Source organism: Idiomarina sp. PL1-037 (assembly GCF_034422975.1).
Taxonomy (GTDB): Bacteria; Pseudomonadota; Gammaproteobacteria; order Enterobacterales; family Alteromonadaceae; genus Idiomarina.
Genome location: NZ_CP139873.1, coordinates 2,119,056 through 2,233,086, shown reverse-complemented (window position 1 = coordinate 2,233,086; position 114,031 = coordinate 2,119,056). Strand labels below are relative to the sequence as shown.

The window sequence follows — 114,031 nt, the reverse complement described above, 5'->3', positions numbered from 1 at the left end:
TACGGCAACTTAAAGAAAGCGGTCTCAAAACAGAACCTGCTATTTGTCGGGTTATGGGAATTCCTGGAGACCCCTACGCTGCAGTTCTTGAACTGGAGAACTGGTCTGAAAAGGAGCTTAACAAGTTGCTTAATTTGGCTCAGGCATCTCTTTAGCCGAGCGTTGGTTCTTCCCACAGATACCTTGCTTGCTTTCAAGTCCTATTGTACTCTTTGATGTACATTAAAAAGTACTGAGGTGATTTCCATGTCAAGGGTTCGAGTAGATGAAGATATCCGCCCTCTGTCTGAATTTCGTGCAGGGGTAGCCACATTCGTAAAGCAGCTTCATGAAACCCGTCGCCCTATGGTGCTGACACAAAGAGGTCGAGGCGTTGCAGTGCTGGTGGATGTTCACGAATATGAGAAGATGCAACAACGTCTGGAAATACTAGAAGAGGTGTACAAGGCGGAAGAACAGATTGCTTCCGGGAATGGTATTTCGCATGAAGATGCGAAGGCTCGGGTTTTGAGTAGGCTTGCTCAATGAAGATTATCTGGTCCCCGCTTGCGCTGGAGCGTGTAGAGGACATTGCTTGGTATATTGCAGAAGATAATCCGGCGGCTGCGGTACATTGGGTTGATGATTTATTTGCCACGGTTGAGCGGTTAGCTGATTTTCCTAAAAGTGGACGCATGGTTCCTGAGGTGGGCTCATCTCGCATCAGGGAGCTGATATTTGGATCGTATCGGGTTATTTACAGCATCAAAGATCAGGTTGATGTTCTGACTGTGCGTCGTAGTAGTCAGCTATTGCGAATGTCCGAGCTTGGTGAGGAGTAAATGGGATGAAAATCGACGATATTGGCTCTAACTCCGATTACGCGGAAGAAGCGTTTACCTTTGAACAAACTGGCGAGTTATCCGGTGACGTTGTACTTGAGTTTGGCGCGCCCTGGTGTGGACATTGTCAGGCGGCAAGTTCTGCGATAAAAGAAGCAGTAACTGAATATTCAGGGCTACGTCATATTAAAATATACGACGGCAAGGGCAAACCACTGGGACGTGCGTTCAAGGTAAAGCTTTGGCCGACTTTGATACTCCTGCACAATGGCAATGAAGTGGCTCGTTTAGTGAGGCCATTAAAGACTGATGAGGTTCGTGAATTCATTTCGAATATGTGATTTATATACATATCATATATTCAGGAGCTGCTATGGGAATTGTCAAAATTGACGACGAACTGCATGGGGAAATTCGCAAGGCTAGTTCGGTTATGGTTCGCTCTATTAAAGAACGGGGGAGCACTTTCTAAATTGGCTCCCCCAGGAGCATGGTTGCGGCCGTATTCTGAACCACAGCGGACCCTTTTTGGGTGCTTACATCAGTTTGTTGTGAAACGTCGTAGGCGATGCTTGCACCTTCTCTTACCTGAGCTTCCCGTTCCATTTGGTCGGTGACCACGCTGGCAAATTTCACAACCCTATTATGAAACGACTAATAATTTTGACAGCTCTGGCCTCTTTATTGCTCGCTGGTTGCGGGCATTACAACTATGCCGTAAAGCGGGATGGGTCACCTGTTCCCTATAAAAATAAGTATGCTGACAATGATGGCAACCAGTACGAGTTTTACAGCACTCGTTATAAAGTAAACGCAGGCAGTCGATTTAGCGATTTGGTCGAGATTACGCATTTGAACGATGTGTACAATAGTCATTAAGGAACGCCGGAATCGACCTGGAGAAAATCATTTTTAAGCTTCAATTTGAGTGATGAGTCCGGCGTAGAGGTGATACCCGAGTCGGTGCTTCTGGAGCACTACTCCGAATCTGGTGAGCTTTTCAAACCGTTAAAGGTTGAGTCGACGGTATCTAAATGCGCGGGTAAGTTGGGGGCCGGGAGTCTGTCGTTCTGCACTACGAAAAAGGCATGCCTGAAAAGCTCCTGGAAAAAGTCAGTTTTAAGCTCATCATTAATGGAAAAGAAAAGACGGTGTCTTATACGCTTCCACTGGAGTACAAATATCAATATTCGTTTAGGGATGTCATGATGGGAGTTTAAGCAACAGCTTAACTTCGAGCCCTTCCGGTTGATTACGTAAGTTAATGCTACCGCCGTGAGCTTCAACAATATCTCGGCACAGTGTTAAGCCAATGCCTGAGCCGTTGACTTTAGTGCTGTAAAAGGGGATGAGAGCATGTTCAAGTTGCTGGCGGTGAATTGACTGGATGCGGGAACTCTGTTCAAAACTCAGCTTATCGCGAGCCTGTTAGGCATTTATCATGCGACTGTAAGATCAAGCTTCTGAACCTTATCTAAACTTAAGTTTTTTCCAGCATGCCATAAATCGTACGCATCCTGCATCGCTAGCCAACTCTCCGGGCTTCTGCCTAAAGCTTTCGATAAACGCAACGCCATTTCAGGGCTTATGCCACTTTGGCATTTTAAAACTCTGTTTAAAGTGGATGGAGAAACATTTAACTTTGTAGCTAAATACCGGCAACTCAAGCCAAAAGGCTGCATATAGGTTGCTAGAATAAATTCACCTGGGTGAGCGGGGTCAAACATAATAGACATCAGTGATAAGTTTTGATCATGAGCTCTTAGTGTAGCGTGTTGCGCAACGTTGTCAATTTGTGGTTTCTTTGTATTTTTTGCATACGCACCGTGTCTAAAAGCTTATTCACCCTCCACAACCTCCCTAATTAGTAAAAAGCTGGCAAAGCGTGGTACACCATTATTGGTGTAGCCGTGGTACTTATAGGTAATAATACTGCCGACAGGCGGAGGGTTTGCGCGTTCAGCGTCGGTGAATCCGGTGCCAATAGAAAACTCAATGCCTTGCTGATTACGCACGCGCAGCGCACCGAGCATATCTGTATATTTGCCTTTGCCCGGTAAATGCGCAATTACCTCGGCCTCTTCGTCGAAATAGGGTTTTAATTTTAATAAAGCGTCACTTCTGCCGGATTGATGAAGCGCTGTAGCTAAGTGCAGCATCAGGCCTTCTGCACCATGCTCAACCATAGCTTTCAGGTGTTCGCTTAACTCATGATTGGAATGAAACCGCTGTTGTTGTACTGCTTTAATATGTTCAGCGTTTACTTGATCAATTAACTTTGAGTAGTTTTTGTATCGTTCCTCAAAAGGTAGCTGGGCGTCAGGCATATCAAACACCATATACTTCACTTGCCGCCAACGGCTGTGCTTTGGTTTTTGGGTGCGCACAATAGAGCTTAGCACCTCAAAGTTTTGACGTTTTGTCCACAGTTCACCGTCAAGCCAAACGGCGGGTAGTGGTGCAGTAAACCATTCCGGAGCCGATATCAGGTTGCCTTGTCGGGTCAGTAGTTGCGAGCCTGTCCAAATGGCCCGGATACCATCGTATTTTTCACTTACTAAGTAATTGCTAATGGGAATGGTTGTGTCCTTTTCATACACTTTTGCCAGTTGGGTTTGCGTTGCAGTCTGCAACGCGGCTGCGGGGAAGGTACAAAAGGCAGCGATAAAAAATACCACTAAATAAACAAGATGAACTCTAGAGAGTTTTGGCATCCTTGCCTCTTATTTTGGACTGAGTTGCAGCGCGTCTGCGCCTAGTGTCATAAAGAGACTAGCATTGCTTACTAAAGTTGGCAGCGTGGCAATGTCGTATTATGAACTAAGCGAAATGGCTATTGTTTTTACAATGCAGAGACAGCCAGAAAAGACAGAAGTGCGGCCATGCAGGGAAACAGCAAAAACCACTGCGGGCGCAGTAATATACCGAGCGCTGTGCTGACATAAAACAACAGCCATAATGCCCATTGTTGCTCTGTAAAAATACCCGCTAGCAGGATAAGCAACACGCCTGCCAGCGCTTTAATAAAAGCATAAATCATGCTTTTACCCAGCTGTACTGACTGGCTCTCCGGCAAACAGCCCAGATACAAGTGATAGTGTTTTCTAAGAGCCTGAGTTCCGAATAAACTACTTGCTAATAACAGTGCACTGACAAAGCTGACCAGGTTTAGAAGGTATGGCTGCGTTTCGGGTGCTATTTGAGAAACGCTAAGGCGAGTGATGGCTATGAGCAGCAGCAAAGTCACCAGTCTTAACTTCTCGCCGTTGGGGGAGGCGATGTCGGCTTGTAAAAGCTGCCGAAACAGTCCTTTCGGCCATTTCCCGAGTGTTATTGAGAAGCTTGGTATAAAACGCTCAACCAGAATTGCGGCGCTCCACAGTATCAGCCACTCGGGTTTGGTTAATTCCCAGGGTAATGCAAAAGCAAGAAATGGAAAAAGCAGTAAGCTAAACCAGGGGAGTCTGTTGTTAACGGCAAAAAAACCGTAATAAGCAGCGATGACCACGACACCCGTTAACGGGATAAGCTCATACCAAAGCTGGTCGTCGCCGGATAGGAGTCTGCCGCTTTGCTGAAATAAAACAATAAGCAGCAGTATTAATGGCCCGAGTATAAAAAAGTTTGCTCCGTACAGTATTAACCCCAGATTACTGAAGGATTTGACGAGCGGCTTGGTCGGTAACGAGTTGATATAAAGCTGATAGTGGGTGGCGCAAATACCGTCCCGCTGAAAACTCATCCAGCTATACAGTAATAATAAATAGCCCCATAGGGTGTTCAGATAAACCGATGCGCTGGTTTCCGGGCTGGCCATAATGCCTATCGACAAAAGCGGCAGCATAATAAGTGCCGGCAGGGCGAGAGGAAACAATGCCACCAGTCCCATGCTAATTTGTCTCAGGCTGTCCAACCACTGCTTCAGAGACTCATGGTAAATTCTGATTCGAAATAACCAGTAACTCACACCGCACCATCAATGATATTTTCCAGAGCGATGTACTGCACGTCGGTATTGTCCGCAAATACAACCTCATGGCTGGCGACAATAATCTGACCCGGATAATTGCTCAAAACTTTTTCCAGTACCGCGCGGGTTTGGTCATCAAGTCCATTACCGGGTTCATCCAGTAGTAGTAACTCCGGCTGGTGCATCAAGGCGGTAATTAAACTCAGCTTTTTATAATTACCCAGCGAGAGGTTTGACACTTTGGTTGCCAGGTACGGCTCCAGCCCAAACTCGCTAATCCAGTTGCTAGCAGGGCAGTTAAATTGCAGCGCGTGAAATTTAAGTAACTCCTTCACCGTCATAAATGCTGGCAAGGCAATCTTGCTGGCGCTTATGCCTATGTTCTTTTTACTACTTGCCAGAAGAACATTTTGCTTCTGGTAGGTAACTTCCCCTTCTCGCGGGGAGATAAGCCCTGCCGCTAATAAAAGCAGAGTGGTTTTGCCAATGCCATTGGGGCCGGTAATGCAAACGCGGGGCGCATCAACAGTTAAGGATAAATGACGGAAAATACACCGATGCCCGTTAAACTGACTGACCTTGTGGAAAACTAACAACTGCTGAGGTTCCTTATCTGATGAATGGTTTATGTTTTTGTTATAGAGACTTAACTTTATACCATTGATGACCAGCGGGGAAAATAAGTCTTAGGCATTTGCAAACCGCTTTTCGCATTACATTATGAGTCAAATACGCAAAAACAGCGTATAAGAAGGTGTAATTCGCAAAACGGTGGTTGTAATGTCAGAGCAAAGTTCGAAATTGGTGATTTTCTTCGATGGTGGATGTCCGTTGTGCGTGAAAGAAATGCGGCATTTAAGGAAACTGGATGAACAAAGAAAGATTCAGTTTGAAAACATTAACGAGCCGGATTTTAATCAGCGTTACCCTGCGGTAGACGTTGCTAAGGCTAACCAGTATTTACACGGGCAGACCCGTTCCGGTGAAATGATTTATGGTCTGGATGTAACCTATGCGGCCTGGTCGCAGGTGGGGAAAGGCTGGATGATCGCGCCTTTACGCTGGCCTGTCATTCGGTGGTTTGCCGATAAAGCCTACTTATTTTTCGCGCGTTACCGCAACCGCATTTCCAAGCTATTAACAGGTAAAGAACGCTGCTCGCAGTGCTCGATTGACTGATGTACTCTAGCTGGAAAAATGATAACAAGAGTACTTTCAATATGAAAAAACAATATCTGGCATTATTGTTGGCGCCAATAATGAGCGTGGCAGCCGATGATCCACCAAAAAAAGTTAGTGCACAAGAGTTTGTGAATTTACAGCAGGGAGAAACCGCCCATGAAGGCTTTCGCCGTGCTCACGCAAAAGGTATTTGCCTTAGTGGTGAGTTTCGTTCAAACGGACAGTTAGCCAGCTATTCAAAAACGACACTATTTGAAACGGGTTCCATGCCTTTTATCGGGCGTTTTTCTGTTGCAGGGAATAATCCAACAGCGCCTGACTTAAAAGCACCGGTAAGGAGTTTAGCTCTGAGCTTTGCCATGAGTTCGACCGAGCAATGGCGTATTGCAATGAATACGCCGCCAGTTATGGCGGTTAAAGATCCGCATACTTTTTATCAGCAAATTCAGGCGATTCAGGCCGGCCCTAAAGCAATACAAGCATTTTTTGCCGAACACCCTGAGAGCCGCGACTTTTTAAACTGGAAAGCCCAATACCAACCCAGCGGAAGTTTTGCTGCTGAGACTTATAACAGCATTAACGCGTTTTATTTGGTGAATTCAAACGGTGAAAAGCAAGCCGTACGCTGGACTATGCAACCGACGGTTTCAGTTTCTGCTGACAACTTAGAGGGTGTGGATGCTCTGCACGACGAAATTACCAACCGGGTAGCGGAAGACAATGTCGTTTTTGACTGGGTTTTTACTTTGGCAAATGGAGAAGATGACGAGAACAATCCAGCAAAGGCATGGCCGGACAGACGTGAGCAGATTACGGCGGGGCAAATTGTTATTACCGGGGTAACGCCGCAGTTACAGGGCGAATGCCATAGTATAAATTACGACCCACTGGTGCTGCCAACCGGTATTGAAGCAACCCGTGACCCCATACTCCGTGCCAGGTCTGCTGCTTATGCTGAGTCTTATAGGCGCAGAGCAAAAGAAGCGTTAATGGGCGAGCTGGAGGAGCAGGGTAATGAGTAACACACAACAGTTTTCCTTGTCGATGCGGCTGTTTCACTGGGCCATGGCGGCTTTGGTTATTTCTATGCTGGCGGCTGGTTTATTGATGGTTCGCTCTTTGGAGCCTTGGCAGTTAAGCATTTTAACCGTGCACAAAGCCTTTGGTGTTGTGGCTGCCGTACTGGTTATTGCGCGTTTAGTTAATCGTTTGTTCCATCAAATTCCGGCATTACCCGGTGACTTATCAAGCTTGCAGACATTTGTCGCCAAGGCTTCTCACTGGCTGCTTTATTTGCTGTTGTTCGCCATGCCAATTTCAGGGTACTTAATGCAGTACTTTGCCGGGCGGCCAATTGATGTATTTGGCTGGTTCCGCTTACCGGCGGCGCTTACTGTCGATATTGAGAACTATGCTGTATTCCGGGAACTGCACGGCTGGCTGGCAATAGCACTTATGGCATTGGTTGCTTTGCACGTTGCTGCGGCCTTGCATCATCACTTTATCCGCAAGGACAAGGTTCTGAAAAGTATGCTTTAGTAGGTTATTGCCTAACGCTGTTTATATTGTGTTGGGCAGTAGCCGCGCGACACTCCCGCGGGGCGTAGTTTTCGATGTTTGGTATTGCGCCCCGACACACGTTCTCGCCACAAGCGGAAACTGCCGGGCTTAAGTTGCGAACGCATAAACTTCACAACCTGCTTTTCCTGTAGGCCAAATTGTTCTTCAATAGCTTCAAATGGCGTGCGGTCTTCCCACGCCATTTCTATAACGCGCGATACTTCAGATTCAGTCAGATTCATAAACAGGCTACTTAGTTGTTTTTATTCAATTACGTTAGCCTTTGTGAATCAGATCTTCACAGCTACACCTGCTCTATTCTATAAACCGTAAAGATGGCCTGCGTATCTTTATTTTAAGATGTGTTGTACTAGGCTTAATAGTAGAGAAAGCGAAACTCACTGACATTTTAACGATTAAGGAGGCTTTATGACTGGGCCAATGAATCCGAAAATTAAAAAAGACGAGCAGGATCTTAGCGAAGAAGAAAAGCGGAAGCTGCAGTCGCAGCAGGACAAAGAAAACCAGAGCCGTGAAGACCACAGTCGGCCAAATTCAACTCATGACACTCACTCGCAGAAAGATAAGCAGATAGCCCCGGAGCAACGTGGCCGGGACTCTCAGTAATTATCGTCTGATTGAGAAAGGAGGGAACCATGCCAGACGTTTGGCGCGACAAAGACGAGCGTATGTATCAGCATATTAAGCAGTCACAGCTGGATGACGGAAAGAGTGAAGACGAAGCAGAGGAAATTGCCAGTCGCACTGTGAATAAGCAGCGACGCGAGGAGGGGGTTACCGATAACACCACTACTCAGGGGACAGGTAATCCCAATACTCGGCTGGAGGAGCGCACCAAAGATGAGCTATACAATAGAGCGCAGCAGCTTAATATTGATAACCGCAGCCAAATGAGTAAAGAAGAATTGATTGAGGCTATAAGGCAAAAGCAGTAAGGGATTAAAGCTGACGAATGTCTGTTTTGGTGGTTTAATATAGCCACCAGTTTGGGAAATAAAGCAGTCAAATTGTCATGGCCGACACGCAGTACATAACCAAAAATCGTCTCTCTCAGGAAGTGAATAAAGCCCGCGTATGGGTCGCTATTATTGGCGCACCTATTGCGGGCTTTTTAATGTACAAATTACCAAACTTCTGGTGGGTTGTCGGATTAATTTACCTCTTCAGTATTATTGGGGCGGCATCTACTAAGCGTTCGGGTGCCAGAGGCGAATTAAAAACACTGAAGCTGCTAAAAAAGCTCCCCGATAGCTATGTGCTGTTTAATCAGGTCGACGTACCCAATTCGCGAGCAAAACGCGGCTTCACGGAGCTGGATTTAATCGTGGTGGGCCCTAACGGTGTGTTTGTTGTGGAAGTAAAAAACAACAACTCTAAAGTAACGGGAGATGAGCAATCTTCTAATTGGGTAGCCCATAAAGTAGGGCGCAAAGGTGGCCGGTATACAGCCAAAGTTCGAAATCCAATAAAGCAGTTAAAAAAGCAAATACATGTATTGGCAGAGCATTTGAAGAAAAACCGCGCATCTACCTGGATAGACGGCGTTGTGTTTTTCTCACACCGCAGCGCTCGGGTTAAATTGTCTTCACCACCCAGCGTGCCAGTGATTGAACGTAAAGGGCTGGTCGAGTATATTTTGAACTATCAGCCCAAGCGGGCACCGTTAAATGTTGAGAAAGTCGTCCAACAATTAATAGAACTTAAGCAAATGACGAGCTGAAGGATGTATAAAGAACAAACCCTTAGGGCGAGGCTGGCCCGGAAAATCAAAGGCATTCCTGCCTGGCTCTGGTTATTAACCATCTACCTTAGTTACTTTACGCTCTTGCACTTTATCGGCCAGGGATTTGCAGTTTTGTTCGTAGCCGCAATCGTTGCCTCTGCGTCGCTTATTAGCTCCAGAGATCGAGAGCAGAATAAAGTTAAAAATATCATGACTTTGTTAGATGTGAATGGTGACAAGTTACGTGTTGGTTTGGAACAAGTCCCCAATAAAAAACTGAAACGCGTAGCGGTGGGCGAGTACGACGAGGAATACGCTATTTTACAGTTCCCTTTTAATTAGCAAGTCTCGAGTGACCATCTATTCCCCATTCAGCAGCTCAATTCAGTCCGCGAATTTTTCAAAACGCATTACCCTCAAGTTGAATTGATCACCTAATTCTTCACACGTTTGCCATCAATTGTTAACAAAATAGTAACAAAGTTCTTTTAATGTGACTTGGTGTGTGGTACTTATGAGTTGTGGTTTTTTTGTTAACAAACAGATTAACTGCAGCGCTAATACCATAATTAAAAAAGTTGTATCAAAAAAGCAGAGGGTCATAACATGGATCATTCAGAAGAACTGCAAAAGGTTAATGACAAGTCTGGTAAGGGTCGCGCGGCAAAACGTAAATGGCGTGAAATAGAACAACTAAAAGAGAAGTACCGGTTGCGGGAAGAACTCTCTGATATGGATTACTCGCTTGAACTCGATTTAGAAGAAATCGAACTATAAAAAGAACGCCGTCTGGGTTACCTCAGACGGCGTTTTGCTTTTGGGCTTACTGCTCTTGTTTTTAGAAAGAGCTTAGCGAATTTGTGCCAGCATTTGTTTTAATGCTTTTGGCGCACCGGCTGCTATGTTGCCTGACTGAATGTAGTTGTGGCCACCCTGAAAGTCACTGACTATGCCACCGGCTTCGCGAACCAATAATTCGCCAGCCAACATATCCCAGGGCTTAAGACCCATTTCCCAGAAGGCGTCGTGGCGTGCTGCTGCAACGTAAGCTAAATCCAGTGCTGCTGCGCCTGCGCGACGAACATCGGCACAGTGCTCAAATAACTTGCTGAACATTTCCAAATATTCGGGCGTCCGGTTTTTCATTTTGAACGGGAAGCCTGTTGCTAGAATAGCGCCTTTTAATTCCACTTTAGGTGAAATACGTAAACGACGACCATTTAGCTGTGCACCGGCGCCGCGGGTAGCGGTGAATAACTCTTCGCGCATAGGATCGTAAACAACGGCCTGTTGAACAGAACCTTTGTGAAGTAACGCTATGGAGATACAAAAATGAGGGATACCGCGCATGTAATTGGTCGTGCCGTCTAGCGGATCAATAACCCACTGGAAGTCGTTTTCTTTTCCAGCCTGAGTACCGCTTTCTTCTGCGATGATGCCGTGATCAGGGTAAGACTTTTTAATGGTGTTGATAATAGCCTGCTCTGCGGCTTTATCCATATCAGTAACCCAGTCGTTCAAACCTTTTGATTCGGCTTCAACAGGACTGCCCTGGTCGAAATTTTTAACTAAAATTTTGCCGGCCGCACGCGCTGCGCGCACCGCAATATTTAACATCGGATGCATACCAATTACCTGTGCTGTAAAAGAACAATTTTCGGTCGCGGATCATACCAGTGTTACGGTATCATGCCAAACTTTTCCATAAGCCGAGAAAAACTCAAGGGAAACGCCATGCTTGATAACATTCGTATTGTTCTGGTGAATACGTCTCATACCGGAAACATAGGCTCTGTCGCCCGTGCCATGAAAACTATGGGGTTGTCCAAATTGACCTTAGTGGATCCTGTGCAGGAGCCTGACAGTCACGCATCGGCGTTGGCTGCTGGTGCAACTGATATTTTGGCGTCGGCGATTATTGTGGATACTCTGCAGGAAGCCATAGCCGACTGTGGTCTGGTTATTGCCACCAGTGCCCGGAATCGGACCTTAGACTGGCCGTTGTTAGGTCCGCGGGAATGTGCGGCAAAAGTATTGGAGGAGACCAGTCAGCATCAGGTTGCTCTGGTTTTTGGCCGTGAAAACAGTGGGTTAACCAACGAAGAGCTACAACAAAGTCAGTTTCACTTACACATACCGACTAACCCCGATTACAGTTCACTGAACCTGGCTATGGCGGTGCAGACGGTGAGTTATGAGCTCCGTATGCAGTGGCTTGAATCGAAACAACGCGCCCCGGAAAACTTACCGGAATACCCACGCGCTGAAGATTTAGAACGATTCTATGAGCATCTTGAAAAAACTCTGGGGCAAACCGGATTTATCGTTCGTGAGCACCCCGGACAAGTCATGACGAAATTGCGTCGTCTATTTAACCGCGCCCGCCCGGAAGAAAATGAAATTAATATTTTACGCGGTATCTTAGCCTCTGTGGACAAATCAACGGGCAATACTTGACTAAAATAGTCGGGAATGTAGAATCTCAATACATTAACGATGAATTAAACAGCAGAGGAAACCACCATGCGCCTGACGTCAAAAGGTCGATACGCAGTAACAGCTATGCTGGACGTTGCGCTTTTTACGGCAAATGGTCCGGTGCCGTTAGCGGATATTTCTGAACGTCAGGGAATATCCCTGTCGTATTTAGAGCAGTTGTTTTCGCGCTTACGTAAGCATGGGCTGGTGGACAGTGTGCGAGGTCCGGGTGGTGGCTATCGTCTGGGGTGTGGCGCAAATGATATCTCTGTTGGTGCCGTCATTCATGCGGTTGACGAGTCGATTGATGCAACACGTTGTCAGGGAAAAGCTAACTGTCAGGGCGGGGAACGTTGTCTGACCCATTCTTTGTGGGAAGGGTTAAGCGACAGAATATCCGACTTTCTGGACGGTATTACGCTGGCTGAGTTGATGAAGAAACAGGACGTGGGTGATGTTCTGAATAGACAGAACTCGTTGCATAACCACAGTGAAGAAGAGATTAAGTTAAACTCTCACCTATAATATTGCCTTTAAGTTGTCAGGAGCAAGCAAGTGTCTAAGTTACCCCTTTATTTTGATTATGCTGCAACCACGCCAGTCGATCCTGTTGTAGCAGAAAAAATGATGGGTTGTTTAATGCAGGACGGCTTGTTTGGTAACCCGGCATCGCGTTCGCATAAGTACGGCTGGCAGGCAGAAGAAGCTGTCGATATAGCCCGAAATCAGGTTGCTGACCTTATTAATGCCGACTCGCGCGAAATTGTTTTTACCTCAGGTGCTACAGAATCAGATAACCTTGCCATAAAAGGCGCAGCTCAATACTACTCCGCTAAAGGCAAGCACATTATTACGCTTAAAACCGAGCATAAAGCGGTATTAGATACCTGCGCGCAGTTGGAAAAAGAAGGCTTTGAAGTGACTTATCTGGATGTCGGAACAGACGGGTTGCTCGATATGGATATGTTTCGCTCAGCCTTACGCGAAGATACGGTGTTAGTGAGCGTAATGCTGGTTAATAACGAAATTGGCGTGCTTCAGGATACAAGCACTATAGGTCACTTGTGCCGTGAAAATGGCACAGTATTTCATGTCGATGCCGCTCAGGCGTCCGGCAAAGTGCCAATGGATATGGCGGAATTACCGGTCGATTTAATGTCACTTTCTGCGCACAAGATGTATGGCCCCAAGGGTATTGGCGCATTGTATGTACGCCGCACTCCGCGGGTTCGGCTGCTTGCGCAAATGCATGGCGGGGGGCACGAACGAGGCATGCGTTCAGGCACTTTACCAACACACCAGATTGTCGGCATGGGTGTTGCTGCAGAGCTTGTTCTTAGCGAGCTGGATCTTGAGCCTGCGCGAGTGGAAAACCTCCGTCAGCGTTTATGGAAGGGGGTTAGCCAGTTAGAAGGTGTAACCTTGAATGGCTCTGACCAGCAACGGGTACCGCATATTACTAACATCAGTTTTGCCGGGGTAGATGGCGAATTGCTGCTAATGGCGTTAAAAGATCTCGCGCTTTCGTCTGGCTCAGCTTGCACATCGGCTAGCGTCGAGCCTTCGTATGTTCTCAGTGCTTTAGGGGTTGGGCATGAGCTGGCAATGAGTTCACTGCGCTTTAGCATTGGCCGTTATACTTCCGAAGAAGACATTGATAGTGCGATAGAACTTATCCACCGCACTGTAGGTACTTTGCGAGGCGCTGCTTAGTCTTTCAGCAAGCCGGCAAAGGTTTTACGGAATTTAGCCAGCTTCGGTGAAATTACCGCCTGACAATAGGGGTTTTCCGGGTTTCTGGCGTAGTAGTTTTCGTGATAATCCTCGGCCGGATAAAACGTTCCCAGCTCAGTTACTTCTGTTGCGATAGGAGCAGCAAAAGCGTCATCAGCTTCCAACTCTGCAATAATGTCTTCGGCTTCGCGTTTTTGCGCGTCGTTATGATAGAAAATTGATGTGCGATATTGAGTACCGACATCGTTGCCCTGACGATTCACCTGAGTTGGATCGTGCAGAGTGAAAAAGATTTCTAAGATTTGACGGTAAGAGATCTGCTCTGGATCGTATTGGAGTTGCGCGACTTCGGCATGTCCCGTTTCGCCACTGCAAACCTGCTCGTAGGTTGGGTCAGTTGTATGACCGCCAGTGTAACCTGACTTAACCGACTGAATGCCTTTTACCTGAAGGAAGGCTGACTCAACACACCAGAAGCAACCACCACCGAGAGTGGCTTGTTCGTATTCATTGTTCGCCATGTCAGAACTCCTTATTGTCAAATAGACGTCTATATGGCTATATAGGTTCTTTCATCCTAGCTGAGAATGAATAAAAAAACAATCACTGGGTATTCGATTTCTGCGTCTATCTCACGTATAATCCGCGCGACTAACTTATCCCTTAATTTTATTGGAGTTTATAACCATGGCTTTAGAGCGCACTTTATCAATTATCAAGCCTGATGCAGTTGCAAAAAACTTAATCGGCGCTATCTACAACCGTTTTGAATCTGCGGGTCTTCGCATTGTTGGTGCTAAAATGATGCACTTAAGCAAAGAACAGGCAGAAGGCTTCTACGCAGAACACAAAGAACGTCCTTTTTTTGGTGCTTTGGTTGAATTCATGACTTCAGGCCCTATCGTTGTTCAGGTTCTCGAAGGTGAAGACGCTGTACGTAAAAACCGCGACATCATGGGTGCTACGAATCCTGCAGAAGCACTGGCAGGAACGATTCGTGCAGACTACGCTGAAACTATAGACGAAAATGCGGTACACGGTTCAGATGCAACTGAATCTGCAGCACGTGAAATCTCTTATTTCTTCAGCGACGAAGAAGTTTGCCAGCGTACTCGCTAAGACTGTATTTGAATGTAGCCTGATGTTCTTAGGTAGCCTGACGTTTATGTCAGGTGAGATCCTGACATAAACGTCAGGCTACAAAAATGTCGAGGCACATCAGAAAACCGGAGCTTTATGACCAACGCAATAGATAAAAAAGTGAACTTGCTCGACCTGAATCGTGAAGGAATTAAAGAGTTCTTTCGTGAGATGGGTGAGAAACCATTTCGTGCTGAACAAGTAATGAAGTGGCTGTATCACTTTTGTGTCGATGACTTTGATGAGATGACGAATCTTAATAAAGCGTTGCGTGAAAAGCTCAAGCAAGTCGCTGAAATACGCGCGCCTGAAGTTCGTGAACAGCAGCAGTCATCGGACGGTACGATTAAGTTCGCAATGACCTTGTTCGACGGCCAGGACGTGGAAACAGTGTGGATCCCCGAGGGTGATCGCGCTACTTTGTGTGTGTCCTCTCAGGTTGGTTGTGCATTAGAGTGTACTTTCTGCTCAACCGGGGCTCAGGGCTTTAACCGTAACCTCAGTGTGGCGGAAATCATCGGCCAGGTATGGCGGGTGAACCAGCTGCTAGGGGCTTATGGAAAAACCGGAATTAAACCCGTAACGAACGTGGTCATGATGGGCATGGGCGAACCTTTGCTTAATTTAAACAATGTTGTTCCGGCAATGGAGTTAATGTTGGATGACCTGGGTTTCGGTTTATCCAAACGCCGCGTTACTTTAAGTACTTCAGGTGTTGTTCCTGCGTTGGAAAAATTGCGCGAACGCATCGATGTGATGTTGGCTATTTCGTTGCACGCACCAGACGATGAGCTGCGCAACGAAATTGTACCTATTAATAAGAAGTACAATATTGAAGAATTTCTGGCATCCAGCCGTCGTTATGTTGAGCAGTCAAAAGCTCAGCGTAAAGTAACGGTAGAGTATGTCATGCTGGACCATGTTAATGACTCAACCGATCAGGCACATGCGCTGGCAAAAACCTTAAAAGATACCCCGAGTAAAATTAACCTTATTCCATTTAATCCTTTCCCGGGTTCGGATTACGGACGCTCTAGTAACTCGCGGATTGACCGTTTTGCCAAAGTACTTATGGAGTACGGTTTGACGGTAATGGTACGGAAAACTCGTGGGGATGATATCGATGCAGCTTGCGGGCAATTAGTGGGCGATGTCATCGATCGTACAAAACGTATATTGAAACGTCAGCAGCAACAGCGTGGTGGAGAGGCAATAGCTGTAAAGACCACGTAAATTTACAGAGTCGCAGGCACAAGGAGTGTGATAATGCGAACCGCTTTATTATTGATAGCCGCAGCGCTATATGGTTGTACCGCTAACCCTGAACAGTCGGTATCTGTGGGTAATGATGTACGGTTGCAGCTTGGACTTGCTTATTTGACGCAGGGCAAATTGAAGCTTGCGTATCCGCATTTGCAAACCGCATTGACGAACAATCCCCGGTCTCTGAATGCCAATCTTGCCCTCGGGCAATGGTATTTAGCGACAAATGACGTTGATTCAGCTTTGTCACTTTACCAACAGACATTATCATGGCAACCTATGAGCGGTGCATTGTACAATAACTATGCGGTTGCACTGTGTGTGGCTGGTGACTGGAAAAAAGCACTCAGGTATTTTGATAAAGTGGCATTGGATCCAGCGTATCCACATCATGCCAGAGCTGAGGCTAATAGAGCCGAATGTTTGGCCCGGCTAAGTCACGACGCAGTTCAACCATAACAGGGAAACCCCTTACAATCATGACTGCTGAAAACGAATCAACACAAGATAATAACAAGCCAGAACCGGAAGCGGCACAAGAAACAAAGCAAAAGCCGAGTAAAAGTCCTGGTGAAATTCTGAGAGAAGCCCGTGAAGCTAAAGGTTTAGAGCAGCGCGAGGTTGCAGACCAGTTGCGTTTGCGAAAGCAGATTATTGAGTTGCTGGAAGCCGATGAGTATTCAACTTTTTCGACGGCAACCTTTATTAAAGGTTATTTACGTTCCTACGCCAAACTGCTTGATTTAGACGATACCGAGCTGTTTGAGGCTTACAAAGCCAGAGGCTATAAAGAAGTTGAAAGCAGCCAGATGCAGAGCTTCTCTAGACGCAAAAAGCATGAAGAAAGTGACAACCGCTTAATGTTAATTACGTATGTGGTTATCATTATTGTTGTTGCTTTGGTTATTTGGTGGTGGCAAGAGCCGGATCTTGGTTTTAGTGAAGGTGAAATCGGCACACAGGAAAGCACAGAAGTTTCCCCGGTAAACACTGATGACAATGCTGATAACGTCGATGATATTGAAATTTCAAATCGGCCGACAGAGCCACAAATTGAGCCGAATGAAGATGAAGCCGTATTAGAGTCTGAAGTTGAAACCGGTGACACGAATGTTGCGGTCGAGTCGGTGCAAGAACCCGTTAGTGAAAGTGGCGAGAATACCAACGAGAATACCAACGAGAATAACGATGAATCGTCGGCCACTAATACCGAGCCCGCGGCTAACGATGTTAGTGATACGCAAGAGTTACCAACTGAAACTGCCGAGCAGACAGATAACCAAACTGAAAGTTCGGTCGAATCAGAAGCTGTTGAACCATCGCCGCAATCAGAAACTGTTTCAGCCAGTCTGGTGCTAGAGTTTAATGAAGAATGCTGGGTTAAAATTGATGATGCTTCAGGTGAAACCCAGGCTGTTGGTGTAAAAGCTGCCGGCTACCGTATGCCGGTTCCGGGCGAAGCCCCTTTTTCAGTAACATTGTGTAAACCTGAAGCGGTTAATCTAAGCTTTAACGGTAACGCTTTCGATATGAGCCAGTTCCGGACTGGGCGTGTTGCACGGTTTACCGTTCCGTCAGAAGAGCAGTAGAGGTCAATTTAAGGTTATGATGCACGAAAATCCAATTAAACGCCGTCCTTCACGCCGCTTATATGTAGGTAATGTGCCTATTGGCGATGGCGCACCGATTGCTGTGCAGTCCATGACAAATACTGAAACAACCGATATAGATGCGACTGTTGCGCAAATAGAAGCTTTGGCTCAGGCCGGTGCGGATATTGTTCGTGTGTCTGTACCCACAATGGAAGCCGCCGAAGCTTTTAAGCAAATAAAGCTGCGCAGCCCGGTACCGCTGGTTACTGACATTCATTTTGATTACCGCATTGCGCTTAAAGTTGCCGAATATGGCGCTGACTGCTTACGTATCAATCCGGGTAATATTGGTCACGAAGACAGAATAAAAGCTGTAGTAGATGCAGCGCGTGAACGTAACATTCCAATTCGTATTGGGGTCAACGGCGGTTCGCTGGAAAAAGACTTACAAGAAAAATATGGAGAGCCGACAGCCGAGGCGTTAGTGGAATCGGCAATGCGCCATGTCAACATTCTCTACAAGCTGGACTTCCACGATTTTAAAGTCAGTGTTAAAGCGTCAGACGTTTTTTTAGCGGTTGAATCCTACCGTTTATTGGCGAAAGAAATTGATCAGCCGCTGCATTTAGGCATTACAGAAGCTGGCGGTAAGCGTAGCGGCGCGGTGAAATCGTCGGTTGGTTTAGGTATGTTGCTGGCCGAGGGGATCGGTGACACCCTGCGGGTTTCGCTCGCGGCTGACCCGGTTGAAGAAATTAAAGTTGGTTTTGATATATTAAAGTCACTGCGTATTCGTGCCCGGGGTATCAACTTTATTGCCTGCCCCAGTTGCTCCAGACAAGAATTCGATGTTATTAACACCGTTAATGCCTTAGAGGAGCGTCTGGAGGATATTACTATTCCAATGGATGTTTCAATAATAGGCTGTGTTGTGAATGGTCCGGGTGAGGCTCTGGTATCGCATGTCGGCCTCGCCGGCGCTAAGAATAAAAGTGGCTTGTACATTGGTGGAGCACGTCAAAAACTCCGACTGGATAACCAGAATTTAGTGGATGAACTGGAAGCCCAAATTCGCGAGCAGGTAAAGTTCATTGAAGCTAATAAAATTGACGTAAAAGAAATTGACGGTTGATTTTACCCGCATCGACAAAGTCCCTATAATACCCGCTTATTTTCTGTATCGATAACCAGACGAGAAGGTTCCGTGGCGAATACAATCCAAGCAATTCGTGGCATGAATGATTTGTTGCCAGAGCAAAGTCCGGCCTGGCAACAGGTTGAAGCAGTAATACGACGTGTTGCTGCAAGCTACGGGTATAGCGAAATCCGTATGCCGGTGCTGGAAAGCACACAACTGTTTAAACGCTCTATTGGTGAAGTTACCGATATTGTCGAAAAAGAAATGTATACCTTTGATGACCGTAATGGTGAAAGCGTGACCTTGCGTCCGGAAGGGACAGCAAGTTGCGTGCGTGCGGGGAATCAGCACGGTCTTTTGTATAATCAAATTCAGCGTTTGTGGTACATGGGGCCTATGTTCCGGTACGAGCGTCCGCAAAAAGGTCGTTATCGTCAGTTTCATCAGTTTGGTATTGAAACCTTTGGTTTAGAAAGCGCCGATGCCGATGCGGAAGTCATTCTGCTTTCGGCCAGATTATGGCGTGAGTTCGGTCTTGCCGATCAGGTAGAGCTGCAGCTGAACTCTCTGGGTTCTAACGAGGCGCGCGCGAATTACCGCGACGCGTTAAAAGCTTACTTGTCTGACTATGAAAGTGAGCTGGATGAAGACAGTAAACGCCGGCTTGAAAGCAATTCGTTGCGTATTCTGGACAGTAAAGATGAGAAGACTCAGAAGATTCTGGAGGGTGCGCCTAGTCTATCCGAATACTGGGACACTGATTCAAAAGAGCATTTTGAGCAATTGACGGCTCGCCTGGAAGCGGCCGGTATTTCATATACCTTAAACGAACGTTTGGTTCGTGGCCTCGATTATTACAACCGTACCGTGTTTGAATGGGTTACCACCGCTCTGGGCGCTCAGGGTACTGTTTGTGCCGGTGGTCGTTATGACGGACTGGTTGAACAATTAGGCGGTAAGGCTACGCCTGCGGTCGGTTTTGCGATGGGTATGGAACGCCTGGTGCTGTTGCTGCAGGAACAAGGCAAGCTGACCCCAAGACGAGTGGTTGATGCTTACTTAATGCCATTAGGCGACGAAGCGGAACTAAATGCCCCGCGAATTGCCGAACAGCTGAGAAATGAGTTGCCGGAACTGCGCCTGGTAAGCCACTGTGGCGGCGGTTCTATGAAAAAACAAATGAAGAAAGCGGATAAGTCGGGTGCACAAGTGGCACTGATTATCGGCGCGGATGAAATCGCTCAGCAACAGGTAACTGTAAAGCCGTTACGCACTGCTGAAGAACAACAAACTCTGGGCTGGCAGGCACTTATTGAGTATCTGCAACCAATGACGAGAGGGTAGTCAGGTGGATGAAGAACAGCAAGTAGAACGTTTAAAAGAGTTCTGGAAAGAGCACGGTAAAGGTATTGTTGCCGGTGTGGTTATTGGCTTTGGCTTGTTTTATGGCTGGCGTTATTATGATCAGCATACGCTGGAAACTCAGCAGCGTGCCTCAGCAAACTACGAGCAACTGACGGCCGAACTCTCTGAAGGTAGCGAAAACGCTGTACTCGAAGCACAGGAGTTTGTCAGCGAGAATCCCGAAAATGTTTACGCGCAATTGGTGGCTTTGCAGTTGGCTCAGCACGCGGTTGAGCGCGCTGACTTAGCAACGGCGGTTACAGCACTGCAGTCGGTTGTTGACAGCGCCGAAGACGAAAACATGTCGGCTTTAGCCAGTATCCGGTTAGCCCGGGTGTTAATTGCTCAGGAACAGCTTGATGCTGCTTTAAACTTAGTTAAGAAACCGTTGCCAGAAGCTTATTCGGGTTTTGCCGCGGAGCTTGAAGGCGATATTTTGGCCGAGCAGGGTAATACCGAAGAAGCTCGAGCTGCCTACGAACGCGCATTGCAGGCGGGTGAGTCATTGACCCCGGCACTGCAAATGAAACTCAACAGCCTGGTTAAGTCATAATGCAATTGATTAAACGCTTTACCAAAGGCAGTTTGTTATTGACTGCTGCAGTTCTTGTTAGTGGTTGCTCTATTTTCGGCGACGATGATGAAGAGCCTAAATTCGCGGTGCTTCAGCCTATCTCAGAGCAAGTACAACCAAAAGTTTTATGGGATGCCTCTGTCGGAAGCGGTATAGGTGAGCACTTCTCCCGACTGAACCCTGTAGTTGAATATGGCAAGGTTTTCGCCGCCGATCGCAATGGCCTCGTCAGTGCTTTTGATAAGTCCACAGGTGAGCGCTTGTGGCGAATTGATTTGCGTCAGCGCATGACATTTGATGAAGCAACCGACGAGGACTGGTTCAGCGGCTTATTTGCAAGTCCTTTTCCAGCTCGCATATCTGGCGGCTTAGTTGCTCGCTACGATCGCATTTTTCTAGGCACTGAAAATGGTGACGTCGTTGCTTTAGATGCTGAAACTGGCGATGTTGTCTGGCATACCGAAGTGAACAACGAAGTCATGTCAGACCCTGCTGTCGGCGAGGGTCGTGTGGTTGTTCATACTGGTGGCGGAAAAGTCATTAGCCTGGACGCTGAAACCGGTGAAGAGCAATGGGAATATGAATATCAGACGCCCATGCTGACAGTGCGTGGGGCATCGGCTCCGGCAATTATCAGTGGCGGTATTGTGGTTGGCGACAGTAACGGCTCTGGTATGGTCCTCATTGCTGACAGTGGACAACAAGCCTGGACTCAGGCTATTGGTAAGCCCAGCGGAAGCACAGAATTGGAGCGTTTAGCCGACGTTGACGCAAGACCCGCTACCCAGGGAACAACGTTATATATGGTCGCCTTTAACGGCGAACTGGTTGCGCTTGAACTCATGAGCGGTGAAGTCCGCTGGAAACGCGATTACAAAGCGTTTGAAAATATGCTGGTGACGAATGGCCGAATTTTCCTAACAGATGTTAAAAGCCACGTTTACTCACTTGACCAGAGCGGTGGTATTGAGCGTTGGAGTAACACTGAGCTGTTTGGTCGTAAGCTGAGTGCACCGGCGTGGCATCGGGGTAACGTTGTGGTTGGTGACTTTGAAGGCTATTTGCATTGGCTGGACAGTGAAACCGGCGACGTCGTCGGCCGTTACGACGTTGGTGGCGATGGAGTCTATGTTGCTCCTGTCGTTGATAACAACGTTATGTATGTACAAACTCGGGACGGTGATATCATCGCACTCGATACTCAATCAGGAAATGAATAAGAGATGTTACCTGTTGTCGCGCTGGTAGGGCGCCCAAATGTGGGGAAATCCACGCTTTTTAATCGTTTAACGCGGACTCGCGATGCATTGGTAGCGGACTTTCCCGGGTTAACCCGGGATCGTAAATACGGTCAGGCAAACTACGACGGTTATCAATTTATTGTTATTGATACCGGTGGTATTCATGGTGATGAAGAAGGCATAGATGAAGAAATGGCAAAGCAATCACTGCTTGCTGTTGATGAAGCCGATGTCGTTCTTTTCATGGTGGATGCGCGTGACGGTGTTACCGTTGGTGATCAGGCTATTGCGAACCATTTGCGTAAGCAAAATAAGAAAGTTTACCTGGTCTGTAACAAAATTGATGGTATTGATGCCCATTCGGCGATGGCCGACTTCTATTCGTTATCTTTAGGCGAGCTTTACGGTATTGCAGCAGCTCACGGCCGAGGGGTTGAGCTGCTACTCGAAACTTGCTTCAAGCCAATAGCGGAAGAATACCCCGATGTTATCGTGCCCAAGGACGTTGAGTCTGAGGAGCTCGAGCACGATGAAATTGACTACGATAAACTGCCACTAAAATTGGCTATTGTCGGTCGCCCGAATGTCGGTAAGTCAACCTTAATCAATCGTATAATGGGTGAAGAGCGGGTTGTCGTTTATGACATGCCGGGCACTACTCGTGACTCCGTGTATATTCCTATGCAACGGAACGAACGAGAATACGTTTTGATTGATACCGCTGGAGTCCGTCGTCGCGGACGTATTGGTGAGGCTATCGAGAAATTCTCGGTGGTGAAAACCCTGCAGGCAATTGAAGACGCAAACGTTGTCCTTATTGTGGTTGATGCGCGTGAAACCATCAGTGACCAGGATCTCAACTTAATTGGTTTTGCATTAAATGCCGGTCGCTCAATTGTTATTGCGGTGAACAAGTGGGATGGTTTGCAAAACGACCACAAAGAAGAGATAAAGCGTGAGCTGGATCGTCGCTTAGGTTTCGTCGACTTTGCTCGCTTGCATTTTATCTCCGCACTGCATGGTACGGGTGTTGGGCATTTATTTGAGTCGGTTGAAGAGGCTTATGCCAGCGCAACGCAGCGAATTAGTACCTCTAAGCTCACCAAAATAATGGAAATGGCGCAGGAAGAACATCAGCCGCCACTGGTTAGTGGCCGTCGGGTGAAACTTAAATATGCGCACGCAGGTGGCTATAATCCACCGCGTATTATTATTCATGGTAACCAGGTAAAAGACTTACCGGGAGCTTATCAGCGCTATTTAATTAACTACTTCCGGAAGTCTCTGGGCGTTATGGGTACGCCAATAAAAGTAGAATTCCGTGAACCGGTTAACCCGTATGAAGGTAAGAAAAACCAGCTGACTTTGTCACAGCAGCGAAAACGCAGACGCTTGATGAAATTCCTGAAGAAGAAAAAGTAGTTTTAAACGAGAAAGCCTGCTAACTGAGCAGGCTTTTCTTTATCTATTAATGAAAATCTGAAGGAGTAAAGCGGTACTCGGTCAGGCAATAATCACAGGTCATCATAATTTCGCCTTCCTCGGCTAAAATTTCCTGAATTTCTTCCGGGCTTACTGAAGCCAGTGCCTCTAATGTACGTTCACGAGAGCAGCCACAAACAAAGCTGACTTCCTGTGACGGGTACAGATGCACTTGCTCTTCATGATAAAGACGATGCAATAGCTCTTCTGCTGGTAGGGTAAAAATTTCTTTAGCAGTAATGGTATCGGTTAAGGTCGCCAGATGCTCGAATCCGGTTAAGTCCATTCCTGTTGCCGGCAGGCGTTGCAATAGCATTCCGGCAGCATGCTCTCCATCGGCGTGCAGCCATACCCGGGTGTGCAACTGTTCTGACTGTTCAAAATAGTCTTCCAGCATAGCTGCAATTGAATCGGCACTGGCGCTGACAACGCCCTGATAACGCTCACCCGTGTTAGGCGTCAGGGTTATAATGAGCTGACCTTTGCCTATCATTGATTGCAAATCGGTGCTGTCAATTTCGGATCTTAACCGAGCTATGCCTCGAAGCTCTTGGTTATGATTGCCATTAACCGCAATAAAGTTAAGTGGTCCATCGCCCTGAAGTTGCACTGCAATATGACCTTCAAATTTTAAAGTGGCAGTTAACAGCGATACGGCAGCCATCATTTGCCCAAGCAACTCCTGAACCGGCGCTGGGTAGTCGTGGCCACGGATCAAGGTTTGATAACTGCTGGTCAACTGAACGAGTTCACCTCGCACATCGTGCTCTTCAAAGGTGTAGCGTGACAATTGATCAGTTGGGTATTCCATGGGCACTCCTGTTTATCGACAACGAGCGGTTTATTCACCGCTGTCTTTCATTCTGATAAGCTGACGGCGCTGTTTCTTATCTGGCCGTCCATCCGGGTGCGGATTATACAACGCATTAAGCTTTCTTGCTTCCGCATTTTTTTCGCGCTTTTCTATACTCTCAGGCGTTTCTCTGTATAGCAATTGCGCCTCACTGGCACCGCGGCGTTGCTCACTTAACTCCAGGACTTCAACTTCTTTTGTATCGAAGCCCTGACGCAAAGTGATAAAAGCGCCAACCTGCACAACCTTAGAAGGCTTGCTACGTTGCCCGTCATAATGTACTTTGCCTGACTGAATCATCTGTCGGGCAAGTGCCCTGGTTTTGTAGAATCTTGCTGCCCACAGCCATTTATCCAGACGGATGGGACTTTCTTTTCGAGTCTTTGTCATAAAACCGCAACGAATTCGTTATAAACTTTGTGTTAATCGATTGTTGACTCATGTCGCCTGCGCTAGAATGCATGAATCGCCTTTTGTCAGTGTAACAAGAATAAGAATAAAGTGACTGCCCGACTCCAACAAATATTTAAAGATACTCAAATGTGGCGCCGCTTAATGCAAGCGCTAACGGCTTTCGCATGGTTTTTGGTTGCGGTATTGCTGGCCCGGTTTACCTGGTCACTGATTAACCCGGCTGAGCCCGGCGGCAGTGCGGTCTTACCTAAAGTGGCGGTTGACTCAGCTGCAACCAACAGCATGAACTTAGAGACCTTAACTGAGCTGAACCTTTTTGGAACAGCAGAGCGGGGGAACCGTTCTGATAGCGTTCAAAACGCGCCCAAAACATCATTAAATGTCCGTCTGATAGGCGTATCTGCCAGTTCTAACCCGGAGCGTTCTGCGGCTATTATTCAGCAAGGCAGCAAGCAACAAACCTACATTATTGGTGAGAGCTTGGGCAGTTCTTCAGTGACGGTGGAAGAAATTCATGCCGATCGCGTTATTCTTGATAATAACGGCCGGTTAGAAACACTGAAAATGGAAGACATTGGCGAAGACAGACCGGCATTGTCTCTAGTTATAGATGACTCAGATAACGGTGGTACGCTGGTACCTGTCGATAGTGACGAAGGCGCTCCCGTTGATAATGCAGCTGTTGAACGGCAATTGGCACAAGTTGCTGATAATCCATCGTCGTTACTTGATTACGTGAATATTTCGCCAGTACAAGCGAATGGCGAACTAAAAGGATACAAACTGAATTCAGGCAAGAATCCGGAGTTATTCCGGGATGCAGGATTTCAGAACGGTGACTTGGCAGTGGCTATTAACGGCTATGATCTGACCGACATGGAGCAGGCGATGCTTGCTAGTCAGGAACTGTCGGAACAAGAACAGGTCAGCATAGAAATTGAGCGCGACGGTGAACGGATGGAACTGTCGTTTGAGCTACCGGTAAAACAGGATAATTGATATGACAGTGGCAAAAAGTGGCTTAAAAGCATGGTTAGGAGCTCTCGGTTTAGCATTAACAATGATGAGTTCGCCATTAAGCAGCGAAGAGTATGCCGCCAGCTTTAAAAATACTGATATTAATGAGTTTATTCAGGTTGTCGGTCGAAATTTAGGAAAAACCATCATTATTGACCCTAACGTGCGCGGCAAAATTGACGTGCGCAGCTACGATGTGATGGATGAAGAGCAATACTACCAGTTTTTCCTGAATGTTCTTGAGGTCTACGGATTCGCCACCGTTGAAATGGAGTCCGGCGTCCTGAAAGTGATTCGTGATAAAGACGCAAAAACCTCCTCACTACCTGTGCTCGACAGAGACACCAGAGGCTCAGGCGATACTATGGTGACCCGAGTGGTGCCGGTAGAAAACGTATCGGTACGTGAACTTGCGCCGCTGCTACGTCAGTTAAACGATCAAAGTGGCGGCGGGATGGTGGTCAGCTATGATCCATCTAATGTGATTATGATGACGGGCCGCTCTGAAACTGTGCAACGGCTGGTAGAAATTATTGAGCGAGTTGATCAGGCCGGTGACCAGGACGTTGACATGATCAACCTTGAATACGCATCTGCAAGTGAAATTGTTCGTATTGCTCAGTCTTTATATGAAAAAAATAATGAAGGCGTACCGGCATTATTGATTCCTAAAATTGTTGCGGATGAACGTAGTAATAGCGTTATTGTTAGCGGCGAACCACGTGCTAGAGCCAGAGTCGTTAAGCTGATTAAACAGCTGGATCAAGATTTAATAACTGAAGGTAATACCCGGGTTTTCTATCTTAAGTATGCAAAAGCGCCTGAAGTTGTAGACGTATTGAAAGATGTTAGCCGTTCCATCCAAGCCGAAGTTGAGCAGCAATCAGGAACTGCCAATAATAACCAACGCCGGCGTAGCGGAGGCGATGAAACGGTCAGTATCAGCCCGCATGAACCAACAAACTCGGTGGTCATTACTGCTCAAAAAGATATGCTGGCGTCGCTGGAAAAAGTGATTCGGGACTTAGACATTCGTCGTGCTCAGGTTCAGGTTGAGGCTATTATTGTCGAGATTATGGAAGGCGACAACGTCAACTTTGGGGTGCAGTGGATTAGCGAAGATGGCGGTATGGTGCAGTATAATAATGGTAACCAGGTACCCATTGGCAGTTTAGCCGCCGGTGCTTATCAGGCCCGTGAAAGAGAAGGTACCACGACAACCCGGGTAACCGATGGCGGGGTCGAGGTGACCACGACAGAACCCGATGAACCTGGTGATGTTTCACTGCTGGCCAACTTACTTGGTTCGGTCAACGGCATGATGTTTGGCACTATTCAAGATGACTGGGCAGCGGTAGTACAGGCGGTTACACAGGATACCCGTTCAAACATTCTGGCGACGCCAAGTATTGTTACCGTAGATAACGAAGAAGCAAGTTTTCTGGTCGGTCAAGAAGTTCCAACTATTAGTGGCTCTACTACGGGTGATAACAACGACAACCCGTTCCAGACAGTTGACCGCACCGAGATAGGTATTAAGTTAAAGGTAACACCTCAAATTAACGAGGGGGACGCCGTGCAAATGACGATAGAACAGGAAGTATCCAGTTTAAGCGGCGCTACTGCAGTTGACGTTATTATTAATAAACGTGAGCTGAAAACCACGGTTATGGCTGACGATGGCGAGACCATTGTACTGGGCGGTCTGATTGATGAAGACGTGCAGGAGTCGGTCTCTAAAGTGCCGTTATTAGGCGACATACCAATTTTAGGTAAATTATTCAGCTCTACTTCAACCTCTAAGCAAAAGCGCAACCTGATGGTCTTTATTCGTCCGACTATAGTCCGTGATGGTAACCGCATGCGCGAATTAAGCTCGGCAAAATACAATTATATGCGGGCGCTGCAGTTAGATGAACGTTCGCGTGGAATTTCACTCATGCCGTCTGAGGAATCGCCGCTGCTTAACGACTGGGACAGCGAGCTGACGTTACCGCCGGGCTTTGACGAATACCTGGAAAAACAGGGTAGTGAGAAGAGTGGCGAGAATAGAGGCGAGCAAAATGCAGAGCAGCAAGATGACTGAAGCCAGTGCTATTGCAACAGCTCGCCTTCCCTTCAGCTTTGCAAAACGTTTTGGCGTGGTGGTAGAGCAGGGTGAACCGTTAATTTTACATTGCCGTGCCGGTATTTCGGCTGCTGCGTTGAAAGAAGTGAGGCGCGCGCTGGGCCAACCGGTCACTCTTCAGGAGCATGCCGCAAGCGACTTTGAAAGCTTGTTAACCCGTGCTTACCAACGAGACTCATCAGAAGCTCAGCAGTTAATGGAAGACATTGGTAACGAGTCCGACTTATTCTCTCTGGCAGATGAGTTGCCGCAGACCGAAGACCTGCTGGAAAGCGAAGATGACGCACCGATAATTAAGCTGATTAACGCCATGCTGAGCGAGGCGATAAAAGAAGGTGCCTCAGATATTCATATTGAGACCTTTGAGAAAGCTTTGCTCATACGTTTTCGTATAGACGGCGTTTTGCGTGAAGTTTTACGACCAAACCGTAAGTTGTCATCGCTGCTGGTGTCCCGCATAAAAGTTATGGCGCAGCTGGATATTGCCGAAAAGCGTGTCCCGCAGGATGGTCGTATTTCCTTGCTTATTGCTGGGCGAGCGGTGGATGTACGGGTCTCAACTATGCCTTCGAACCATGGTGAGCGGGTGGTATTGCGTTTGCTGGATAAAAACAACGCAAGGCTGAACCTGACCGAGCTGGGAATGACCGACGCTAATCGGAAAATTTTTCAGGAACTGATTTACAAGCCCCATGGCATTATTCTGGTAACTGGCCCCACGGGCTCAGGTAAAAGTACGACGTTGTATGCCGGGCTTAGCGAAATTAATTCTAAAGACCGTAATATTCTGACCGTCGAAGACCCTATAGAATACGCCATTGATGGTATTGGGCAGACTCAGGTTAACCCTCGGGTGGATATGACCTTCGCCCGCGGCTTACGCGCTATTTTGCGGCAGGACCCGGACGTAGTGATGGTTGGTGAGATACGTGATGTAGAGACCGCGCAAATTGCTGTGCAAGCGTCGTTAACCGGTCATCTGGTCTTGTCTACATTGCACACTAACACTGCCGCCGGTGCCATTACTCGTCTGGAAGACATGGGCGTAGAACCTTTCCTGTTGTCATCGAGCTTATTAGCGGTGCTGTCGCAGCGTCTGGTGCGGACACTCTGTAGCGAATGTAAGCAGCCGCACCAGCCGGATGACGAAGAAAAGAATATGCTGGGGCTGGATGCTGCAGATACCAGTGTGATTTATCGTGCAGGGAGTTGTGAACGGTGCAACCATACCGGTTACCGCGGGCGTACCGGTATTCACGAGCTGCTGCTGGTGGATGACCATGTACGTGAGTTAGTCCATAACGGTCACGGTGAACAGTCTATTGAGAAGTATATTCGGCAGTCGACGCCCGGTATTCGCCAGGACGGCTTAGCAAAAGTACTGAAAGGCAAAACAACGCTGGAAGAAGTGCTGCGGGTTACCCGCGAGGAGTAGAGGGTGGCAGCATTTGAATACCAAGCCGTTGAAGCTAACGGCAGAAAGAAAAAAGGCGTATTGGAAGCCGATACTGAGCGGCAGGTACGCCAGTTATTGCGTGAAAAAGGCTTAATGCCTTTAACCATTGAGCCGGCAGCTGATCAAGACAGAAAGAAAACGTTACAGCCCCGGTTTGGGCTTCCGCAGCGTAAAGTTAAAGCACAGGATTTAGCGCTAATTACCCGTCAGTTATCTACCTTAGTGGGTTCGGCATTACCGATTGAACAGGCTTTGTTAGCTGTTGCCGACCAGACTGAAAAGCCACGTCTGAAGAAATTACTGATGTCGGTACGCAGTAAAGTGGTTGAAGGTTATGGCCTTGCTGAAGCTATGTCAGAGTTTCCTGGTGTTTTTGATTCTTTATATACCGCCATGGTGGCTGCCGGGGAAAAGTCCGGCCATTTAGATACGGTACTGGATGAGCTGGCAAACTACACTGAGCAACGTCAGCACATGAAAAGTCAGTTGACTCAGGCGCTTATTTATCCGCTCATGCTGACTTTGGTTGCCATTGGCATTGTGGTTTTTCTGTTGGTTTCCATTGTGCCGCAAATAGTCGATAACTTTTCAACCATGGGCCAGGACTTGCCGCCAACCACTTTGGCTATGATAGCCATTAGTGAGTTTTTGCAAAATTGGGGGCTGTGGTTACTGATTGGTATTGTTCTGGTACTGGTGGCTTTTAATCAGTGGTTAAGAAATGAAAAAAACCGCCTGAAATATCATCGCAGGCTGTTAAAACTTCCCATGCTGGGTAAGGTCATAAGAGGGGTGAGTACTGCCCGTTTTGCCCGGACTTTAAGTATACTGACTTCCTCAGCGGTACCCTTGCTTGACGGATTGCGCATTACCTCGTCGGTCATTGGTAATTTGGCCATACGTCAGGCGGTAGATGAAGCGGCCGGTCGCGTCCGTGAAGGGGCGTCAATGCGCGGTGCGTTGCAGGAAACGGGGTTGTTCCCACCAATGATGCTGCACATGATAGCAGCAGGTGAAAAGTCCGGTGAACTGGAGCAAATGTTAAAACGCTCAGCCGATAATCAGGACAAGGAATTTGAAAACCTGGTGTCGGTTAGTTTAAAAGTATTTGAGCCGGTGCTGATAGTGACGATGGCAGGTATCGTCTTCTTTATTGTGCTGTCTATCATTCAACCCATTTTACAATTAAATAATAGTGTAGGGCTTTAGCTATGAGACGTAATCAACAAGGTTTTTCATTGGTCGAAGTAATGGTGGTTATTGCCATTATCGGTATTTTGGCGACTATGGTGTTGCCTAATGTCCTGGGTAATCAGGAAAAGGCTAACGAGCAAAAAGTGATAGCCGATATTGTCGCTTTAGAAAACGCATTGGCTCAGTATCACTTAGATAACGGGATGTTCCCAACGACTGAGCAGGGGCTTGAAGCTTTAGTCAATGAACCGAACATGGACCCTCAGCCACGCAGCTATCGCAGCGGTGGTTATATTCGTCGTTTACCGCAGGACCCTTACGGCAATGACTATTTACTCCTGAACCCGGGGCAGTACGATGATGTTGATATTTTTTCCCCAGGCCCAGACGGTCAGCCCGGAACGGATGATGATTTTGGCAACTGGATGATTGGCAACAACGACCGTGATCAATAAGCGTTGTTCATTTGGTTTTACTTTAATTGAAGTGATGCTGGTGATGGCCATTCTTGGTCTCATCGCCAGCGCTGTCATGTTTACACTGCCCGGCGGTGAACGGGGGCAGGACTCTCCTCAAAATGCGGCCGTGAGTTTACGCCAACAACTAAACTATGCCCGCGAATACGCTATGGTTCGTCAACAACCGCTTGGATTAAAATTCCACGAAGATGGCTATCGTTTCTTATTCTGGAAAGATGAGCAATGGCGTGAAGAAAATGCTCGGGGTTTGCGAGCTCAGGAAACAGAATGGCCGCTGCGTTGGCAGTTTACCAGCCGGGGTCTGAAGATATTGGAACAAAACGAATCGCTGAGTAGCGGGTTGTTTGCTGAGGAAAGTGACGAAGAAAACATCATTCCCGATATTCTGATTCTACCCAGCGGTGAAATGACATTGTTTGAAGTGCATATTGAGCATTTAAATGACCCAGATGCCGAGCGTTGGCTTATTGCTGAAAACAGCTGGCGAGTTAATATTTCTGCGGAGGCTCCGAAGTAACTATGCGACGGGTGCGCGGCTTTACCTTAATTGAAGTGATGGTAGCTTTGTCGGTGTTCAGTCTGGCGGCACTGGCCGCATTGCAGGCGGCAAGCGGGCATCTGACCGGGCTAAGCGCATTACAGGACAAAACCTTTGCGCAGTACGTAGCTTCTAATCGTTTGGCAGAATTGTCGCTTGAGAAACAGTGGCCACTTAAAGATAAACGGAGCGGCCAGCAGGAGCAGGCCGATGTTACCTGGTACTGGCAGCAACAGGTGGTTGAAACGGTAACGCCGAATGTTGTTGCAGTAACGGTGAAAGTGATGAAAAACGAGGACGGCCGCGAACACTTTCGGTTAACCCGTTATGTACGTAAGCCAGATTCAGCAGGGAGGGCCAATAATGGGCGCTAACCCCGCAAGCAAAGGTTTTACTTTAGTCGAAGTGCTGGTGACCATGGTGATATTTGCCATTATCGGTATTGCCAGTTTTCAGGTTCTGAACCAGATGGTAAACACCGAAGAGCAATCTCAAAAACAGCGTGAACAGCTGGAGCGTTTGCAGTTCAGCCAGTTGCTGATGCAGCAGGATATTCGGCAAATGGTTGCTAAACCAACGCGACCATCTGGTGTAGAGGTTACTCATCAGTATTTGAGCAATGACCCTGGCTACTTTGATTCTGATGGCGGTGTACTGGCTTTTGTCAGAAGCGGTTTTGATAACCCCGGTAACATGATGCCCCGAAGCGAATTGCAGCCGGTAGTTTACCGATTATGGGATGGGAATTTGCAGCGAGTAACCGAGACCTTCGTGAACGATCGCTCCTCAGAGCCATCCGTTCAGACCTTATTGGAAGGCGTTGACGAGTTGTCTTTTCGATTTTACCGCAGTGATGACGTGAGTAATGCGAATCGGGGGTTAGAACAAGGCTGGAGCGATAACTGGGAAAGCGAAGGTGATTTACCTCAGGCCGTTGAAGTGACCATTCGTAGCAAAAACTTTGGCACCATCAGGCGCGTGTTTTTGATAGCCGCAGTAGGGCGGGAAGTGGAAAGTAACGGCGGAGGGCTGCAACGTGCCAATTAGCCCGGGTAAGTCATCACAAGCCGGAGCCGCACTTATAACCGTCTTGCTGGTTATTGCTATTGTGTCGGTTATTGCCGTGAATTTAGGTGGAAAGCTGCAGTTGCAAATAACCCGTATGGGTAACTTGCAGCAAGCTGAACAAAGCTACTGGATGTGGTTAAGCGCAGAGGATGTTTTGAAAGAAGTGCTGCAAACTGAGCTGAAAGAGAACGATGGGGTTGCGCACAAAGAGCAAAACTGGGCTCAGCGCAGCGGACCTTTTCCGGTAGAAGGTGGGCAGATTGCCGCAAAAGTCAGGGATTTATACAGCTGCTTTAATCTCAATAGCCTGGTTGCGGATGCTGAAGACCCCGGAACTCTGGAAAAACGCAAACGACAATACAAAGCGCTGCTGGAAGCGCTGGAAATTGATAACTATCAGGCCGAGATTTTAACCGACAGTCTGATAGACTGGCTGGATGAAGACAGTCAGTTGTCCGGCAGTAATGGTGCCGAAGACCCGGATTACGAGAGTTTACCTAAGCCTTACTTGGCCGCAAACAGCCAACTCCTTGATATGAGCGAGCTAAGAATGGTGCGTGGGTACAGCGCTAAAATTGTCAATACTCTACACTCTGTTGCTTGCGTTATTCCAAATGAGACAGATTTAAAAATTAATATTAATACTCTGGAACAAGATCAGGCTGCGGTTTTAACCGGGGTTACCGAAGGTAAGTTAGCACTTGCTGATGCTACGGCTTTGCTGAATAATCGGCCGCCTCAAGGCTACGAATCCGACGAGGAACTCGCTGACTTAGCGGAGCTTTCGGGAGTGCGATCGGAATTAGAAGGTGAATTGTCGGAATTGACCGTGAGTAGTGAGTATTTTCAGCTGGTTGCGATGACTCAGTGGGGCGAAGTAGAAATGAGAGCGCGCTCGGTATTACATTTAAACGAAGGTCGAGTACAAACCTTGTACCGGGCGATGGGAGATTAGTTTATGCATGAAACACTGATTCTGCGGTTACCAGCTTATGGTAGCGACGAACCCATACCCTGGTTGGTCTGGCACAAAGGACAGCAAGAATTAATCGCCAGTGGAGAGCTGAGCTCGGTAGCAGAGCTTGTTCAGTTAAAAGACAAAGCCAACCGTTGCGACGTCATTGTAGCCTTGCCCGGGCAAGATGTTTCGATGACTAAAGTGACCTTGCCTGCAGGCACAAAAAGGCATCTGCAGCGTATAATTCCTTATGCTCTGGAAGAAGAGCTGGCAAGTGATATTGAGCAGTTGCATTTTGCCTGGCCAGACGTAAAAGGCACAGAGCTGCCGGTTGCCGTGGTCGCTAAAGAACGAATGAATCATTGGCTGCAGGTATTAACCGAAGCTGGTATTGATTCCGCTGCCTGGGTACCCGACTGTTTTCTGTTGCCGCATCAGAACGATACCTGGCAAGCCATAGAGCTTGCGGACAGTGTTATTGTCAGAACCGGTGAATGGCAGGGCTTTACCATAGAAAAAGAGCAGTTTGCCCAGTTAGCTCCAGCGTTTGCTGCTGAACAGGACAGCCCAACCGAAATTATTCACTATGGCGCGCTAAACTGGCCGCAATCGCCAGCACCTTTAACGTCTGCTGATATTGAAGTGCCCTTTACTATCGCGGTGCAAAGTATCGCGACAGGAAACCGTATTAATTTAAGGCAGGGAGCTTATCGCTCGCAACGCGCAAAACGTTCAGTTGATTTACCCTGGAAGGGGCTAGCTACTGCTGCGAGTGTGCTCTTTGTTTTGGCCGTATTGTTAAACGGCGTACGCTATTGGCAACTGGAGTCTCAGCGAGAGACTTTAAAAGCTCAGGCTGAGCAACTCTATCGCGACGCCTTTCCCGGCCAGACTCGTATTGTGAATTTAAAAGTGCAGTTGCAACGGCAACTGGAAAGTCTCGGGCTGGGTAGTGCGGATGAAGCTTCGGTGCTTGCGGTTTTGCAGCAACTGGCTCCTGCGTTTAAGTCGCAGCCTGAGCTGCAGCTTGAGTTACTTCGCTTTCAGAATAATGAGTTGCGCTTACAAGCAACCGCCAGCAGCTTTTCTCAATTTGAGGCCTTTCAACAGGCGGCGAAAGCCGAAGGGTTAGCAGTTGAAGCGGGCTCAATGAGTAATCGTGGTGAGCAAGTTTCGGGGTCTTTAACCGTGCAACTCAATGACCAGGGGGCGCAGTCATGAACAGAATTACTCGTCAGTTAACGCCTTATCTGGATTTAGGTAAGCAGCGCTGGAACCAGTTTAACCAACGCGAGCAGAGCCTGTTAGCTGTTTTGGCAGGCGTGCTGTTTATTGCTTTTTTGTACTTTGTCATTTGGCAGCCCAGCTCTCAGGCGGTTGCTAATGCTGAACGCCAGCTTGTGGCTCAACAACAGCAATATCAATGGGTTCAGCAGGCAATAGCGCGCTATAAAAAACTGGAAGAGAATAGCTCTCAGCAACAAAGTGCATCGGGCTCTGTCAGTCAACGCATCAACCGTGCTGCAGCGGCGCAGGACATTCAAATTGCGCGTTTGCAGCCTCAGGGACAGGAGTATCTGTTAAGTGTTGATGAGGTGGCTTTTTCCGATTTATTAAGCTTTTTAGCCGAACTGGAGCAACGTCAGGGGTTGGCACTAAAAGCCGTTGATATTGCAAAGTTAAATACGCCCGGTCAGGTGCGATTACGTAAACTATTAGTAAGAGAGGCTTCATGAACTTAAAACGCTGGATACCCTGGTTAGTGGTCGTGTATCTGGTTGCCATGCTGGTGATGTTACCGGCAAGGGTCATTTACTGGTTTCCTTTACCGGATAACATCCGGCTCTTTCAAGTCAGCGGGAGTTTGTGGAATGGTGTTGCCGGGCAGGTTGCAGTTGACGACATCGTACTGACTAATCTTAGCTGGAACTGGCAGGTGTCTTCGGTATTTCTGGGCGAGCTGGTCATGGATGTCAACTTGCCGGCAAAGAATAATCCCTTTGCGCTGAATGGGCGTTTGCTGGCGGGGTCCACCAAAGTTGGAGCCAAAGATATAACGGCCAGTGGCGATCTCAATGCTCTGCTGCAGTTGGCAAACACTCGGCTGCCCTTAAAAACCGGAGGGAACTGGCGTTTGTCATTAGACAGCTTTGTCGTTACTGCGCCGGGGCCGGTACGTTGGTGCGACGATCTGAAAGGTGAAGCTCGGGGCGAGCAAATTCGAGTGTTGGTTAAAAATCAATGGCAATCGCTGGGAGACTTTCCGGTAGAACTTAGCTGTAATGACAATAATTCAGTGGGTTTGGCCATGCATGGTAGCAACAGTTTAGGGTTGGATTTTAAAGGCAGCATCAACAGTCAGAGTTTTAATGCTGAAGGAACGGTTAAACCGACTCCGGAAACACCTGAAGGGCTGGCCAAAATGATGGAATACATGGGAACGCCGGATTCGCGCGGGCGTTACTCCTTTCGTCTTTGATCTCCCTTGCGGGCAAAAACGTTTATGATTACTGTAGCAATAAGACCTAAATTAAAATCTCTCGCGGAATAAGGAATTTGTATGGATAACATCGTTCAGTGGATTAACGACAATCAGGACATGCTGATCGGTTTTTCGATTAAATTTATTATCGCCATTGCGATACTTATCATCGGTAAAATCGTTGCTAACACTGTGACAGGTGTGATGACTAAAAGCATGAAAAAACGCGAAGTTGACGGTGCCGTTATCAGCTTTGTTGGTGCAATTTTAAAAACGGTGATATTCATTGCCGCTATTATGATGGCGCTGTCGCATGTGGGCGTTGAAACGACCTCTTTCATTGCCATCTTAGGTGCTGCAGGCTTGGCAATTGGTCTGGCATTGCAGGGGTCCCTGTCTAATATTGCATCGGGTGTTCTGCTTATTATGTTCCGCCCAATTCGTGCGGGTGAATACGTTGATGCGGGTGGTGTTTCAGGAACCGTTGAGCAAATTAATATCTTTCAGACCATTATGAAAACCCCTGATCGTAAGGTGGTTTTTGTGCCTAACTCTGAAGTTATTGGTGGTCCTATTGTTAACTATAACCGTGAAGAACTGCGTCGTATCGACCTGGTTATTGGAGTTAGCTACAGTGCGAACTTACAGCAAACGAAGAAAGCATTGATGGATGTGATTACCAGCGACGAGCGTGTACTGAAAGACCCTGAGCCGGTAGTAACGGTAACCAACCTTGGTGATTCGTCGGTCGACTTTAATGTTCGTCCGTGGACGAAAAATGAGGACTACTGGCCGACTCGTTGGGATTTATTAGAGCGTATTAAAGACCGTCTGGATGAAGAGGGTATTGGCATTCCCTTTCCTCAAATGGACGTTCACCTAAAAAAAGATGACTAACTTATTGTTGTTCGAAAAAAGGCCACTTTAAAACAGTGGCCTTTTTTGTGGGAGGTTAAGCGAGTGCCTGAAAGATATCGGCAATAATATCTTGCGCATTTTCAATGCCAATACATAAACGAATGGCTTCTGGCTGCACTCCAACCGAGGCCTGTTCAGCAGCGGAAAGTTGGCGGTGAGTTGTCGAAGCGGGGTGGCATGCCAGCGACTTTGCATCGCCAATATTCACCAGCCGCTTAAACAGCTCTAACTTATCGTAAAACGCGACGCCAGCATCGTAGCCGCCCTTAACACCAAAGGTTAACAGCGACGCAGGAACTCCGTTTTTTATATACTTTTTCGCTCGCTCGTAGTCAGTGTGCTCCGGCAATGCGGCAAAGTTCACCCAATCTACGTTTGGATGCGACTGTAAGTATTCAGCCACTTTCAATGCGTTTTCGCAGTGGCGCTCAATGCGCAGAGGTAAAGTTTCTAAACCCTGCAGTAACAGGAAGGCGTTAAAAGGTGACAAGCAAGCACCGGTATTACGCAAAGCGACAGTACGAACGCGGGCTATGAAAGCCGCCGGACCAAAAGCGTCGGTATAGACTACGCCGTGGTAAGCCGGTTCCGGTGAGCTGAACTGAGGGAAGCGTTGTTTTTGCTTAGCCCAGTCAAACCGTCCGCTATCGACTATTAATCCGCCAACTGAATTGCCATGACCCCCAATGTATTTGGTCAGTGAATGCACCACAATGTCAGCGCCAAAATCAATGGGTTTGCAAAGTATCGGTGTAGCAACCGTGTTGTCCACGACCAGCGGAACTCCGTGTTGGTGGGCGACTTCAGCATAGCCTTCTAAATCGGCGATGTTTCCCGCCGGATTGCCAATACTCTCGCAGAATACCGCCTTAGTTTTATCGTCTATCAGTTTGCCAATGTCTTCTGCTTTATCTGATTCGGCAAAACGAACCTCAATGCCAAATGAAGGCAACATGTGCTGGAACAGTGTGTAGGTTCCGCCGTAGAGTTGTGGTGTCGTCACTATGTTATCGCCTTGACGGGCAAGGGTAATTAATGCGTATTCAATGGCTGCCATGCCTGAGGCTACAGCAAGCGCGGCTACACCGTGTTCCAGTTCTGCAACACGTTTTTCCAGAACATCGTTAGTCGGATTCATAATGCGCGAGTAAATATTTCCCTCAACCGCCAAATCAAACAGATCAGCGCCGTGCTGAGCGTTATCAAACTCGTAAGAAACGGTTTGGTAGATGGGTGTAGCGACTGACTTAGTCGTTGGGTCAGTTTCATAGCCATGGTGTATGGCCAGTGTTTCGTCTTTCATACGGACTCCAGTTCAGATTCAGTTAAAAAATGCGTTAAAGCCGATTGGTATTGTTCAACATTCTTGATAAACCCGTCGTGACCGAACGGCGTTTCAATAGTGACCCGCCCGAATGGGTTTGGAAGCGAGCCTTCCAGTTCATTAACCAGACTGGGCGGCGCAATGGCGTCGTTGTTAAAGTCGACTAACTGCACTTTTGCCTGCACGAAGGTTGGGTCAATGGCGTAGTCGTTGAGTATCGGTGTAAGGTGCGTAAATAAGCTGCGGCAACCATTGCCGTTTTGCTTCAAGAGTTTTTCGCCTTGATACAGTAAATACTCAAAGGCATCGTCCGCTTGATTAAAACGTTGTTCGAATTCTTCGGCGGTACGGTAACTCAGCATTGCCAGCGCGCGTGCCAGAATAATGCCGGACTGTTTATCATCGCAGCGCTGAATGAGCGCCTGCTGAAAGTAGCGTAGTAGAGCGGAATGTACTGACGGTTTATGAGCCGCCCCAATAGCACCTAAGTGTGACAGTTCAGCTGGATGGTTAGCGGCATATTGAAGTCCCAGCACACCGCCAAAAGACCCCCCTATCCATGCCTGTAGGTTGTCGGTTTCCTGTTTAAGCGCGTGTCGTATGGCTTCACTGTGTTGCCGTATTGTTAAAGGCACCGACGGACACTCTGAGCCTCCTAGTCCTCCGGGGTAGTCGAAGCTGATGACTTGCACGTCATCCCGCTCAGAAAAGAGCGGGTGCAGTGACTGCCACCAACCACTTTCATCAGCTTTCCAGATTTGGCCACTGGCACTTATCCCGCCCTGAACGACAACGACCGGCTTATCAGGATCGCCATAACGATAACCTTTAAGGCGCGCGAACGGAGTATCGGCATAAAAACTGCGGGCAACTGGCTTAACCATAGCTAACCTCAATATTCTGAGTGAGGTTTTGACTGTAATAAATAGATATTAGGACGTCAAGACATTTAGACGTCTAAATTAAGTGGGTTTATTTCGCTGCCAGCGGAATATGGTATGATTTATTTTTCATTTCGAAACAAGAGTGATGCCCATGGTGTATTCGGTCAGTCAGTTAAATACTGAGATTCGACAGCTGTTAGAGCAGGGCTTTGGTCAAATAAGCTTGGTTGGAGAAATCTCAAATTTTGCCGCGCCGGGGTCAGGGCACTGGTATTTCACTCTAAAAGACGAGCGGGCACAGGTTCGTTGCGCCATGTTCCGCAATGCAAATCAGCGTGCAAAGGTTCGGCCGCAAAATGGCATGCAGGTACTGGTAAGAGCCAAAGTTACTGTTTACGAGCCGCGGGGTGACTACCAGCTGATTATTGAGCAGGTTGAAGATGCCGGTCAGGGGCTTTTACAGCAGCGTTATGAGCAACTCAAAGAGAAACTGTCAGCCGAAGGATTATTTGCCCCGGAACGTAAGCGCTTACTACCCGAGCACATTCGTAAAGTAGGCGTACTGACCTCTCCCACTGGCGCTGCTATCAAAGACATTCTGGCGGTGATGAAACGCCGGGACCCCGGCGTGGAAGTGGTTATTTATCCGAGTGCGGTACAGGGAGAGGCCGCCGTTCCGCAATTGCAGGCCATGCTAAAAACGGCGTTTGAACGTAACGAAGTAGATGTCCTGTTAGTCAGCCGTGGTGGTGGTTCTCTGGAAGACTTGTGGTGTTTTAACGATGAGACTTTTGCACGTCTTTTGGCAACAGCGCCCATGCCAACGATTAGCGCTGTCGGACATGAAATTGACTTTACTATTGCCGACTTCGTCGCCGATGTCCGCGCTCCGACACCTTCCGCAGCCGCTGAGTTAGTTACCAGAGATCAACAACAACAACAGCAAAAAGCGCAGGCATTGCAACAACGTTTAGGTTTGGCGCAGCAAAGATTGTTGCAGCGTTTACAGCAGCGTTGGCAATTTTTGCAAACCCGGCTGCAACAGCAGCATCCTCAACGACAGTTGCAACAACAGTCGCAGTTAGCCGATGAACTGCAAGCCAGAGCTAACCGGGCTTTACAGAACCGCCTGGCGCGACAGAAGCAGCAAGTGTCTTATTTACACGGCCGCCTGCAGGCAATGCATCCGCAAAAAGAGTTACAGCGTTTGCAGCAAAAACTCCAGACGCAGCAGCAACGATTACCGCAGGTTATGCAACGAGTTATAAAAGACAAACGAACTCAGCAGCAACAGTTGATGCAGGCTCTGAACCTTGTCAGCCCGTTGAACACTCTGGAGAGGGGCTACGCTATTGTCCGCACCGAAAACGGCGAGGTGGTTCGTAGCGAGAAGCAAGTGGCTGTGGGTGAATCAATGGAAGTTCGTCTGGCTGACGGGAATATTACCGTTAAACGGCAATGATTCTGAGGCTATTGTCATATTCCTGACATGCGCGTTTTGGTATACTTGTCAGGTTATTCACAAAGGAGTCGTGGTATGAAACTCAAAGCATTGGCAGCCGGTATGGGACTGGCTTTGGCATCAACAATGGTGCAGTCAGAAGAACAGAAACCCAATATTATTTATATTATTGGCGATGGTATGGGGTTCGAATTTATTAGCGCGTACCGTTATGCCATGTCTGATTTAGACAGCAAAACTATTGCTGAGACTGAGTTTGATGCCATGCTGAAAGGCGCCGCAACAACCTATCCAGATGATAATACCTGGGTTACTGACTCAGCTGCCGGTGCAACCGCTCTGGCGACGGGTGTTAAAAGTTACAATGGGGCTATTGGGGTCGATTCAGATAAATATCCGCTTCAGAGTATCATGGAATTGGCTCGTGAGAATGGCTGGTCAACGGGTTCGGTATCCACCTCACAAGTTAACCATGCAACGCCGGCATCGTTTTTCACCCATCACCCGTCACGCTACGAATATAACCAGATAGCCGACAAAATTGCGACTCAGGTGGTTGAGGGGAAGCCGTCTTTTGACGTGATGTTAGGTGGTGGACAAAGCTATTTTAACCGAGAAGATAAAAATTGGCTGGATGTATTGCCAGAGCACGGCATGCAGGTAGTAACCGATATGCAAAAGCTGAGCTCGGTTGACACTGCGCCGGTGATGGGGCTTTTTGCAGAAAAAGGTTTACCTTACGCAATTGACGGCGATGTCGATGCATTGGCCAATATGACAAGTACGGCTTTACGCCTGTTAGATAAAAAGCAGCAACCGTTTGCTTTAATGATTGAAGGCAGCGAAATTGACTGGTGTGGTCACGCCAATGATATTGCTTGTGCGGTACACGAAATGGACGGTCTAAACCGCGCCTTGAAAGTGGTCAGTGAATACCGCGAAAAGAACCCCAATACATTGGTTGTTATGACGGCTGATCACTCAACTGGGGGACTGACTCTTGGTCGTGATGGCGAGTACGCCTGGTATTCTGATCGCGTTATGAAAATTGAAAGCTCCATTGCTTTCATGAGCAAGGAAATGCTGACCATGGATACTGACAGCTGGGCGAAGTATGTAGCCGACAAAGTTAACTTTGAGCTGACCCAGGAGTATCTTGATGAGCTTGCTATTGCCGCTGAAAAAGAGGGTGAAGAGCAGCAAGAGGCCTTGCGCCAGGCGCTGATCTATATAACCGGGGACATTACCGGCACCGGCTGGACAACCGGTGGGCATACCGGCGTTGATGTTCCTGTCTTTGCTGCCGGCCCTTATAGCGAAAACTTCGGTGGTTATATGGACAATACTGATATTGGCAAGCAGCTAATAAAAATTGTCAAATAATCCCTCTTTGTAAGTTCCCCCCGACAGTCGCGCTTTATAACGCGACTGTCATATTACTGTCATAAAAATACAGCCCGAGTGCGCTAGGCTAGTTGCATGATGTATCTGTTGCCATGTCTACGCTATGAAATTTTTTAATAAAGAACTAAGCTGGCTTTCCTTTAATGAACGGGTTCTGCAAGAAGCTGCGGACAGCACAGTTCCGGCAATTGAACGAGTTCGTTTTCTCGGAATTTTTTCCAGTAATATGGATGAGTTTTTTCAGGTGCGCGTGGCTGACGTAAAGCGCCGTATTTTCTTTAGTCAGGCGACAGAAGAGCGTGAACAATATGAGCGACTGATGGCGCAGTTGCAAAAAAAAGTTGTGTTGCTGCAACAACGCTTTGATGAGGTGCTGGAAGAAGTATTAGAAACTTTAAGAAAAAATGGTATTTCCCTACTAAGCATTGACCAACTGAACGAAGAAGAACATCAAAGGCTGAAGCGCTTTTTCAGAGAAAAAGTACAGCGTTTTGTTGTGCCTATATGGGTCAATGGTAAAGGCAACCTCTCTAAGATTATCCGCGAAGATGAAACCTACCTTTGTGTCGAAATCCTGAATGACGATGAAAAGCGCTACGCGCTGCTGGAAGTGCCTTCTGATCAGATGGAGCGCTTTATTAAGTTGCCTGCTAAGGGGCGCAGTAAGAAGCATAAACTCCTCTTTTTAGATGACATTATGCAGTTAAATTTAGAAGTGCTGTTTAAGGGAATTATTCCATTCAAGCAATTGCGGGCTTTTTCGTTTAAAACCACGAGGGATGCGGAGTACCGCCCTTCAGATGATATTGAACAAAGCTTGCTTGAACGTATGGAAGAAGGCTTAAAGCAAAGAGTAAAAGCTGACCCTGTACGTTTAGTTTACGACCGCGCAATGCCGGAAGAAATGCTCGCCTTTCTAAGTGAAAAGCTGCAGTTAACTCAGTTTGATTCCTTTGTCGCCGGCGGCCGTTATCGTAATACACGCGATTTCGCTAAGTTTCCGCACTTAGGTAAAAAGTCACTGACACACAAAGCTTTGCCTGCATTGTTTCATCCAAAGTTCTCGCACTTTGATAATGTGTTTGATGCCATTCAAAAAAGCGATATCGCGCTGTATTACCCGTATCATCGGTTTTCGCATTTTACGGAGTTTGTCCGGCAGGCCGCTTACGACCCTAAGGTGACCCGAATCTCAATGTGTATTTATCGTGTGGCGCCTAACTCACGTGTGGTGCGCTCGTTGATGGATGCGGTACAAAACGGTAAGCATGTGACGGTTATGGTTGAGCTTCAGGCCCGGTTTGATGAAGAAGCAAACATTGAATGGGCTAAGGAATTAACCGACTCAGGTGTACGTGTCAGTTTTGGCATTCACGGGCTTAAAGTGCACTCGAAGCTGGTGCTGGTTCACCGCAATGAGGGGAACCTTGACAGGCGTTACGCGGTAATTGGAACCGGTAACTTTCACGAAGGAACGGCACAAATTTATACTGATTTTAGCTTGTTCACTTGTCAGCCTGATATTTGCACCGACGTTGAATCGGTATTTCATTATCTTGAGCAACCTTACCGGGCACATAAGTTTCGTCATTTAATGGTGGCACCGGTAAATATGCGCCAGAGAATAAATGATCTTATCGAGTTCGAGATAGATCAGGCTAAAGCCGGTAAACCCGCAGAACTGCTTTTTAAAGTGAATAACTTAGAAGACGAAAGCCTGATTGTGCAACTTTATAGAGCCTCCCGCGCCGGTGTTAAAATTCGGGGTATCGTACGGGGCATGTGTTCTTTGCGTCCGGGAATTGAAAACCTCAGCGAGAATATTGAAATTCGCAGTATTGTTGACCGCTATCTGGAGCATGCGCGGGTGTACGTTTTTGAGCATGCAGGCAAGAAAGAAGTCTTTATTGCTTCGGCCGACTTAATGACCCGTAACTTAGACCATCGTGTGGAAGTTGCCGCGCCCATCTATGATGATGAGGTGAAAACTGATATTTTGAAAATTATAAACTTGCAGTGGCAGGATAAAGCAAAGTCACGCTTTATTGATGCGGAACAACAGAATAAATACTGTTTTGAGTCGGATAGGCTGGCTCCTAAAGGCCGCTCGCTGGTGCCTTCACAAGTCGCTATTCATCGATATCTTAAGCGACGTAAGAGAGATTATGAAAGCCAACAAAAAGACCTCTAATAATGACCCGAAGCAGTTTGCTGCTTTGGATATTGGCTCTAACAGTTTTCATTTAATTATTGCGCGTTTAGTCGAAGGTCAGCTGCAGCCTATTTTCAAGTTCAAGCAACCCGTGCAACTGGGCGAGGGCCTCTCAAATCGCCACCTGAGTGACGCTGCGCTTTACCGTGGAGTTGAAGCGCTCCGGCAATGCGCTGTCCGGCTTGAGGGGTTCCATCGCGATACCGTTAAATTGGTGGCGACACATACATTGCGTAAGGCTAAGAATCGTAAACGATTTTTGGCAGAAGCTGCAAAAGTACTGCCTTTTCCGATAGAGGTTATTTCAGGCCGGGAAGAGGCGCGTTTAATTTTTCGGGGTGTAGCGGAAACAAGCTCCGAGTCAGGCTCTCAGTTAGTTATTGATATTGGCGGTGGCAGCACTGAGTTTGCTATTGGAAAAAATCGCCAACCGAAGTTCTTAAGTTCCCGAAGTATTGGAAGCCTGGCTTTTTCAAAAGAGTTTTTCTCATCAGGGAAAATGAGCCAAAAACGCTTTGATAAGGCGGTTGTATCCGCTCGTCAGCATGTTGAGCCAATAGCGAATTATTTGGCTGAGCACCCGGTGGAAAGCGTTTTCGGTACGTCGGGAACCATCAAGGCTATTTATCAATGGATTGTGAAGCGCGATGGCGAGCAACCTCTGGGTATAACGTATTCTCAGCTTCAGGGCTGTCGAACAGACCTTATTGCAGCTGAGTCGGTAAAAAAACTGAATAAAGAATGGGTTTCACCGGAGCGCAGGGAGTCTATCGCGGGCGGGGTTGCCGTACTCTTGGGTATTTTCGAAGAACTGGGAATTGAGCGTTTAGTTCCTCACGACTCCGCGCTAAGAGAAGGCGTTTTGTATGAACTGGCAGGCGAAGTCTTGCTGCACCAGGACGTACGGGAACGCACGATTAACAGCTTGGCGCAACGCTACTCAGTTGATTCGGCTCAAGCCCAGCGGGTGTTATCTACGGTTCAGCAAATTTGGAGTGGTGTCGCTGAAAGCTGGGGACTCAGCGGACAAGATTTGGAAGTGTTATTAGAAGGTGCGGCTAAGTTGCACGAGGTCGGGCTAAGCATTAGTGCCAGTGGTGTACAAAAGCATTCTGGCTATATTTTAGCTCATGCTTATATGCCCGGGTTTAATGCCGAAGAACAGCGCTTTCTATCGACCATTGTCCGGTACTTTCGTAAAAAAATACAAACTGCAGAATTCCCGGATCTGATTCTGTTTAGCCAAAATCAGCTTATTAAAATGCTGATAATTATGCGTCTTGGCGTTATTTTAAACAGCGATAGGCAAAACTCGAATTCATTGGATGAGGCGGTTATTGAAGACGGTGCGTTGAAACTGCAGCTGAAGGGCTCAGCTAAAGAGGATTCAGTACTCACGATGCAACTTGAGTGCGAGGCCAAGGTTATGCAGAAATTAGGTTACGAACTGTTGGTCTGTTGAAAACAGCAGGCGCACAAAGTAAAACCGTCCTTTGTGCGCCCGTATTTCTTTTATTGATTAAAACTTATACATAGCCATGAGTTGCAGGCGGTTTAAGTCACCGTCGACTTCAGCTTCTGTTTCACGGTTTGCCTGTGAAATTTCAGCACCAAAAGTTAGGTTAGACGCTGGTGAATACATCAGGTTAAATGCAAGACGTTGTGTGTATTCAGTCATGTCGCCAGCTTGCGCCAGTAGTTCACCATCATTATCTGCCCAGCCACGCGAATAAACGACGTTAGAACGTAATTTCTCAGTCCAGAAGTGACGATATGCAAATGAGATACCGGTTGAATCAATGGCTTCAAGTTCACCATTGCTGTCAATGTAGGCGCCGTTCCAGGTGTTCAGACCTAAGTAGCGGCCTAAGCCAGAACCGGTAGTGATTGATGCACGAATGTCGTCCATGCCGAAGGTGTATTTAGCACCAAGGCTGACACCATAACCAAAGGTGGTTTCGTCATCGCCGGTTTGCGGAACATCGTAAGCCAGCTGGCGTAAAAGTACCGATGCCTGCCAGGTTAAGTTATCTGTTTTCCCGGAGTACTTAAAGGTGACATCCGGAACAAAACCATCGCTGGAAACAATACGATCGCCCGGGTCCCTATCGGTGCTGTTTCTGGTTTCTGTTACCGTGGTTTCAGGGTTCTCGATAGAGGCACTAAAGCCGCCTGAGGTGTAGCGAATTTGCGCCTGACGGTTAAAGACGATGCCATCAGTAATACCGATAAAGTCTACTGATTCAGCCAAAATATTGAGATCCTGAAAGTTTGACCAGGTTTGGCCAAAGGTCCATTTACCGTATTTAAGAAATGCCTGACGCAGACGTGGGTTGTATGAGTTTGAAATACGCTCGTCGCCATCAGGAGTTAACTGAAAGTCCATTTCAATATGGCCGGTCAGTGTTTCACCATTATCTAATTCGGTTTTGCTGGTCAGGAAGAAGCGTGACTGACGGGCATGAAAGTCTGTCGTCAGATCATCGCCGTCGCCACCAACTGGCGTGATGCTTGGGATGTACTGCTGACGACCAATGTTCGCGCTGTCAGGAGCGAATCCATCAGCGTAATCCGATACCAGCATATCCAGTTTTACGTAACCGCCAAAATCGATATCTGTCTGGTCAGCCTGAGCCCCTAAGCTCATAACCCCCAGAACAGCAGCGCTTGCCGTCGTTAAGGTGAATTTTTTTGCGGTACTTGCTTTAGCCATGGTGTTCTCCCCTGTAAGCCAAATAGTCATTTTTGATTGTACATTTTTTAGTCGCGCTAAGTATAAACGCTGTTAATTCTCGTTAACTGGTCAATTTTTATCAATCTAGACTATGGTCTAATAGTGTTTAAGCCTTTTAAAACGTACAACAGATACCATCTTGCGAATTAAGGAGGAAGAGGTAATGTCGCAACTCTATTCAGTCCCTGAACACATTAAAGCAAAAGCCAAAATCGATAATGACGGTTACAAAAAACTTTACCAACAGTCTATAGACGATCCTGAAGGGTTTTGGAGTGAACACGGGCAGCGTATTACTTGGTTCACACCCTACAACAAAGTAAAAAATACCAGTTTCGAATCAGGAAAAGTCAGAGTCAAGTGGTACGAAGACGGCACTTTAAACGCTTGTTATAACTGTGTCGACCGCCACCTAGCGAAGAAAGCAGATAAAACTGCGATTATCTGGGAGGGCGACGACCCTAGTGTAGACAAACACATCACTTATCGCGAGCTACATAAAGAGGTATCCCGTTTTGCTAATGGCCTGAAAAAACTAGGTATTAGTAAAGGTGACCGTGTGGCTATTTATATGCCCATGGTACCGGAAGCGGCCTACGCCATGTTGGCTTGTGCACGCATTGGTGCGGTCCACTCGGTGATTTTTGGCGGCTTTTCACCTAATGCGATTGCTGATCGTATTAACGACTGTCAGGCAAAAGCCATTATTACCGCCGATGAAGGTCGGCGTGGCGGCGGAACCATTGGTTTGAAAGCCAATGTCGATAAAGCCTTAGCTGACGATGCCTGTCCTTCGCTTGAGCATAGTATTGTGTGCCGTGTTACCGAAGGTGACGTTGACTGGACCGAAGGTCGTGATGTCTGGTGGCATGAGCTGATTGGTGACGTCAGTGACGAGTGTCAGGCTGAAGTAATGAATGCCGAAGACCCGTTATTTATTCTCTATACCTCGGGTTCAACCGGCAAACCTAAAGGGGTTGTGCATACCACAGGTGGTTATATGGTGTACGCATCAATGACCCACGAGTACGTTTTTGACTATCAGGAAGACGAAGTCTACTGGTGTGCTGCGGATGTTGGCTGGATTACAGGTCACTCTTACATTGTTTACGGGCCATTGGCTAATGGCGCAACCACGCTGATGTTTGAAGGTGTTCCGACTTATCCTGGTGTTGGCCGTATTGGCGAAATTGTCGATAAACACCAAGTGAACATTCTTTATACGGCGCCAACCGCTATTCGCGCATTAATGGCAAAAGGCGACGAAGCGGCTAAAACCTCGACACGTGAAAGTCTCCGGGTTCTGGGCAGTGTTGGTGAACCAATTAACCCGGAAGCCTGGGAGTGGTATCACCGTGCTATTGGTAACGGCAAATGCCCTATTATGGATACCTGGTGGCAGACCGAAAACGGTGGTATTTTGATTACGCCATTGCCTGGTGCCACGGACTTGAAACCAGGATCTGCGACTCGTCCGTTCTTTGGTATTCAGCCCGCGTTGGTTGATAGCGAAGGTAATATTCAGGAAGGTGAAGCCGAAGGTGGCCTGGTTATTAAAGACTCCTGGCCGGGTCAAATGCGCACATTATGGGGAGACCATGAGCGCTTTGAGCAAACCTACTTCTCTACTTTTAAAGGTATGTACTTTAGTGGCGACGGCGCACGCCGCGATGCCGACGGTTATTATTGGATAACGGGCCGTATGGATGACGTACTGAACGTATCAGGACACCGTTTGGGTACCGCCGAAATTGAAAGCGCTCTGGTTGCACATAAATCTGTCGCGGAAGCGGCTGTGGTAGGGTATCCGCATGACTTAAAAGGTCAGGGTATTTATGTTTATGTCACGCCGGTTGAAGGTGTTGAAGTCACTGATGAGTTGACTAAAGAGGTTCGCAACTGGGTTCGCTCCGAACTTAGCCCAATAGCAAGTCCGGATTTAATTCACTGGACTGCCGGCTTACCGAAAACCCGTTCCGGTAAAATTATGCGTCGTATTCTGCGTAAAATTGCCGCTAATGAATACGAAAACCTCGGTGACACCTCTACGCTTGCCGATCCAAGTGTGGTAGATTCTTTGATAGAGAATCGAATGAATAAATAATGTCACCTAATCTGGAATCTCATGGCGAAATTTTTAATCGCAGATGACCACCCATTGTTCCGCGAGGCGCTTCAGGGCGCTCTCGCGAATCACTTTTCTGAGCTGACTTTACGCGAAGCTGAAGACTTAGATTCAACCCTTACTGCGCTGAATAAAGACGACGATGTCGATTTATTGCTGCTGGATTTACACATGCCCGGTAGTGGTGATTTGTATGGTCTTATTCGTGTCAGAGAAGACTATCCACTGCTTCCCGTTGCTATCATTTCCGGTAGTGAGGATTCCTCCATTGTGGCTAAGTGTATTGGTTTTGGGGCGTTGGGCTTTATTCCAAAGTCATTACCCTCGGCCGAAATAGCCGAAGCGATAGACACCATCCTGCAGGGTGACACCTGGGTTCCGAAAGAAAACAGAGAACGTCTTGATGTGATTTCGGACGAAGACCAGGAGCTTGCGCAAAAGGTTTCGGAGCTTACCCCGCAGCAATATCGGGTTTTGCACTTTCTTCATGAAGGCTTGCTGAACAAACAAATTGCCTATCAATTGGGCATTACTGAAGCAACCGTCAAAGCGCACATTACGGCAATTTTTCGCAAACTGGGCGTGTACAGTCGTACCCAGGCAGTTTTGGTGGCTGAACGTCTGCAGTTATGACCTGGTTACTGATATTTGCCTCGCTGGCTTATGTGATCTTCCTCTTCGCAGTTGCCACCTGGGGCGATCGTGCAGGCTCGTGGGCGAATAAAATCAGTCACAAGCCAGTTGTCTATTCTATGTCGCTGGCCATCTATTGTACGTCCTGGACGTATTACGGTGCTGTGGGCAATGCAGCGGTTGACGGTTGGGCATTTTTTCCTATTCTGCTCGGGCCAATTCTGCTGTTCCTGTTTGGTATCCGCATTCTGGAAAAGCTGGTTTCGGTTAGTAAACAGCAAAACATTACGTCAATAGCCGACTTTATTTCTTCCCGCTTTGGTAAACGCAGGCGGCTTGCGGTGGCTGTTACTGCCATTGCTGCCGTTGCCATTATTCCTTACATTGCGCTGCAGTTAAAAGCTGTGGGCATTAGCTTTGCGGTTCTGACTGAAAGCACTGGAGTGATGGCCGAGTTTTCGATAAAAGAGCTGGGTGCCGCTGCGTTAATGGCTATTTTTGCTATGTTGTTTGGTACCCGCCATGTTGAAGTCACTGAATATCGCAGTGGCATGATACTGGCTATTGCTGTTGAGTCGATGATAAAACTGGTCGCATTGCTGGCGGCAGGGGTTTTTGCCTGGTATTTAATTCAGGGAGACGCTCAGTCGGACTTGTTCAGTTCTTTTAGTGACGTAACGAAACCGCAATGGTCATTTGCAGCCTTTGGCGAGTTTGAGTTCATTGTACAAACCCTGATGGCGGCCGGGGCTATTCTTTGTTTACCCCGGCAGTTTCATGTGGCGGTGGTGGACAATGTTGATGTTCGCCATTTACGCACGGCCCGTTGGGGCTTTCCTCTGTATCTGGCACTGACCGCTGCCGCAATTGTTCCCATTGCGATTGCGGGCACTTTTTACTTGTCAGCAACTACCGACGGTTCGACTTTCGCATTACAACTGCCGTTACTTAAAGAGCAGCTCTGGTTATCGCTGGTTATTTTTATTGGTGGTATATCGGCAGCGACTGCCATGGTGATTATCGCGTCTGTTACCTTAAGTACCATGATAACCAACGACGTTATCATGCCCATTTTGCTGCAGCGAGAGTCGCGCTTACCGCTGAAACATCGGCGCCGTGAATACGACCGGGCACTACTATTAATTCGTCGAGTGGCCATAGCCGTTACTATGGTGCTGTCGTTCTTATGTTATTACTTCTGGGCTGCGCGTACCAATTTAGTCAGTATTGGTTTGTTGGCGTTCTCGTTGGTGTTGCAGTTGCTGCCGGCGTTGCTTGCCGCACTTTACTGGCGTAAGGGGCATGCGCGGGGCGTTTACGCCGGGTTGGCCGCCGGTTCAGTCGGCTGGGTTCTAGCGGTATTAATACCGCTTTACACCAACTTACAACTGACCGACGTAGAAATCATAACCCGGGGCACTGTGGTTTCGTTAGCCTTAAATAGCTTTGGGTTTATTGTGTTTTCATTACTGGCAAAACCCCGTCTGGTTGACCGTATTCAGGCAACCGCTTTTGTTAAGCCCCGAGCCGCTTTACCCGATTTGCATTTCAACAAGAACGACAACGCCACCAATGCCGATATGTTGTTGCTGTTAAGAACCTTTTTAGGTGCGGAACGGGCTCAGCAGTTAATGCAATATTATCAGCGCCCGGAAAACACCGAACTTCCGCTGGAGGCTGTGGCAGAAAAGCCGTTTATTAGCTTTGTGGAGAGAGCAATAGCGGGGGTACTGGGGTCAGCCACAGCGCGTTCTTTGGTCGACGCGGCTTTGCGCGATAAGCAGCTGAATTTAGAGGAAGTTGTTCACTTCTTTGACGATACAACGCAAGCGCTGCAAATCCAGCAATCTATTTTGTTTAGCTCACTGGAGAATTTGGCTCAGGGCATTAGTGTTGTCGACGCGGAGTTGAGGCTAGTGGCCTGGAATAAACGCTATATGGATTTATTTCAGTACCCTGAGGGAATGGTGAAGCCCGGGCAGCCTATAGCGACCCTTATCCGTTATAACGCAGAACGCGGAGAATGTGGGCCTGGTGACGTTGATGGGTTGGTTAATAAGCGTTTGCGTTATATGCAGCAGGGGTCCCCACACCGTTTTATTCGTCGTCGCGCCGATGGCCGGGTGATAGAGATGGTAGGTAACCCATTGCCGACCGGTGGCTTCGTTACCAGTTTTACCGATATTACGTCGCACGTTGAAACCCAGCAGGCGCTGGAAGATGCGAATATTGACCTGGAGCAGCGGGTTGATGTTCGGACTCAGGAAATACGCGAGATAAACCAGGAACTGACAGCGGAAATAGACAGGCGCCGACAAGTTGAGGATGAGCTGAAAAAAGCCAAGGCTGAAGCTGAAGCAGCCAATGCTTCTAAAACCCGTTTTCTGGCGCTGGCCAGTCATGATATTTTGCAGCCTCTGAATGCGGCGCGTTTGTACCTTTCGGCTATTCAGGAAAAAGAACTTTCGGAGCGGAACCTGTCTTTGGTTGGCAAGCTGGATACCGCGCTTGGATCAACTGAGCATTTACTCTCTACCTTGCTGTCGATAGCAAAAATGGATCAGGGGGCTTTAAAACCGCAGTTTCAACATGTACAACTTAGCTCATTACTGGAGCCTCTGGTTGAAGAATATTCGGTGCTGGCCGAGCAGCGAAAACTGGATTTTCGTGCGTTTTATAAAGACAGGCCAGTGTACACCGACCCAACGTATTTGCGCCGAATTGTGCAGAACTTTTTATCGAATGCCATAAAATACACCCAGACGGGGAGTGTGTTGTTAGGCGTACGTAAGCGCGGAGATGAACTTCAGATAGCTGTATGGGATACCGGGCCGGGCATTGCGGCTCAACAGCAAAATAAGGTATTTGATGCATTTTATCGAGTACAGAATCAAACTGTAGACGGTGTCGGCCTGGGGCTAAGTGTCGCGCAACGTATGGGTGAGCAGTTACACTGTGACGTACAGGTTGAGTCGGTTGAAGGTAAAGGCTCGTGTTTTTCGGTACGAGTGCCGTTAGGTAATGGTGCGCTGGTTGTCAGTCGGCCGAAGAAGCAACTGGAAGATGCTTTATCTGACCCTTTACAGCTTATTGTGGTCGATGACGACAATGAGAATTTAAGCGCGTTGAGTGCGCTGTTACACAAGTGGGGATGTGAAGCCCTGACTTTTAATCGTTATAGCAAAGCTTTAGCTTATGCCAAGGCTCACAGCCAGAACAAAGCGCCGCACGGACTGTTATTAGATTATCAGTTAGGTGACGGTGACGGCTTACAGTTGGCGCAGGAATTACGTGATATTTGGCAGCAACAGATACCGGCCGCTTTGGTGACAGCCATGCGCGATGATGCCGTGAAGCAGGCAGCCCGCAAAAGCGGCCTGCAGTTTTTACCTAAACCGGCCAAGCCTGCCGCATTAAAAGCATTTTTAAAATACATTAGCACCCGAAAGGCGGGAGGAGCCAGAAGTTGATAGAGCTTGCCGAGCGACACACATTTAAACTCCCGGCACAATGCCGTTCGTTAATTGAACTGAAAAGTAGCGATGACGTCGAGGGTTTGGCATTTGAGGAACCTTATTATTTGCTTGGTGAGGGCAGTAACACCTTATTTGTCGATAATTTCGATGGAACCGTCATTTGCAACCGGCTACTGGGTGTCTGCATTGAAGAACAGAAAAGCTCGTATTTAATTACTTCCGCAGCAGGCGAGAACTGGCATAACTTTGTTGCTGACTTACGCGCAAGAAGTATCGACGGGCTGGAGAACTTAGCGCTAATTCCGGGCTCAGTTGGTGCGGCTCCGGTGCAAAATGTTGGGGCCTATGGGGTCGAGGTGGCAACCTTTATTGAGCAGGTAACGGCCTGGGACATTAAAGAAAAGCGTTGGGTTTCTATGAACAGAGAGGCCTGCCAGTTCGCCTATCGCGACAGTGTATTCAAGCAACACCCTGGTCGTTGGTTGATAACGTCGGTGGTGTTTCGGTTGCCCAAAGACTGGCAGCCGGTCATTCACTATGCTCCGTTAAACCAACTGCAGGGACATGTGAGCGCCCAGAAAATTTTCGACACGGTTGTGAAAGTGCGTCAGAAAAAGTTACCGGACCCAAAACTTATACCCAATGCCGGCAGCTTTTTTAAAAACCCGGTTATTACCAAAGCGCAGCTTGATGAGCTGTTGCAGAAATGGCCGGACATGGTCTATTTCCCGGTAGCCGATAACCAGGTGAAAGTGGCGGCTGGTTGGCTTATTGAGCATTTAGGTCTGAAGTCAGCGTTTGTCGGCGATGCGGCTGTTAACCCGCATCAGGCATTGGTATTGATTAATAAAGCACAGGCCACGGGCAGTGATATTACGCAGCTGGCACTAAAAATTATGAAACAAGTGGCGGATGCCAGTGGCATTGTGCTGGAACCTGAAGTTCGTCTGGTGGGCCGGCATGGCCTTGTGCAGTTGGCGGTAAAGAAATGAAGCAGGCTGAACGTCTTGATCAGTTAATTACCTTACTGGCTAATGGTGAGTTTCATTCCGGGCAGGCTATTGGTGAGTCTCTGACTATATCCCGGGCTGCGGTTAACCAACACATTCATAAACTTGAAGAGCTGGGGCTGGAGCTGTTTTCGGTAACGGGTCGTGGCTATAAGCTTGCCCGCCCGATAGAGCTTTTGCAGGCCGGGCTTATTGACGAGGAAAGCCCGGAAGAGTGGCGGCAGTCGCCGGGGTTTGAAGTGAAGTCGGTGGTTGATTCCAGTAACGACCGGGTTAAAGCGTTGGCCAAAGAAGGGCCTTTAGAAGCGGGTTTTTCTATTTTCGCCGAAGCTCAGACAGCTGGGCGCGGACGTCGTGGAAAAAAATGGATTTCCCCCTTTGGCAATAACCTTTACTTTAGTGTGTACTGGCCTTTAGATAACGGCATTCATGGCGCTATGGGGTTAAGCCTTGCAGCCGGGGTAGCCTTAGCGGAATGTTTTGCCGGCTTGGGGATTGAAGGCGTTAGCGTAAAGTGGCCTAACGACGTTTATATTCGCGGGAAGAAAGTGACCGGAATACTGGTCGATCTTGAAACCTCGCCTGAAGGCGCTGCGCACAGCATTATTGGTATTGGCATTAATTTAACCATGCCAGAGCATGTTGGTGCGAGCATTGATCAAGCCTGGACGGATCTGAACACCGAACTGCCGCAGCCAATGTCGCGTAATCATATTGCGGCGCAGGTACGTGCCTCTGTACTGTCGGCTTTACAGCTATACGAAGAACAGGGGCTGGCTGCTTTTCAGCAAAGCTGGCGCCGATACGATTGTTTTTTCGATAAACCGGTGAAGCTCATTATGGGACAGAGAGTTTGTTTAGGGACCTGTCGTGGAATCGACGAAAATGGTGCGTTACTGGTAGAAGATGAGCAGGGCGTACGTCGTTATTTTGGTGGTGAAGTTTCATTGAGGGCGCAAGATGCTACTAATTGATGCGGGCAATACCCGCAGCAAGTTTGCTTGGTGGGATACTGACACCGACACGATAGAAATTCTGGGGGCTATTCCTCATCAAAGCTGGCTAAACGATTTAAGCCAGCCGCTAAAAGATTTGCTTCTTGAGGTTGTCAGCGGTCGTCAGCTAGAACGTGAACAGCAGGCCATTGGTTGCAGTGTGGCCGCTGTTCAGGTGATGGATACGTTAAATAGCTCGCTGGCGGAACTGGGGATAAAAGTTTTCTGGCAAAAAACCAGAGCACAGCAAGCCAGCGTCATTAATGGTTACACGAAAGAACCCGAGCGCCTCGGCTCGGACCGCTGGATGGCCTTGCTTGGCTGTCATGAACAAGTGAAACAGAACGCATTGATTGTGGATGCGGGTACTGCACTAACCATTGACTGGCTGATGGCTGGTGGCCGTCATCTTGGCGGCTGGATTGTTCCCGGACGACAGTTAATGCTAAATGCCCTGGGTCAGGGTACGGCTAATTTAAAAGGCATTACGGTAAATGATATTGAGCGTGATGGTTTAGCTGCCGGGCTGGATACTTTTGACGGTATTACTCAAGGAGCTGAAGCTGCTTTAACCGGTGCTATTGCACAAGCGATTCAGTTGTCCGGCCGCTATTTTTCCGACCAGCCTTTTGATGTGGTGGTTACCGGTGGTGATGGCGAACATTTGATGCGAACGTTGTCGGTTGAATTTTGTCGTTATGACGATTTGTTGTTTAAGGGTTTGCGGCTCTGTGCCGATAACCTAAACAGTTAAGCTTTTAGGCATATTCAGAGAGACCACAGGCAACTTTATGAAAATAGTCATTCCAATGCTGATTGCTGTAGCCGGATTGACCGCTATACACAAAGCTCATGCGCAGGACGTTGAAGCGGTACAGCTATATTCAGACGCGGAACTGGTTGAGATGTTTGCAACGAATGCGCATCTGAAACGTGTACGGGATACCGATCGTTGCCAGCTGGCGCAGGATATTGAAGCACAGGCTGAGCTTGAGCGTCGGCCAACTTATCAGTTTCTTTATGGCGACATGATGGCCTGGGGCGTGTGTTATGACCGCGACCCTGAACTTGGCCTGCTGTATATGGAGAAAGCAGCTCAGCATGGCTTACTGGAAGCTCTGGAGCAGTTAGGGCGCTATTACCACGAAGGAGTTTTGGTGCAGAAAGACATCGAGCGCGCGATTTTGTACCTTCGTGAAGCCGCATCGTTAGGGAATTTGCCTGCGCAGCGACGCTTTGCCGGTATATTGTTGTCTGGTCAGGGCAGCCCTTACGATTACGAAAAAGCGTATCGTTGGCTGCATAACTCAGTTACCGCTGATAAGCGGACTTATGCGGATATTGAACAAAAACTTGCGAAGCTGGCTGAACGGATGCCTCCTTCGGTGGTTGAGAAAGCAAAAAGGCCACTGGATTAGTGGCCTTTTTCTCTAGATTTAGCTTATCCGTGTTTAAGACAAGCGGTTGCGGAAGTCTTCATAACTGAATTGCCGTACACAGTCAAACTGACCACTTTCCCGCAAAATACCAATAGCCGGATGCTGAACGCCGTTAAAGAATGACGTTTTCACCATGGTGTAATGCATCATGTCCTCAAACACTAAGCGGTCACCGACAGCCAGCGGCTGATCAAAACTGTATTCACCAATTACGTCGCCTGCTAAACAACTGTTGCCACCTAAGCGATAGCTGAAGGCTTTTTCTGCCGGTAAACCTGCTCCGGTAATAACCGGGCGATAAGGCATTTCCAGCACGTCCGGCATATGCGCGGTAGCTGAAATGTCCAGTAAAGCAATTTGCCCCTGGTTCTCAACAATATCGACCACTTCGCAAATCAGCGGGCCCGTTTGCCAGGCAACAGCCGAGCCGGGCTCAAGTATCACTTGCAGGTCGTAGGTTTCACGCAAACGCTTCAACTGTTTTATCAGGTGATCAACATCGTAGCCCTGACGGGTCATGAGGTGACCGCCCCCCAGATTTAGCCATTTCATTTGTTTTAGCTGCTCGCCAAAACGGTTTTCCACGGCTTCCAGCGTGCGTTCCAGAGCAAACGAGTCGCACTCGCACAGGTTATGTACGTGCAAACCTTCAACGCCAGTTAAGTCCTGCTGCTTAAGCTCGCTGGCGCGAATACCCAGGCGTGAACCGGGCGCGCTGGGATCATAAAGCTCGGTTTCGGCTTCCTGATGCTCCGGGTTAATACGCAGACCAATAGAAACACCAGCAGCTGCTGTCTGTTCACGGTATTTATGCCACTGAGAAACACTGTTGAATGACAAGTGATTCACCAGCGGCAGCAATTCATCAATATCTTCCTGTTTATAAGCCGGCGCATAAGCATGAACCTCGCGCGAAAACTCCTTTGCGGCCAGTTTTGCCTCCCAGACAGAGCTGGCCGTACAGCCTTTAAGATACTGACGAATAAGTGGAAAGGCAGACCACATGGCATAGCCTTTCAGTGCCAGGATAATGTCGGCACCACTTTGCTCTTGTACCTTTTGCATCAGCTCGAGGTTTTTGCGTAGCAGCTTTTCATCCAGCACATAGCAGGGAGACGGAATTTCCGGCGATGTATATTGGCTCATGCGTTATCTTCTCTGTTACTTCTCAAATGGCTTATCGCATTCCTGAACTTGCCATGGAAGGCCATATTTGTTCAGGCGCTCCATAAACTCATCCGGATCAAACTGTTCCATATTCCAGACACCGGGTTCCATCCATTTACCTTGTAACATTAAAGATGCGCCAATCATTGCTGGGACACCCGTCGTGTAAGACACCGCCTGAGCGCCCACTTCTGTATTGGTTTCGGCGTGGTCCGTATTATTGTAAATGAAAATGGTCTTTTCCTGACCGTCCTTCATTCCGGTAACATAGGTACCAATACAGGTTTTGCCGGTGTAGCCTTCTGCCAGAGAACCCGGGTTAGGTAATACGGCTTTCAGAAACTCGAGCGGTACAATTTTTTTGCCTTCAAACTCTACCGGCTGGATAGAGGTCATGCCGACGTTTTCAAGTACACGTAGGTGAGTCAGGTATTGTTCACCGAAAGTCATCCAGAAACGCGCACGTTTAATGGTCGGGAAGTGCTTAACCAGCGACTCCAGCTCTTCGTGAAACAGAAGGTAAGAAGGGCGTACGCCAACATTGGGGTAGTCCAGATCTTTACGCACACTGATAGGATCCGTTTCGTGCCACTCGCCGTTTTCCCAGTACTTGCCTTTTTGGGTAATTTCACGAATATTAATTTCCGGATTAAAGTTAGTCGCAAACGCCTGACCGTGGTCACCGCCGTTACAGTCAACAATGTCCAGGTAATGGACTTCATCAAAGTAATGCTTAGCGGCATAGGCGGTAAAGACGTTGGTCACACCCGGATCGAAACCGGCTCCTAACAATGCCATTAAGCCTTTTTCTTTAAAGCGCTCCTGATAAGCCCACTGCCAGGAATACTCAAATTTGGCTTCGTCTTTTGGTTCGTAGTTAGCAGTATCAAGGTAGTGCACACCGGTTTCCAGACATGCGTCCATGATAGGCAGGTCCTGATACGGAAGTGCGACGTTAATAACCAATGATGGGTTAATACCGCGGATAAGTTCAGCCACTTCTGCTGAATCATCAGCATCGACCTGATAAACGCCAACAACGCGGTCTTTCCCCGCTTTTTCCTGCAGCGCCTGACATTTTGACAGGGTGCGGCTGGCCAGGTGAATCTCAGAGAATACTTCGGGTAAGCCAGCACATTTTTGTACGACTACGCCAGCAACACCGCCAGCACCAATAATTAGAACTTTAGACATGAATGCTATCCTTCACAGAAATCTTTTAACTAATAAAGTTGCTGCGAAAGATAGCATATTTTTATGAAATCATCATTCAGAAGCGTTGCTTTGTGCGGCCTCTGAATTCATACCTAAATGCTTATATAAAAAGGCCCAGTTTTCCGCGTGTTCTTCAATGCGCATCCAGGTTGGCGTGCCGGCACCGTGACCAGCGCGAGTCTCTACGTTTAACAGTATGGGCTGGTCGCAACTTTGGTCACGTTGTAATGCCGCTGCAAACTTGTAGCTGTGCCATGGAACCACTCGATTATCGTGGTCACCAGTGGTAATGAGTGTTGCCGGATAACAGGTGCCGCTCTCGGTATTGTGCACCGGCGAATAAGCATAAAGAGTTTGGAATTCCTCTTTATTTTCGCTTAAACCAAATTCACTACCCCAGCCTCGCGCATTGGCGCTGGGCAGTTGGTATCTCAGCATATCCATAACACCAACGGCAGGAAGAGCCGCGGCAAACAGTTCAGGACGCTGAATCATAGTAGCGCCGACCAATAAACCGCCGTTACTGCGCCCCTGAATAGCTAGCTTATTTTTGTTGGTATAATTGCTGTTTATTAACCATTCAGCCGCGGCAATAAAATCGTCAAAGACGTTTTGCTTGTTTTCTTTCGTGCCTTGTTGATGCCACATTTCACCAAATTCACCGCCGCCGCGAAGGTTAGGAATGGCCAGTACACCGCCCATTTCTAACCAGACAAGACGGGTTGTGTCGTAATCTGGAGTAATAGAAATGTTGAAGCCGCCATAGCCATATAACAGCGTTGGGTTTTTGCCGTTAAGTTCAATGTCATTGCGGTGTACCAAGAACATCGGAACCTCGGTGCCATCGGCGCTGTGGTAAACCACTTGCTCGGTTGTATATTGGTCTAACTCGGCCGGAACTTCGGTTTCATACCACAAGGTGGTGCGTTGTTGGTCAGGCTGGTAACGATAAATTTTTCCAGGCTCAGTAAAACCTTTGAAGGAAAAGAACACATCGGGTGCTTTATGGCTGCCTTCAAAACCACCAATTGAGCCAATACCGGGTAATGCCAGTTCCTGCAGCATGGTTCCTTTTATATTAAAGATAGCTATTCGTGAGCGCGCTGACTGCAAATAATGCGCAAACAGTTGACCATCTACCGCATGTACATCTTTCAGTGTATGAGTTTTAGCGGCAATAATTTCTTTCCAGTTTTCAGGTTCAGGCTGTTTGGGGTCAACGGCAACGACCCGACCTGTTGAGGCTTCATTCGTGGTTTTAAAATACAGCTGGTCGTTTTGGCTGGTAACGTACTGATATTGGCCGTCCCACTTGGTGAAAATTCCTTCAAAAGGAGCGTCTTCCTGAGCTAGCGGACGCAGGTATACTGCATTAGCATCGTAGCCTTTAAAAACATCGATAAGTAAGTATTTGCCATCGTCCGATACTTTTGCGTAAGGGTTTAGAGCGGGCTGGTTATCAAAAGCAAAAATCAGCTCGTCGTCGCTTTGTCTGGTTCCCAGTTTATGAAAATAGACACTGACAGGTTTTGTATCGTCAAAGGTGCCGTCTTTATTTTCAGGGTAGCGGCTGTAATAAAAACCGCGTTCGTTTGGCAGCCAGGCGACTTCGGTAAATTTTACCCCTTCAATAACGTCACTGGTGTCTTTTCCTGACTCGACATGACGGACTTTGATTTCTGTCCAGTCGCTGCCTCCGTCAGAAGTCGCATAAGCAATATAAGTCGCGTTGGGAGAAACGTTAATACGCGCTAGCGAAACGGTTCCGTCATCGCTGAAGTTATTAGGGTTGATCAAAACATCCGGGGCACTGTTTAAATTGGTCATGGTGTAAAGCACAGACTGATTCTGAAGACCGTCGTTTGAGAAATAAAAGTACCGGTCAGCGTAGCGAAAAGGCGTGCTGACTTTTTCATAATTCCACAGTTCAGTCATGCGGTCTTTAATGTCCGCGAACGCGGGAAGTTTTTGTAATAAAGGTGTTGATAACTGGTTTTGCGCATCCACCCAATTTGCGACTTCCTGGTTATCCTGTTCTAGCCAGCGGTAAGGATCGACAACCCGTGTACCGTGATAATCATCTTGCTGGGCGACGGTTTTAGTTTCTGGGTAAGGGCCTTTAGGTTGTTCCTTTTTCTCTTCAAAAGAGCTACAGGCACTGAGTATCAACACAGTCGAACAAAGAATAAAAGCTGAGTAACGGGTCATGGTTGGGCTTCCTGTTTAGATTCTGGGGTGATCATAGGAATTTGCTGTCAAAACAACAAGTCACATTAGTGCAGTGAGCGCACCTCTTTACAGAGATTTTCATTAGCCTGTCGTTGCGACACTCCACCCCAATATTCACCCAGATGTTTGAGTGTGGTTGATGAATGACAGAGTAGTTCGGTTAGAGGATGATGGCTATGTTGCCAGTAAAACCACTGAGCTAAGGCGAAATGTGCTGCGTCAAACGGGATAGTCTTATCGCGATAAGCTTGAATAAGGCCTGCTCTTACCTCACTGTGTTCGCCTGTCAGTCGCAGCATCTCTTTGCCGCCTGAAAACCATTGTAGCTGGTTATGTCCCCACTGGTTAAGCAATTGGCATACCTGGTATAAACCAGTGGATTCACTGGATAGCGGTTGAGCATAAATAGCCGCTGGGCGCGCCGATACGCTGTCGATACGGCTACTAAGGCGCCAAAGAGAATAGCCATTTTTTCTCCAGAAATTATCCAGTTCCGGTGACCAGGCAAAACTGGTTCCGAGCATTTGATAGTTGTTGTCCAGTGCCCACCGGTAAATCTCAGCTAGTAACTCGGAGGCGGCTTTACGTCGTCTTTTCGCTGCTGGTACAGCAATACGTGCCACCCTTAACCAACGTATACTCATAGCCCAGTCTTGTTGCAGAAAATAACCTATGGCCTGAGGCAGTAAATTTCCTTTGGGGCGTCTTTGGCCTTGCCTGATTTCTTCTTTTAAAGGTGACTGAATGGGGCCCTCATTCATAAGCCACGCAACCGCAATAACTTCTCCGTTTAGGGACTGGTAAGCGAGCTTATGTCCGGCTTCGGCCAGCAGCAGATTAAGGTCATTCGGGCTACTTTGGTAATGTGCGTTGAGAAGAAGATGAAAACATTGTTGCAGCATACCTTCTTCAAGTTCCGAGGCGTGCTTTATAAAAGTGCCGGACTCCCGGCTCCCGAATTGTGTTACTGGTTGCTCGTTCAGTAGAAAAGTGTCGGTCAGCCACTGCTCTAATGGCTCATTCGCGGGCCAGCGTAATGGCTGCGTTAACTGATGAACAGATACCTGCGGCAAGGTTTTTTTAGCCCAGTCTGTAAAGTGCACTGCGAAGCCACGGCCACAACCTTCGTAACCAGCAACGGTTGTGGCAAGCAGCCAGGGGGTAAATTTTTGGCATAGCTGCTCTGTTGCCCACAATGGCAAACCGGCAGCTTCATCAATAATTAATGTTACTTCGGAATTACCGGGTTGTTCCAGTAGCTTATCCCAGGCAACGAAGTGAGCTTCCGGCGCCTGCTGTAGCAAAATTTTCGCATTGGCTTTTCGTGGTGCCGTTACAATAATTGAGCTTTGATCTTCTACCGAGGCGAGCGCCTGACCCAATAAGGTGCTTTTACCGCGGCCGCGCTCTGCAGTAATAATATGAGTGCCGTGTGGTTTTCCTGTACTTTGTGTAAGAGCGTTAAAAATAGAGCTCTGCTCATTGGTTAGCCGGAATTCCTCATTTACTGAGCGTGTTTCGGGCTTGCTGACCAATAACTGGGTTTTGGTGCCTGACTCGGCAAAGCGCTTTGCGGCAAAACGTTCCATGCGGTGACTCATGGCGTTGCTCTCAGCCGGAAGTAAAATAGACAACAAACCACCGGCGGTAACGGTGCCGCAAAGCGCTGCTATGGCGTCAGCGTGTAAACCGTCACTGCAGTCTATCCACACCTGTTCAAACTCATGTCCCAGATAGTCCCGGTAGCGGGAGAGTGCAGCATCGGCATGAGTCTGCAGGTTTGATAAGTAGATGGAGCTGTCAGAGCGAGCCTCGCAGCATTCATACCATAGGCCCGCACCTTGCAGCAGTTGAAGTTGCCGGTAACCGCCGCATTCTGACATTTTAGAAAATAGAATAAGCGAAGAACTTAGTCAGCACCGTATTAATAAATACCGCTGCTAATATCAACGGAATGAAGGTGCAGATAGATAAGCGCACATATTTGGCCAGTAGTGTGTTCGGATACCCCGGGTTACCCTCAGCAAGTTCGGCATCCAGGTTTTTGCGGCGCCAGTGGAAACTGACAAATAAGCAAATCAAAAGGCCATTCAGTGGCAAAATGGTATCGTAAAAAACATCGTAAATAATATCGAAGACTGACTTAGTTTGTTCTCCATAGAAGGCAAACTCAGTAAATGCCGGAACGAAACCAAAAGAGGTAGCGGCAATAAGAGTCAGTACAGTAACAGCTATACCCATAACCAGCAGCGCTTTTTTACGGCTTATTTTTGCCTGCTCAATAACCGCCGCGGTTGGTACTTCAAGAATAGAAACCAAAGATGTGATGGCGGCAATGAAGGTCAGCAGGAAAAATATGGTAGCGGCAACGCTTGCGCCAACATAGCCGACAACGCCTTCCAGAGCGATAAAGATTTGTGGGAAGAAAGAGAAAATCATACTCACTGAGGAGTCACTCAGTGAGTCCGGGTTGGTATCTGGGTTGATGGCGAAAATAGCTGGCAGAGTCATTAAACCAGCGGTAAATGCAACGGCAGTATCTGTTAAAGCGACCAGTTTACCTGAGGTTACAATGTCATCTTTACGGCTGAAATAAGAGCCGTAGGTTATTAAAATACCCATACCCAGCGAGAGCGAGAAAAAGGCCTGCGACAATGCACCGTTGATTACTGAACCATCAATTTTTGAAAAATCGGGAACCAGATAAAACTCAAGACCGAGTACGGCGTTATCCAGTGACAGTACAAAGATAACCAGCAAAATGAGCATAATAAACAATGCTGGCATCAGGAATTTCGCAGCTTTTTCTATCCCCTGACGAACACCGCCAAGCAGGATGACATTGACGATAATGGTTACAGCAATAAGGAAACCAACAAAACCGTAATCGTTAACGAACTGGCCAAAGTATTCAGCGTCGGCCAGCATATCGAGGTTGCCGGTAACTGAATGCCAGAGATAACCGAATATCCATACCGTTATGACCATATAAAAAACGGCAATCATAAATGGAGTAAGAACAGCCAGTAGACCGGCAAAATGCCAACCTTTATTTTTTGGCGATAACGCTTTGTAGGAGCCTAGTGGACTTTTTTGCGCGCGTCGGCCCAGTCCCATTTCAGCCAGCATGACCGGTATACAGATAAAAGCGACGAATAACGCATAGATAATTAAAAACGCCCCACCGCCATTTTTGGTCGCCGCAACAGGGAAACCCACTAAGTTACCAATGCCGACAGCAGAACCTGCTGCCGCTAATATAAATCCAATCTTAGAGCTAAATTGATCGCGTTGTTCGCTCATTCTGAACCTTCTTTTTCGTTATTATTTTAACGCTTTGTCAGCGCCGCTGTTCAGCGAATTTCAGCAATCCTAGCAAGGCCTTAATTTAACGGCAAGCAGCTAAATGTTGTTTGTGCGGCAGAATGCAGGAATTTCGGCTTGGAAACAAAACTAATTTTTATATCCATGACAATTGTAATATTGGAATCTGTTAAAAATAAGATAACATTTTATTAACTCAGTTTTAACGCGCTGGTAAATACAGGGAATTCAACTCTCTGGAACAGATTGGCGTCTTTTTACCAGCGTGTTTCCCCTAAACTGAACTGCTCCATTGCTGCATTTCAAAAAGCCGAGAGACACAACGCCGGAACGGGAAAGCTAATTGTCTGGCCTGATACAATTTATCTATATCTGTCTCTGCCGTAACCATCAGGTGGCACTTTCGGTCATAGCACTCATCGACTAAAGCAATAAAACGGCGGGCTTCGTTATCCAGCTTGCTGACAATGTTAGCCTGATGTTCGCGTTGGTAGGTTTCCTCTACACCATGTACCAGGTCTTTATCTGGTATGTAAGAAAAAGCCGGAACCTGATGCACTGCTATAGCGGTATAGCGGTCGGCCAGCTCCATATAGTCACGCTGGCTTCTGGGGCCGGAGCAGAGAGACATAAAGTCGAAACCAATCACTTTATTGTTGTGCCATAAACAGGGAATTTCACGGTTCATTACCTGGACGGAGGGTGTTTCTTTTGTGCGACCGAAATGACTCTCTGCGAGCGATCGGAGTTGTTGCAGAGTGCCGTGCTTAAGGTAATAGGGTAAATCGGTTTCGTGCAGTCGGCGATAATCAACGCCCATGCCTAAGTCCAGGCAGTCACACTCTTTATTCAATAAATCTATTGTAGGTTCAAAGCGATGACGCGCTAAACCATCTCGGTAGAGCTCATTAGGCGGGGCGTTGGACGTTGTTATTAAACTTACCCCCTCGTTGAATAGCGCATGCCATAGCCCGGCTAAAATCATTGCATCACCAATGTCTTCAACGAAAAACTCATCCAGACAGATTACCGAATAGTGCTGTGACCACCTCTTAGCAATAATCTCCATAGGATTAGCTTCGCCCTGAAAGTGATTCAGCTCTTCGTGGATTTTGGCCATAAAATGATGGAAATGGAGGCGAACGGCCTGACTTTGAAAAAGACATTGATAAAACATATCCATCAGTAATGTCTTTCCCCGACCGACCGGGCCGAATAAGTAAAGACTTTTCGGTTTATTCCCTTGTGCAAGTGAGTCCAGTCGTTGCTGCAGCGCTTTTACTGCTTTTAACTGATATTTATCGGGCTGGAGCACTCCTGACTGAACACGTTGGTTATAGTTTTCTTGCATGAGTTTATTTTCACAAAACGTCAGGACAAAAAGAAGCCGGCTGGGGGAGCCGGCCAAATACTGCTGCTAGTGAACAACCGTCAAAGCAGGTCTTCAATACATTGTGCTGTACAATTTTCTACGGTAGGTCGCTGCCAGAGGATCACCATCGGGTAATGAATTGATAATATCGAGGGCGTATTTTTTCGCATCAGCGAAATTGACGTCTTTACTCAACACAATGAAAACCTGCTGCAGGGCTTCTTCGTCACGATTTGCTTCATGAAATTTAAGTGCCAACTGTAACTTTAAAGCCAGGTCGTCGGGATTCTTTTCTGCTTGCTCCTGCAAAGCACGTAACTCCGGAGAGTCAGCGGCATCTTCGGCCAGCTCAAGCTTGCCTTTTATGCGTTGATAGTCGCTGTCTTGCTCGACCAGTGGAATCTTAGCGACCAGCTCTTTGGCTTGATCCAGCCGGCCAGCATCGACAGCGGCTTCGGCTAAGAGCTTAAGAGCCTGCATGTTCGTGTTGTCTAAATCGTAAGCTTGTTTAGCCAGGGTATAGGCGGTATTCGCATCACCTTCGCCCATAGCTGTCTGAGCCTGTTGAATTAAGTCATCTGACGGACTGGGCAGGTGTTTCGTTAGTATTTCCCGAATTTCACCTTCGGTTTTTACTCCGCCAAAACTGTCAACTGGCTGGCCGTCTTTAAAAAAGGCTACGGTAGGAAGGCTGCGAATACCAAACTGCGCGGCCAACTCCTGCTGCTCATCGCAATTCACCTTGGCCAGAATCACTTGGTCACTGTATTGCATGGCCAGCTTTTCAAGCACCGGCATGAGTTGTTTACAGGGTTCACACCAGTCAGCCCAAAAATCGATAATAATGAGCTTTTCTTTTGAGCCTTCCAGTAAAACTTGCTGAAAGTTTTGCAAGTCAAGGTTAACGATATTGGATTCGGACATCAGCTGCGACGCTCCTGTTTTAATAAGCCATTTTAGTCTCTGTTATCAGAGATATGCAGGCGCGACTCTGCAATTTCAATGGTTAATGACTAAACCAGGATAAGATTTTATCTTTTAGCTTGCTGTAGGGCGGGTAGCGCAAAGCGACGTCGAAACGAAAACTGCGTCTCATTACGGGCTTTAAATGGCTAAAGGTGTCGAAGCCCCATTTACCATGGTAGCGGCCCATACCACTGCGACCAACGCCACCAAAAGGCAATTCATCGTTCAGCATGAACATGAGTGTGTCGTTGTAACAAACATTGCCGGCAGACACTTGTTGTGTAAATAAATCGAGCAGGCGCTGATTGTTGCTAAACACATAGAGCGCTAACGGTTTTGGATGGTGACGGATTTTCTCGATGGCATCCACCGCCGACCTAATGGTTATAACCGGCAATATCGGACCAAAAATTTCTTCCTGCATGAGCGCACTGTCATCTTTTACACCATCCACTATTGTGGGGGAAATATAACGTTCGCTCTTATCAGAGTCGCCGCCGATGACCACATTTTCGCCTTCCAGCATTTGTGTCAGTCGGTGCCAGTGTGCCTGGTGAATGATCCTGCCGTAATCACTGCTATGCTTGGCCTCCTCACTGTAAAAACTGATGAGCTCCTGCTGCATAGCGGCAATTAACTGGTCTTTCACACTGTCTTCTACCAGTACATAATCGGGTGCTATACAGGTTTGCCCGGCGTTAAGGAATTTACCCCAGACAATACGCCGAGCTGTGACTCGTATTGGCGCATCGGCTAAAACTACCGCCGGGCTTTTGCCGCCAAGCTCCAGCGTAACTGGGGTTAAATTTTCAGCGGCAGAAGCCATAATGGCTTTGGCAGCGTTTTCTCCGCCAGTATAGAAAATGTGATCGAAGGGCAGTGCTGTCAGTTGTTGCGATTCAGCTACCGCTCCAGTCACAATTTTTATCGCGGCATTGTCCAGATAACCTGGTAACCGGCGCGTCAGAATGTCTGATGTTGCCGTTGAATGTTCAGAGGGTTTTATCACCGCACAGTTGCCGGCGGCAATGGCTGCAATTAAAGGCGCAAGAAGTAATTGTAAAGGGTAGTTCCATGCACCTAAAATCAGCACAACACCAAGCGGCTCAGGTACTAGCTGGCTTTTCGCCGGCCAGGCCAGTAAAGGATTACCAACTTTGCGAGTTTTGCTCCACTTGGGCAGAGCTTTAATTGTCTGCTTAATATCACTTTTGAGAAACTGTAATTCAGTTAAACGCGCTTCGCTAGCGTGTTTGTTGAGATCAGACTTTAGAGCTTGCAGTAAAGACTTTTCGTTTTCCGTAAGAAAACGCTGAAGTTGCTGAAGTTGATTTAAACGCCAGGACAGCGGACGAGTGAGTCCGCTGTCAAAATGGCTTTTTAATTGCTCCAGTGTGTTTTCAAACGGGTTCATCCAAGTCCGCCAAGTGTCACCGTTTTCAACTCAAGGTATTCGTCGATACCGTACTTAGAGCCTTCACGGCCAACACCGGATTCTTTGATGCCGCCGAATGGATTATAAGCGTGTGATATGCCGCCGGTATTCACACCAACCATACCGTATTCAAGCGCTTCGCTGACGCGGAAAATACGAGCGGTGTCTTTGGCTGCGAAGTAAGAAGCCAGACCAAACGGTGTATTGTTGGCTTTTTCAATGCCTTCTTCTTCTGTTTCAAAGGTATTAATAGCCACGACCGGACCAAAGATTTCTTCTTCGCTAATATCCATTTCTTCGGTTACGCCTGTTATGACGGTTGGGGCATAGAATAAGTCGCCTAACTCGGTCATTACTGAACCGCCGGTTTCTATGGTTGCACCGTCAGACTTAGCAGCAAGTACTAAACGTTGTACTTTATCAACTGCGTTCTGATCGATAAGCGGACCTAAGTCAACATCATCTTCTGTACCGGCCCCTACTTTCAGAGCTTTCACTTTACTGACAACAGCTTTGGTGAACTCCTCCGCAACCGATTGCTGTACCAGTATTCTGTTTGCTGAAACACAGGTTTGCCCACCATTACGGAATTTGCACGCGATCAGCTGTTCAGCCGCTTGCTCGATATCGGCATCGTCAAAGACCAGGAACGGCGCGTTACCACCAAGCTCAAGAGACAATTTTGTGACGTGCTCTGAACATTGCTGCATTAGAATTTTTCCGACACCCGTAGAGCCGGTAAATGACAGCTTACGAACCTGTGATGAGGTTGCCAGGCGTTTACCAACACTCTTGGCATCGCTTGTCGGAATAATGTTGATAACGCCATCGGGAATGCCGACTTCACTCGCCAGTTGCGCTAATGCCAGACTGGAAAGTGGAGTTAATTGCGGTGGCTTAACGACGATAGTACAGCCGGCCGCTAAAGCCGGCGCTATTTTCCGAGTGATCATCGCGTTGGGAAAGTTCCATGGGGTAATGGCCGCACAGACACCAACGGGTTCTTTAGTGACCATTACGCGTTTACTGCTATCAGCTTTAGGCAGTATATCACCATCAATACGTTCCGCTTCTCCGGCGAACCAGTCAACGAAGCTTGCTCCGTATTCGACCTCGCCAACGGCCTCAGCGACCGGTTTACCCTGCTCGGCACTCATTAATTCACCTAGTGCCTGCTTGTTATCCATAATAGATTCGTACCATTTACGCAGCAGCATCGCGCGTTCACGGGCTGTTTTCTTGCGCCACTTTTTCAGAGCGGTGTCTGCAACGTTTATGGCACGTTGAGTTAAATCTTCGTCAGCGTCAGCAACCTCGGCTATTACTTCGCCGGTTGCCGGATTAGTGACTGAGAAACGTTCGTCCGTAGGAACCCAGTGACCTTCAATAAAACAGTCTTTCTTAGTCAGGGATGACATAGAATGTGCTGACATAATTCCTCCAAATTTGAGAATAGCTCTAATAATGTAGGCAATATAAAAAGAAATGGTTCAACTTTTTCGATTATTTTGATGTAAATAGATGCGTTTGGTGAAAAAAAGCTCAAAGGCATTGCTTTTTGAGTGAGAAAACGTATAATTCCCGGTTCCTCAAGGAACACCGCATAACTGATGAGGCAGCGGTCACCCTTGATTCGTGGGGTTGCAGCGCCTGATTCCAGTCCAGACAGTTTAGAGACTGAACACTGATTCCTGTTGCCGGGCCATAACCCCTTTTTTGTTGTGTTTGCCAATGGGCAAACGGGAATAAAGTGAGACAAATATGTCAAATACTCAAACAGGCGTGTCGTTTAACGACATGGCCTTACCTAGTGCTGTGCTTGAACAATTAAACGCAATGCAGTTTTTAACTCCGACCCCTATTCAGCTGCAGGCTATTCCTGCGTTGCTTGAAGGGCAAGACGTGCTGGGCGAAGCTCAGACAGGTACCGGGAAAACCGCTGCGTTTGGTCTGCCTGCACTGGCGAAAATTGATGCGTCGGTTAAGCAAACTCAAATATTAGTCGTAACTCCAACTCGTGAGCTGGCTATTCAGGTAGCAGAAGCGCTTGAAGGTTTTGCTGCGAAAATGCGTGGCGTCGGCGTTGCGACCGTTTACGGTGGTGCACCCTTTGGTCCTCAGGTTAAAGCCCTGAAGCAGGGAACTGCTATAGTTGTTGGTACCCCGGGTCGTCTTATCGATTTATTGAATAAAAACGTCCTGCAACTGGACGGTTTGAAAGTGGGCGTTCTGGACGAGGCCGATGAAATGCTCAACATGGGCTTCGTTGAAGACATCGAAACCATTTTAAAAGCTGTGCCGAGCACCGCACAACGCGCATTATTTTCAGCAACTATGCCAAATGCGATTCGTAAGCTGGCAAAAACCTTCCTGAAAGATCCGCTGAACATTCAGATTGAAGCTATTGCCCGCGAAAAAGCGACTATTAAGCAGAAAGCCTGGAAAGTTCAGGGCATGACGAAAATGACCGCCCTGACTCGGTTGTTAGAAGTTACTCCTTATCAGCGCGCATTGATTTTCGTACGTACCCGTCAGGATACGATGGATGTGGCTGAATTACTGCAACGTAATGGCTTTAAAGCGGCGCCATTAAGCGGTGATTTGAACCAGGCTCAGCGTGAGCAGACGGTCAGTCAATTACGTAGTGGACATATCGAGATTCTGGTAGGAACCGACGTTGTTGCTCGTGGTTTAGATGTTCCTGAAATTACTCACGTGATTAACTATGACTTACCAAGCGATACTGAATCTTATGTTCACCGTATTGGACGTACTGGTCGTGCCGGGCGTACAGGTGAGGCGATTTTATTCTTCCGTGCAAAAGAACGTCATTTGTTGCGTCACTATGAGCGTTTAACCAATGCACCGGTCGAGTTCTTTGAAGTACCAAACGCCAATGAACTTAGCAAGTATCGTCAGCAACAGTTACTGGAAAAGCTGCAGGCGTCACTGGCTCCTGAAACTGCAAGCGCCGATAAGCCTAAGCTAGAGAAACTGTTAGGCGACTGGCTGGAACAGTCTGAGTTGAGTGCTGAAGAAATTGCCTTAGCGTTATTGGCTCAGCATAATGAGCAACGTCCATTGTTCCTGAAAGAAGACCGTCCGGTACGTGAAGCACGTAGCGAACGTTCAGGTCGCAATGAACGCAGTGACCGTGGCGATAAGCGTAAACCTCGTGCAGAGCGTGGCGGTCGTGCAGCGGATGTCGATTTTGAAACCTACAAAATTCAGGTAGGCCGTGAGCATGGCGCTCGTCCGGGAGACATCGTTGGGGCTATTGCTAACGAAGCGTCAATGGACAGCAAGTATATTGGACAAATTCAGTTGTTCGATAATCACTCTTTAGTCCAACTGCCAAAAGGCATGCCAAAAGACATTATGCACGTACTGAAGAAAGCTCGTGTGCGTCAACAGCCTATGGGCTTGGAATTAAGCGATGAGCAAGTACGTCGCGCACCACGCCCGGCTCGTGAACGTGATACGCGTAGCGGCCCTAAGCGCAGTTCCGGTAAAGGTGCCGCGCGCCGTTTTAATTAATTAGCGTCTGTTAACTCGGCCGGATGATCAACAATGATCATCTGGTCGATGTCATATCCCCACTCATGAGCCTTGGCTAAGGCGTAATCAATATCTGCCTGAGAGACATCCGGGCTTCTCGATAAAAACCAGAAATACTCATGTGAGTCGCTGGTTACTATTGCCTGCTGATAATCACCACCTAACCAACTCACGTAATAACCACCATAAAAGGGCCAGAAGAAGGTAACCTGATATGCGGCATCCATATTTTCGATTGGCTCAGCCAGTCCAATAGCGGTTTGCCACTCTTCATTGTTGACATGATAACCCCGGTTGGTCACTTCCAGGGTGCCATCACCATTTAAGCGATACTCTGCAGTAACCCCCTGTAAGCCCTCTTCAAAGCTGTGTGGCATGCGGACTATTTCGTACCATTTACCCAAGTAGCGCTCGGCTTCAAAGTCGTCAACAACCTCGGCTACCGGTGTGGGTTGAGAGTTACAGGCACTCAGTAAGAACATAAAAAGTAACGACACCATCCATTTATTCATTGTGCTTCCTTTTATAACTCGTTGATATTATCTAAATAAGTTTCGGCTTGTTTCATTAACGCCTGCTGTTCTTTCCCGGTTTTTTTATTCCAGACCTGGTACATCATGCTCATTCTGTGATTGTCTTTAAAGCGTTCTTTATGACGTTCAATAAAATGCCAGTACAGGCTGTTAAAAGGACAAGCTTTTTCACCGGTTTTCTTCTTCGGATCATAATAGCACTCTTTACAGTAGTGCCCCATTTTTTGCATGTAGTTAGCACTGGCAATGTAGGGCTTGGTTGCTATTAGCCCACCGTCGGCATACTGGCTCATGCCGCGTGTATTTGGCAATTCCACCCACTCGATGGCATCAATATAAATGCCAAGATACCAGTCATCCAAAGCGTCCGGTGATACGCCGGCCAGAAGTGCGAAATTTCCGGTTACCATTAACCGCTGTATGTGATGTGCGTAGGCATAGTCTAATGACTGCTTAATGGAATAGTGCAGACAGCTCATTTTGGTATCGGCAGTCCAGTAAAACTCTGGTAACGCTCTGTTGTGGTTGAGATCGTTAAGGTTTTTATAGTCGGGCATATGGGCCCAGTAAATGGCCCGCACAAACTCTCGCCAGCCAATAATCTGCCGACAAAAACCTTCAATTTGAGCAAGTGAAATGCTGTTTTTATTATTGGACCAGGCATCAATAGCAGCGTTAACCACTTCTAACGGATGCAGCATTTTGGTGTTTAAAGAAAATGAAATTCGCGAGTGATAAAGACTCCAATGGGCTTCGCCGACGTTATTTTCGGTTGCCATGGTGTCCTGATAACGACCAAAATCAGGGAGTCCGAATTGACAAAAATGTTCAAGCAACTGCTTGGACTGTTTGCGGTTAACCGGCCATATCAGTTGAGCCGCGTCCGCTTGCGCCATAGTTTTAACTGAACTTTTGTCCAGTAGCTCATCAATATCGGATACGTCATTAGAGAAGATTAGAGGTGGCTCTACGTCATGGTTTGCGGGAATCTTTTTCTGGTTTTCTTTATCGTAATTCCAGCGTCCTCCGGTCGGGCGACCTTCTTCCATCAGAATATCGTATTGCTTACGGACCTTTCGGTAGAAAGTTTCCATTAAGTAGTTTTCGCTATTAGGAAAATACTCTTTTAGCGAGTTGCGGCCGGTAAGAAAGTGCTCTGTATCAAACCATTTCAAATTAATGTTTTTGGCGCCGGCCCAGCTTTTCAATTGATGATCGAGCCGGTATTCGTCGGGTTGCTGACACTCCAGAGTAGTCACTTCGTGATCTTGCATTAATTGCTGAAGGTTCTGAGTCAGGCTTTGGTTATTAGTGTCATCATCAAGTTTTATATATTTGACTTGATGTCCTGCAGTGCTCAGTGCGTTACCGAAAGTCCGCATCGCTGCGAAAAAGGCTAATACTTTTTGTCGATGGTGAACAACGTAGTCGGTTTCTTGTTTGAGCTCCATCATCACATAGAGTACGCCTGCGTCCTTTTGCCTGAACCATGAATGTCTGGCATTGAGTTGGTCGCCAAGTATGAGTCGTAGAGTATGAATTTTCATAAGCAGTGAGGGTTAGGATCGATAGCTTCAATACGTTCTATTCAGAGATTCAGATCGGCATACCTAAATGCACCAAAATATGGCATTATGCGCGGTAGTTTCAGATTTAGGGGCAGTTATGGACCAGGTAGTGGGTAACGAAAATTCATCAGAGCAGAAACCGGTTAACGTCATTTGCATCAAGTGGGGTAAAAAGTATGGCCCCGATTACGTCAATACGTTGCATTCAATGGTCAGTCGCCACCTTAGTCGACCCTTTCGTTTTGTCTGTTTTACCGATGACTTTGAGGGTATCAATGACGAGATTGAAGTAAAAGCGATTCCTAAAATTGGTTTTAAAGACTTTGATGAACAAGTTCCGTGGGCAAAAGGTCACGGCTGGTTAAAGCTTACCTGCTTTGCAAACCCGCTTTATGATCTTGGAGGGCCAACGTTATTCCTGGATCTGGATATTATTATTGTTGGCAGCCTGGACGAATTCTTTGAGCCGGAAGGCGAATTTATGGTGATCAAAGAGTGGGATAAATCCGACGCTACCGGGAATACATCGGTATTTCGTTTCGATATTGGCGCGCACGAAGACGCATTAGAGCACCTGAAGAAAGATCCAGAAACGGCTACTGCTGACGTACGGAATGAACAGGAATACATTACGCATTTTGTTGACCGCCAAAACAAGTTGACGTACTGGCCGGAAAAGTGGTGCCGTAGCTTTAAGCGCCATTGTCTGCGCCCGTTCCCATTAAGCTTCTTCCAAGAGCCACGTATACCTGAAGACGCAAAAGTTATTATATTCCACGGCAAACCGCACCCGGATGACGCGCTGGAAGGCCGAAGCGGTAAATGGTATCGGAAAGTTCTGCCGACTAAGTGGATTGCCGAGTACTGGCGTTAAATTATATGCGATTGTGGATCTACGGAGTATTCATACGGCTGGTCACCCCAGCCGTTTTTGTCTGGTTGTGGCTACGCGGCAGAAAAGACAGCCGCTACCGTCAGAACTGGTCAGAACGGCTTGCGCTGGGCTCTGTTGATAAAAGGCAGCACGGCTGTGTGGTTATTCATAGCGTTTCCGTTGGCGAGACGTTAGCGGCGAAACGGTTAATTGAGCAGCTTTTGCGTCAGGAACCAGGCCAAAAAATACTTATTACCTGTATGACGCCAACGGCTCGGGAACTTATCCAGCAGCATTTTGGCGAGTTTGTCAGTTGTCACTATTGGCCGATAGACACGCCGGGTGCCGCAAAGCGTTTTGTTCATATGTTTAAACCTAAAGCCGTGTGGGTTATGGAAACCGAGCTTTGGCCGCAAATGTTGAACCAGCTTGCCAGAAATAATATTCCTGTCGCGTTGTTAAACGCACGACTATCGGCTCGTTCAGCTGCAGGTTATCGGCGTTTTCATTGGTTGATGAATACAGTCTGGAAACAGCTGACACTGGTTTCTGTTCAAAATAAAGAAACCGCGCGACGAATGAAGGTACTGGGCGTTCCCGGTGGCGTGCTCTTCGTGGACGGAAACCTTAAGTACGACATTGAGCTCTCTGAGAATGACATCAAAAAAGCATTGGCGTGGCAGCAAAGCTGTGTATCGCGACGGGTCTGGTTAGCCAGTAGTAGCCATCCAGGCGAGCATGAGGTGCTGTTAGAGGCACATAAACTGATTCAACAGGACTTAACTGATTCCTGTCTTATCATTGCACCGCGACACCCTGAGCAATTTGAGGTGGTAGCGCAAATGATACAGGAATCCGGGCTTAAGCTTGCCCGTAGAACCGAAAATAATACAGTACCTGAAGATTGTGATGTCCTTCTTGCTGACAGCATGGGGGAAATGATGCTTTGGGGGCAATTAGCCTCGGTGAGTTTTGTCGGCGGAAGTATTATTGAGCGAGGCGGGCACAACCCCCTTGAAGTTATCGCTGCTGGCTCCAATGTTATGTCGGGGCGGCACGTGTTCAATTTCCCACAAGTTTACGGTGAGCTGGCAAAAGCTAGTGCCGTGCAGTGGGTTAATAATGCCGGAGAAATTAAACAAGCTGTGGAGTTGATGCAGCAGACAGCTGTCATGAAAGCGCAACATGAAGCTGCTAAAAGCGTTTTACAAACGCACCAGGGTGCTACGTTAAGAGTATTAAGGCGGGCACTGGAATGTACTCTGACAGGAAGCGGTATGATAAAAACAGAGCAGAGTCCCCAAGGGCTTGTTCGCTACGACAGCGATATTTTTGAAACAATAGAAGATAAACATTTTACAGCCCAGTATTGGCAGCAACAGAAGTCGATTGCGGGAAACTCAACGGGGCGCGCAACAGTCTGGTTTATTCAGCAGGGTGATTTGGGACTTTTACTGCGTCATTATTATCGTGGTGGTTTAGTCGGTAAAATTAATAAAGATCGTTTTTTACGTGAACCTGCAGAAAAAAGTCGGGCTATTCATGAGTTCGATTTGCTATTGAAGCTGCGGGAAATTGGCTTGCCCGTTCCGCGCCCGGTAGCGGCTCGTATGGAAAAGACAGCGGTTTTCAGTTACAAAGCAGACATTCTGGTAGAAGTTATTCCGGGAGCTGTCGATGTTTTTCGTTTACTTCGTGAAAAGAAACTCTCTGCAGAGTTATGGCAAAAACTGGGAAGTGTTATTAAAGAGCTACACGATACCGGTGTCTACCATTCAGATTTAAATTGTCACAACCTTATGCTGGATGACAAAGACAAAGCCTGGATTGTCGATTTTGATAAATGCGATTTTCGAGAAAGCGGGGACTGGAAGGAAGCGAATATTCAGCGTTTGCTGCGCTCCTTACGCAAAGAAAAAGAAAAGAATGAGACTTTTTACTGGAAGGAGTCTCGTGACTGGCCAGAGTTATTAACGGGTTATCGCCGTTAAGCTTTAAACCATAAAAAAAGCCCCGGTCACTGAGTGAGCGGGGCTTTTTTATGCGCTAAGCACTGAATTAGTCGCGAACCTGACCGTTACCGGTCACCACGAATTTCTCAGTTGTTAGTGCTTCAAGACCCATTGGTCCGTATGCGTGCAGCTTACTGGTGGAGATACCAATTTCAGCACCTAAACCTAACTGACCGCCATCAGAGAAGCGAGAAGAGACATTTGCCATGGTAACGGCTGAGTCTACTTCACGAATGAAACGCTTAGCCGTTTCATCGTTTTCAGTGATAATAACTTCAGTATGACCGCTACCAAACTCCTGAATATGCTCAATAGCACCTTCGTAGTTGTCGACGGTGCGAACCGCAATCTCAAGAGCCAGGTATTCTTCACCAAAAGCGTCGTCTGCAATCTCATCAGCGCCATCAAAGTAACTTACTGAACGCTTATCGGCGTGAATGGTTACGTCTTTTTCAGCCAGAGCCTTAGCAGCCATAGGCAAGAACTTATCAGCAACGTCCTGATGAACCAGTAAACCTTCGAGCGCATTACAAACGCCGGTACGCTGAGTTTTACCATTAAGCAAAATGGCCAGAGCTTTATCAAGATCGGCGTCTTTATCCACATACAGGTGACAAACACCTTTGTAATGTTGGATGACTGGGATTTTACTGGTGTCGCTAACGAAGTGAATCAAGCCTTCACCGCCGCGAGGAATAACCAGATCGATATAGTCTTTCTGTTGCAGAAGTTCGGTCATCAATTCGCGGTCAGGTGTTGGCACCACAGTGATAACGTCCTTAGGCAGATTGCTGGCTTCTAATGCTTCGTGCAAGGCTTCAGCAATGGCTTTGCTGCTTTCAATAGCTTCACGGCCACAGCGCAAGATAACGGCATTACCTGACTTAAAGCACAGGGCTCCAGCGTCAGCTGTGACATTCGGACGTGCTTCGTAAATCATGCAGATAACGCCCAGAGGAATGCGCATTTTCTCGATTTTCATTCCATTAGGACGCTCATCCAGAACGTAGCTGTCGCCTACAGGATCTTTTAACGCAATGATCTCTTCAATGGCAGAGGCCATACCCTCGACACGCTCAGGTGTCAATTCCAGGCGATCCATCATCGCATCGCTCAGACCTTTCTCTTTCCCGGTAGCCAGGTCTTTTTTATTGACTTCAATAATTTTGTCCTGGCGTGCGCGAATTGCGTCTGCCATCTTCTGCAGTACGCTGTTTTTGTCTGCTTCAGATAAGGTTGCTACAGCGCGTGCCGCTTTTGCAGCGCGTTGTGAAATTTCTTTTGCTAATTGCTGGCTCATGCGTCCTCCAAAATCATTAGATCGTCACGGTGAATGACTTCTGTAATTGGGCTATAGCCAAATTTTTCAGCTATATCTTCCGTTTGCTGCCCTTTAATGTGCATCAGTTCATGTGCGCTGTACTGACAAATACCTTTTGCGATAGCGTCAGTATCGTTGGCGCTGCGAACCAGCACGGCGTCACCGCGATCAAAGTCACCTTGTACATCAACAATGCCTGAACTGAGTAGTGAGGCACCGTTCTCAATTAATGCTTTCTCTGCACCTTCATCAACCAATATTTCGCCTTGGGCGACCAGAGTATGTCTTAACCAATGCTTTTTGTTGCTAATTGGATCAGATTGACGACGGAATAATGTGCCGGGGATATCCCCCTGTAGTAACGATTCAAAAGTCTCACCTTTACGACCGTTAACTATGTAAGTATCGATACCGTGTGAAGTGGCTTTTTCTGCAGCTTCAACTTTTGTGCGCATTCCCCCGGTGCCGACAGAACTCACTGAACCACCGGCTAGTGAATAAATGCTTTCGTCAATTTGTTCAACCACCGGTATCTTTTTCGCGTCTGGATTCAGGTTCGGATCTGAGTCATACAGACCGTCGATATCGGAACAAATAAATAGGGCGTCGGCGTCAACCAAAGTCGCGATCATAGCCGACAAGTTATCGTTATCACCGACTTTCATTTCGTCGGTCGCAAGAGCATCGTTCTCATTTACTACGGGTAAAATGTCGTGCTCTAACAATCTATTCAGGGTGTTTTTAATGCTGACGTAGCGAGCTCGGTCGCGTAGGTCGCTGTGGGTCATTAGCAACTGGGCGCAGGGGGAATCGAAAAAGCGTGACCAGTAACCCATCATTTCATTTTGACCGACTGCAGACATTGCTTTACGCACGGCAACCGGTACTTTTTTGTGTTCAAAGTTAAAATGTTTGCGGCCGGCAGCAACGCTGCCTGACGAGACCAGGACAACTTCCTGTCCGCGTTCTCGACACTCGTTAATAAAGCGAGCTATGGGTAATAGGTATTTGGTGCTAACCCCAGTTTCATCTGGCGCGATGAGCGCACTCCCCACTTTCAGTACGGCTCTTCGCCAGGATGGCGCTTTCATAGAGACTCCCTTTTGTTGAATTCGTTAGTAGTCTAACAGATTGGCTGTCTAAGCTCCAGTGAGGCTCATAAGCCATACCTATTGTCAATATATTAGACAATAATTTAGATTTACAAGAAAAAAAGAGTTGTGGCTGGAAACTTTCTAACTTAAAGAGTTAATTTTCCGGCGGAGTATAGCCCTCAATTTCAGGGTTTTCTCCCTCGAATAAGAAAGCGGTCATTTGTTTTTCAAGAAACTCACGATCGGTAGGATCCATCATGTTTAACCGTCTTTCGTTTATCAGCATGGTTTGTTTCTTTTGCCACTCTCCCCAGGCTTCTTTTGATATGTGGTTAAAAATACGCTCACCTAACTCGCCTGGATAAAGCTGAAAATCGAGGCCTTCGGCTTCTTTTTGAAAATGCTCACAAAATACAGTACGGCTCATGCTGTTTTCACCTATTTAGTCATTAACTGCTCCATCAGTTTAACGGTTGGTGCTGCAAAGCCCAAGTCTTGATTAGTATTCGCTTTTACCCACAGGTTTTTTGCTTCGTTAAGCGAAGTCTCAGAGGGAGCAACGTCAATTAGCAGAGGCTTACAGTCCAGGTGGAAGTGGCTAAAGGTATGACGAAAAGGAGTCAGTTGCTGTCTTGCCAGCTCAGTGACGCCGTATTGTTGAGCTAAGGAAGGGATGTCCGTTTCCTCGTCGCATTGCGGAAAGCACCAAAGGCCGCCCCAAATGCCGGACTGAGGACGCTTTTCTAGCAAGAACTGCTGGTTATGCCGAAAAAGCAGCATATGTGTTGCTTTTACTGGTTTAATCTTTTTCGGCTTCTTTCCCGGGTATTGTGCTATTGTCTCCGTTGCCTTTGCAACACAGGTGCTATTGACAGGACATTGCTCGCAAAGCGGTTTACTGCGAGTACAAATCATTGCACCGATATCCATCATTGCCTGATTGTATGCGCCGGAGCCTTGTTTCGGAGTCAATTGTTCAGTCAGTTGCCACAGTTGCTTTAAAACATCTGCCTTACCAGGCCAGCCAGAGACAGCAAAATGACGTGCTAATACACGCTTAACGTTGCCATCCAGAATAGGTGCGTATTTACCGTGCCCAAGAGAGCGAATTGCGCCGGCTGTTGAGCGACCAACCCCGGGTAATTGTTCGAGTTCATGAACTTTTTTTGGAAATTCGCCGTTATATTGAGTGCAAACAAGTTTTGCAGTTTTATGAAGGTTTCGGGCTCTTGCGTAATAGCCTAATCCAGTCCATAAATTCAATACTTTGTCTTGTGGAGCTGAGGAGAGTTTCTGAACCGTAGGAAAGGTTTCCATAAAACGTTCGAAGTACGGAATAACGGTAGTAACCTGGGTTTGTTGCAGCATAATTTCTGACACCCAGACGCGATAGGGCGTGACGTTTTTCTGCCATGGCAGATGCTTGCGCCCGTATTGCTGAAACCAATTGAGAACCTGTGAGCTGAATGTCTGAGTCAACTGTAAATCTCTGCAAATAAAAGTGACTTAATTGAAAAATGTACTACTATTTATGACATATACAGTGTCTCATATTCCGAGCATGATTGTTATTGCAATTAAAAGGAGCTTTGCAATGAAAACCTTAAATTTAATCACTATATCTTTGCTAACCGCGGGGTTAACCGCTCCAGTTTTTGCACAGCAGACTGAGGTTGAGCAAAACGACTTTTATCTGGGCGCGCGCCTGGGTGCGTTTTCTGCCGACGACGATCGCGTTGCGGTAAAAAATGGGCAAGTATTCTCTGTTGATGACGGCTTCAAAACCATTACTTCAGGTGTTGAAGCCGGCATGATGTTTACCGAAGCATGGGAAGCCCGTGTTTATTATGACTATATGGAAGCCGACCTGGTTGGCGCAGGCGATGCATACGGTGACAGCTACGGTGTTGATGCGTTATACCACTTCAACAACAACTTTTATGCTGGTTTAGGTTTGAACAACACCGAAATTGGTGATGTTACAGATGTTGCTGCGCGAGTCACTCTTGGGCATCGCAGCTTTATTACCGATAATCTGGCATGGCGTGTTGAAGGTGGTGCTCAGCGTGGCTGGGAAGAAGACTACACGGAAATGTTCGCAAACGTTGGTTTGCAATGGTTCTTTGGCGGTCGTGACACGAGCCCTGAACCAAAAGCACGTCCAGAGCCACGTCCTGAACCTCAAAAAGCGGCACCTGAACCTAAATCTGTAGATTCTGATGGTGACGGCGTTGTTGATTCAAAAGACAAATGTGCCAATACGCCTAAAAATTATTCAGTAGATGAGACCGGCTGTATTCTTTATGAAAACGAGACTATTACCGAAGAGTTGCTGGTAGAGTTTGACTTAAACTCGTCCAGCATTCGCAGCGGTGAACGGTCAGATATCAAAGATATGGCAGAGTTCATGAAAGAGCATCCACAGTTAGATATCACTATTCACGGACACACGGATAGCACGGGCGAAGCGAAATATAACCAGTGGTTGTCTGAACGTCGTGCAGAAGCTGTTGCCAATGCACTTGTTAAACAACATGGTATTGAGAAAAGCCGCGTTGACTTCAAAGGTCACGGCGAATCTCAACCAAAAGTTCGTGAAAACAGTGCTGCTGACAGACAGGAAAACCGTCGCATAGAAGCAACATTGAAAGTCGTAAACCGGGTGCCTAAAACTCGTTAATACTGATTGTATTGATTGCTTGAAATAGCGATAATGGTTCTACTCTAAACAGGCCTGATTTTTCAGGCCTGTTTTTTTGGTATTAGCTAAGTCATTAATTTTCAGGAAAGTCATGAGCCATTTTAAAACTGCCGAAGAAGCCGCCGCTGCCGGAAAATATGTGAGAACAGTGCGGAGCTTTGTGAAAAGAGAAGGAAGACTGACAAAAGGGCAGGCTGCTGCAATTGAACGTCTTTGGCCTTCAGTAGGTTTAGCTCTGGAGAATGGCCGGTTGAATTTAGTTGAGGTGTTTGGCCGGCAAGCGCCGGTAACTCTGGAGATTGGTTTTGGCATGGGGCATTCATTGGTCGAAATGGCCGCTAATGCTCCTGAACGAGACTTTATTGGTATAGAAGTTCATGAGCCGGGTGTAGGCGCGTGTCTTATGGCTGTAGAGGATGCAGGGGTGAAAAACCTCCGGGTGTGTCATGAAGATGCGGTCGAAGTATTAAAACAATGCATTCCGGATAACAGTCTGAACTGCGTTCAAATTTTCTTTCCGGACCCCTGGCACAAGAAGCGCCACCATAAACGGCGCATCGTACAGCCCGAGTTTGTGCAATTATTAATTCAGAAAATTGAGACTGGCGGAGTCATTCATCTGGCAACAGACTGGGAAAACTATGCAGAGCATATGCTGGAAGTTTTGAGTGACGAACCCCGGTTAACGAATTTGTCGTCTTCAGGTGATTACGTACCACGTCCTGACAGCCGACCCAAAACCAAGTTTGAACGCCGTGGCGAAGGAAAAGGTCATGGTGTTTGGGACCTTCAGTTTAAAATAAACTAATCTGCCACGCTTCTGGGTTAATCCAGAAGCGTATCCAGAACCGAGTTTAAGAATCGGTGGCCGCGTTGAGTCAGTTGCCAGTTACGCCCGTCTTCTGCTACAAGCTCCAGAGTTTTCGCTTTCGCTAACTGCTTTGAGGCTAGCTCTGCAGAAAGAGCTGTGGTTTGTTCAAAGTTATTTTTACTAACCGGCTCCAGTAGGCGGAATTGGTTCATGAAAAACTCAAACAAGCGGTCATCTACTGCGACTTCTTTTAATTGATAACGCAGAGGCTTGGTTAAATCTAAATAGCCTTTGGGGTGCTTCACTTTTTCGCAACGCAGGATTTTATTTTGCGGAGGCAGAGTGACTTTGCTGTGGGCTCCGCAGCCAATACCTAAATAGTCGCCATATTGCCAGTAGTTACGGTTATGCCTGCTCTGATGGCCCGGTTTAGCGTAAGCGCTCACTTCGTACTGAGAATAACCTGCTGCTTCCAGAAGTTTATGACCCTGCTGATAAATTTCCCACAGTGTGTCGTCGTCCGGTAGTTCCGGAGGTTGGCTTGCGAATAGCGTGTTAGGCTCAATAGTTAATTGGTACCAGGAAATATGCGGCGGGTTCAGGGCAATGACCTGGCGTAGGTCGTCTAATGCCATTTCTACAGTCTGATCCGGTAAGCCATGCATAAGATCGAGATTAAAACTGGATAGCGGTAATTCACTTGCGTGAGTGGCTGCATCTTTTGCCTGCTGCGGATTGTGAATACGCCCCAGGCGTTGTAATTGGTGCTCCTGTAAGCTCTGAACACCAATAGACAACCGGTTGATGCCTGCGGCAACGAAAGCAGAGAATTTTTCGGTCTCAAAGGTTCCCGGGTTCGCTTCCATGGTCACTTCACAGTCGGAACTTAATGTCACTATTGAACGGACACCATCCATTAACTGCTGTATTGCTTTTGCGGATAATACACTCGGCGTGCCCCCGCCGATAAATATTGACTGAATTTCCCGATCCTGAACCCAGTCAAAGTCGGCTCGTAGGTCTTCTAAAAGACGCCCGACATAGCTTGCTTCGGGCACATCGCCGGTCAGTTTATGAGAATTAAAATCACAATAAGGGCACTTCTGAATACACCATGGAATGTGTATGTACAGAGACAGCGGTGGAAGCGTCAGAGGAGAAGTCATTCAGCCAATTGCTCCAGTAGTAGCTTTAACGCTTGTCCGCGGTGGCTGAGCCCTTGTTTTTCTGTTTTGCTTAATTGCGCTGCGGAACAGTTTTTTTCTTTAACCCAGAACACAGGGTCGTAACCGAAGCCTTCTTCACCAACCGGATGAGTTAATATGTGTCCGTCCCAGCGGCCCTGGCAGATGATTGGTGTCGGATCTTCTGCGCTTTGCATATAAACCAATACGCAATAAAAACTGGCCTGCCGCTGGTGCTCTTCAGTGCCCTCTAAAGCCTGTAATAATTTATTGATATTATCGGAGTCTGTCGCATTGGGACCAGCATAACGAGCAGAATAAACACCCGGAACGCCATTTAAAGCCTTAACGGCCAGACCTGAATCATCCGCAATAGCAGGTAACCCCGTTTGCCGGCAAGCGTGACGAGCTTTTATAATGGCATTTTCAACAAAAGTGGTGCCGGTTTCATCAGCCTCAGCGAAGTCCCACTCTGACTGCGGGCGAACTTGCCAGTCGGCGGTGGCATGTGTCTGACTTAACATGTGACGCAACTCGGCAACTTTTCCTGCGTTGCCGGTAGCCAGCACTAAGGTTTTTTGTGACGTCATAAGCGAACCTGTACCCTAATTATCAAGAGGCACAGGATAAAGGGTTTTAACGGGATTTGAAATCTAACATTAGCCTCTAAGTGAAACCTGCTATTATGAACAAGCAGAGACAAAGATAAGGAGATTCTATTTGGATTCGGCTAACACCTTGATTTTATTGTGTGGCTTGCTGCTGGTTGTCAGCATTTTAGCCGCTGTAGCATCCAACCGGCTGGGTGCACCTGTACTGCTGACCTTTTTGTTAATTGGAATGCTTGCGGGTGAGCAAGGTGTATTAGGTGTCGAGTTTAACAATCCGGATATTGCATTTTTTATTGGCTCTGCGGCTCTGGTTATTATTTTGTTTGACGGGGGCATGCGCACACACCCTGAGCGCTTTCGGGTAGCGCTCTGGCCGGCTATTAGCCTGGCAACCATAGGTGTCGCATTAACCTGTACTATGGTGGCTTCTGCAGCGGTGTATTGGTTTGGTTTACCCTGGCCTGCGGCTTTACTAATGGGAGCGATACTCAGCTCAACCGATGCCGCGGCGGTGTTTGGCATATTTCAGTCCCGCGGGTTGCAAATTAAAGAGCGGGTCGCATCTACCCTTGAGATAGAGTCGGGCAGTAACGACCCCATGGCCGTTATTCTAACTTTAACCATGACCGGTGCTGTAGCCAGCGGCAGCTTTCCCGACTGGTATTGGGTAGGCCTGGACATTGTTTGGCAGCTAATTGGCGGCCTCACCATAGGTTGGTTAGGTGGTCGGTTATTCATTATTGCGGCACGTAAGTTGCCTCTTAGTTTCAGCTTCTTTCCATTGCTCGCGGTAGCCTGCGCTATTTCCATTTATGCGCTAACAGCAAAACTCCATGCCAGTGGGTTTCTGGCGGTTTATTTAATGGGCTTTGTTATTGGTAATGCGAGGCTGCCTCAACTAGTACATATATTGCAAGTGCAGGATGGGCTCGCCTGGCTAAGTCAGATAGCCATGTTCCTTATTCTGGGGTTATTGGTTGTTCCTTCTCACTTAGTGGCTAACGCGCCGGTAGCCATTGGTATTGCCTTTACTTTAATTTTTATTGCCCGCCCGTTAGCTGTGGTTATTAGCTTATTGCCGTTTAGCTTTCCCTGGCGTGAACAAGTGTTTATTAGCTGGGTAGGCTTACGGGGTGCGGTTCCTATTATACTGGCGTTATTCCCCTGGTTGAGTGGCGTACCTGATCAAGAATTGTATTTTGATATCGCCTTTGTGGTAGTGATGATTTCACTCATTATTCAGGGGTGGAGCATTGCACCGGTAGCGCGTTGGTTAGGGCTTGAGGTGCCGCTAAAAGCTAGGCCTCAGCAGCGTATGCCACTATCATCGGTGCCCAGTAAAGAGGCGCTGGAGGTGTGGTTATACCGCATCGATAAACACTCGCCGGCTTGTGACCATACCTGGAAGGAACTAAAACTGACGGCGCCGGCTACTTTCGTGGGGTTAATTCGCGACGGAGAATGGTTGCAGCCAGAAACCCAGCCGATGGTGGAGGAGGGTGATGGCCTACTGGTTGCTGCGACGGTAAACGATATTGATGAGGTGAGCAGAATTTTAGCGTCAGGCGGTAAGGGCTTAAAAGTATCCGAGAAAGACTTCTTTGGTGACTTTACTTTGCGTGGCGATCTGACGTTGGCCGATGTCGGTAGCTTTTATCCTCTGGGTAATCTGGACGATGCTCTGCTGAGTACGACAATCGCTGATTACTTCTCGCAGAAATTCCATCGCCGCGTTGTTATTGGTGACAATATACGTTTGGGCGATGTCATTCTGACGGTAAGAAAAATCAGCGATAAAGGTGATATTCAGTCGATAGGCGTTAAGCCGGTTCAAAGCTAGTCGTTCAACCAGAACTCCTGGTTAAATTTAAACTGATGTTCACCAACCTGAATGGTAAAACGCAGGGTTTCGGCATTAGAGTGCTCAAACTGAGCCAGGTAATAACTGGCATCACCTTCAGTCACCTGTTGAAAATCGAGCTCCTGTATTTGTCCCAGCGGATTCACCACTTGTCCGGTTACCTCGGGTGTTTGCGCTTTTTGAGTCTTTTTATCCAATACCGCAATATTGAGAACGCCTTTTGATGCGCTGCGAGTTAAGTCGTATTGCGTCGCAATAGAAGGGGATAAAGAGGTGGAGTTAAAAGCGCTGTAGTGAACATCCCAGTCGCCCAGGGACTCTTTCTGTTCAGCCATAACAATGCCTGAAAATATTAAAGAAACGACCATTACTGTTTTAACAAAGAATGCTTTACTCATCACTTTTCCTCCACCAGTAGTATTAAACACCAATCAATATACGCAAAAACTGCAGTGCAATAATGACAACCAGTACCGATAAATCTAATCCTCCTATTGGAGGAAGAATTTTACGTACAGGCGCTAATAGCGGCTCTGTGATTTGGTGCAGCATGGCTTCTACCGGGTTGTACCCTTGTGAGAACCAGCTGAGTATTGCCCTAATAACCAGTACCCAGAACAACATTGACAGCAAACTGCTTACAGCCGTTAATACTCCCTGAATGACAATAACCAACGGACTAACAGCTAAGTCATTTAGCCAAACCAGGGCGGCGACTTTTAACATACCTAATGCCAAAGCAAAAATTAAGCTGGCTGTATCCAGCTTGCCCAGCATTGGCATAAAGCTGCGCAGCGGACCCACTACAGGCTGGGTTGCCTTATAAACAAACTGGCTGACCGGGTTATAAAAGTCAGCTTGAGTTAACTGCATCCAGAGTCGCAAAAGTACGATGACCAAATACAGGTCAATTATGGTTGCGACTAAAAATGTAAGGGCGTTATTCATAGTGACTCCTAAAAGAGTTTCGCCATTTCCTGATTACGGTTAACTGCGGCTTTTACGGCTTTTTCCGAAATGCCGTGTAGGTCAGAGTCTTGATATGCTTCAACACCCTTAGCCGTAGAGCCGCCTTTACTGGTGACTTGCTTGCGCAAATCCTCCAATGATAACTCACTTTCTTTAGCCATTTGTGCAGCGCCTAAACAGGTTTGCTGAACCATGGAGCGGGCTTTCTCGGCATCAAAACCAAGCTCGGTGGCAGCTTTTGCCAGGCTGTCCATAAACTCGAAAAAGTAAGCTGGCCCACTGCCTGCTACGGCGCCAAGAATATCGAGTTGATCTTCGTCACTAACCCAGAGTGTTTCACCTACGCCGTTAAAGGCTTCGGTTACAAAGTTTTTATCCGCTTCGTCTACAGAGTTGTCCGTAACTAAACCAGACATGCCCTGACCTACCAGTGACGGCGTATTTGGCATAACACGGATAATACGGATGTTTTCCCCTAAATACTCGCGATATTTAGGAATACGAATACCAGCAGCAATAGTGATGATGAGCTTGTCAGTTAAGTTGTGAACGTTTTCACGTAAGTGAGCGCAAACTTCTGCCATTAACTGAGGCTTAACCGACAGTACGATAGCGTCCGCGTTCTTCACCACTTCCAGATTATCGTTGCTGGTATTCACACCCAGATCCGACTTCATTTTTTCTAATTTGGCATCACTGGGATTACTGACCCAGACTTTGTCAGCGGGATAACCGCTTTTGCACATACCGCCGACAATGCTTTGTGTCATGTTTCCTGCGCCAATAAAGGCAATATTCCGAATGTCGTTCATTAGGACTCCCGTTCTCCAAAAATTGCTGTTCCAATACGTACCATGTTAGCACCCTCAAGTACCGCTTGTCGCATATCACCCGACATCCCCATGGATAAGGTATCAATTTGCTCGCCATAAGTTTGTTGCAACTTTTGGTAGAGCTTATACATGTGTTGAAAACTTTCTTTCCGTTCGTCTTCTGCTGTCCCGGCTTTAAGAATAGTCATTAAACCGCGTAACTTGAGTTTAGGGCAATTCATAACGTATTCCGCTAAAGCATCAACCTGCTCGGGAGCTAACCCCGATTTGTTGTCGTCATCATCAATATTAACCTGCAATAACAGGTTGAGCTGTTGAGAATCGTCGGGGCGCTGCTCATTGAGACGACGAGCGATTTTTTCCCGCTCTACGCTCTGTACCCAGTCAAAGTGCTGAGCTATGTCTTTGGTTTTGTTCGACTGAACCGGGCCAATAAAATGCCACTGCACCGGCTCGGTAGTTTGTTCTTTTAGCTGAGTAATTTTATCAACGGCTTCCTGAACATAGTTTTCGCCGAAATGCATTTGTCCGGCGGCAATAGCGGCTTTTATTGCTTCCAAAGAGTGCTTTTTACTCACCGCCAACAATCTTATTGACTGCGGGTGTGGCGATTCTTCAGATAAAATCTGCAATTGCTGACGTATTTCCGCGAGATTATTTGTTATCTTTTCTGCTACCTTAGTTGTCATTGCCACCGTCATCTCACTTATTCAGGGATTAGATATATGAATGTTAACGAATTACTGGCCTTTAGTGTGAAACAAAATGCCTCGGACTTACATTTGTCCTCCGGCAGTGTCCCTATGATTAGAGTGGATGGGGACATTCGTCCGCTAAATCAACCCGAACACCAGCCGGATGAGCTGAAAGACATGTTGTTTGAGGTGATGACCAAAGGCCAGTGGCAGGAGTTTGAAGAAAAGTTCGAGTGTGATTTTTCATTTGAAATTGAAGGCGTTGCGCGTTTCCGCGCCAACGTTTTCACGCAGCGTAAAGGCATCGCAGCGGCTTTTCGTATGATACCTGCCGAAGTCACCACTTTAGATCAACTGGATGCCCCGGAAATATTTAAGGACATTGTCAGTGCCAACCGGGGATTAGTGTTGGTAACCGGACCGACCGGCTCGGGTAAATCAACCACATTGGCCGCCATGGTTAATTATTTAAACCAGACCCGGGCGCTGCATATTTTGACTATAGAAGACCCTATTGAATTTGTGCACGATAACCAGAAAAGCCTGGTCAGCCAGCGTGAAGTTCATCGGGATACTCGCAGTTTCAGTGCGGCTCTGCGTTCAGCACTGCGTGAAGACCCTGATGTGATTCTGGTGGGTGAAATGCGCGATTTAGAAACCATTCGTTTGGCCATGACGGCAGCTGAAACCGGGCATTTGGTTTTAGGTACTTTGCATACAACCTCTGCACCAAAAACCATTGACCGTATTATTGATGTGTTCCCGGGGGATGATAAACCGATGATCCGTTCCATGCTGTCGGAATCTTTGCGTGCGGTTATCTCGCAGAGCCTGCTGAAACGAGTGGGTGGCGGTCGTGTCGCCGCACATGAAATTATGCTGTCGTCGCCAGCTATTAAGAACTTGATTCGGGAAGACAAAGTGGCGCAAATGTACTCTTCTATTCAAACCGGAGCTGAGCGGGGTATGCAAACATTAGATCAGGCACTCAAGAAATTACTGGCCCGTGGCGATATAGAAGCAGAAGAGGCGCGCCGCTGTGCGGTGACTAAAGAGGATTTCTAATGCTAATACGGAGCGTTTGGCTGCTTCTGCTGTTGGCTGTGGCGTTTAGCGCATCTGCCCAGCAGACAACACGAGTGGCTTTTGGCTGTTGCATTGACCATACCAAGCGACAGGAAGTCTGGGATGCCATTAATCATGCGCAGCCTGAAGTGTTTGTGTTCCTGGGCGATACTATCGATGAGAACGCCGGTGACATGGATGACTTACTGGATGCTTATGAGGTGTTCAACCGTTACAGGGGGCCTCGGGTTCTAAGGCGCAACTCTGCGGTGATGTCGGTCTGGAACCGCAACGATTACAGTCTGGATAGCAAGAGCGGAAAAGATAACCCCAATCGTTATGCCGTTCGCAACCACTTTCTGACTTTCTGGCGTGAGCCGGCAACCTCGGAACGGTTGTTCCAAAAGCACGGTATCGCTAAGAGCGTAATTTTTGGGAACGAATCGCAACGCGTGCAGGTGATTGTTCTGGACGGCCGCTGGAACCGCGACCCATTGAGTCAGGTGGGTTGGGTAGAGCGTCAGACTCGTCGGTTTAATGCTGACTTAGGTCCTTATCAGTCGAACAACACTGGCGATTTGCTGGGTGATGAACAGTGGCAGTGGCTTGCGGAGCAATTACAACAGCCTGCCGAAGTCCGCATTATTATGAGCGCAACACCGGTAATAGCTCCTGCTAACGGCTATGACAGCTGGGCACTTTACCAGCGTGAACAGAAACGTTTAAAAGAGCTGCTGACCGAACTGAAGCCTTCTGGGTTACTCTTGGCCAGTGGTGACAGATTGTTCGGCGAGTTCGCTAAGTCAGATGAGTTCCTGCCTTATCCACTCTGGCAGGTGACGCCGGGGTCTATTAATTTTGACGGTGAAACGCCTTACTCATCTGTTTATCGTGACGGTGAGGCTTATGCCGAAAGCCGTTATGGGCAAATTGAAATTATTTGGAAAGAGCAGCCGGAACTGGAGTTAACACTTCGCGATGTTGACGGCCGGCCGCTCGACACTCGTCGTATTAACCTCAGTCAGTTACAACCAGACTAGGCGGTTTGCGGTGTTTTGTCGCTTGCTCATAGGCAAACGCCGCTTCTATAAGGGTTGCCTCAGAGCGTGCAGCACCAAAGAAGCTGATACCTACCGGCAGGGCGGGTTCGCCTCCAATTTGAATATAACCCATAGGCACTGATATGTGCGGGTACCCGGCAACCGCCGCAGGTGAACTGGCCGATCCTGAGTAGTTGTCACCAAGTACGTGATCAATTTTCCAGGCAGGGCTTGTCGTCGGGGCTATTAGTAGGTCGATATTGTTCTCCTGAAGCATGGCATCGATGCCTTCTTTACCCGCCAGTTTTTTACTTTTGGCCAACGCTTTCTGGTAAGCGGCTTCGTCATCCTGAGCCTCTGCCATTTCAAAAAGCTCCTGACCGAACAGTGGCAGCTCTTGCTCAGAAAGATCGTTATTTGCCGCTATCATGTCACCTAAATTGTCATAAGGCAGATTCGTACTGTCCAGATAAGCCGCCATATCCTGTTTAAACTCATACAGCAGCACGGTAAATTCATCACCGCCATATTCACCGTAGGTTGCCATTTCTACGTCAACGATCTCAGCTCCCTGAGCTTTCAAAACCGAAAGTTGTCGTTCGAACTGTTGGTCGAGTAATTCGTTATAACCCATTAAGTTGCGAACCACACCAATACGCTTACCTTCGAGTCCGTCTGCTTTTAAATGCGAGGCAAAATTCGTTTCAGTACGATAGCCCGCGGGGTCATCTGGATCGTAAGCTTGCATCGCATCCAGCATTAAGGTGGCTCCGGCTACGCTGCGGGCCATTGGGCCTGCGGTATCCTGGCTATGAGAAATAGGAATAATGCCGTCACGACTGATAAGACCCAGCGTAGGCTTGATGGTAACAATGCCATTAACCGCGGCCGGACAGGTTAGCGAGCCGTCGGTTTCGGTACCTACCGCAAGTGCGACTAAATCGGCGGCAACGGCGGTGGCGGAACCTGCACTGGAGCCACAAGTGGAACGAGTTGTGTCATACGGATTGACGGCCTGACCGCCAATGGCACTCCAGCCCGAGCTCGAGCGGGTAGAGCGAAAATTCGCCCACTCACTTAAGTTGGCTTTGCCTAGAATAATAGCGCCGGCATCACGTAACTGTTCTACAAGAAAGGCATCATCTTCCGGGTAGTTTTCTGCGAATAATAATGACCCCCCGGTATTCGCCATGCCGTCGGCGGTATCAATGTTGTCTTTTAAAATAACAGGAATACCGTGTAATGGACCGCGAATCTCGCCTTGTTCGCGCTCGGCATCAAGCCGTCTGGCATCTGTCAGAGCATTCCCGTTGACGCTGTTTACCGCTCGTAAGTTCGCACCCTGACGATTATGGGTATTAATGCGTTGCAGGTAATATTGTGTGAGTTGTTCGGCGCTTAAATCACCATTGGTCATGGCGTTTTGCAACTCAATAACAGAGGCATCCTGCCAGGAAAACTTGTCTTGCTCCGTCGGCTGTGTCTGACAGGCCGATAAGGTCAGAATAAATAGAAATGCAACGAGTTGTCTCATGCCAAAGCCTTTGTTGTTTTTATGTTTTTCATAAAGTGGCATAACTTTTCCTGTAAGGCGAGTCATGTGAATAAAAATCAGGTAAAATAGCGTCAATTGTCGATAAAGAGCGGAAATTGGTTAGCACTATGCGGGTATTGGGTATTGAAACGTCTTGTGACGAAACGGGTGTTGCGGTGTACGAAACCGAAAAAGGCTTATTAGCACACCAGTTGTACTCGCAGGTGAAACTGCATGCCGACTACGGCGGCGTAGTGCCCGAGCTGGCATCGCGTGACCATGTACGTAAAACCTTACCGCTGATTAAAGCAGCGCTTAAAGAAGCCGGTATCACTCATCAGCAACTGGACGGCATTGCCTATACCATGGGGCCTGGGTTAGTCGGTGCTTTACTCGTGGGTGCCTGCATCGGCCGCAGTCTGGCCTTTGGCTGGAATTTGCCGGCAGTGGGTGTTCACCATATGGAAGGGCATTTGCTGGCTCCTATGCTGGAAGAGAACCAACCCGAATTCCCGTTCGTTGCTTTACTAGTGTCTGGTGGTCACACTCAATTGGTTCAGGTAAAAGGAATAGGCGATTACCATTTACTGGGTGAATCAGTGGACGACGCGGCAGGTGAGGCTTTCGATAAAACCGCTAAGCTGATGGGGCTGGATTATCCCGGAGGACCACGATTGGCGGCTCTGGCAGAACAAGGTAACAGTGACCGATTTACTTTCCCCAGACCAATGACAGACAGGCCTGGGCTTAACTTTTCATTCAGTGGCCTGAAAACCTCTGCGGCCAACACTTTGGCTGCTAATGACCATGATGAGCAGACCCTGGCGGATATTGCGCGGGCATTTGAAGATGCGGTGGTCGATACCCTGGTTATTAAATGTCGCCGTGCGCTAAAAGAAACCGGCTACAAGCGTTTGGTCGTTGCTGGTGGTGTCAGTGCCAATAAACATTTACGCGCCAAACTGGAAGCTTTACTGGAAAAACAAAAGGGCCAGGTGTTTTATCCCCGCACGGAGTTCTGCACCGACAACGGCGCGATGATTGCCTTAGCGGGCGCTCTGCGTTTAGAAGCAGGGGAACGTGAGTCACTTGCAGTAAAAACACACCCAAGATGGCCGATGACAGATTTAAAACCGATGGCAGTGGCTAGCGACGCCGTTTAAAGGCTTTTTCTTCGCCGGAAGACAATCGCAAAATATTGGCCTGGTGACGCCATAGTATCAATAGCGAAATCATAATAACCGGCACCGTGTATTGGGGTTTTATCCAATAGGCATAAAAGGGAGCCAGACAAACGGTTACTAGTGCCGCCAGAGACGATACTCTGCTAATACGGAAAACCAGTAACCAGGTTGCAATAAGCAGCAAAGCCATCTCCCAGGCTACCGGAAACATAGCCCCTAATGCGGTAGCAACTGCTTTGCCGCCACGAAAATGGAAGTAGAGCGGGAAAATGTGGCCAAGGCAGGCTGCAACGGCAATTAAGCCAAGGAAAAATGGTTCAATGCCTAAAAAATAAGAACCCCAGACCGGAACCATACCTTTTAAAACATCAAACCATAGAGTTAATAACGCAGGAACTTTTCCGCCAACCCGGTAAACATTGGTTGTTCCGGGGTTGCCCGAGCCTTCTTTGCGCGGGTCAGGTAAGCCCCAGAGCCGGCAGATAACCACAGCACTACTGATAGAGCCCAGAAGGTAGGCTGAAAGTATCATCAGTAAAGTAAGCGCTGTCATGGGGTACGAATCCCTCGTTTGTTAAGGTAGACTGCGATTAAAAGTCAATGCTCCTAGAATAAGCGGTTTTTTGGGCAATTACCACGGGTTAACACAAATGGAACAAGCAGATATTGATGTCGTTAGCATTGAGGGTCTAACTGTAGAGACCATCATTGGTGTCTATGATTGGGAAAAAGAAAAAAAACAGCGGTTGGTGCTGGATATTCAGATGAGCTGGGACAACCAGCGCGCGGCAACTACTGATAATATTGACGACGCTTTAGATTATGCACTGGTGAGCGAGCGGGTGTCTGGCTGGGTAGCAGAAAAGCCGCGTCAGCTAATAGAAACGGTCGCCGAAGGTGTTGCCAGCCTCATTTTAAATGAGTTCGGAGTACAGAACGTTGAAGTGCGGGTGGCTAAACCCGGAGCTGTGCCTAATGCTAAAACGGTCGCCGTAAGCGTTCGCCGAAGTGTTTTCGACAGCCCATTTGGTTAAGAGGATAAGTTGTGGCGCAAGTTTTTCTCGGAATAGGCTCTAATACGGATCGTGAAAAACACATTCGTGCGGGCTTAGAAGCAATTGCCAAAAGCTTTGACTGGCGTCAACGTTCAAGAATTTTTTGCAGCGCTTCGGTGGGGTTTTCCGGCAGTGATTTTTACAACCTGGTGGTCGAGGTAGAAACTGACCTTTCTGTTACCGAAGTTCTGGCCGAGTGTAAGCGCATTGAACAGGAAAACGGACGGGTTCCGGGCAGTGCCAAGTTCAGCCCGCGAACCTTAGACATTGACGTTTTATTGTACGATGACGTTATTCGGGAGCTACAGCCGCAGTTGCCTCGTGGTGAAATTCTTGAAAATGCTTTTGTGCTCTGGCCGCTGGCTGAAATTGCCGGAAGGCGTCTGCATCCGCTTTTAAATGTAAGCTACCAGCAGTTGTGGGAGCAATACCAGCAGACCCATAAAGACTCGCCACAACAATTAGAGCCGATTAGTGACACTCATTGGCTGGAAGATTAACTCACTGCCTCAGCCAGTATTTGTTCACGCTGTTCGCGTAAAGCATCGCCCAGGGCTTTACCGGTAAAGCCTTGCTGCTGCAAAGTCTCAGCATTAAGCGCTGCTGCTTTTTTTGCCCCCGAACGTAACTTTTTATGCTGATCCGCGATACTTTGCTGTTGCGTGGATTTACTATATTCAGCTTGCCTTAACTGCAGTAACTGTTCGAGCTTTTCGGGACGACGCCAATAGTCAATTTGTTTTAGTATCGCTGCTAGCTGGACTTTTTCGGGGAGCTCCGGTGAAGTAATAAAATCCTCATGATTTCTAGCCAGCAAAGCGCAGTCACGGTAATGATTCGGAATAGCCAGTTGCCGACAGAACTGCTTCAGGTTCTCAGGAGTTGCCTGCTCTATAAACAAGCTGGCAAATCTGAGTGTCGTAGAATCGGAATAAGCTGATGTTCTTTGCAAACGCTGCAATTGTGAATCATCGGCGGTTATTCCGGGCAACACCTGAGAAAGCCCCTGTATGTCTTTAAGCAGAGTTAAAAAAACGGTTGGCGTTTGGGTTGCCAGCGACTTCTCCCATTCCCGCCAGACCCGCTCCGGGACTAAGTGGCGGAGCTCCTGACTGGCTGACATTTCTTGCAGCAGTTGCAGAGTTTCCCCGGCCACGGTAAAACCTAAGTGAGCAAAACGCGCGGCAAAGCGTGCCACTCTTAATACCCGTAGCGGATCCTCGGTAAAAGCCTCAGAAACATGACGTAATTTACGGTCTTCAACGTCCTGTACGCCATTGTATGGATCGACTATCTTGCCGCTTTCGCTTTGTGCTATAGCGTTAATGGTTAAATCCCGACGCGCCAGGTCATCCTCTAAAGTGACTTCAGGAGAGGCGAAAACGTCAAAACTGGTGTGGCCCTTGCCGGATTTTCGTTCAGTGCGGGCCAGTGCGTATTCTTCGCGGGTGCTGGGGTGCAGGAATACCGGAAAGTCTTTGCCGACTTGCTGAAACCCTTGTTTTAATAAATCTTCTGCACGGGAACCCACCACGACCCAGTCACGTTCGTGCACGGGTAATTTCAGAAGTTTGTCGCGTACTGCGCCGCCAACTAAGTATACGTCCACTGCTCACCTCAACTTTGTTTGGCATGATCATGTCGAATCACTGGTCGATGTGCAAGCAAGTCGTTACACTGTTGGACAAATAATAACAGCAGCATTATAGCGGACCGATATGTATCAAAACTATTTTGGTCTTCAGGCAGAGCCGTTTTCCATTGCCCCGGACCCGAATTACCTTTATCTGAGTGAGCGACACCAGGAGGCTTTGGCGCACCTTACGCAAGGACTGCAGGGCAGTGGCGGCTTTATTTTGTTAACCGGGGAAGTTGGAACAGGCAAAACTACGGTATCCAGAGCGTTACTGGAGCAGCTGCCCGAGTCAACGGAAACGGCGTTTATTCTTAACCCTATGCTGAATGAGGATGAACTGCTTGCAAGTTTGTGTGATGAATTTGGCATTCGTTATCAAAAACGCTCCGCGACCCGCAAAACACTGACCGATAAGCTCAGCCAGTTTTTTCTGAAAGCCAATGATGATGGCCGCCAGTGTGTGGTGCTTATTGATGAAGCCCAGCATCTGCGGCCTCAGGTGCTGGAGCAACTGAGGTTACTGACCAACTTAGAGACTCATGACCGTAAGTTGCTTCGGGTCATTTTAATTGGTCAGCCGGAATTACAAGACTTACTGCGTCGGCAGGAACTTCGTCAACTGGCACAGCGTATTACCGCCCGCTATCATATTTTGCCGCTGACAGAGCAGGACACGCAACGCTACATTGCTTACCGCCTGCAGGTGGCCGGCGCAAACCGGCCTTTGTTTACTGCTGCTGCAGGAAGGAAGGCACACCAGTTAACGCAGGGTATTCCCCGTTTATTAAACCTTTATTGTGACCGGGCATTGCTGGCAGCTTATACGGAATCCAGTAGCGAAGTGTTGCCAAGGCATATACAGCAAGCGCATATTGAACTGAATGGCACTACCGGTAGCAGGAATCGGCAGCCACACTCGGCTTTATGGCGCTGGGCGGGGGCTTTTGTGCTTCTTGTTGCCAGCGCTATTGGCAGTTACACCCTGATTAACAATACCGAAAAACCATCGGATGATGCTACCAGCAGTCAATATCAGGCCGCAAAGGAGCTGGCTAGTGTCTGGGGCTTGCCTGAACCGCCGGTAGATGCGGATTTTTGTCAGTGGGTAGAACAATATGATCTCGCTTGCCTTGAGTTAAACCAGAGCCTGCAGCAGCTGCGCAGCATTAACTACCCGGCATTGCTTTATAAGCGAGATAAAAGCGCCGATTTAATAACCGATGGTACGGCGATAGATACTACTGGCTGGAACGGGGCTTTCCTTATTTTGTATCAACAGCCGCTGGCTGAAAACGGCGACACACACCGCCAGTGGGTTCGTGAACAGCTGGAAAAACACCTGAGTTCTGAATGGGAAAGTCAGTCATCAGTTGAACAATTTAAAGCACTGCAAAAAAGCCAGGGGCTGCGGGTAACCGGAAAGCTGGATGAAGCGACAATGGCATGGCTGGCATCACGCGCGTCTGACTTTGGGCCCCGATTGAGTAAAGAAAGCGAGTAAAGAGAGCAAGTAATGTCATCCTTATTAAAAGCGTTAAAGCAGCAACAGTCGCCATTATTAAAGCAAACCTCAGTGCTTGATGCCTCGCTTATGGCTAACGATAAACACAACCGTAGCTGGAGTTGGTTACTTTGGCCTTTGGCGCTTATTCTCGGCGCAGTGCTGGGCTCTGCCGGAGCTGTTTGGCTTGGTGAAACAAACCAGTCTGAACGTCCTGAAGCGGAAAGATTCCGGTGGGGGGAAACCGCCAGTATTGAATCGGTTGAATGGGAAGCTGAACCCGAACCCGCTCCGGAGGAAGAACCTGAATTAACACAGAGTGCTGGTCAACAGCAATCGTCAGAATCGGAACCAGCCGGGCAAGCAGGAGCGCAGCGGCAAGCTCTGGATCTTTCGACTGTTTCGCCAGACTTATTACAGCGCTTTGAAGCGGCAGTGAATGATACCAGCACCGGTGATCATAGAACCGATACCAGTGTCATACCTTCATTAAGTGAACTTTCACGCTCGTTCCAGCGACAGGTACCAGCGTTTAGTTATGACAGCCACATGTATCGTTCCAGCGCGTCGCAGCGGTGGATTGAACTGAATGGCCAGCGACTGTACGAGGGCGATGCGTTAAGTCAGCTGACAATATTGCGAATAGAGCCACAAAAGGTGGTTTTGGTGAAAGACTCACAGGCATTCTCCCAGCCAGCATTAGAAGACTGGCAACCATAGAAATTATTGACATCCTGCTATGGGATTCATACTCTTGTGCAATAAAGTTTAAACAGGCGTTTAAATTATTAGTTTGAACGCTTCGTGATCCCTACAAGAGGTAATGATATGGCTGACTACAGAGCTCCCCGCGACGACATGGATTTTGTTCTGCATGATGTATTCCGCGTTGCTGATGACTGGCAGCAGACTCCGGAACTTGCCGACATGATGGACGTTGAAACTGCTGGCGCTATTCTTGATGAAGGCGCAAAAGTTGCAGAAAACTTGGTTGCCCCCATAGCCCGCGAAGCGGATGAAGAAGGCGTTAAGTTTAAAGACGGAGAGGTGACAACACCTAAAGGCTATAAAGAGAACTTTCGCCAGTTGGCTGAAGGTGGCTGGGTTGGTGTAACGGCAAACCCCGATTTTGGCGGCATGGGGCTGCCGAAATCTTTATCTGCTCAATACGAAGAAATGCTTTGCAGCGCGGACATCGCCTTTTCGCTTTATCCGGGCCTAACCTCCGGCGCTATCATGGCAATTAATTCGCATGGCAGTGATGAGCTGAAGAACCATTATTTACCGCGTATGGTTTCGGGTGAATGGACAGGCACCATGTGTCTGACCGAGCCGCATGCCGGGACGGATTTAGGCATTATTCGCAGTAAGGCGATTCCCGCGCAAGACGGCAGTTTTTCGCTTAGCGGCACCAAAATATTTATTACTGGCGGTGAGCACGATTTAACCGACAATATTGTGCATCTGGTGCTGGCAAAATTGCCTGACGCACCGGCGGGAACAAAAGGTATTTCGTTGTTCGTGGTGCCTAAGTTTTTGTCCGACGAGCAAGGTAACCTGACCGAACGTAACAATGTTAGCTGCGGTTCTATTGAACACAAAATGGGTATTCACGCATCAGCAACCTGTGTGATGAACTTTGATGGTGCAAAAGCCTGGCTTGTAGGTGAGCCTCATCGTGGTTTACCCGCTATGTTTACCATGATGAACTATGAGCGATTAGGCGTTGGTATTCAGGGGCTGGGAGCGGCAGAGCGTTCGTACCAAAATGCTCTGGAATACGCGAAAGATCGTATTCAGGGACGCGGCGCAAAAGCAACTCGTAACGACCAAGCCGAAGCCGACTCAATTTTAGTGCACGGCGATGTGCGCCGTATGTTGCTGACAATGAAGTCTCTGACTGAAGGTGGTCGCGCGTTTTCGACCTGGGTCGGGCAGCAGCTCGATCGTTCAAAATATGCCGGGGATGACAAGGTTAGGCAAAAGGCCGATGCCATGGTGGCGTTATTAACGCCTGTTGCGAAAGCTTTTTTAACCGATACTGGACTGGAGTCGACCATTCATGGCCAACAGGTTTTTGGTGGGCACGGTTATGTCAGAGAGTGGGGCCAGGAACAATTGGTTCGCGATACTCGTATAGCTCAAATATACGAAGGCACTAATGGTATTCAGGCGCTGGACTTGCTGGGGCGTAAAGTCTTTGGTTCACAAGGCCAGCTACTGCAGCCGTTTAATGAGGAAATTCAGAGCTTCCTGGAGGAATCCTCTACCAGCAGCGAATGGATAAAGCAGCGTGAGCAATTGCAGCAGGCGCTGAATATATTGAATGGTGTCAGTGAAGAAGTACTGCAAAAAGCGGCTGGTGATGAGAACTTAGTAAACAGTGTGGCGGTTGAGTATCTTCATCTGGTAGGTTATGTTTCTTACGCTTACCTGTGGCTGAAAATGGCAATAGCCGCAGAACCGCTGTTAAATGACAAGCCATACCTGGCAACGAAAGCAAAAACGGCACGTTTCTATTTTGCCCGCATTTTGCCGCGCATTCATAGCCTGGCAGCCGCGATAAAAGATGGTAGTGAAAGCCTTTACTTACATAGCGACGATGACTTCTAAAGACGAAAAAAAAGAAAGCAATGCATTGACGTTTTATCGTGATAGTCGCCGCCCCCAGGCTTGGGGCGGCTTCTTTTTAGCGATATGGATGGCAATTTATATTGGCGATGCAGTTCCCTTATGGATTATCGTTTCAGGCGCGCTGCTGACCATGGCCATTGTTATGGCAATTGTGGTGAAGTTCAGGCCATTACAACCAGCCGCGTTTTATAACAACCTTGAGCTAACGGAAAAGCGCTTAATTTTACCTCCCAGAACTTACCAGTTGGAAAACCCGCCGGTGCTGCAGCAGTATGAAAAAGATTTAGCCGGTTTACGGTTTGTTGATGAAAAAGGGCAGCGGCAGGAAATAATTGTCGTTTTAAATGACAGCCTAAGACAGCAACTGGAAAACTATCAGGTAGAGCTAAAAAGTTACGAAGAAAAATAAACGAAGAGTAAAGTAAAAAGCCAGCGATTTCTCGCTGGCTTTTTTGTCTCTTGCTGGCCTTTAATCGTCTAAAGACAACAAGGTTGCGTTACCGCCAACGGCAGTAATGTTGTCACTGCGCGTTTTTTCGGTGATAAAACGAGTAAGGTAGTGTGGACCACCGGCTTTCGGTCCGGTACCAGACATGCCGCGACCACCAAATGGTTGTACGCCGACAATCGCACCTATCTGGTTACGGTTAATGTAGACGTTACCCACATCAATACGGCTAGCCACGTCGTGAGCGAAGGTTTCGTTACGGCTGTGAATACCGAAAGTTAAACCAAAGCCAGTGTTATTGATGCTCTCAATAACCTCGTCAATTTCACTCGTTTTAAAGCGAATAACGTGCAAAATAGGACCGAAGTTTTCTTTCACCAACTGGCTGATACTGTCAATTTCGATTGCTGTAGGGGCAACAAAAGTACCACCCATAGCGTAATCGGGCAGTGGCGCGCGGGCAATTAGGCGGCCAGCCTGCTGAATATCAGATATGTGCTGTTCCAGGTTGGTTTTAGCAATTCCGTCGATAACCGGGCCAACGTCAGTTTCATGCAGCAGTGGGTCACCAACTTGCAGCTCTTCCATAGCGCCACGTAGTAAGTCGAGGACACGGTCAGCAACATCATCCTGTACGAACAGAACACGCAGAGCCGAACAACGCTGTCCCGCACTCTGGAAGGCACTGGCAACGATATCGGTGACAACCTGTTCCGGCAGAGCAGTAGAGTCAACCATCATAGCGTTCTGTCCGCCGGTTTCAGCAACCAATGGCACAATTGGACCAGTACGCGCCGCTAGCGCGCGGTTAATGGCCTGAGCGGTATAGCTTGAACCGGTAAAGCAAACGCCGGCAATGTCTTCCTGGCTGGTTAAGTAGCTACCGACCTCGGCGCCACTGCCCGGCATAAAGTGCAATACGTTACCCGGAATGCCTGCTTCCAAAGCCAGCTGCACTGCGCGGTATGCGATAAGCCCGGTTTGTTCTGCTGGTTTAGCAATAACTGAGTTACCGGTAACCAAAGCGGCTGCAACCTGGCCGACGAAAATGGCAAGGGGGAAGTTCCATGGGCTGATACAGATGAAAGTTCCACGACCTTCAACGAACAGCTCATTATCTTCGCCTGTTGGACCCGGTAACTGAATAGGACCACCCATGAGTTCACGCGCCTGGTTGGCGTAATAGCGACAGAAATCAACGGCTTCGCGAACTTCGTCGATACCGTCCTGTAAGCCTTTGCCTGCTTCTACTGAACACAGCGCAATAAGCTCGTTGCGGTTCGCTTCCATTAAGTCGGCAAATTTCTCTAAGCATTCCGCCCGCTCTTCGGTTGGAACGTTACGCCAGGATTTGTAGGCAGCGTTCGCACTTTTCAGTGCTTGTTCAGAGAGCTTTTTATCACCCCAGTAGATACTGCCAACCTGCTTTGAGGTTTCCTGAGGACTGGTAATACTGACATGGTGGTCGGTTTCTATGGTTTTCCCATCGACGATGGGACCGCCTTGCCATTGTTTGTCACGGTATTGTTGAACCGCTGCAATAAAATCATCTGCTTGTGAGTGAATATTCATATTCAATCCTAATGAATTTGTGCGATCCCCATACATTTCTGAGGGAAGTGGAATTTTGCTGTTTGCGTATTTTTCGTGGCCGGACGCGGTTTTCATCGGGTGCTCGACCAGATCATTAACCTGCGTATCAGAGTCCAGTAGTTTATGGACAAATGACGAGTTAGCACCATTTTCCAGCAACCGGCGAACCAAATAGGGCAGCAAATCTTTGTGAGGGCCAACTGGTGCATATATACGCACCACCATACCTGGATTTTGCTCCATTATAGTGTCATACAAGCTGTCACCCATGCCGTGCAAACGCTGATACTCAATGCGACGTTGATGGGTCTCATTCATTTGTTGAATGGCCATAAAGGTTTGCGCGTTGTGAGTCGCGAGTTGTGGATAAATGGCACCGTCAGTATCGTCACTCAGTAAGTATCGGGCACAAGCCAGATATGAAATGTCGCTGTGTGACTTACGAGTAAATACCGGGTAGCCAAGCAGACCGTTTTCCTGAGTCCACTTAATTTCGTTATCCCAATAAGCCCCTTTTACCAAGCGAACCGGAATTTCATCACCACACTCTTTTGCCAGTGCAGTTATCCAGCACAAGGTTGGTAGTGCACGCTTCGAGTAGGCCTGTACAACCAAACCAAAACGTGGCCAGCCTTTACAGACGCCGCTGCGGTAGACTTTCTCAAACAGCTCCATTGAAAGCTCGTGGCGATCGGCTTCTTCGGCATCAATGGTCACACCAACGTCGGCTTCTTTGGCCAGCTTGACCAGTTCGGTCAACGTGGTGGCCAGCTCAGTTAGTACACGTTCGTGATTTGATGCTTCATAACGAGGGTGCAAGGCTGACAATTTAATTGAAATTGTCGGGCGCGGCGCATCCGGGTTATTGAATTCTTCTTTGGTTATCGTCTTAATTGAGTTGACGTACTGCTGCTTGTAGTAATCCGCATCCTTCATGGTTAATGCGGCTTCGCCAAGCATATCGTAAGCGTGAGTGTAGCCCTTGTCGCGGTTATCACGGCTTTCTTTCAAGGCTTCCTCAATGGTACGTCCTAGCACGAACTGTTTACCCATAATTTGCATGGCGGTATAGGTTGCTTTGCGAATAATAGGTTTACCGAGTTTGCGAACCAGACGACGGAACGCACCGCGCGGTGTTTCCATGGCTTTGCCTGTAGGGTTTGTCACACTGTTTGTCAGTGCTAATCCCCAGGTGCCTGAGTTAACTAACCAAGACGCGCTCTGGCCCATATGCTTCTGCCAGTCTCCGCCGGAAAGTTTGTCTTGAATTAACGCATCAGCTGTATAAGCATCAGGAATTCGCAATAATGCCTCGGCAAGGCACATTAAAATAATGCCTTCTTTGGTATCTAAGCTGTACTCTTGCAGAAATGCGTCGACGACGCCGTTATCTGCCTGTTCCCTCACTTGCTCAACTAATTTAGCTGCGCGCTCGGTTACTGCGCTAACCGTATCATCATCGGCAGGAACCAGCGGCAACAGTTCACGCATATATTCGTCTTCATCAACAATATAATTGTCAGTAATTGCCTGCTGTAAGGACTTTAAGTCCTCAGCCTGATGCTGTTTGGATAGCACCTCACTCGCTTTGAACATAGCATCTCCTGTGTAGCCAGGCCGAAGCTCGGCGTGCTTCCCCAAAGTTGGGAATCGGCGCAAGTATAAGCTTATTTTTGCGCGGGTAAAGACCCTTCATGGTCGGATCTCACGTTGCAACTTTTCACCCTTGGTGTCAAGTGAACTAAATGCCCGTGTTTGTTGACCGTTAGCCGCCAAGCCAGTACCTTTAATCTAACTTATTAAACGCATCGGAATCGATTTATGTCACAAGAAGTTGAGCTCAAGTTACTGATTGCTCCAGAACAGCGAGAAAAAGCACTCGAAGTCTGCCAGTCGTTGGCGGATTCTCATAAGGCAAAACCCCGCAAAGAACAATTTGAACTCAAAAATTCCTATTTTGACACGTCCGATTTACGTTTACGTCAGTTCGACATTGGATTACGGATACGCAGCGATAAAGATCATAAAGAGCAGACGGTGAAACTGGCTGGTCGGGTTATGGGCGGTATGCATCAAAGGCCTGAGTACAATATTGATATTGATAGCGACAAACCAGACTTAACCCTGTTTGATAACGAGATATGGCCGGATGACTTTCCGGTTTACGATATTCAGCGCGATTTGGACACCTTGTTTGTGACTAATTTCACCCGAACCCGTTGGCGGCTTCCCAGTGGCGAAGGTGTAATCGAAATGGTTTTTGATGAAGGTCAAATAGAGTCGGGCGAGCAGCGAGAACCTATAGCGGAAATTGAACTGGAGTTACAGGGTGGTTCTTTAACCGAGGTATATCGCCTGGCGCACGAGTTAGTGAAAAAAGCCGGTGCGCGGGTCGGCTCGTTAAGTAAAGCAGCAAGGGGCTATCTGCTGGCTGGAAAAAGCTTGTTGGAGCCTTTTACACAAATGCACTATGTACCAATCCACTCTGAGCAAAATGTAGGTCAGGCGCTTTACCGATCGTTAGAGTCTGGCTTGCGTCATTGGCAGCATAATGAAGCCTGTCTGGACTTCCAGCCCAGTGTCCGGGCGGTACAGGGAATGGCGGACGGCATGCAAATGGTGCGGGTTGTGTTGGAGCAGCTCATTGAGAACGGTGTTGGAGAGCGACGGTTGCTGACTGGCATATCGCAAATAACTGCGAAGCTGCAGTGGCTCAAGCGCTTTGAAGGGCTGGATGAGCTAACCGCTGAAGATGGGGCTTATCATCGTGCGCTTAAGCGTTACAGCAAATTGTATGAATCTTTAGTCAACAGTCAGGAGGATGTTATTCGCCTGAATGAGGTCGCTGAATTAGTGCATTCTGCCGCATACCAGAAAACCGTACTGGGGTTGTCGGAATTTCTGTTGAAAGAAGAAATGACAGAGGAGCTGGAGCAGCCGGTTTTGCCCTGGAGCAGTCAACTCTTAAAAAGCGACTGGCAGCTGGTACAAACGGCATTTTCTGAGCACGAAAAGCTTAGTGAAGAAGGGTATCTTAAGCTGCTGACCCCCTTGCAAAATAGCCTTTTGATGGGGACTTGTTTCGGACATTTATTTGATGCGGATTTGAGAGAAAGTTTTCGTTTGCCCTGGCAGGATTTAGCCCGGGGTATTCGTGAAATTACCGCATTGCATATTTTGCATGAGCGTATTCGGGATCGCGACGATGAAGTGGATGAAAAACTGATGGACTGGCAAAAAGTACAGCGAGAATCCCTGTTAAAAGCTCTTGAATATTCTCGCAAAGCTGCGCTGAAACGTGAACCATACTGGTTAAATTAAGGTGGTTATGCTAACTCCCGACAATAAATTGATGAGCGAGACGGAAACAGCCTGGGAACGTTTTAAAGAGGTTGCAGAGAGTATTAAGCTCACAGCTGAACAGGAGCAGATATTACGGGCTCTATTCGCTGTCAGCCCGTTCATTGGAAGGGTTGCAGAAAGTTACCCCGAGCATCTTATAACCGATTTTTTTGACGGCAGTGGAACCACTGTTTATTTGGTTGATGCTGAAAGCTACGGTGACCGTATAGCAGAGTCGTTAAGTCAAATAACGAACGAAGATGAGGCAAAAAAATGCCTACGGAGACTACGACACTGCTGGATGGCGAAGCTTGCCGCAGCCGATATTCTGCAGCAAGTGTCGTTAAAGGAGTCTTTGCACCATTACAGTACCTTTGCTGATGCAGCAATTAGTAAAAGTCTGGAGTGGTTGTTTGAGCGTTTTGTCCAGCGCCACGGTAAACCGCTTGATGCTAATGACCAGCTAATGCCTATGCTGGTCATTGGTATGGGCAAGCTGGGCGGAAAAGAGCTTAATTTTTCGTCCGACATTGACCTTATTTTTGCTTTTCCTGAACAAGGCGAAACACAGGGGCCCGGACGTAATCTGGAGCACGGGGTTTTTTACAAGCGGCTGGCGCAGTCACTTATTGGGTTACTTGACGAGACGACTGCGGACGGGCAAGTGTTCCGGGTCGATATGCGGTTAAGACCTTTTGGTCAGTCGGGCCCGTTGGTAACCAGTTTGAATGCTCTGGAACATTACTACCAGGAGCAGGGGCGCGACTGGGAACGTTACGCCATGGTTAAAGCCCGCATGATAGGGGCTGATGGACAATATGAGCAAGCGTTTCAGCAGTTGATACGACCTTTCGTTTACCGTCGTTATATTGATTTTGGTGCCATTGAAGCGCTGCGTAAAATGAAGCTTTTAATTACCCAGGAAACCCGCCGACAGGGAGTTAAAAATAACATCAAGCTGGGTGCCGGCGGGATTCGCGAAGTGGAATTTATTGTCCAGGCGCATCAGCTTATTCGCGGAGGGCAGGAAAAATCACTGCAGACACGTTCAGTTTACATTGCTATGAACGGTCTGGTGGAACTCGATTTGATCAGCTCGGAGCATGCTAGCCAGCTACTGGAAGATTACGAGTATTTGCGGGTTATTGAGCACCGTTTGCAACAAATTGATGACCAGCAAACGCAGCAACTACCTAACGATGAAACAGGTCGCGCACGGCTGTGCGCAATGTTGAATGAACCTGAGTGGGAGAGCTTGCAGAGAAAAATTGACGAGTGCATGGAGCGCATTCATGCAGAGTTCCAGCAGGTGGTTGGTGCGGAGTCTGAAGATGACGAGGATGAACAAGGCTTACAGGTTTTGTGGCAGGACATGCTGGATGATGATGCTGCGATAGAAATCATAGAAAGTGAAGGGGTTGATGAACCCAAGGCTTTATGGGCTCTGATTAAAAACTTTCGTCAGGAGAGCCGGCGTCGAAGTTCAGGTCCAAGAGGGCGTTCAGCATTAGCAAGGTTAATGCCGATAATGCTTCGACATGCTATTCAGCATCAGCACCCGGAACGTTTGCTGGAAAGGCTGCTTTCTATTATTAAAGCGGTTATGAGCCGAACGGCGTATATTGAATTGCTGGCTGAAAACCCCGGCGCCCGCGAGCAGCTTTGCAAATTGTGTATGGCCAGCCCATGGATCTCTGAACAGCTGGCTTTGCACCCCATACTTCTGGATGAACTGATTGACCCGCAGCAGCTTTACAGCCTGCCTGAGTCAAAGGATTACGCGGCTGTGCTGCGCGAATACCTTGTACGTATTCCTGAACAAGATTTAGAAACACAAATGGATGCGTTGCGTCAGGCTAAGCAGGCACTGCAACTTAAAATTGCCGCAGCGGATATTAGCGGCGTTTTAGAATTGATGAACGTCAGTGATCATTTAAGTGCTCTTGCAGAAGCGACTATCGCTGAAGTGGTTGGCCTGGCCTGGCAACATCTGACTCAAAAACACGGAAAGCCTGCAGGAACCAGCATTGACAATACCGGTTTCGCCGTAATTGGATACGGAAAATTGGGTGGGCAGGAGCTTGGGTATGGCTCCGATCTTGACTTGGTTTTTGTAACGGATGCCAATTATCAGGGGCAAACAGACGGGCAACGACCTATTGAGGTTCAGCAGTTTTACTTACGCCTGGCACAACGAGTTCTGCATTTATTCACTACCCGAACGGTTGCTGGCATTTTGTATGACGTGGATTTACGCTTGCGGCCGTCAGGACAGGCCGGTTTATTGGTGACACAGGTGAATTCTTTTGCCCGTTATTTGCGGGATGACGCCTGGACCTGGGAATTACAGGCATTGGTGCGTGCGCGACCCGTATACGGTGTTCCTGCATTAAGAGACACGGTTATGGATATACGCCGGAGCGTTCTTTCTCAACAACGAGATGAACACGAACTGCGTCAGAATATTGTTAAAATGCGTGAAAAAATGCGTGAGCATCTGACCCAAAGAAACAGCCGGAAATTCGACTTAAAACAAGACCCGGGCGGTATCGCCGATATTGAATTTATCACTCAGTATCTGGTTTTGCGTTATGCGCATCAATATCCAGAGCTATGTAAATACAGTGATAACGTCAGGCTTCTGACTGAAGCGCAACAGTTACATTTACTAACAGAAGTAGACGCTCAAAACTTAATTAACGCGTTTCAAATCTTCCGCTGTGAGAGTCATTCGCTGGCGTTACAGGGAGAGCAGTTATTGGAGGAACACAACCTGGATAATGAACGTCAGGCTGTGCTCAACTGCTGGAATCACTTACTGGAAGATGACTGATAGTAGCTTGGCATGTTGGGGTCAGGACGAGTCTTAAACCGGCGGTGAACCCAGAGATATTGTGTCGGAGCTTTTAGAATGGCGTCTTCCACTAAACTATTCACGCGTTCGGCATCCGCTTTTTTGTCTCCTGTGGGGAAATTGTCAAGCGGCGGTTCGTAAAAGAGATCGTAACCGCTTCCGTCGTCACGTCTGACGCAACGGCTTACCATGACTTTGCAGTTAGGGTTGCGGGCAAAAAGCATAGTGCCCAAGGTTGTTGAAGCATCCGGCACGGCAAAGAACTTAACAAATTCGACGCGACGACGACCATAATCCTGATCCGGAAGATAGCCGGCGATGTCACCTTCACTAAGCGATCTCATCATGGCTTTAACATCGCGACGCTGGATCATATATTTGTTTGAACGCCCTCTGCCGCGGGTTTGTAAGAACTCCATGACCGCATTATTGTGTGGGCGATAAAGACCAACAGCTGGCTCGACAAAGCCATGTAAGCGGGCGTGAACTTCGAGGCTAAGGAAGTGAAATAGCAGTAGCAGAACACCACTGCCATCTTCCTGAGCCTGACGCAAATGCTCTTCGCCATGAACATGCAGTTTACGTTTAATCCGCCAGCTCGGCCACCACCAGGCCATGCCCACTTCAAAGTATGCGATTCCGGTATTTTTAATATTTTCGGTTAGCAATGTCTCGATTTTCTCATTGCTGTATTCCGGAAAGCAAAGCCTTAAGTTGGTACGGGCAATATTCACCCGGCGCGGCATGAGTTTTTTAAACAGCAAGCCAAGCCCACGACCCATGGCCAGCTGTAGTCGATAAGGTAGCCATGACACACTATACAGGATGAAAACACCGAGCCAGGTAAGCCAAAACTTAGGATGTAAAAAGTAGAATTTAAATTTGGGAGGTTCGATCACAGCTGATGTCGCTTATTATTCGCTATTTGCCGCGGATAGTAACATAAAAATTCAAAAATGAGGCACCGCCAATAGTCAGGCGGTGCCGTGGTCTGCGCAGCTAGTCTGCGGCAGTGCCTTGTACGTTTTCAGAAAGGCTGCTGTTAATAGCCATCAGGTCTTGTTCCTGCAGCTGGCCGGCTGCTTGTTCAAGTGCCAAAATCTGACGAATATAGCCGTAGCGCGCCTCCGATAAGTTACGCTTTGCATTATACAAATTACGGGTGCTATCGAGTACATCCACAATGGTGCGAGTACCTACTTCAAAACCCGCTTCAGTTGCTTTTAATGCGCTCTCGGCAGATACCACAGACTGTTGGAATGCGTTAATGCTGGCAATAGATGCTGACACCTGGTAATAAGCGTTTCGCACTTCGCGTTCAATATTGCGGCGAGTCTGTACCATTTGTTGGCTGCTTGCAACGTAGTTGTCGCGCGCTTGCGCAACTTCAGATGAGGTACGGAACCCTGAGAAAATGGGAACGCTGACGTTTAGACCTATAGAACGGCTGTCCAGACGTGGTAAGTCAGTGGTCTGTTGGCCACTTTGATCCGAAATAGTACGTTCGTTATCTTGGGTAGAATAGCTCGCTTGCAAAGAAACTGTAGGGTAATGTCCGCTTTGACTCAGTTGAATTTGTTGTTCCGCGATATCCACTAATACCTTACTTTCCAATAGGCTCAGGTTGCTGTTTTCGGCTCTCTTTACCCACTGACGCACATCGTCCGGCGCCGGGCTACTGGGTGAAAAAGTTTCGGTATCCAGTGCCGCCAGAGTTTGTGGGTATTGACCGGTAATTTCACGGATATCTTCCAGCGCAATCTCTACCGCGTTACGCGCCTGAATTTCGCGAGCAACTGCGCTGTCATACTGCGCTTGTGCTTCATGTACGTCAGTAATGGCCGTTAGCCCAACGGAGAAACGCTGTTTGGTCTGTTCAAGCTGACGCTCAATCGCTTTTTTCTCAGCTTCCGCGAAGGATAAGTCATCGCGGGCTTGTAGTGCCTGGAAATACGCATTCACAACGCGAAGCATTAAATCTTGCTGGGCGTTACTGTAAGCAACTTCTGACCGATAAGCTTGTTTTTCAGCAATATCGGCGTTTTTCCAAACGCTCCAGTCAAACAGGCTTTGATTTAGAGTGACCCCAGCTTGCCAGCCTTTAGTATCACTATCAAAAACTTGAATACTAGAATTTACAAATTCAGGAGAGTCGCTGGTCGAATCATTGTAACTTGCTTGACCTGAAATTTGCGGCAGGAATCCTGAGTTGGCAATATCAATACCTTTTTGTGCAGCATTGCGTTCTGCTGCTGCGCGTAATAAGGTCGGGTCATTATCTACGGCTAAACGGTAAATTTGAGCCAAATCTTCAGCATTTGACGTAAAAGAGGCTGTGGTCAATGCCAGACCGACAGCTGCCGACAAAATATGCTTTTTCATGGTAGTCAGATTCCTGTTACTTGACATGCAATTGTTCAATGATTGCGCATAGTTTACATACAGTGTTGAATGATTACCAGTGTAAATGATTTGCGCAGATAGTTTAAGAAAAACATGGTTTCAGAATTCGCTCAAGTGTAACAGAATGTTTGTCTTTAATTACCCCTAAGAAAGGACAGTAAACATGACGATTCGTTTTCACCGAGATGATGTGAAAGTAAAGGAAAAGGCACCTCTTTATCAAGGTTTTTTGTCGGTTTACCGCTATTCTTTACAACATCGGCTGTTCTCTGGTGACTGGAGTCCGGCGATAAACCGGGAATTAATGGAACGCGGGCACGCTGTTGTGGTTATTCCTTACGACCCAGTCCGCGATGAACTGGTTGTTCTGGAGCAATTTAGGGTGGGAGCGCTCGATAATAAAAATGGTCCCTGGTTGTATGAATTTGTCGCGGGTATGTTTGACGCTGACGAGAGCGCAGAGGAAGTCGCTACACGTGAACTAGAGGAAGAAGCAGGGTTAAAAGCTAAGCGCTTAATCTACGCGACCAGCTATTATTCAAGTCCGGGTGGTACCGACGAAAAGTTGACCATTTATATTGCCGAAGTTGACAGCCAGTCGGCTGCCAGTTTTGGCGGGTTACCCGAAGAAGACGAAGATATTCGGGTTCACGTTTTACCCAGAACAGAAGTTATTAGCATGCTCGAACGTGAAGAAATCAACAACGCGGCAAGTGTTATTGGGTTACAATGGTTGTTACTACATCGTGATAAGATGTTCTCTGACCAGGAGCAAAACTGAGGTTTTATTATGCAACAGCGCTATGTTGTCGACGTTGCGGAACTGCACCGGCTAACTGAACTAAATTACGCAGGCTTGTTACCGCTGCTGTCTCAGCTTGAATCTGAATCTGAATCTGAACCTGAAGCTGAAGTTACGCTTTACGCGGGCGAAAACTTAGCTTTCAATTTACGCAACGTTAGTGAATCGCGCTACACCTCAGATATAGAAATTGAGCAATTGAAGCCAAACTGGGCGGATTACTTACAGGCAAAAATGACGGTAAGGTTATACCATGATGTGCGTATGGCTGAGATCATATCCAGTCAGGGGGTTACCCGATTAGCGGCACGTTATCAACAACCTAACCGCGAAATGCGGCACCGAGACGAAAAGCATCAGGTTAATCAGTTTTTGGCTGACTGGTTAACCTTGTGTCGAAAGCAAGGTCATATTCAACCAAAACTCAGTGAAGCCGTTCAGAAATTTATGCCTTACTACTTCAAATAGATGCCAGTTAACGGTAAATTGAGGCAGACTTTTTGCGGATCGAGCCAATAATAAAAACAGGGACTCATGACAGACTATAAATCCGACTCCATTGAGGTGCTGAACGGACTGGAACCGGTTCAGCGCCGCCCCGGTATGTACACTGAAACCTCTCGACCTAACCATTTGGGTCAGGAAGTTATAGATAACAGTGTCGATGAAGCTCTGGCGGGGCACGCTAAATCATTACTAGTTGTTTTGCACCCCGATCAATCTCTCGAAACGACAGATGATGGACGGGGAATGCCAGTGGATGTCCACCCGGAAGAGGGGGTTCCCGGCGTTGAACTGATTATGAGCAAACTGCACGCCGGCGGTAAATTTTCAAATAAAAACTATCAATTCTCCGGTGGTTTGCATGGTGTGGGTATTTCGGTTGTTAATGCGCTTTCCAAGCGCGTAGAGCTGACTATTAAGCGTGACGGCCAGGTTTACGAAATGGCTTACGAAAACGGTGATAAAGTCAGTGAGCTCGAGGTTACCGGTACCGTAGGTAAGAGAAATACCGGCACACGGGTTCACTTTTGGCCAGACCCTCAATATTTCGATTCGGCTAAATTCTCGATAACCAAGCTAAAGCATATTTTGCGAGCTAAGGCAGTACTTTGTCCCGGGCTGAAAATAACCTTCCGCAATAAAATAGACGGTACAGAAGATACCTGGTTTTATCAGGACGGTCTGACCGACTACCTGGTGGAAGCGGTAAAAGATGTACCGACGTTGCCGGAAATGCCGTTTGACGGAAGTTTTAGCTCTCAGACTGAAGGCGTTGACTGGGCCGTTACCTGGCTCCCGGAAGGTGGTGAAGGGGTCTCTGAAAGTTACGTTAATCTCATTCCTACTACGCTCGGCGGTACACATGTTAATGGACTGCGTCAGGGCTTGCTGGAAGCCATGCGCGAGTTTTGCGAGTTTCGTAATTTGTTACCCCGTGGTGTCAAATTAACACCAGACGATGTCTGGGAACGTTGCAGTTACATTCTGTCGACAAAAATGCAGGACCCGCAATTTGCGGGACAGACCAAAGAGCGTTTGTCATCCCGTCAGTCGGCCAGTTTTGTTTCTGGTGTGGTAAAAGACGCTTTTAGCTTGTGGCTGAATGAGCATACCGATCAAGCCGAACTTTTAGCCGATGTGTGTATTAGTAACGCGCAACGACGCTTAAAAGCCAGTAAAAAAGTGGTTCGTAAAAAAGTGACTCAGGGTCCGGCGCTGCCTGGTAAACTCACAGATTGCTCAAGTCAGGAACCAGGCCGCAGTGAATTGTTTTTAGTGGAAGGGGACTCCGCCGGAGGCTCTGCTAAGCAAGCCCGCGATCGCGAGTTTCAGGCCGTTATGCCACTGCGGGGTAAAATCTTAAATACCTGGGAAGTCGATCCCGAGCAAATTTTAGCCTCGCAGGAAATTCATGACATTTCGGTAGCGGTCGGGGTTGATCCAAACAGTGTTGATTTGGACAAATTGCGGTATGGAAAAATTTGTATCCTTGCCGACGCCGACTCCGATGGTTTACACATTGCTACCTTGTTGTGCGCATTGTTCGTAAAACATTTCAGACCGTTGGTCGAGAATGG

General features: G+C 47.7%; 110 protein-coding genes and 1 pseudogene (2 of these 111 only partly in view). 70 read left to right on the top strand and 41 right to left on the bottom strand.

All coding sequences use genetic code 11. The features are described from left to right. The 5 genes and pseudogenes from U0358_RS10570 to U0358_RS10550 form a co-directional block, all read left to right on the top strand. Positions 1 to 155, top strand: the 3' portion of a protein-coding gene (locus U0358_RS10570) for a DUF4269 domain-containing protein (protein WP_322406222.1). 373 nt of this gene lie to the left of the window's left edge; the window shows 155 of its 528 coding nt (coding positions 374–528); its start codon lies off the left edge, out of view; it ends in the stop codon at positions 153 to 155. A gap of 91 nt (positions 156 to 246) precedes the next feature. After that, positions 247 to 528 carry a type II toxin-antitoxin system Phd/YefM family antitoxin gene (locus U0358_RS10565; RefSeq protein WP_317497347.1) on the top strand — a complete coding sequence of 94 codons (282 nt, stop codon included), beginning with the start codon at positions 247 to 249 and terminating at the stop codon, positions 526 to 528. Then, a complete protein-coding gene (locus tag U0358_RS10560; RefSeq protein WP_114982225.1) occupies positions 525 to 821 on the top strand; it encodes a type II toxin-antitoxin system RelE/ParE family toxin in 297 nt (98 codons plus the stop codon). The genes U0358_RS10565 and U0358_RS10560 overlap by 4 nt, the downstream gene beginning before the upstream one ends. Positions 822 to 826: 5 nt before the next feature. Beyond that, positions 827 to 1,162 (top strand): thioredoxin family protein, encoded by a 336-nt coding sequence (locus tag U0358_RS10555; protein WP_322406221.1) that lies wholly within the window; start codon positions 827 to 829, stop codon positions 1,160 to 1,162. A 32-nt stretch (positions 1,163 to 1,194) separates the two neighbouring features. Next, positions 1,195 to 1,269: pseudogene (locus U0358_RS10550) on the top strand (TA system antitoxin ParD family protein); the annotation flags it as partial. A gap of 20 nt (positions 1,270 to 1,289) precedes the next feature. Here the strand turns inward: U0358_RS10550 and U0358_RS10545 are convergent. Then, on the bottom strand, positions 1,290 to 1,457 hold the full coding sequence (locus U0358_RS10545) for a hypothetical protein (protein WP_322406220.1): 168 nt from the start codon (positions 1,455 to 1,457) through the stop codon (positions 1,290 to 1,292). A 452-nt stretch (positions 1,458 to 1,909) separates the two neighbouring features. On the opposite strand from U0358_RS10545, the gene U0358_RS10540 reads away from it, so the two are divergent. Beyond that, positions 1,910 to 2,041, top strand: a complete 132-nt coding sequence (locus U0358_RS10540) for a hypothetical protein (RefSeq protein WP_322406219.1) — start codon at positions 1,910 to 1,912, stop codon at positions 2,039 to 2,041. Here U0358_RS10540 and U0358_RS10535 read toward each other — a convergent pair. From U0358_RS10535 to U0358_RS10515, 5 genes are all read right to left on the bottom strand, one after another. After that, the gene (locus U0358_RS10535; RefSeq protein ID WP_253619252.1) at positions 2,025 to 2,171 is read right to left on the bottom strand and encodes an ATP-binding protein; all 147 of its coding nucleotides are present in this window, start codon (positions 2,169 to 2,171) and stop codon (positions 2,025 to 2,027) included. The genes U0358_RS10540 and U0358_RS10535 overlap by 17 nt on opposite strands. 89 nt (positions 2,172 to 2,260) lie before the next feature. After that, complete coding sequence (locus U0358_RS10530) at positions 2,261 to 2,557, bottom strand: HigA family addiction module antitoxin (RefSeq protein WP_253618867.1); 297 nt, start codon at positions 2,555 to 2,557, stop codon at positions 2,261 to 2,263. A gap of 102 nt (positions 2,558 to 2,659) precedes the next feature. After that, positions 2,660 to 3,535 carry a DNA ligase gene (locus tag U0358_RS10525; RefSeq protein ID WP_322406218.1) on the bottom strand — a complete coding sequence of 292 codons (876 nt, stop codon included), beginning with the start codon at positions 3,533 to 3,535 and terminating at the stop codon, positions 2,660 to 2,662. Positions 3,536 to 3,663: 128 nt separating this feature from the next. Beyond that, a complete protein-coding gene (locus U0358_RS10520) occupies positions 3,664 to 4,788 on the bottom strand; it encodes a DUF6136 family protein (protein WP_322406217.1) in 1,125 nt (374 codons plus the stop codon). Further along, entirely contained in the window at positions 4,785 to 5,387 is a 603-nt protein-coding gene (locus U0358_RS10515; RefSeq protein WP_322406216.1) for an ABC transporter ATP-binding protein, read from the bottom strand. The genes U0358_RS10520 and U0358_RS10515 overlap by 4 nt, the downstream gene beginning before the upstream one ends. Before the next feature lie 184 nt (positions 5,388 to 5,571). Here U0358_RS10515 and U0358_RS10510 point away from each other — a divergent pair, with 184 nt between their 5' ends. The 3 genes from U0358_RS10510 to U0358_RS10500 are packed head-to-tail and all read left to right on the top strand — an operon-like array spanning position 5,572 to position 7,512. Beyond that, the gene (locus U0358_RS10510; protein ID WP_317497339.1) at positions 5,572 to 5,970 is read left to right on the top strand and encodes a thiol-disulfide oxidoreductase DCC family protein; all 399 of its coding nucleotides are present in this window, start codon (positions 5,572 to 5,574) and stop codon (positions 5,968 to 5,970) included. A gap of 41 nt (positions 5,971 to 6,011) precedes the next feature. Further along, complete coding sequence (locus U0358_RS10505; protein WP_322406215.1) at positions 6,012 to 6,995, top strand: catalase family peroxidase; 984 nt, start codon at positions 6,012 to 6,014, stop codon at positions 6,993 to 6,995. Beyond that, positions 6,988 to 7,512 carry a cytochrome b gene (locus U0358_RS10500; RefSeq protein ID WP_322406214.1) on the top strand — a complete coding sequence of 175 codons (525 nt, stop codon included), beginning with the start codon at positions 6,988 to 6,990 and terminating at the stop codon, positions 7,510 to 7,512. Before U0358_RS10505 ends, U0358_RS10500 begins: the two co-directional genes overlap by 8 nt. An 11-nt stretch (positions 7,513 to 7,523) precedes the next feature. Here U0358_RS10500 and U0358_RS10495 read toward each other — a convergent pair whose 3' ends face one another. Continuing rightward, the gene (locus tag U0358_RS10495; RefSeq protein ID WP_034822359.1) at positions 7,524 to 7,775 is read right to left on the bottom strand and encodes a TIGR03643 family protein; all 252 of its coding nucleotides are present in this window, start codon (positions 7,773 to 7,775) and stop codon (positions 7,524 to 7,526) included. A 187-nt stretch (positions 7,776 to 7,962) separates the two neighbouring features. Here U0358_RS10495 and U0358_RS10490 point away from each other — a divergent pair, with 187 nt between their 5' ends. The 5 genes from U0358_RS10490 (at position 7,963) to U0358_RS10470 (ending at position 10,054) form a co-directional block, all read left to right on the top strand. After that, complete coding sequence (locus U0358_RS10490) at positions 7,963 to 8,160, top strand: hypothetical protein (RefSeq protein WP_317497336.1); 198 nt, start codon at positions 7,963 to 7,965, stop codon at positions 8,158 to 8,160. Positions 8,161 to 8,189: 29 nt separating this feature from the next. Continuing rightward, on the top strand, positions 8,190 to 8,489 hold the full coding sequence (locus U0358_RS10485; RefSeq protein WP_317497335.1) for a Rho termination factor N-terminal domain-containing protein: 300 nt from the start codon (positions 8,190 to 8,192) through the stop codon (positions 8,487 to 8,489). Positions 8,490 to 8,566: 77 nt separating this feature from the next. Then, positions 8,567 to 9,274: a nuclease-related domain-containing protein gene (locus tag U0358_RS10480; protein WP_322406213.1), complete on the top strand. Its 708-nt coding sequence runs from the start codon at positions 8,567 to 8,569 to the stop codon at positions 9,272 to 9,274. Positions 9,275 to 9,277: 3 nt separating this feature from the next. Then, entirely contained in the window at positions 9,278 to 9,619 is a 342-nt protein-coding gene (locus tag U0358_RS10475; protein ID WP_322406212.1) for a hypothetical protein, read from the top strand. 264 nt (positions 9,620 to 9,883) lie between these two features. Then, positions 9,884 to 10,054 (top strand): DUF3545 family protein, encoded by a 171-nt coding sequence (locus U0358_RS10470; RefSeq protein WP_011235272.1) that lies wholly within the window; start codon positions 9,884 to 9,886, stop codon positions 10,052 to 10,054. A 72-nt stretch (positions 10,055 to 10,126) separates the two neighbouring features. Here U0358_RS10470 and suhB read toward each other — a convergent pair whose 3' ends face one another. Continuing rightward, on the bottom strand, positions 10,127 to 10,903 hold the full coding sequence (suhB, locus tag U0358_RS10465; RefSeq protein ID WP_317497332.1) for an inositol-1-monophosphatase: 777 nt from the start codon (positions 10,901 to 10,903) through the stop codon (positions 10,127 to 10,129). A 108-nt stretch (positions 10,904 to 11,011) separates the two neighbouring features. Between suhB and trmJ the strand changes: the two genes are divergently transcribed. The 3 genes from trmJ to U0358_RS10450 all read left to right on the top strand — a co-directional run bounded on the left by trmJ (position 11,012) and on the right by U0358_RS10450 (position 13,468). Beyond that, the gene (gene trmJ / locus U0358_RS10460; RefSeq protein ID WP_322406210.1) at positions 11,012 to 11,734 is read left to right on the top strand and encodes a tRNA (cytosine(32)/uridine(32)-2'-O)-methyltransferase TrmJ; all 723 of its coding nucleotides are present in this window, start codon (positions 11,012 to 11,014) and stop codon (positions 11,732 to 11,734) included. Between the two features lie 66 nt (positions 11,735 to 11,800). After that, positions 11,801 to 12,280, top strand: a complete 480-nt coding sequence (gene iscR / locus U0358_RS10455; protein WP_317497330.1) for a Fe-S cluster assembly transcriptional regulator IscR — start codon at positions 11,801 to 11,803, stop codon at positions 12,278 to 12,280. A gap of 30 nt (positions 12,281 to 12,310) precedes the next feature. Continuing rightward, complete coding sequence (locus U0358_RS10450; RefSeq protein WP_322406209.1) at positions 12,311 to 13,468, top strand: IscS subfamily cysteine desulfurase; 1,158 nt, start codon at positions 12,311 to 12,313, stop codon at positions 13,466 to 13,468. Here U0358_RS10450 and msrA read toward each other — a convergent pair. After that, entirely contained in the window at positions 13,465 to 14,010 is a 546-nt protein-coding gene (msrA, locus tag U0358_RS10445; protein WP_322406208.1) for a peptide-methionine (S)-S-oxide reductase MsrA, read from the bottom strand. The genes U0358_RS10450 and msrA overlap by 4 nt on opposite strands. A 166-nt stretch (positions 14,011 to 14,176) precedes the next feature. On the opposite strand from msrA, the gene ndk reads away from it, so the two are divergent. From ndk to der, 9 genes are all read left to right on the top strand, one after another. Continuing rightward, entirely contained in the window at positions 14,177 to 14,608 is a 432-nt protein-coding gene (ndk, locus tag U0358_RS10440) for a nucleoside-diphosphate kinase (RefSeq protein ID WP_011235266.1), read from the top strand. Positions 14,609 to 14,725: 117 nt separating this feature from the next. Continuing rightward, positions 14,726 to 15,862: a dual-specificity RNA methyltransferase RlmN gene (locus U0358_RS10435; protein ID WP_317497327.1), complete on the top strand. Its 1,137-nt coding sequence runs from the start codon at positions 14,726 to 14,728 to the stop codon at positions 15,860 to 15,862. A 33-nt stretch (positions 15,863 to 15,895) separates the two neighbouring features. Beyond that, entirely contained in the window at positions 15,896 to 16,351 is a 456-nt protein-coding gene (locus tag U0358_RS10430) for a tetratricopeptide repeat protein (protein ID WP_317497326.1), read from the top strand. Between the two features lie 20 nt (positions 16,352 to 16,371). After that, positions 16,372 to 17,481, top strand: a complete 1,110-nt coding sequence (locus tag U0358_RS10425) for a RodZ domain-containing protein (RefSeq protein ID WP_317497325.1) — start codon at positions 16,372 to 16,374, stop codon at positions 17,479 to 17,481. Positions 17,482 to 17,497: 16 nt separating this feature from the next. After that, entirely contained in the window at positions 17,498 to 18,616 is a 1,119-nt protein-coding gene (gene ispG / locus U0358_RS10420; protein ID WP_322406207.1) for a flavodoxin-dependent (E)-4-hydroxy-3-methylbut-2-enyl-diphosphate synthase, read from the top strand. Between the two features lie 72 nt (positions 18,617 to 18,688). After that, the gene (gene hisS / locus U0358_RS10415; RefSeq protein WP_322406206.1) at positions 18,689 to 19,966 is read left to right on the top strand and encodes a histidine--tRNA ligase; all 1,278 of its coding nucleotides are present in this window, start codon (positions 18,689 to 18,691) and stop codon (positions 19,964 to 19,966) included. A gap of 4 nt (positions 19,967 to 19,970) precedes the next feature. Next, entirely contained in the window at positions 19,971 to 20,579 is a 609-nt protein-coding gene (locus U0358_RS10410; RefSeq protein ID WP_322406205.1) for a tetratricopeptide repeat protein, read from the top strand. Next, the gene (bamB, locus tag U0358_RS10405; RefSeq protein WP_322406204.1) at positions 20,579 to 21,820 is read left to right on the top strand and encodes an outer membrane protein assembly factor BamB; all 1,242 of its coding nucleotides are present in this window, start codon (positions 20,579 to 20,581) and stop codon (positions 21,818 to 21,820) included. Before U0358_RS10410 ends, bamB begins: the two co-directional genes overlap by 1 nt. Positions 21,821 to 21,823: 3 nt before the next feature. After that, positions 21,824 to 23,263, top strand: coding sequence for a ribosome biogenesis GTPase Der (gene der / locus U0358_RS10400; RefSeq protein ID WP_317497320.1), 1,440 nt, complete (start codon positions 21,824 to 21,826; stop codon positions 23,261 to 23,263). 46 nt (positions 23,264 to 23,309) lie between these two features. On the opposite strand, the gene hslO is transcribed toward der, so the two are convergent. Beyond that, a complete protein-coding gene (gene hslO, locus U0358_RS10395; protein WP_322406203.1) occupies positions 23,310 to 24,134 on the bottom strand; it encodes an Hsp33 family molecular chaperone HslO in 825 nt (274 codons plus the stop codon). A 30-nt stretch (positions 24,135 to 24,164) separates the two neighbouring features. Further along, positions 24,165 to 24,566: a ribosome-associated heat shock protein Hsp15 gene (hslR, locus tag U0358_RS10390; protein WP_317497318.1), complete on the bottom strand. Its 402-nt coding sequence runs from the start codon at positions 24,564 to 24,566 to the stop codon at positions 24,165 to 24,167. A gap of 150 nt (positions 24,567 to 24,716) precedes the next feature. Here hslR and gspC point away from each other — a divergent pair, with 150 nt between their 5' ends. The 13 genes from gspC to U0358_RS10325 all read left to right on the top strand — a co-directional run bounded on the left by gspC (position 24,717) and on the right by U0358_RS10325 (position 36,807). Next, positions 24,717 to 25,589, top strand: coding sequence for a type II secretion system protein GspC (gspC, locus tag U0358_RS10385; RefSeq protein ID WP_322406202.1), 873 nt, complete (start codon positions 24,717 to 24,719; stop codon positions 25,587 to 25,589). Between the two features lies 1 nt (position 25,590). Next, positions 25,591 to 27,693 carry a type II secretion system secretin GspD gene (gene gspD, locus U0358_RS10380; protein WP_322406201.1) on the top strand — a complete coding sequence of 701 codons (2,103 nt, stop codon included), beginning with the start codon at positions 25,591 to 25,593 and terminating at the stop codon, positions 27,691 to 27,693. After that, the gene (gene gspE / locus U0358_RS10375) at positions 27,686 to 29,170 is read left to right on the top strand and encodes a type II secretion system ATPase GspE (protein WP_317497522.1); all 1,485 of its coding nucleotides are present in this window, start codon (positions 27,686 to 27,688) and stop codon (positions 29,168 to 29,170) included. Before gspD ends, gspE begins: the two co-directional genes overlap by 8 nt. Before the next feature lie 3 nt (positions 29,171 to 29,173). Further along, on the top strand, positions 29,174 to 30,400 hold the full coding sequence (gspF, locus tag U0358_RS10370) for a type II secretion system inner membrane protein GspF (protein ID WP_322406200.1): 1,227 nt from the start codon (positions 29,174 to 29,176) through the stop codon (positions 30,398 to 30,400). 2 nt (positions 30,401 to 30,402) lie between these two features. Next, a complete protein-coding gene (gene gspG / locus U0358_RS10365; protein ID WP_317497314.1) occupies positions 30,403 to 30,840 on the top strand; it encodes a type II secretion system major pseudopilin GspG in 438 nt (145 codons plus the stop codon). Then, positions 30,815 to 31,381, top strand: coding sequence for a type II secretion system minor pseudopilin GspH (gspH, locus tag U0358_RS10360; RefSeq protein ID WP_322406199.1), 567 nt, complete (start codon positions 30,815 to 30,817; stop codon positions 31,379 to 31,381). The genes gspG and gspH overlap by 26 nt, the downstream gene beginning before the upstream one ends. Positions 31,382 to 31,383: 2 nt before the next feature. Next, positions 31,384 to 31,776 carry a type II secretion system minor pseudopilin GspI gene (gspI, locus tag U0358_RS10355; protein WP_317497312.1) on the top strand — a complete coding sequence of 131 codons (393 nt, stop codon included), beginning with the start codon at positions 31,384 to 31,386 and terminating at the stop codon, positions 31,774 to 31,776. Continuing rightward, positions 31,766 to 32,449, top strand: coding sequence for a type II secretion system minor pseudopilin GspJ (gene gspJ / locus U0358_RS10350; protein WP_322406198.1), 684 nt, complete (start codon positions 31,766 to 31,768; stop codon positions 32,447 to 32,449). The genes gspI and gspJ overlap by 11 nt, the downstream gene beginning before the upstream one ends. Then, positions 32,439 to 33,425 (top strand): type II secretion system minor pseudopilin GspK, encoded by a 987-nt coding sequence (gene gspK / locus U0358_RS10345; RefSeq protein ID WP_322406197.1) that lies wholly within the window; start codon positions 32,439 to 32,441, stop codon positions 33,423 to 33,425. Before gspJ ends, gspK begins: the two co-directional genes overlap by 11 nt. A gap of 3 nt (positions 33,426 to 33,428) precedes the next feature. Continuing rightward, on the top strand, positions 33,429 to 34,649 hold the full coding sequence (gene gspL, locus U0358_RS10340; protein WP_322406196.1) for a type II secretion system protein GspL: 1,221 nt from the start codon (positions 33,429 to 33,431) through the stop codon (positions 34,647 to 34,649). Continuing rightward, on the top strand, positions 34,646 to 35,164 hold the full coding sequence (locus tag U0358_RS10335; RefSeq protein WP_317497308.1) for a type II secretion system protein M: 519 nt from the start codon (positions 34,646 to 34,648) through the stop codon (positions 35,162 to 35,164). The genes gspL and U0358_RS10335 overlap by 4 nt, the downstream gene beginning before the upstream one ends. Next, a complete protein-coding gene (locus U0358_RS10330; protein WP_322406195.1) occupies positions 35,161 to 35,907 on the top strand; it encodes a type II secretion system protein N in 747 nt (248 codons plus the stop codon). Before U0358_RS10335 ends, U0358_RS10330 begins: the two co-directional genes overlap by 4 nt. An 81-nt stretch (positions 35,908 to 35,988) precedes the next feature. After that, positions 35,989 to 36,807 (top strand): mechanosensitive ion channel domain-containing protein, encoded by an 819-nt coding sequence (locus U0358_RS10325; protein WP_317497306.1) that lies wholly within the window; start codon positions 35,989 to 35,991, stop codon positions 36,805 to 36,807. A 55-nt stretch (positions 36,808 to 36,862) separates the two neighbouring features. Here the strand turns inward: U0358_RS10325 and U0358_RS10320 are convergent, their stop codons facing one another. After that, complete coding sequence (locus tag U0358_RS10320; RefSeq protein WP_322406194.1) at positions 36,863 to 38,131, bottom strand: O-acetylhomoserine aminocarboxypropyltransferase/cysteine synthase family protein; 1,269 nt, start codon at positions 38,129 to 38,131, stop codon at positions 36,863 to 36,865. After that, complete coding sequence (locus tag U0358_RS10315; protein WP_317497304.1) at positions 38,128 to 39,036, bottom strand: alpha/beta fold hydrolase; 909 nt, start codon at positions 39,034 to 39,036, stop codon at positions 38,128 to 38,130. The genes U0358_RS10320 and U0358_RS10315 overlap by 4 nt, the downstream gene beginning before the upstream one ends. Positions 39,037 to 39,187: 151 nt before the next feature. Here U0358_RS10315 and xseA point away from each other — a divergent pair, with 151 nt between their 5' ends. The 4 genes from xseA (at position 39,188) to U0358_RS10295 (ending at position 45,576) form a co-directional block, all read left to right on the top strand. Next, positions 39,188 to 40,498: an exodeoxyribonuclease VII large subunit gene (xseA, locus tag U0358_RS10310; RefSeq protein ID WP_322406193.1), complete on the top strand. Its 1,311-nt coding sequence runs from the start codon at positions 39,188 to 39,190 to the stop codon at positions 40,496 to 40,498. A 75-nt stretch (positions 40,499 to 40,573) separates the two neighbouring features. Next, the gene (locus U0358_RS10305) at positions 40,574 to 41,881 is read left to right on the top strand and encodes an alkaline phosphatase (protein ID WP_322406192.1); all 1,308 of its coding nucleotides are present in this window, start codon (positions 40,574 to 40,576) and stop codon (positions 41,879 to 41,881) included. Between the two features lie 124 nt (positions 41,882 to 42,005). Continuing rightward, a complete protein-coding gene (ppk1, locus tag U0358_RS10300; RefSeq protein WP_322406191.1) occupies positions 42,006 to 44,093 on the top strand; it encodes a polyphosphate kinase 1 in 2,088 nt (695 codons plus the stop codon). Then, complete coding sequence (locus U0358_RS10295) at positions 44,068 to 45,576, top strand: Ppx/GppA phosphatase family protein (protein ID WP_322406190.1); 1,509 nt, start codon at positions 44,068 to 44,070, stop codon at positions 45,574 to 45,576. Before ppk1 ends, U0358_RS10295 begins: the two co-directional genes overlap by 26 nt. A gap of 57 nt (positions 45,577 to 45,633) precedes the next feature. Here U0358_RS10295 and U0358_RS10290 read toward each other — a convergent pair whose 3' ends face one another. Beyond that, positions 45,634 to 46,827, bottom strand: a complete 1,194-nt coding sequence (locus U0358_RS10290) for a DcaP family trimeric outer membrane transporter (RefSeq protein WP_322406189.1) — start codon at positions 46,825 to 46,827, stop codon at positions 45,634 to 45,636. A 184-nt stretch (positions 46,828 to 47,011) separates the two neighbouring features. On the opposite strand from U0358_RS10290, the gene acs reads away from it, so the two are divergent. Genes acs through U0358_RS10255 form a run of 7 tightly spaced genes read left to right on the top strand, consistent with a single transcriptional unit; the run spans position 47,012 to position 56,505 of the window. Further along, positions 47,012 to 48,952, top strand: coding sequence for an acetate--CoA ligase (acs, locus tag U0358_RS10285; protein WP_322406188.1), 1,941 nt, complete (start codon positions 47,012 to 47,014; stop codon positions 48,950 to 48,952). A gap of 21 nt (positions 48,953 to 48,973) precedes the next feature. Then, complete coding sequence (locus U0358_RS10280; protein ID WP_322406187.1) at positions 48,974 to 49,606, top strand: LuxR C-terminal-related transcriptional regulator; 633 nt, start codon at positions 48,974 to 48,976, stop codon at positions 49,604 to 49,606. Further along, positions 49,603 to 53,076, top strand: a complete 3,474-nt coding sequence (locus U0358_RS10275; RefSeq protein WP_322406186.1) for a hybrid sensor histidine kinase/response regulator — start codon at positions 49,603 to 49,605, stop codon at positions 53,074 to 53,076. The genes U0358_RS10280 and U0358_RS10275 overlap by 4 nt, the downstream gene beginning before the upstream one ends. After that, positions 53,073 to 54,074 (top strand): UDP-N-acetylmuramate dehydrogenase, encoded by a 1,002-nt coding sequence (gene murB / locus U0358_RS10270; protein ID WP_322406185.1) that lies wholly within the window; start codon positions 53,073 to 53,075, stop codon positions 54,072 to 54,074. The genes U0358_RS10275 and murB overlap by 4 nt, the downstream gene beginning before the upstream one ends. Then, positions 54,071 to 55,066, top strand: a complete 996-nt coding sequence (gene birA, locus U0358_RS10265) for a bifunctional biotin--[acetyl-CoA-carboxylase] ligase/biotin operon repressor BirA (RefSeq protein ID WP_322406184.1) — start codon at positions 54,071 to 54,073, stop codon at positions 55,064 to 55,066. The genes murB and birA overlap by 4 nt, the downstream gene beginning before the upstream one ends. After that, positions 55,053 to 55,841 (top strand): type III pantothenate kinase, encoded by a 789-nt coding sequence (locus tag U0358_RS10260; RefSeq protein ID WP_322406183.1) that lies wholly within the window; start codon positions 55,053 to 55,055, stop codon positions 55,839 to 55,841. The genes birA and U0358_RS10260 overlap by 14 nt, the downstream gene beginning before the upstream one ends. 37 nt (positions 55,842 to 55,878) lie before the next feature. After that, positions 55,879 to 56,505 carry a tetratricopeptide repeat protein gene (locus U0358_RS10255; protein ID WP_322406182.1) on the top strand — a complete coding sequence of 209 codons (627 nt, stop codon included), beginning with the start codon at positions 55,879 to 55,881 and terminating at the stop codon, positions 56,503 to 56,505. A gap of 33 nt (positions 56,506 to 56,538) precedes the next feature. Here U0358_RS10255 and nspC read toward each other — a convergent pair whose 3' ends face one another. The 9 genes from nspC to U0358_RS10210 form a co-directional block, all read right to left on the bottom strand. Then, positions 56,539 to 57,672, bottom strand: a complete 1,134-nt coding sequence (nspC, locus tag U0358_RS10250) for a carboxynorspermidine decarboxylase (protein WP_322406181.1) — start codon at positions 57,670 to 57,672, stop codon at positions 56,539 to 56,541. 15 nt (positions 57,673 to 57,687) lie between these two features. Next, positions 57,688 to 58,887, bottom strand: a complete 1,200-nt coding sequence (locus U0358_RS10245) for a saccharopine dehydrogenase family protein (protein ID WP_322406180.1) — start codon at positions 58,885 to 58,887, stop codon at positions 57,688 to 57,690. A gap of 72 nt (positions 58,888 to 58,959) precedes the next feature. Then, entirely contained in the window at positions 58,960 to 61,116 is a 2,157-nt protein-coding gene (locus tag U0358_RS10240) for a prolyl oligopeptidase family serine peptidase (RefSeq protein WP_322406179.1), read from the bottom strand. 65 nt (positions 61,117 to 61,181) lie between these two features. After that, on the bottom strand, positions 61,182 to 63,020 hold the full coding sequence (locus U0358_RS10235; protein ID WP_322406178.1) for a tRNA(Met) cytidine acetyltransferase TmcA domain-containing protein: 1,839 nt from the start codon (positions 63,018 to 63,020) through the stop codon (positions 61,182 to 61,184). 1 nt (position 63,021) lies between these two features. Then, a complete protein-coding gene (locus U0358_RS10230; protein WP_317497285.1) occupies positions 63,022 to 64,440 on the bottom strand; it encodes a sodium-dependent transporter in 1,419 nt (472 codons plus the stop codon). 295 nt (positions 64,441 to 64,735) lie between these two features. Next, positions 64,736 to 65,812: a cell division protein ZapE gene (gene zapE / locus U0358_RS10225; protein ID WP_322406177.1), complete on the bottom strand. Its 1,077-nt coding sequence runs from the start codon at positions 65,810 to 65,812 to the stop codon at positions 64,736 to 64,738. 93 nt (positions 65,813 to 65,905) lie between these two features. Beyond that, on the bottom strand, positions 65,906 to 66,757 hold the full coding sequence (gene trxA, locus U0358_RS10220) for a thioredoxin (RefSeq protein WP_317497283.1): 852 nt from the start codon (positions 66,755 to 66,757) through the stop codon (positions 65,906 to 65,908). Positions 66,758 to 66,839: 82 nt separating this feature from the next. Next, complete coding sequence (locus tag U0358_RS10215; RefSeq protein ID WP_322406176.1) at positions 66,840 to 68,213, bottom strand: aldehyde dehydrogenase family protein; 1,374 nt, start codon at positions 68,211 to 68,213, stop codon at positions 66,840 to 66,842. Continuing rightward, a complete protein-coding gene (locus tag U0358_RS10210; RefSeq protein WP_317497520.1) occupies positions 68,210 to 69,652 on the bottom strand; it encodes an NAD-dependent succinate-semialdehyde dehydrogenase in 1,443 nt (480 codons plus the stop codon). Before U0358_RS10210 ends, U0358_RS10215 begins: the two co-directional genes overlap by 4 nt. A gap of 343 nt (positions 69,653 to 69,995) precedes the next feature. On the opposite strand from U0358_RS10210, the gene U0358_RS10205 reads away from it, so the two are divergent. Then, positions 69,996 to 71,771 carry a DEAD/DEAH box helicase gene (locus U0358_RS10205; RefSeq protein ID WP_317497281.1) on the top strand — a complete coding sequence of 592 codons (1,776 nt, stop codon included), beginning with the start codon at positions 69,996 to 69,998 and terminating at the stop codon, positions 71,769 to 71,771. Here the strand turns inward: U0358_RS10205 and U0358_RS10200 are convergent. Beyond that, complete coding sequence (locus U0358_RS10200) at positions 71,768 to 72,304, bottom strand: lipocalin family protein (RefSeq protein WP_317497280.1); 537 nt, start codon at positions 72,302 to 72,304, stop codon at positions 71,768 to 71,770. The two genes, U0358_RS10205 and U0358_RS10200, sit on opposite strands and share 4 nt — an antisense overlap. 11 nt (positions 72,305 to 72,315) lie before the next feature. Then, a complete protein-coding gene (locus U0358_RS10195; RefSeq protein ID WP_322406175.1) occupies positions 72,316 to 73,872 on the bottom strand; it encodes a cryptochrome/photolyase family protein in 1,557 nt (518 codons plus the stop codon). 118 nt (positions 73,873 to 73,990) lie between these two features. Between U0358_RS10195 and U0358_RS10190 the strand changes: the two genes are divergently transcribed. Continuing rightward, positions 73,991 to 74,767 carry a glycosyltransferase gene (locus tag U0358_RS10190; protein ID WP_322406174.1) on the top strand — a complete coding sequence of 259 codons (777 nt, stop codon included), beginning with the start codon at positions 73,991 to 73,993 and terminating at the stop codon, positions 74,765 to 74,767. A gap of 5 nt (positions 74,768 to 74,772) precedes the next feature. Further along, entirely contained in the window at positions 74,773 to 76,758 is a 1,986-nt protein-coding gene (locus tag U0358_RS10185; RefSeq protein ID WP_322406173.1) for a 3-deoxy-D-manno-octulosonic acid kinase, read from the top strand. Positions 76,759 to 76,825: 67 nt separating this feature from the next. Here U0358_RS10185 and U0358_RS10180 read toward each other — a convergent pair whose 3' ends face one another. From U0358_RS10180 to mutY, 4 genes are all read right to left on the bottom strand, one after another. Next, a complete protein-coding gene (locus U0358_RS10180) occupies positions 76,826 to 78,079 on the bottom strand; it encodes a glutamate-5-semialdehyde dehydrogenase (RefSeq protein WP_317497276.1) in 1,254 nt (417 codons plus the stop codon). Then, on the bottom strand, positions 78,076 to 79,191 hold the full coding sequence (gene proB, locus U0358_RS10175) for a glutamate 5-kinase (RefSeq protein WP_317497275.1): 1,116 nt from the start codon (positions 79,189 to 79,191) through the stop codon (positions 78,076 to 78,078). Before proB ends, U0358_RS10180 begins: the two co-directional genes overlap by 4 nt. A 157-nt stretch (positions 79,192 to 79,348) precedes the next feature. Beyond that, the gene (locus tag U0358_RS10170; protein ID WP_322406172.1) at positions 79,349 to 79,621 is read right to left on the bottom strand and encodes an oxidative damage protection protein; all 273 of its coding nucleotides are present in this window, start codon (positions 79,619 to 79,621) and stop codon (positions 79,349 to 79,351) included. 11 nt (positions 79,622 to 79,632) lie between these two features. After that, a complete protein-coding gene (mutY, locus tag U0358_RS10165; protein ID WP_322406171.1) occupies positions 79,633 to 80,673 on the bottom strand; it encodes an A/G-specific adenine glycosylase in 1,041 nt (346 codons plus the stop codon). Positions 80,674 to 80,788: 115 nt separating this feature from the next. Between mutY and U0358_RS10160 the strand changes: the two genes are divergently transcribed. Continuing rightward, on the top strand, positions 80,789 to 81,874 hold the full coding sequence (locus U0358_RS10160) for an OmpA family protein (protein ID WP_322406170.1): 1,086 nt from the start codon (positions 80,789 to 80,791) through the stop codon (positions 81,872 to 81,874). Positions 81,875 to 81,986: 112 nt separating this feature from the next. Beyond that, positions 81,987 to 82,703, top strand: a complete 717-nt coding sequence (trmB, locus tag U0358_RS10155) for a tRNA (guanosine(46)-N7)-methyltransferase TrmB (protein WP_322406169.1) — start codon at positions 81,987 to 81,989, stop codon at positions 82,701 to 82,703. 17 nt (positions 82,704 to 82,720) lie between these two features. Here the strand turns inward: trmB and hemW are convergent, their stop codons facing one another. Further along, positions 82,721 to 83,872, bottom strand: a complete 1,152-nt coding sequence (gene hemW, locus U0358_RS10150; protein ID WP_322406168.1) for a radical SAM family heme chaperone HemW — start codon at positions 83,870 to 83,872, stop codon at positions 82,721 to 82,723. Beyond that, a complete protein-coding gene (gene rdgB / locus U0358_RS10145) occupies positions 83,869 to 84,480 on the bottom strand; it encodes an RdgB/HAM1 family non-canonical purine NTP pyrophosphatase (protein ID WP_317497269.1) in 612 nt (203 codons plus the stop codon). Before rdgB ends, hemW begins: the two co-directional genes overlap by 4 nt. A gap of 130 nt (positions 84,481 to 84,610) precedes the next feature. On the opposite strand from rdgB, the gene U0358_RS10140 reads away from it, so the two are divergent. Continuing rightward, positions 84,611 to 86,341: a potassium/proton antiporter gene (locus U0358_RS10140; protein ID WP_317497268.1), complete on the top strand. Its 1,731-nt coding sequence runs from the start codon at positions 84,611 to 84,613 to the stop codon at positions 86,339 to 86,341. On the opposite strand, the gene U0358_RS10135 is transcribed toward U0358_RS10140, so the two are convergent. Genes U0358_RS10135 through U0358_RS10120 form a run of 4 tightly spaced genes read right to left on the bottom strand, consistent with a single transcriptional unit; the run spans position 86,338 to position 88,853 of the window. Beyond that, on the bottom strand, positions 86,338 to 86,760 hold the full coding sequence (locus U0358_RS10135; RefSeq protein WP_322406167.1) for a DUF4426 domain-containing protein: 423 nt from the start codon (positions 86,758 to 86,760) through the stop codon (positions 86,338 to 86,340). The two genes, U0358_RS10140 and U0358_RS10135, sit on opposite strands and share 4 nt — an antisense overlap. 22 nt (positions 86,761 to 86,782) lie before the next feature. Beyond that, positions 86,783 to 87,310 (bottom strand): YggT family protein, encoded by a 528-nt coding sequence (locus tag U0358_RS10130; RefSeq protein ID WP_317497266.1) that lies wholly within the window; start codon positions 87,308 to 87,310, stop codon positions 86,783 to 86,785. An 8-nt stretch (positions 87,311 to 87,318) separates the two neighbouring features. After that, positions 87,319 to 88,143 carry a pyrroline-5-carboxylate reductase gene (proC, locus tag U0358_RS10125; RefSeq protein ID WP_322406166.1) on the bottom strand — a complete coding sequence of 275 codons (825 nt, stop codon included), beginning with the start codon at positions 88,141 to 88,143 and terminating at the stop codon, positions 87,319 to 87,321. After that, positions 88,143 to 88,853 (bottom strand): YggS family pyridoxal phosphate-dependent enzyme, encoded by a 711-nt coding sequence (locus tag U0358_RS10120; protein ID WP_317497264.1) that lies wholly within the window; start codon positions 88,851 to 88,853, stop codon positions 88,143 to 88,145. The genes proC and U0358_RS10120 overlap by 1 nt, the downstream gene beginning before the upstream one ends. Before the next feature lie 36 nt (positions 88,854 to 88,889). Here U0358_RS10120 and U0358_RS10115 point away from each other — a divergent pair, with 36 nt between their 5' ends. Both U0358_RS10115 and U0358_RS10110 read left to right on the top strand, forming a co-directional pair. Further along, a complete protein-coding gene (locus U0358_RS10115; RefSeq protein WP_317497263.1) occupies positions 88,890 to 89,924 on the top strand; it encodes a type IV pilus twitching motility protein PilT in 1,035 nt (344 codons plus the stop codon). Next, the gene (locus U0358_RS10110; RefSeq protein ID WP_322406165.1) at positions 89,924 to 90,964 is read left to right on the top strand and encodes a metallophosphoesterase family protein; all 1,041 of its coding nucleotides are present in this window, start codon (positions 89,924 to 89,926) and stop codon (positions 90,962 to 90,964) included. Before U0358_RS10115 ends, U0358_RS10110 begins: the two co-directional genes overlap by 1 nt. Here U0358_RS10110 and U0358_RS10105 read toward each other — a convergent pair. Continuing rightward, complete coding sequence (locus tag U0358_RS10105) at positions 90,942 to 92,540, bottom strand: amidase (protein WP_322406164.1); 1,599 nt, start codon at positions 92,538 to 92,540, stop codon at positions 90,942 to 90,944. The two genes, U0358_RS10110 and U0358_RS10105, sit on opposite strands and share 23 nt — an antisense overlap. 86 nt (positions 92,541 to 92,626) lie before the next feature. Between U0358_RS10105 and tsaD the strand changes: the two genes are divergently transcribed. After that, positions 92,627 to 93,661, top strand: a complete 1,035-nt coding sequence (tsaD, locus tag U0358_RS10100; protein ID WP_322407475.1) for a tRNA (adenosine(37)-N6)-threonylcarbamoyltransferase complex transferase subunit TsaD — start codon at positions 92,627 to 92,629, stop codon at positions 93,659 to 93,661. On the opposite strand, the gene plsY is transcribed toward tsaD, so the two are convergent. Beyond that, entirely contained in the window at positions 93,645 to 94,235 is a 591-nt protein-coding gene (gene plsY, locus U0358_RS10095) for a glycerol-3-phosphate 1-O-acyltransferase PlsY (protein ID WP_317497260.1), read from the bottom strand. The genes tsaD and plsY overlap by 17 nt on opposite strands. A 97-nt stretch (positions 94,236 to 94,332) precedes the next feature. Here plsY and folB point away from each other — a divergent pair, with 97 nt between their 5' ends. Then, the gene (gene folB, locus U0358_RS10090) at positions 94,333 to 94,716 is read left to right on the top strand and encodes a dihydroneopterin aldolase (RefSeq protein WP_317497259.1); all 384 of its coding nucleotides are present in this window, start codon (positions 94,333 to 94,335) and stop codon (positions 94,714 to 94,716) included. Between the two features lie 11 nt (positions 94,717 to 94,727). Further along, a complete protein-coding gene (folK, locus tag U0358_RS10085; RefSeq protein WP_322406163.1) occupies positions 94,728 to 95,237 on the top strand; it encodes a 2-amino-4-hydroxy-6-hydroxymethyldihydropteridine diphosphokinase in 510 nt (169 codons plus the stop codon). Here folK and U0358_RS10080 read toward each other — a convergent pair. Continuing rightward, a complete protein-coding gene (locus tag U0358_RS10080) occupies positions 95,234 to 96,346 on the bottom strand; it encodes a tRNA nucleotidyltransferase/poly(A) polymerase-related protein (protein WP_322406162.1) in 1,113 nt (370 codons plus the stop codon). The two genes, folK and U0358_RS10080, sit on opposite strands and share 4 nt — an antisense overlap. A gap of 109 nt (positions 96,347 to 96,455) precedes the next feature. On the opposite strand from U0358_RS10080, the gene U0358_RS10075 reads away from it, so the two are divergent. The 4 genes from U0358_RS10075 (at position 96,456) to U0358_RS10060 (ending at position 100,917) form a co-directional block, all read left to right on the top strand. Continuing rightward, positions 96,456 to 97,874 (top strand): ExeA family protein, encoded by a 1,419-nt coding sequence (locus U0358_RS10075; protein WP_322406161.1) that lies wholly within the window; start codon positions 96,456 to 96,458, stop codon positions 97,872 to 97,874. A 12-nt stretch (positions 97,875 to 97,886) separates the two neighbouring features. After that, positions 97,887 to 98,594: a general secretion pathway protein GspB gene (locus tag U0358_RS10070; protein ID WP_322406160.1), complete on the top strand. Its 708-nt coding sequence runs from the start codon at positions 97,887 to 97,889 to the stop codon at positions 98,592 to 98,594. A gap of 108 nt (positions 98,595 to 98,702) precedes the next feature. Next, entirely contained in the window at positions 98,703 to 100,487 is a 1,785-nt protein-coding gene (locus U0358_RS10065; protein ID WP_317497254.1) for an acyl-CoA dehydrogenase C-terminal domain-containing protein, read from the top strand. Continuing rightward, positions 100,477 to 100,917, top strand: a complete 441-nt coding sequence (locus U0358_RS10060; protein WP_317497253.1) for a hypothetical protein — start codon at positions 100,477 to 100,479, stop codon at positions 100,915 to 100,917. The genes U0358_RS10065 and U0358_RS10060 overlap by 11 nt, the downstream gene beginning before the upstream one ends. A 60-nt stretch (positions 100,918 to 100,977) precedes the next feature. Here the strand turns inward: U0358_RS10060 and putA are convergent, their stop codons facing one another. Next, positions 100,978 to 104,145, bottom strand: coding sequence for a bifunctional proline dehydrogenase/L-glutamate gamma-semialdehyde dehydrogenase PutA (gene putA / locus U0358_RS10055; protein ID WP_322406159.1), 3,168 nt, complete (start codon positions 104,143 to 104,145; stop codon positions 100,978 to 100,980). A 225-nt stretch (positions 104,146 to 104,370) separates the two neighbouring features. Between putA and U0358_RS10050 the strand changes: the two genes are divergently transcribed. Both U0358_RS10050 and glnE read left to right on the top strand, forming a co-directional pair. After that, positions 104,371 to 105,870: a CYTH domain-containing protein gene (locus U0358_RS10050; RefSeq protein WP_322406158.1), complete on the top strand. Its 1,500-nt coding sequence runs from the start codon at positions 104,371 to 104,373 to the stop codon at positions 105,868 to 105,870. 7 nt (positions 105,871 to 105,877) lie between these two features. Continuing rightward, a complete protein-coding gene (glnE, locus tag U0358_RS10045; RefSeq protein ID WP_322406157.1) occupies positions 105,878 to 108,724 on the top strand; it encodes a bifunctional [glutamate--ammonia ligase]-adenylyl-L-tyrosine phosphorylase/[glutamate--ammonia-ligase] adenylyltransferase in 2,847 nt (948 codons plus the stop codon). Here the strand turns inward: glnE and lpxL are convergent. Further along, a complete protein-coding gene (gene lpxL / locus U0358_RS10040) occupies positions 108,703 to 109,644 on the bottom strand; it encodes an LpxL/LpxP family Kdo(2)-lipid IV(A) lauroyl/palmitoleoyl acyltransferase (RefSeq protein ID WP_322406156.1) in 942 nt (313 codons plus the stop codon). The genes glnE and lpxL overlap by 22 nt on opposite strands. A gap of 100 nt (positions 109,645 to 109,744) precedes the next feature. Next, on the bottom strand, positions 109,745 to 111,127 hold the full coding sequence (tolC, locus tag U0358_RS10035; protein ID WP_322406155.1) for an outer membrane channel protein TolC: 1,383 nt from the start codon (positions 111,125 to 111,127) through the stop codon (positions 109,745 to 109,747). Positions 111,128 to 111,311: 184 nt separating this feature from the next. Here tolC and U0358_RS10030 point away from each other — a divergent pair, with 184 nt between their 5' ends. The 3 genes from U0358_RS10030 to parE all read left to right on the top strand — a co-directional run. Further along, entirely contained in the window at positions 111,312 to 111,929 is a 618-nt protein-coding gene (locus U0358_RS10030) for an NUDIX domain-containing protein (RefSeq protein ID WP_317497247.1), read from the top strand. Between the two features lie 9 nt (positions 111,930 to 111,938). After that, positions 111,939 to 112,418 (top strand): DUF1249 domain-containing protein, encoded by a 480-nt coding sequence (locus U0358_RS10025; RefSeq protein ID WP_322406154.1) that lies wholly within the window; start codon positions 111,939 to 111,941, stop codon positions 112,416 to 112,418. Between the two features lie 66 nt (positions 112,419 to 112,484). Beyond that, on the top strand, positions 112,485 to 114,031 hold the 5' portion of the coding sequence (gene parE / locus U0358_RS10020) for a DNA topoisomerase IV subunit B (protein ID WP_322406153.1). The gene runs 346 nt beyond the window's last position; 1,547 of the gene's 1,893 nt are visible here — the first part of the coding sequence; its start codon is at positions 112,485 to 112,487; its stop codon lies beyond the right edge, outside the window.

What these genes read in the sequence shown, in the direction of transcription:
- U0358_RS10245 (WP_322406180.1), bottom strand. Translation starts at nt 58,887, where the DNA reads ATGTCTAAAGTTCTAATTATTGGTGCTGGCGGTGTTGCTGGCGTAGTC.
- trxA (WP_317497283.1), bottom strand. Translation starts at nt 66,757, where the DNA reads ATGTCCGAATCCAATATCGTTAACCTTGACTTGCAAAACTTTCAGCAA.
- U0358_RS10560 (WP_114982225.1), top strand. Translation starts at nt 525, where the DNA reads ATGAAGATTATCTGGTCCCCGCTTGCGCTGGAGCGTGTAGAGGACATT.
- U0358_RS10110 (WP_322406165.1), top strand. Translation starts at nt 89,924, where the DNA reads ATGCTAATACGGAGCGTTTGGCTGCTTCTGCTGTTGGCTGTGGCGTTT.
- U0358_RS10120 (WP_317497264.1), bottom strand. Translation starts at nt 88,853, where the DNA reads ATGACAACTAAGGTAGCAGAAAAGATAACAAATAATCTCGCGGAAATA.
- U0358_RS10510 (WP_317497339.1), top strand. Translation starts at nt 5,572, where the DNA reads ATGTCAGAGCAAAGTTCGAAATTGGTGATTTTCTTCGATGGTGGATGT.
- U0358_RS10485 (WP_317497335.1), top strand. Translation starts at nt 8,190, where the DNA reads ATGCCAGACGTTTGGCGCGACAAAGACGAGCGTATGTATCAGCATATT.
- glnE (WP_322406157.1), top strand. Translation starts at nt 105,878, where the DNA reads ATGCTAACTCCCGACAATAAATTGATGAGCGAGACGGAAACAGCCTGG.
- U0358_RS10230 (WP_317497285.1), bottom strand. Translation starts at nt 64,440, where the DNA reads ATGAGCGAACAACGCGATCAATTTAGCTCTAAGATTGGATTTATATTA.
- U0358_RS10210 (WP_317497520.1), bottom strand. Translation starts at nt 69,652, where the DNA reads ATGTCATCCCTGACTAAGAAAGACTGTTTTATTGAAGGTCACTGGGTT.
- ispG (WP_322406207.1), top strand. Translation starts at nt 17,498, where the DNA reads ATGATGCACGAAAATCCAATTAAACGCCGTCCTTCACGCCGCTTATAT.
- U0358_RS10275 (WP_322406186.1), top strand. Translation starts at nt 49,603, where the DNA reads ATGACCTGGTTACTGATATTTGCCTCGCTGGCTTATGTGATCTTCCTC.
- U0358_RS10330 (WP_322406195.1), top strand. Translation starts at nt 35,161, where the DNA reads ATGAACTTAAAACGCTGGATACCCTGGTTAGTGGTCGTGTATCTGGTT.
- U0358_RS10435 (WP_317497327.1), top strand. Translation starts at nt 14,726, where the DNA reads ATGACCAACGCAATAGATAAAAAAGTGAACTTGCTCGACCTGAATCGT.
- U0358_RS10320 (WP_322406194.1), bottom strand. Translation starts at nt 38,131, where the DNA reads ATGAAAGACGAAACACTGGCCATACACCATGGCTATGAAACTGACCCA.
- U0358_RS10525 (WP_322406218.1), bottom strand. Translation starts at nt 3,535, where the DNA reads ATGCCAAAACTCTCTAGAGTTCATCTTGTTTATTTAGTGGTATTTTTT.
- U0358_RS10555 (WP_322406221.1), top strand. Translation starts at nt 827, where the DNA reads ATGAAAATCGACGATATTGGCTCTAACTCCGATTACGCGGAAGAAGCG.
- U0358_RS10105 (WP_322406164.1), bottom strand. Translation starts at nt 92,540, where the DNA reads ATGCCACTTTATGAAAAACATAAAAACAACAAAGGCTTTGGCATGAGA.
- bamB (WP_322406204.1), top strand. Translation starts at nt 20,579, where the DNA reads ATGCAATTGATTAAACGCTTTACCAAAGGCAGTTTGTTATTGACTGCT.
- suhB (WP_317497332.1), bottom strand. Translation starts at nt 10,903, where the DNA reads ATGCATCCGATGTTAAATATTGCGGTGCGCGCAGCGCGTGCGGCCGGC.
- U0358_RS10425 (WP_317497325.1), top strand. Translation starts at nt 16,372, where the DNA reads ATGACTGCTGAAAACGAATCAACACAAGATAATAACAAGCCAGAACCG.
- acs (WP_322406188.1), top strand. Translation starts at nt 47,012, where the DNA reads ATGTCGCAACTCTATTCAGTCCCTGAACACATTAAAGCAAAAGCCAAA.
- U0358_RS10205 (WP_317497281.1), top strand. Translation starts at nt 69,996, where the DNA reads ATGTCAAATACTCAAACAGGCGTGTCGTTTAACGACATGGCCTTACCT.
- U0358_RS10060 (WP_317497253.1), top strand. Translation starts at nt 100,477, where the DNA reads ATGACTTCTAAAGACGAAAAAAAAGAAAGCAATGCATTGACGTTTTAT.
- U0358_RS10070 (WP_322406160.1), top strand. Translation starts at nt 97,887, where the DNA reads ATGTCATCCTTATTAAAAGCGTTAAAGCAGCAACAGTCGCCATTATTA.
- U0358_RS10170 (WP_322406172.1), bottom strand. Translation starts at nt 79,621, where the DNA reads ATGAGCCGTACTGTATTTTGTGAGCATTTTCAAAAAGAAGCCGAAGGC.
- iscR (WP_317497330.1), top strand. Translation starts at nt 11,801, where the DNA reads ATGCGCCTGACGTCAAAAGGTCGATACGCAGTAACAGCTATGCTGGAC.
- folB (WP_317497259.1), top strand. Translation starts at nt 94,333, where the DNA reads ATGGAACAAGCAGATATTGATGTCGTTAGCATTGAGGGTCTAACTGTA.
- U0358_RS10290 (WP_322406189.1), bottom strand. Translation starts at nt 46,827, where the DNA reads ATGGCTAAAGCAAGTACCGCAAAAAAATTCACCTTAACGACGGCAAGC.
- U0358_RS10325 (WP_317497306.1), top strand. Translation starts at nt 35,989, where the DNA reads ATGGATAACATCGTTCAGTGGATTAACGACAATCAGGACATGCTGATC.
- U0358_RS10215 (WP_322406176.1), bottom strand. Translation starts at nt 68,213, where the DNA reads ATGAACCCGTTTGAAAACACACTGGAGCAATTAAAAAGCCATTTTGAC.
- U0358_RS10030 (WP_317497247.1), top strand. Translation starts at nt 111,312, where the DNA reads ATGACGATTCGTTTTCACCGAGATGATGTGAAAGTAAAGGAAAAGGCA.
- U0358_RS10195 (WP_322406175.1), bottom strand. Translation starts at nt 73,872, where the DNA reads ATGAAAATTCATACTCTACGACTCATACTTGGCGACCAACTCAATGCC.
- U0358_RS10295 (WP_322406190.1), top strand. Translation starts at nt 44,068, where the DNA reads ATGAAAGCCAACAAAAAGACCTCTAATAATGACCCGAAGCAGTTTGCT.
- U0358_RS10240 (WP_322406179.1), bottom strand. Translation starts at nt 61,116, where the DNA reads ATGACCCGTTACTCAGCTTTTATTCTTTGTTCGACTGTGTTGATACTC.
- U0358_RS10130 (WP_317497266.1), bottom strand. Translation starts at nt 87,310, where the DNA reads ATGAATAACGCCCTTACATTTTTAGTCGCAACCATAATTGACCTGTAT.
- tsaD (WP_322407475.1), top strand. Translation starts at nt 92,627, where the DNA reads ATGCGGGTATTGGGTATTGAAACGTCTTGTGACGAAACGGGTGTTGCG.
- U0358_RS10505 (WP_322406215.1), top strand. Translation starts at nt 6,012, where the DNA reads ATGAAAAAACAATATCTGGCATTATTGTTGGCGCCAATAATGAGCGTG.
- gspG (WP_317497314.1), top strand. Translation starts at nt 30,403, where the DNA reads ATGAGACGTAATCAACAAGGTTTTTCATTGGTCGAAGTAATGGTGGTT.
- birA (WP_322406184.1), top strand. Translation starts at nt 54,071, where the DNA reads ATGAAGCAGGCTGAACGTCTTGATCAGTTAATTACCTTACTGGCTAAT.
- U0358_RS10475 (WP_322406212.1), top strand. Translation starts at nt 9,278, where the DNA reads ATGTATAAAGAACAAACCCTTAGGGCGAGGCTGGCCCGGAAAATCAAA.
- U0358_RS10075 (WP_322406161.1), top strand. Translation starts at nt 96,456, where the DNA reads ATGTATCAAAACTATTTTGGTCTTCAGGCAGAGCCGTTTTCCATTGCC.
- gspL (WP_322406196.1), top strand. Translation starts at nt 33,429, where the DNA reads ATGCATGAAACACTGATTCTGCGGTTACCAGCTTATGGTAGCGACGAA.
- U0358_RS10235 (WP_322406178.1), bottom strand. Translation starts at nt 63,020, where the DNA reads ATGTCAGAATGCGGCGGTTACCGGCAACTTCAACTGCTGCAAGGTGCG.
- hemW (WP_322406168.1), bottom strand. Translation starts at nt 83,872, where the DNA reads ATGACTTCTCCTCTGACGCTTCCACCGCTGTCTCTGTACATACACATT.
- U0358_RS10160 (WP_322406170.1), top strand. Translation starts at nt 80,789, where the DNA reads ATGAAAACCTTAAATTTAATCACTATATCTTTGCTAACCGCGGGGTTA.
- U0358_RS10540 (WP_322406219.1), top strand. Translation starts at nt 1,910, where the DNA reads ATGCCTGAAAAGCTCCTGGAAAAAGTCAGTTTTAAGCTCATCATTAAT.
- zapE (WP_322406177.1), bottom strand. Translation starts at nt 65,812, where the DNA reads ATGCAAGAAAACTATAACCAACGTGTTCAGTCAGGAGTGCTCCAGCCC.
- proB (WP_317497275.1), bottom strand. Translation starts at nt 79,191, where the DNA reads ATGAAAGCGCCATCCTGGCGAAGAGCCGTACTGAAAGTGGGGAGTGCG.
- hslO (WP_322406203.1), bottom strand. Translation starts at nt 24,134, where the DNA reads ATGGAATACCCAACTGATCAATTGTCACGCTACACCTTTGAAGAGCAC.
- U0358_RS10065 (WP_317497254.1), top strand. Translation starts at nt 98,703, where the DNA reads ATGGCTGACTACAGAGCTCCCCGCGACGACATGGATTTTGTTCTGCAT.
- rdgB (WP_317497269.1), bottom strand. Translation starts at nt 84,480, where the DNA reads ATGACGTCACAAAAAACCTTAGTGCTGGCTACCGGCAACGCAGGAAAA.
- U0358_RS10335 (WP_317497308.1), top strand. Translation starts at nt 34,646, where the DNA reads ATGAACAGAATTACTCGTCAGTTAACGCCTTATCTGGATTTAGGTAAG.
- nspC (WP_322406181.1), bottom strand. Translation starts at nt 57,672, where the DNA reads ATGAGCCAATATACATCGCCGGAAATTCCGTCTCCCTGCTATGTGCTG.
- U0358_RS10500 (WP_322406214.1), top strand. Translation starts at nt 6,988, where the DNA reads ATGAGTAACACACAACAGTTTTCCTTGTCGATGCGGCTGTTTCACTGG.
- U0358_RS10180 (WP_317497276.1), bottom strand. Translation starts at nt 78,079, where the DNA reads ATGAGCCAGCAATTAGCAAAAGAAATTTCACAACGCGCTGCAAAAGCG.
- U0358_RS10260 (WP_322406183.1), top strand. Translation starts at nt 55,053, where the DNA reads ATGCTACTAATTGATGCGGGCAATACCCGCAGCAAGTTTGCTTGGTGG.
- gspC (WP_322406202.1), top strand. Translation starts at nt 24,717, where the DNA reads ATGTGGCGCCGCTTAATGCAAGCGCTAACGGCTTTCGCATGGTTTTTG.
- putA (WP_322406159.1), bottom strand. Translation starts at nt 104,145, where the DNA reads ATGTTCAAAGCGAGTGAGGTGCTATCCAAACAGCATCAGGCTGAGGAC.
- msrA (WP_322406208.1), bottom strand. Translation starts at nt 14,010, where the DNA reads ATGGCGAACAATGAATACGAACAAGCCACTCTCGGTGGTGGTTGCTTC.
- hslR (WP_317497318.1), bottom strand. Translation starts at nt 24,566, where the DNA reads ATGACAAAGACTCGAAAAGAAAGTCCCATCCGTCTGGATAAATGGCTG.
- gspE (WP_317497522.1), top strand. Translation starts at nt 27,686, where the DNA reads ATGACTGAAGCCAGTGCTATTGCAACAGCTCGCCTTCCCTTCAGCTTT.
- U0358_RS10315 (WP_317497304.1), bottom strand. Translation starts at nt 39,036, where the DNA reads ATGGTTAAGCCAGTTGCCCGCAGTTTTTATGCCGATACTCCGTTCGCG.
- U0358_RS10025 (WP_322406154.1), top strand. Translation starts at nt 111,939, where the DNA reads ATGCAACAGCGCTATGTTGTCGACGTTGCGGAACTGCACCGGCTAACT.
- U0358_RS10190 (WP_322406174.1), top strand. Translation starts at nt 73,991, where the DNA reads ATGGACCAGGTAGTGGGTAACGAAAATTCATCAGAGCAGAAACCGGTT.
- U0358_RS10050 (WP_322406158.1), top strand. Translation starts at nt 104,371, where the DNA reads ATGTCACAAGAAGTTGAGCTCAAGTTACTGATTGCTCCAGAACAGCGA.
- U0358_RS10185 (WP_322406173.1), top strand. Translation starts at nt 74,773, where the DNA reads ATGCGATTGTGGATCTACGGAGTATTCATACGGCTGGTCACCCCAGCC.
- ndk (WP_011235266.1), top strand. Translation starts at nt 14,177, where the DNA reads ATGGCTTTAGAGCGCACTTTATCAATTATCAAGCCTGATGCAGTTGCA.
- U0358_RS10305 (WP_322406192.1), top strand. Translation starts at nt 40,574, where the DNA reads ATGAAACTCAAAGCATTGGCAGCCGGTATGGGACTGGCTTTGGCATCA.
- U0358_RS10115 (WP_317497263.1), top strand. Translation starts at nt 88,890, where the DNA reads ATGAATGTTAACGAATTACTGGCCTTTAGTGTGAAACAAAATGCCTCG.
- plsY (WP_317497260.1), bottom strand. Translation starts at nt 94,235, where the DNA reads ATGACAGCGCTTACTTTACTGATGATACTTTCAGCCTACCTTCTGGGC.
- U0358_RS10255 (WP_322406182.1), top strand. Translation starts at nt 55,879, where the DNA reads ATGAAAATAGTCATTCCAATGCTGATTGCTGTAGCCGGATTGACCGCT.
- U0358_RS10490 (WP_317497336.1), top strand. Translation starts at nt 7,963, where the DNA reads ATGACTGGGCCAATGAATCCGAAAATTAAAAAAGACGAGCAGGATCTT.
- U0358_RS10135 (WP_322406167.1), bottom strand. Translation starts at nt 86,760, where the DNA reads ATGAGTAAAGCATTCTTTGTTAAAACAGTAATGGTCGTTTCTTTAATA.
- gspI (WP_317497312.1), top strand. Translation starts at nt 31,384, where the DNA reads ATGCGACGGGTGCGCGGCTTTACCTTAATTGAAGTGATGGTAGCTTTG.
- der (WP_317497320.1), top strand. Translation starts at nt 21,824, where the DNA reads ATGTTACCTGTTGTCGCGCTGGTAGGGCGCCCAAATGTGGGGAAATCC.
- trmJ (WP_322406210.1), top strand. Translation starts at nt 11,012, where the DNA reads ATGCTTGATAACATTCGTATTGTTCTGGTGAATACGTCTCATACCGGA.
- U0358_RS10200 (WP_317497280.1), bottom strand. Translation starts at nt 72,304, where the DNA reads ATGAATAAATGGATGGTGTCGTTACTTTTTATGTTCTTACTGAGTGCC.
- U0358_RS10280 (WP_322406187.1), top strand. Translation starts at nt 48,974, where the DNA reads ATGGCGAAATTTTTAATCGCAGATGACCACCCATTGTTCCGCGAGGCG.
- tolC (WP_322406155.1), bottom strand. Translation starts at nt 111,127, where the DNA reads ATGAAAAAGCATATTTTGTCGGCAGCTGTCGGTCTGGCATTGACCACA.
- U0358_RS10470 (WP_011235272.1), top strand. Translation starts at nt 9,884, where the DNA reads ATGGATCATTCAGAAGAACTGCAAAAGGTTAATGACAAGTCTGGTAAG.
- U0358_RS10430 (WP_317497326.1), top strand. Translation starts at nt 15,896, where the DNA reads ATGCGAACCGCTTTATTATTGATAGCCGCAGCGCTATATGGTTGTACC.
- U0358_RS10480 (WP_322406213.1), top strand. Translation starts at nt 8,567, where the DNA reads ATGGCCGACACGCAGTACATAACCAAAAATCGTCTCTCTCAGGAAGTG.
- U0358_RS10495 (WP_034822359.1), bottom strand. Translation starts at nt 7,775, where the DNA reads ATGAATCTGACTGAATCTGAAGTATCGCGCGTTATAGAAATGGCGTGG.
- U0358_RS10530 (WP_253618867.1), bottom strand. Translation starts at nt 2,557, where the DNA reads ATGTCTATTATGTTTGACCCCGCTCACCCAGGTGAATTTATTCTAGCA.
- trmB (WP_322406169.1), top strand. Translation starts at nt 81,987, where the DNA reads ATGAGCCATTTTAAAACTGCCGAAGAAGCCGCCGCTGCCGGAAAATAT.
- gspJ (WP_322406198.1), top strand. Translation starts at nt 31,766, where the DNA reads ATGGGCGCTAACCCCGCAAGCAAAGGTTTTACTTTAGTCGAAGTGCTG.
- U0358_RS10565 (WP_317497347.1), top strand. Translation starts at nt 247, where the DNA reads ATGTCAAGGGTTCGAGTAGATGAAGATATCCGCCCTCTGTCTGAATTT.
- ppk1 (WP_322406191.1), top strand. Translation starts at nt 42,006, where the DNA reads ATGAAATTTTTTAATAAAGAACTAAGCTGGCTTTCCTTTAATGAACGG.
- gspD (WP_322406201.1), top strand. Translation starts at nt 25,591, where the DNA reads ATGACAGTGGCAAAAAGTGGCTTAAAAGCATGGTTAGGAGCTCTCGGT.
- proC (WP_322406166.1), bottom strand. Translation starts at nt 88,143, where the DNA reads ATGAACGACATTCGGAATATTGCCTTTATTGGCGCAGGAAACATGACA.
- xseA (WP_322406193.1), top strand. Translation starts at nt 39,188, where the DNA reads ATGGTGTATTCGGTCAGTCAGTTAAATACTGAGATTCGACAGCTGTTA.